105 protein-coding genes, 1 tRNA gene, 1 other RNA gene and 2 pseudogenes (1 of these 109 cut by a window edge) are annotated in these 112,063 nt (G+C 66.0%); 38 read left to right on the plus strand and 71 right to left on the minus strand.

From position 1 onward, the window contains the following. Window positions 1-3: 3 nt before the first annotated feature. The 19 genes from DKT77_RS11780 to DKT77_RS11870 all read right to left on the minus strand — a co-directional run bounded on the left by DKT77_RS11780 (window position 4) and on the right by DKT77_RS11870 (window position 20,764). Window positions 4-2,217 (minus strand): TRAP transporter permease, encoded by a 2,214-nt coding sequence (locus DKT77_RS11780; RefSeq protein WP_238547642.1) that lies wholly within the window; start codon window positions 2,215-2,217, stop codon window positions 4-6. 533 nt (window positions 2,218-2,750) lie between these two features. Beyond that, complete coding sequence (locus tag DKT77_RS11785) at window positions 2,751-3,731, minus strand: TAXI family TRAP transporter solute-binding subunit (RefSeq protein WP_109811904.1); 981 nt, start codon at window positions 3,729-3,731, stop codon at window positions 2,751-2,753. 247 nt (window positions 3,732-3,978) lie between these two features. Next, window positions 3,979-5,319 (minus strand): sigma-54-dependent transcriptional regulator, encoded by a 1,341-nt coding sequence (locus DKT77_RS11790; protein ID WP_109811905.1) that lies wholly within the window; start codon window positions 5,317-5,319, stop codon window positions 3,979-3,981. Then, on the minus strand, window positions 5,316-7,181 hold the full coding sequence (locus tag DKT77_RS11795; RefSeq protein ID WP_109811906.1) for an ATP-binding protein: 1,866 nt from the start codon (window positions 7,179-7,181) through the stop codon (window positions 5,316-5,318). Before DKT77_RS11795 ends, DKT77_RS11790 begins: the two co-directional genes overlap by 4 nt. 71 nt (window positions 7,182-7,252) lie before the next feature. After that, window positions 7,253-8,890, minus strand: a complete 1,638-nt coding sequence (locus tag DKT77_RS11800; RefSeq protein ID WP_109811907.1) for a CTP synthase — start codon at window positions 8,888-8,890, stop codon at window positions 7,253-7,255. Between the two features lie 148 nt (window positions 8,891-9,038). Then, window positions 9,039-9,416, minus strand: coding sequence for a preprotein translocase subunit SecG (gene secG, locus DKT77_RS11805; RefSeq protein WP_109811908.1), 378 nt, complete (start codon window positions 9,414-9,416; stop codon window positions 9,039-9,041). Between the two features lie 27 nt (window positions 9,417-9,443). Then, window positions 9,444-10,574 carry a YeeE/YedE family protein gene (locus tag DKT77_RS11810; protein WP_109811909.1) on the minus strand — a complete coding sequence of 377 codons (1,131 nt, stop codon included), beginning with the start codon at window positions 10,572-10,574 and terminating at the stop codon, window positions 9,444-9,446. Between the two features lie 98 nt (window positions 10,575-10,672). Beyond that, window positions 10,673-11,146: a DUF302 domain-containing protein gene (locus DKT77_RS11815; protein WP_238547837.1), complete on the minus strand. Its 474-nt coding sequence runs from the start codon at window positions 11,144-11,146 to the stop codon at window positions 10,673-10,675. Window positions 11,147-11,212: 66 nt separating this feature from the next. After that, window positions 11,213-12,475: an NAD(P)/FAD-dependent oxidoreductase gene (locus DKT77_RS11820; RefSeq protein WP_109811911.1), complete on the minus strand. Its 1,263-nt coding sequence runs from the start codon at window positions 12,473-12,475 to the stop codon at window positions 11,213-11,215. Between the two features lie 32 nt (window positions 12,476-12,507). Further along, the gene (locus tag DKT77_RS11825; protein ID WP_109812068.1) at window positions 12,508-13,257 is read right to left on the minus strand and encodes a c-type cytochrome; all 750 of its coding nucleotides are present in this window, start codon (window positions 13,255-13,257) and stop codon (window positions 12,508-12,510) included. Window positions 13,258-13,412: 155 nt separating this feature from the next. Next, window positions 13,413-14,093, minus strand: coding sequence for a c-type cytochrome (locus tag DKT77_RS11830; RefSeq protein ID WP_109811912.1), 681 nt, complete (start codon window positions 14,091-14,093; stop codon window positions 13,413-13,415). Next, entirely contained in the window at window positions 14,077-15,348 is a 1,272-nt protein-coding gene (soxC, locus tag DKT77_RS11835; protein ID WP_238547839.1) for a sulfite dehydrogenase, read from the minus strand. The genes DKT77_RS11830 and soxC overlap by 17 nt, the downstream gene beginning before the upstream one ends. 30 nt (window positions 15,349-15,378) lie before the next feature. Further along, window positions 15,379-17,076, minus strand: coding sequence for a thiosulfohydrolase SoxB (gene soxB / locus DKT77_RS11840; RefSeq protein WP_109811913.1), 1,698 nt, complete (start codon window positions 17,074-17,076; stop codon window positions 15,379-15,381). Between the two features lie 86 nt (window positions 17,077-17,162). Then, the gene (gene soxA, locus DKT77_RS11845) at window positions 17,163-18,014 is read right to left on the minus strand and encodes a sulfur oxidation c-type cytochrome SoxA (RefSeq protein ID WP_109811914.1); all 852 of its coding nucleotides are present in this window, start codon (window positions 18,012-18,014) and stop codon (window positions 17,163-17,165) included. A gap of 26 nt (window positions 18,015-18,040) precedes the next feature. Next, a complete protein-coding gene (soxZ, locus tag DKT77_RS11850) occupies window positions 18,041-18,370 on the minus strand; it encodes a thiosulfate oxidation carrier complex protein SoxZ (protein ID WP_109811915.1) in 330 nt (109 codons plus the stop codon). A gap of 18 nt (window positions 18,371-18,388) precedes the next feature. After that, window positions 18,389-18,805, minus strand: a complete 417-nt coding sequence (gene soxY / locus DKT77_RS11855) for a thiosulfate oxidation carrier protein SoxY (protein ID WP_109811916.1) — start codon at window positions 18,803-18,805, stop codon at window positions 18,389-18,391. A gap of 23 nt (window positions 18,806-18,828) precedes the next feature. Continuing rightward, window positions 18,829-19,314 carry a sulfur oxidation c-type cytochrome SoxX gene (gene soxX / locus DKT77_RS11860; RefSeq protein ID WP_109811917.1) on the minus strand — a complete coding sequence of 162 codons (486 nt, stop codon included), beginning with the start codon at window positions 19,312-19,314 and terminating at the stop codon, window positions 18,829-18,831. A gap of 116 nt (window positions 19,315-19,430) precedes the next feature. Then, the gene (locus DKT77_RS11865) at window positions 19,431-20,012 is read right to left on the minus strand and encodes a SoxW family protein (RefSeq protein WP_109811918.1); all 582 of its coding nucleotides are present in this window, start codon (window positions 20,010-20,012) and stop codon (window positions 19,431-19,433) included. An 11-nt stretch (window positions 20,013-20,023) separates the two neighbouring features. Then, complete coding sequence (locus DKT77_RS11870) at window positions 20,024-20,764, minus strand: cytochrome c biogenesis CcdA family protein (protein ID WP_109811919.1); 741 nt, start codon at window positions 20,762-20,764, stop codon at window positions 20,024-20,026. Window positions 20,765-20,910: 146 nt separating this feature from the next. Here DKT77_RS11870 and DKT77_RS11875 point away from each other — a divergent pair, with 146 nt between their 5' ends. Next, window positions 20,911-21,273, plus strand: coding sequence for a thioredoxin domain-containing protein (locus tag DKT77_RS11875; protein ID WP_109812070.1), 363 nt, complete (start codon window positions 20,911-20,913; stop codon window positions 21,271-21,273). Further along, window positions 21,270-21,797, plus strand: a complete 528-nt coding sequence (locus tag DKT77_RS11880) for a GlcG/HbpS family heme-binding protein (RefSeq protein ID WP_109811920.1) — start codon at window positions 21,270-21,272, stop codon at window positions 21,795-21,797. Before DKT77_RS11875 ends, DKT77_RS11880 begins: the two co-directional genes overlap by 4 nt. Before the next feature lie 160 nt (window positions 21,798-21,957). Here the strand turns inward: DKT77_RS11880 and DKT77_RS11885 are convergent, their stop codons facing one another. The 8 genes from DKT77_RS11885 to DKT77_RS11920 all read right to left on the minus strand — a co-directional run bounded on the left by DKT77_RS11885 (window position 21,958) and on the right by DKT77_RS11920 (window position 29,716). Beyond that, window positions 21,958-23,007, minus strand: a complete 1,050-nt coding sequence (locus tag DKT77_RS11885) for a M42 family metallopeptidase (protein WP_109811921.1) — start codon at window positions 23,005-23,007, stop codon at window positions 21,958-21,960. A 224-nt stretch (window positions 23,008-23,231) separates the two neighbouring features. Continuing rightward, the gene (locus DKT77_RS11890; protein WP_109811922.1) at window positions 23,232-23,864 is read right to left on the minus strand and encodes a hypothetical protein; all 633 of its coding nucleotides are present in this window, start codon (window positions 23,862-23,864) and stop codon (window positions 23,232-23,234) included. A 164-nt stretch (window positions 23,865-24,028) separates the two neighbouring features. Further along, on the minus strand, window positions 24,029-25,084 hold the full coding sequence (locus DKT77_RS11895) for a TRAP transporter substrate-binding protein (RefSeq protein WP_109811923.1): 1,056 nt from the start codon (window positions 25,082-25,084) through the stop codon (window positions 24,029-24,031). 23 nt (window positions 25,085-25,107) lie between these two features. Next, window positions 25,108-26,397, minus strand: coding sequence for a TRAP transporter large permease (locus DKT77_RS11900; RefSeq protein WP_109811924.1), 1,290 nt, complete (start codon window positions 26,395-26,397; stop codon window positions 25,108-25,110). Beyond that, the gene (locus DKT77_RS11905) at window positions 26,398-27,054 is read right to left on the minus strand and encodes a TRAP transporter small permease (RefSeq protein WP_109811925.1); all 657 of its coding nucleotides are present in this window, start codon (window positions 27,052-27,054) and stop codon (window positions 26,398-26,400) included. A 94-nt stretch (window positions 27,055-27,148) separates the two neighbouring features. Beyond that, window positions 27,149-27,667: a flavin reductase family protein gene (locus DKT77_RS11910; protein WP_109811926.1), complete on the minus strand. Its 519-nt coding sequence runs from the start codon at window positions 27,665-27,667 to the stop codon at window positions 27,149-27,151. A 1-nt stretch (window position 27,668) separates the two neighbouring features. Beyond that, window positions 27,669-28,562 (minus strand): aldo/keto reductase, encoded by an 894-nt coding sequence (locus DKT77_RS11915; protein WP_109811927.1) that lies wholly within the window; start codon window positions 28,560-28,562, stop codon window positions 27,669-27,671. After that, window positions 28,562-29,716: an LLM class flavin-dependent oxidoreductase gene (locus DKT77_RS11920; protein ID WP_109811928.1), complete on the minus strand. Its 1,155-nt coding sequence runs from the start codon at window positions 29,714-29,716 to the stop codon at window positions 28,562-28,564. The genes DKT77_RS11915 and DKT77_RS11920 overlap by 1 nt, the downstream gene beginning before the upstream one ends. A gap of 77 nt (window positions 29,717-29,793) precedes the next feature. On the opposite strand from DKT77_RS11920, the gene DKT77_RS11925 reads away from it, so the two are divergent. Then, window positions 29,794-30,495: a GntR family transcriptional regulator gene (locus tag DKT77_RS11925; RefSeq protein WP_109811929.1), complete on the plus strand. Its 702-nt coding sequence runs from the start codon at window positions 29,794-29,796 to the stop codon at window positions 30,493-30,495. Between the two features lie 19 nt (window positions 30,496-30,514). Continuing rightward, window positions 30,515-31,636 carry a Gfo/Idh/MocA family protein gene (locus DKT77_RS11930; protein WP_109811930.1) on the plus strand — a complete coding sequence of 374 codons (1,122 nt, stop codon included), beginning with the start codon at window positions 30,515-30,517 and terminating at the stop codon, window positions 31,634-31,636. 169 nt (window positions 31,637-31,805) lie between these two features. Here the strand turns inward: DKT77_RS11930 and DKT77_RS11935 are convergent, their stop codons facing one another. Genes DKT77_RS11935 through DKT77_RS11945 form a run of 3 tightly spaced genes read right to left on the minus strand, consistent with a single transcriptional unit; the run spans window position 31,806 to window position 34,103 of the window. Next, window positions 31,806-32,624 carry an ABC transporter substrate-binding protein gene (locus DKT77_RS11935; protein ID WP_109811931.1) on the minus strand — a complete coding sequence of 273 codons (819 nt, stop codon included), beginning with the start codon at window positions 32,622-32,624 and terminating at the stop codon, window positions 31,806-31,808. A gap of 23 nt (window positions 32,625-32,647) precedes the next feature. Next, the gene (locus DKT77_RS21005) at window positions 32,648-33,403 is read right to left on the minus strand and encodes an ATP-binding cassette domain-containing protein (RefSeq protein WP_109811932.1); all 756 of its coding nucleotides are present in this window, start codon (window positions 33,401-33,403) and stop codon (window positions 32,648-32,650) included. Beyond that, the gene (locus tag DKT77_RS11945; RefSeq protein WP_109811933.1) at window positions 33,396-34,103 is read right to left on the minus strand and encodes an ABC transporter permease; all 708 of its coding nucleotides are present in this window, start codon (window positions 34,101-34,103) and stop codon (window positions 33,396-33,398) included. Before DKT77_RS11945 ends, DKT77_RS21005 begins: the two co-directional genes overlap by 8 nt. A gap of 534 nt (window positions 34,104-34,637) precedes the next feature. Here DKT77_RS11945 and DKT77_RS11950 point away from each other — a divergent pair. From DKT77_RS11950 to DKT77_RS11965, 4 genes are all read left to right on the plus strand, one after another. Next, a complete protein-coding gene (locus DKT77_RS11950; protein ID WP_109811934.1) occupies window positions 34,638-35,666 on the plus strand; it encodes an iron ABC transporter substrate-binding protein in 1,029 nt (342 codons plus the stop codon). Next, complete coding sequence (locus DKT77_RS11955) at window positions 35,639-36,661, plus strand: FecCD family ABC transporter permease (RefSeq protein WP_238547840.1); 1,023 nt, start codon at window positions 35,639-35,641, stop codon at window positions 36,659-36,661. The genes DKT77_RS11950 and DKT77_RS11955 overlap by 28 nt, the downstream gene beginning before the upstream one ends. Next, window positions 36,661-37,485, plus strand: a complete 825-nt coding sequence (locus DKT77_RS11960; RefSeq protein WP_238547841.1) for an ABC transporter ATP-binding protein — start codon at window positions 36,661-36,663, stop codon at window positions 37,483-37,485. Before DKT77_RS11955 ends, DKT77_RS11960 begins: the two co-directional genes overlap by 1 nt. A gap of 178 nt (window positions 37,486-37,663) precedes the next feature. Continuing rightward, entirely contained in the window at window positions 37,664-39,460 is a 1,797-nt protein-coding gene (locus tag DKT77_RS11965; RefSeq protein WP_109811935.1) for an ABC transporter transmembrane domain-containing protein, read from the plus strand. Between the two features lie 47 nt (window positions 39,461-39,507). Here the strand turns inward: DKT77_RS11965 and DKT77_RS11970 are convergent, their stop codons facing one another. After that, window positions 39,508-39,840, minus strand: coding sequence for a DnaJ family domain-containing protein (locus DKT77_RS11970; RefSeq protein WP_109811936.1), 333 nt, complete (start codon window positions 39,838-39,840; stop codon window positions 39,508-39,510). Between the two features lie 155 nt (window positions 39,841-39,995). Between DKT77_RS11970 and DKT77_RS11975 the strand changes: the two genes are divergently transcribed. Beyond that, window positions 39,996-41,897: an acyl-CoA synthetase gene (locus DKT77_RS11975; protein ID WP_238547842.1), complete on the plus strand. Its 1,902-nt coding sequence runs from the start codon at window positions 39,996-39,998 to the stop codon at window positions 41,895-41,897. 181 nt (window positions 41,898-42,078) lie between these two features. Here the strand turns inward: DKT77_RS11975 and DKT77_RS11980 are convergent, their stop codons facing one another. Genes DKT77_RS11980 through DKT77_RS12005 form a run of 6 tightly spaced genes read right to left on the minus strand, consistent with a single transcriptional unit; the run spans window position 42,079 to window position 48,664 of the window. Further along, complete coding sequence (locus tag DKT77_RS11980; protein WP_109811937.1) at window positions 42,079-43,017, minus strand: 2-hydroxyacid dehydrogenase; 939 nt, start codon at window positions 43,015-43,017, stop codon at window positions 42,079-42,081. A 4-nt stretch (window positions 43,018-43,021) separates the two neighbouring features. Next, window positions 43,022-44,164, minus strand: a complete 1,143-nt coding sequence (gene rodA / locus DKT77_RS11985; RefSeq protein WP_109811938.1) for a rod shape-determining protein RodA — start codon at window positions 44,162-44,164, stop codon at window positions 43,022-43,024. Next, window positions 44,161-46,104, minus strand: a complete 1,944-nt coding sequence (gene mrdA, locus DKT77_RS11990) for a penicillin-binding protein 2 (protein WP_109811939.1) — start codon at window positions 46,102-46,104, stop codon at window positions 44,161-44,163. The genes rodA and mrdA overlap by 4 nt, the downstream gene beginning before the upstream one ends. After that, window positions 46,101-46,643: a rod shape-determining protein MreD gene (locus DKT77_RS11995; protein WP_109811940.1), complete on the minus strand. Its 543-nt coding sequence runs from the start codon at window positions 46,641-46,643 to the stop codon at window positions 46,101-46,103. Before DKT77_RS11995 ends, mrdA begins: the two co-directional genes overlap by 4 nt. After that, window positions 46,636-47,583, minus strand: a complete 948-nt coding sequence (gene mreC, locus DKT77_RS12000) for a rod shape-determining protein MreC (protein WP_109811941.1) — start codon at window positions 47,581-47,583, stop codon at window positions 46,636-46,638. The genes DKT77_RS11995 and mreC overlap by 8 nt, the downstream gene beginning before the upstream one ends. Before the next feature lie 43 nt (window positions 47,584-47,626). Continuing rightward, the gene (locus tag DKT77_RS12005) at window positions 47,627-48,664 is read right to left on the minus strand and encodes a rod shape-determining protein (RefSeq protein WP_109811942.1); all 1,038 of its coding nucleotides are present in this window, start codon (window positions 48,662-48,664) and stop codon (window positions 47,627-47,629) included. A 241-nt stretch (window positions 48,665-48,905) separates the two neighbouring features. Here DKT77_RS12005 and DKT77_RS21010 point away from each other — a divergent pair, with 241 nt between their 5' ends. After that, window positions 48,906-49,058, plus strand: a complete 153-nt coding sequence (locus tag DKT77_RS21010; protein WP_238547844.1) for a hypothetical protein — start codon at window positions 48,906-48,908, stop codon at window positions 49,056-49,058. Window positions 49,059-49,619: 561 nt separating this feature from the next. Here DKT77_RS21010 and DKT77_RS12010 read toward each other — a convergent pair. The 4 genes and pseudogenes from DKT77_RS12010 to DKT77_RS12025 form a co-directional block, all read right to left on the minus strand. Then, window positions 49,620-49,907 (minus strand): annotated as a pseudogene (locus DKT77_RS12010) (alpha-isopropylmalate synthase regulatory domain-containing protein); the annotation flags it as partial. Window positions 49,908-49,971: 64 nt separating this feature from the next. After that, window positions 49,972-50,766: a hypothetical protein gene (locus DKT77_RS12015; protein WP_238547845.1), complete on the minus strand. Its 795-nt coding sequence runs from the start codon at window positions 50,764-50,766 to the stop codon at window positions 49,972-49,974. Window positions 50,767-51,104: 338 nt separating this feature from the next. Then, window positions 51,105-52,685: a 2-isopropylmalate synthase gene (locus tag DKT77_RS12020; RefSeq protein ID WP_109811943.1), complete on the minus strand. Its 1,581-nt coding sequence runs from the start codon at window positions 52,683-52,685 to the stop codon at window positions 51,105-51,107. A gap of 232 nt (window positions 52,686-52,917) precedes the next feature. Further along, the gene (locus tag DKT77_RS12025; RefSeq protein ID WP_146204994.1) at window positions 52,918-53,682 is read right to left on the minus strand and encodes an SdiA-regulated/phytase-like domain-containing protein; all 765 of its coding nucleotides are present in this window, start codon (window positions 53,680-53,682) and stop codon (window positions 52,918-52,920) included. A 129-nt stretch (window positions 53,683-53,811) separates the two neighbouring features. Here DKT77_RS12025 and DKT77_RS12030 point away from each other — a divergent pair, with 129 nt between their 5' ends. From DKT77_RS12030 to DKT77_RS12040, 3 genes are all read left to right on the plus strand, one after another. Continuing rightward, window positions 53,812-54,204 carry a DUF805 domain-containing protein gene (locus DKT77_RS12030; protein WP_109811945.1) on the plus strand — a complete coding sequence of 131 codons (393 nt, stop codon included), beginning with the start codon at window positions 53,812-53,814 and terminating at the stop codon, window positions 54,202-54,204. A 333-nt stretch (window positions 54,205-54,537) separates the two neighbouring features. Further along, complete coding sequence (locus DKT77_RS12035) at window positions 54,538-55,194, plus strand: SDR family NAD(P)-dependent oxidoreductase (RefSeq protein ID WP_109811946.1); 657 nt, start codon at window positions 54,538-54,540, stop codon at window positions 55,192-55,194. Next, a complete protein-coding gene (locus DKT77_RS12040; protein ID WP_109811947.1) occupies window positions 55,188-56,735 on the plus strand; it encodes a cryptochrome/photolyase family protein in 1,548 nt (515 codons plus the stop codon). The genes DKT77_RS12035 and DKT77_RS12040 overlap by 7 nt, the downstream gene beginning before the upstream one ends. A gap of 67 nt (window positions 56,736-56,802) precedes the next feature. On the opposite strand, the gene DKT77_RS12045 is transcribed toward DKT77_RS12040, so the two are convergent. Both DKT77_RS12045 and DKT77_RS12050 read right to left on the minus strand, forming a co-directional pair. After that, a tRNA-Cys gene (locus DKT77_RS12045) sits at window positions 56,803-56,876 on the minus strand. 83 nt (window positions 56,877-56,959) lie between these two features. Then, window positions 56,960-57,493 (minus strand): hypothetical protein, encoded by a 534-nt coding sequence (locus tag DKT77_RS12050; protein ID WP_109811948.1) that lies wholly within the window; start codon window positions 57,491-57,493, stop codon window positions 56,960-56,962. A 238-nt stretch (window positions 57,494-57,731) separates the two neighbouring features. Here DKT77_RS12050 and DKT77_RS12055 point away from each other — a divergent pair, with 238 nt between their 5' ends. Together DKT77_RS12055 and DKT77_RS12060 are read left to right on the plus strand one after the other, a co-directional pair. Beyond that, window positions 57,732-58,385 (plus strand): protein-L-isoaspartate O-methyltransferase family protein, encoded by a 654-nt coding sequence (locus DKT77_RS12055; protein ID WP_109811949.1) that lies wholly within the window; start codon window positions 57,732-57,734, stop codon window positions 58,383-58,385. A gap of 42 nt (window positions 58,386-58,427) precedes the next feature. Beyond that, window positions 58,428-59,855 (plus strand): TolC family outer membrane protein, encoded by a 1,428-nt coding sequence (locus DKT77_RS12060; protein WP_238547869.1) that lies wholly within the window; start codon window positions 58,428-58,430, stop codon window positions 59,853-59,855. Window positions 59,856-59,906: 51 nt separating this feature from the next. On the opposite strand, the gene DKT77_RS12065 is transcribed toward DKT77_RS12060, so the two are convergent. Next, the gene (locus DKT77_RS12065; protein ID WP_109811950.1) at window positions 59,907-61,364 is read right to left on the minus strand and encodes a cobyric acid synthase; all 1,458 of its coding nucleotides are present in this window, start codon (window positions 61,362-61,364) and stop codon (window positions 59,907-59,909) included. A gap of 88 nt (window positions 61,365-61,452) precedes the next feature. Then, window positions 61,453-61,767, minus strand: coding sequence for a DUF6280 family protein (locus DKT77_RS12070; RefSeq protein WP_109811951.1), 315 nt, complete (start codon window positions 61,765-61,767; stop codon window positions 61,453-61,455). Window positions 61,768-61,980: 213 nt separating this feature from the next. Here DKT77_RS12070 and efp point away from each other — a divergent pair, with 213 nt between their 5' ends. Together efp and DKT77_RS12080 are read left to right on the plus strand one after the other, a co-directional pair. Next, entirely contained in the window at window positions 61,981-62,544 is a 564-nt protein-coding gene (efp, locus tag DKT77_RS12075) for an elongation factor P (RefSeq protein WP_109811952.1), read from the plus strand. Between the two features lie 92 nt (window positions 62,545-62,636). Continuing rightward, the gene (locus DKT77_RS12080; protein ID WP_109811953.1) at window positions 62,637-63,056 is read left to right on the plus strand and encodes a DUF7282 domain-containing protein; all 420 of its coding nucleotides are present in this window, start codon (window positions 62,637-62,639) and stop codon (window positions 63,054-63,056) included. Between the two features lie 112 nt (window positions 63,057-63,168). Here the strand turns inward: DKT77_RS12080 and xylA are convergent, their stop codons facing one another. The 5 genes from xylA to xylF all read right to left on the minus strand — a co-directional run bounded on the left by xylA (window position 63,169) and on the right by xylF (window position 69,085). After that, on the minus strand, window positions 63,169-64,470 hold the full coding sequence (gene xylA, locus DKT77_RS12085) for a xylose isomerase (RefSeq protein WP_109811954.1): 1,302 nt from the start codon (window positions 64,468-64,470) through the stop codon (window positions 63,169-63,171). Beyond that, entirely contained in the window at window positions 64,467-65,906 is a 1,440-nt protein-coding gene (xylB, locus tag DKT77_RS12090; protein ID WP_109811955.1) for a xylulokinase, read from the minus strand. Before xylB ends, xylA begins: the two co-directional genes overlap by 4 nt. Then, the gene (locus DKT77_RS12095; RefSeq protein ID WP_109811956.1) at window positions 65,906-66,652 is read right to left on the minus strand and encodes an ATP-binding cassette domain-containing protein; all 747 of its coding nucleotides are present in this window, start codon (window positions 66,650-66,652) and stop codon (window positions 65,906-65,908) included. Before DKT77_RS12095 ends, xylB begins: the two co-directional genes overlap by 1 nt. Continuing rightward, window positions 66,649-67,944 carry a sugar ABC transporter permease gene (locus DKT77_RS12100; protein WP_109811957.1) on the minus strand — a complete coding sequence of 432 codons (1,296 nt, stop codon included), beginning with the start codon at window positions 67,942-67,944 and terminating at the stop codon, window positions 66,649-66,651. Before DKT77_RS12100 ends, DKT77_RS12095 begins: the two co-directional genes overlap by 4 nt. Before the next feature lie 115 nt (window positions 67,945-68,059). Then, complete coding sequence (gene xylF / locus DKT77_RS12105; RefSeq protein ID WP_109811958.1) at window positions 68,060-69,085, minus strand: D-xylose ABC transporter substrate-binding protein; 1,026 nt, start codon at window positions 69,083-69,085, stop codon at window positions 68,060-68,062. 216 nt (window positions 69,086-69,301) lie between these two features. On the opposite strand from xylF, the gene DKT77_RS12110 reads away from it, so the two are divergent. Next, on the plus strand, window positions 69,302-70,588 hold the full coding sequence (locus DKT77_RS12110; RefSeq protein ID WP_109811959.1) for an ROK family transcriptional regulator: 1,287 nt from the start codon (window positions 69,302-69,304) through the stop codon (window positions 70,586-70,588). 9 nt (window positions 70,589-70,597) lie between these two features. Here DKT77_RS12110 and ggpS read toward each other — a convergent pair whose 3' ends face one another. From ggpS to DKT77_RS12125, 3 genes are read right to left on the minus strand one after another with little or no spacing between them, the layout of a single operon-like run. Beyond that, a complete protein-coding gene (gene ggpS / locus DKT77_RS12115; RefSeq protein WP_109811960.1) occupies window positions 70,598-72,121 on the minus strand; it encodes a glucosylglycerol-phosphate synthase in 1,524 nt (507 codons plus the stop codon). 1 nt (window position 72,122) lies between these two features. After that, the gene (locus DKT77_RS12120) at window positions 72,123-72,914 is read right to left on the minus strand and encodes an HAD family hydrolase (RefSeq protein ID WP_109811961.1); all 792 of its coding nucleotides are present in this window, start codon (window positions 72,912-72,914) and stop codon (window positions 72,123-72,125) included. Then, window positions 72,911-74,053 (minus strand): NAD(P)H-dependent glycerol-3-phosphate dehydrogenase, encoded by a 1,143-nt coding sequence (locus DKT77_RS12125; protein ID WP_109811962.1) that lies wholly within the window; start codon window positions 74,051-74,053, stop codon window positions 72,911-72,913. Before DKT77_RS12125 ends, DKT77_RS12120 begins: the two co-directional genes overlap by 4 nt. 163 nt (window positions 74,054-74,216) lie before the next feature. On the opposite strand from DKT77_RS12125, the gene DKT77_RS12130 reads away from it, so the two are divergent. After that, window positions 74,217-75,266, plus strand: coding sequence for a Leu/Phe/Val dehydrogenase (locus DKT77_RS12130; protein ID WP_109811963.1), 1,050 nt, complete (start codon window positions 74,217-74,219; stop codon window positions 75,264-75,266). A gap of 7 nt (window positions 75,267-75,273) precedes the next feature. Here DKT77_RS12130 and DKT77_RS12135 read toward each other — a convergent pair whose 3' ends face one another. The 3 genes from DKT77_RS12135 to DKT77_RS12145 form a co-directional block, all read right to left on the minus strand. Continuing rightward, on the minus strand, window positions 75,274-76,182 hold the full coding sequence (locus tag DKT77_RS12135; RefSeq protein ID WP_238547847.1) for a LysR family transcriptional regulator: 909 nt from the start codon (window positions 76,180-76,182) through the stop codon (window positions 75,274-75,276). A gap of 74 nt (window positions 76,183-76,256) precedes the next feature. Further along, window positions 76,257-76,706 carry a D-aminoacyl-tRNA deacylase gene (dtd, locus tag DKT77_RS12140; RefSeq protein WP_109811965.1) on the minus strand — a complete coding sequence of 150 codons (450 nt, stop codon included), beginning with the start codon at window positions 76,704-76,706 and terminating at the stop codon, window positions 76,257-76,259. Continuing rightward, window positions 76,706-77,629 (minus strand): carbohydrate kinase family protein, encoded by a 924-nt coding sequence (locus tag DKT77_RS12145; protein ID WP_109811966.1) that lies wholly within the window; start codon window positions 77,627-77,629, stop codon window positions 76,706-76,708. The genes dtd and DKT77_RS12145 overlap by 1 nt, the downstream gene beginning before the upstream one ends. A 186-nt stretch (window positions 77,630-77,815) precedes the next feature. Here DKT77_RS12145 and DKT77_RS12150 point away from each other — a divergent pair, with 186 nt between their 5' ends. Further along, window positions 77,816-78,232, plus strand: coding sequence for an Hsp20/alpha crystallin family protein (locus DKT77_RS12150; protein WP_109811967.1), 417 nt, complete (start codon window positions 77,816-77,818; stop codon window positions 78,230-78,232). Window positions 78,233-78,354: 122 nt separating this feature from the next. Here DKT77_RS12150 and DKT77_RS12155 read toward each other — a convergent pair whose 3' ends face one another. The 6 genes from DKT77_RS12155 to DKT77_RS12180 all read right to left on the minus strand — a co-directional run bounded on the left by DKT77_RS12155 (window position 78,355) and on the right by DKT77_RS12180 (window position 84,794). Continuing rightward, window positions 78,355-79,449, minus strand: coding sequence for a TFIIB-type zinc ribbon-containing protein (locus DKT77_RS12155; protein WP_109812076.1), 1,095 nt, complete (start codon window positions 79,447-79,449; stop codon window positions 78,355-78,357). A 76-nt stretch (window positions 79,450-79,525) separates the two neighbouring features. Further along, window positions 79,526-80,644, minus strand: a complete 1,119-nt coding sequence (locus DKT77_RS12160) for an SPFH domain-containing protein (protein ID WP_109811968.1) — start codon at window positions 80,642-80,644, stop codon at window positions 79,526-79,528. Window position 80,645: 1 nt separating this feature from the next. Then, window positions 80,646-81,620 (minus strand): DUF2927 domain-containing protein, encoded by a 975-nt coding sequence (locus tag DKT77_RS12165; protein WP_238547848.1) that lies wholly within the window; start codon window positions 81,618-81,620, stop codon window positions 80,646-80,648. 40 nt (window positions 81,621-81,660) lie between these two features. Beyond that, complete coding sequence (locus DKT77_RS12170) at window positions 81,661-82,827, minus strand: toxic anion resistance protein (RefSeq protein WP_109811969.1); 1,167 nt, start codon at window positions 82,825-82,827, stop codon at window positions 81,661-81,663. A 27-nt stretch (window positions 82,828-82,854) separates the two neighbouring features. Continuing rightward, complete coding sequence (locus DKT77_RS12175) at window positions 82,855-83,730, minus strand: 5-bromo-4-chloroindolyl phosphate hydrolysis family protein (protein WP_109811970.1); 876 nt, start codon at window positions 83,728-83,730, stop codon at window positions 82,855-82,857. Window positions 83,731-83,876: 146 nt separating this feature from the next. Continuing rightward, window positions 83,877-84,794 carry a pseudouridine synthase gene (locus DKT77_RS12180; RefSeq protein ID WP_109811971.1) on the minus strand — a complete coding sequence of 306 codons (918 nt, stop codon included), beginning with the start codon at window positions 84,792-84,794 and terminating at the stop codon, window positions 83,877-83,879. 75 nt (window positions 84,795-84,869) lie between these two features. Between DKT77_RS12180 and DKT77_RS12185 the strand changes: the two genes are divergently transcribed. Beyond that, on the plus strand, window positions 84,870-85,334 hold the full coding sequence (locus DKT77_RS12185) for a nucleoside deaminase (protein WP_238547849.1): 465 nt from the start codon (window positions 84,870-84,872) through the stop codon (window positions 85,332-85,334). Here the strand turns inward: DKT77_RS12185 and DKT77_RS12190 are convergent. Beyond that, the gene (locus DKT77_RS12190) at window positions 85,331-86,023 is read right to left on the minus strand and encodes a metal-dependent hydrolase (protein ID WP_109811973.1); all 693 of its coding nucleotides are present in this window, start codon (window positions 86,021-86,023) and stop codon (window positions 85,331-85,333) included. The genes DKT77_RS12185 and DKT77_RS12190 overlap by 4 nt on opposite strands. A 48-nt stretch (window positions 86,024-86,071) precedes the next feature. On the opposite strand from DKT77_RS12190, the gene DKT77_RS12195 reads away from it, so the two are divergent. The 8 genes from DKT77_RS12195 (at window position 86,072) to rpmG (ending at window position 91,375) form a co-directional block, all read left to right on the plus strand. After that, complete coding sequence (locus DKT77_RS12195; protein WP_109811974.1) at window positions 86,072-86,743, plus strand: ceramidase domain-containing protein; 672 nt, start codon at window positions 86,072-86,074, stop codon at window positions 86,741-86,743. Between the two features lie 33 nt (window positions 86,744-86,776). Then, entirely contained in the window at window positions 86,777-87,064 is a 288-nt protein-coding gene (gene gatC / locus DKT77_RS12200; protein WP_109811975.1) for an Asp-tRNA(Asn)/Glu-tRNA(Gln) amidotransferase subunit GatC, read from the plus strand. Further along, on the plus strand, window positions 87,064-88,551 hold the full coding sequence (gatA, locus tag DKT77_RS12205) for an Asp-tRNA(Asn)/Glu-tRNA(Gln) amidotransferase subunit GatA (protein ID WP_109811976.1): 1,488 nt from the start codon (window positions 87,064-87,066) through the stop codon (window positions 88,549-88,551). The genes gatC and gatA overlap by 1 nt, the downstream gene beginning before the upstream one ends. After that, window positions 88,545-89,156, plus strand: a complete 612-nt coding sequence (locus DKT77_RS12210; protein ID WP_109811977.1) for a hypothetical protein — start codon at window positions 88,545-88,547, stop codon at window positions 89,154-89,156. The genes gatA and DKT77_RS12210 overlap by 7 nt, the downstream gene beginning before the upstream one ends. After that, window positions 89,153-89,848, plus strand: a complete 696-nt coding sequence (locus DKT77_RS12215; protein WP_109811978.1) for an N-acetylmuramoyl-L-alanine amidase — start codon at window positions 89,153-89,155, stop codon at window positions 89,846-89,848. Before DKT77_RS12210 ends, DKT77_RS12215 begins: the two co-directional genes overlap by 4 nt. Window positions 89,849-89,881: 33 nt before the next feature. Beyond that, window positions 89,882-90,252, plus strand: an RNA gene (rnpB, locus tag DKT77_RS12220) — RNase P RNA component class A. 127 nt (window positions 90,253-90,379) lie between these two features. Further along, on the plus strand, window positions 90,380-91,096 hold the full coding sequence (locus DKT77_RS12225) for a DUF533 domain-containing protein (protein WP_109811979.1): 717 nt from the start codon (window positions 90,380-90,382) through the stop codon (window positions 91,094-91,096). Window positions 91,097-91,207: 111 nt separating this feature from the next. Further along, window positions 91,208-91,375 (plus strand): 50S ribosomal protein L33, encoded by a 168-nt coding sequence (rpmG, locus tag DKT77_RS12230; protein WP_109811980.1) that lies wholly within the window; start codon window positions 91,208-91,210, stop codon window positions 91,373-91,375. 671 nt (window positions 91,376-92,046) lie between these two features. Here the strand turns inward: rpmG and DKT77_RS12235 are convergent. Together DKT77_RS12235 and DKT77_RS12240 are read right to left on the minus strand one after the other, a co-directional pair. Beyond that, complete coding sequence (locus tag DKT77_RS12235) at window positions 92,047-92,823, minus strand: Bax inhibitor-1/YccA family protein (RefSeq protein WP_109811981.1); 777 nt, start codon at window positions 92,821-92,823, stop codon at window positions 92,047-92,049. Between the two features lie 172 nt (window positions 92,824-92,995). Next, window positions 92,996-93,955 carry an NADPH:quinone oxidoreductase family protein gene (locus tag DKT77_RS12240; protein WP_109811982.1) on the minus strand — a complete coding sequence of 320 codons (960 nt, stop codon included), beginning with the start codon at window positions 93,953-93,955 and terminating at the stop codon, window positions 92,996-92,998. A 254-nt stretch (window positions 93,956-94,209) separates the two neighbouring features. Here DKT77_RS12240 and DKT77_RS12245 point away from each other — a divergent pair. The 4 genes and pseudogenes from DKT77_RS12245 to DKT77_RS12260 form a co-directional block, all read left to right on the plus strand. Continuing rightward, a pseudogene (locus DKT77_RS12245) lies at window positions 94,210-94,431 on the plus strand (helix-turn-helix domain-containing protein); the annotation flags it as partial. 111 nt (window positions 94,432-94,542) lie between these two features. Beyond that, window positions 94,543-95,355, plus strand: a complete 813-nt coding sequence (gene hisN / locus DKT77_RS12250) for a histidinol-phosphatase (RefSeq protein WP_109811984.1) — start codon at window positions 94,543-94,545, stop codon at window positions 95,353-95,355. Between the two features lies 1 nt (window position 95,356). Next, a complete protein-coding gene (locus DKT77_RS12255) occupies window positions 95,357-96,700 on the plus strand; it encodes an 8-oxoguanine deaminase (protein WP_109811985.1) in 1,344 nt (447 codons plus the stop codon). Window positions 96,701-96,835: 135 nt separating this feature from the next. Continuing rightward, window positions 96,836-97,258, plus strand: a complete 423-nt coding sequence (locus tag DKT77_RS12260) for an OsmC family protein (protein ID WP_109811986.1) — start codon at window positions 96,836-96,838, stop codon at window positions 97,256-97,258. A 114-nt stretch (window positions 97,259-97,372) separates the two neighbouring features. Here DKT77_RS12260 and DKT77_RS12265 read toward each other — a convergent pair whose 3' ends face one another. Together DKT77_RS12265 and ilvN are read right to left on the minus strand one after the other, a co-directional pair. Further along, complete coding sequence (locus DKT77_RS12265; RefSeq protein ID WP_109811987.1) at window positions 97,373-98,155, minus strand: DsbA family protein; 783 nt, start codon at window positions 98,153-98,155, stop codon at window positions 97,373-97,375. A 7-nt stretch (window positions 98,156-98,162) separates the two neighbouring features. Beyond that, on the minus strand, window positions 98,163-98,732 hold the full coding sequence (ilvN, locus tag DKT77_RS12270; RefSeq protein ID WP_109811988.1) for an acetolactate synthase small subunit: 570 nt from the start codon (window positions 98,730-98,732) through the stop codon (window positions 98,163-98,165). A 218-nt stretch (window positions 98,733-98,950) separates the two neighbouring features. Here ilvN and DKT77_RS12275 point away from each other — a divergent pair, with 218 nt between their 5' ends. Continuing rightward, entirely contained in the window at window positions 98,951-99,451 is a 501-nt protein-coding gene (locus tag DKT77_RS12275) for a hypothetical protein (RefSeq protein ID WP_238547850.1), read from the plus strand. 291 nt (window positions 99,452-99,742) lie between these two features. On the opposite strand, the gene DKT77_RS12280 is transcribed toward DKT77_RS12275, so the two are convergent. Beyond that, window positions 99,743-101,494 carry an acetolactate synthase 3 large subunit gene (locus tag DKT77_RS12280; RefSeq protein WP_109811989.1) on the minus strand — a complete coding sequence of 584 codons (1,752 nt, stop codon included), beginning with the start codon at window positions 101,492-101,494 and terminating at the stop codon, window positions 99,743-99,745. Window positions 101,495-101,850: 356 nt separating this feature from the next. Beyond that, window positions 101,851-104,634, minus strand: a complete 2,784-nt coding sequence (gene gyrA, locus DKT77_RS12285; RefSeq protein WP_109811990.1) for a DNA gyrase subunit A — start codon at window positions 104,632-104,634, stop codon at window positions 101,851-101,853. 190 nt (window positions 104,635-104,824) lie between these two features. Here gyrA and DKT77_RS12290 point away from each other — a divergent pair, with 190 nt between their 5' ends. Continuing rightward, the gene (locus DKT77_RS12290) at window positions 104,825-105,094 is read left to right on the plus strand and encodes an usg protein (RefSeq protein ID WP_109811991.1); all 270 of its coding nucleotides are present in this window, start codon (window positions 104,825-104,827) and stop codon (window positions 105,092-105,094) included. Between the two features lie 16 nt (window positions 105,095-105,110). Here DKT77_RS12290 and DKT77_RS12295 read toward each other — a convergent pair whose 3' ends face one another. Both DKT77_RS12295 and DKT77_RS12300 read right to left on the minus strand, forming a co-directional pair. After that, entirely contained in the window at window positions 105,111-105,617 is a 507-nt protein-coding gene (locus DKT77_RS12295; RefSeq protein ID WP_109811992.1) for a disulfide bond formation protein B, read from the minus strand. Further along, entirely contained in the window at window positions 105,614-106,192 is a 579-nt protein-coding gene (locus tag DKT77_RS12300) for a YqaA family protein (protein ID WP_109811993.1), read from the minus strand. Before DKT77_RS12300 ends, DKT77_RS12295 begins: the two co-directional genes overlap by 4 nt. 178 nt (window positions 106,193-106,370) lie before the next feature. Here DKT77_RS12300 and DKT77_RS12305 point away from each other — a divergent pair, with 178 nt between their 5' ends. The 3 genes from DKT77_RS12305 to DKT77_RS12315 form a co-directional block, all read left to right on the plus strand. Then, the gene (locus tag DKT77_RS12305; protein WP_238547851.1) at window positions 106,371-106,919 is read left to right on the plus strand and encodes a TRAP transporter small permease; all 549 of its coding nucleotides are present in this window, start codon (window positions 106,371-106,373) and stop codon (window positions 106,917-106,919) included. Then, window positions 106,916-108,268: a TRAP transporter large permease gene (locus DKT77_RS12310; RefSeq protein WP_109811995.1), complete on the plus strand. Its 1,353-nt coding sequence runs from the start codon at window positions 106,916-106,918 to the stop codon at window positions 108,266-108,268. Before DKT77_RS12305 ends, DKT77_RS12310 begins: the two co-directional genes overlap by 4 nt. A gap of 347 nt (window positions 108,269-108,615) precedes the next feature. Further along, window positions 108,616-112,063, plus strand: the 5' portion of a protein-coding gene (locus DKT77_RS12315; RefSeq protein ID WP_109811996.1) for a vitamin B12-dependent ribonucleotide reductase. The gene runs 209 nt beyond the window's last position; 3,448 of the gene's 3,657 nt are visible here — the first part of the coding sequence; it begins with the start codon at window positions 108,616-108,618; the stop codon falls past the right edge of the window.

Genomic DNA, 112,063 nt, shown 5'->3' on the forward strand with positions numbered 1-112,063 from the left:
TTTTCAGTCTGCGCCTTTGACGTTGAGTTTTGCGTCTGGGTTTGGGTGGATTGTTTTTTGTATTGTCCAGGCGGCTGCGATGGTTGCGAGGCCTATGATGTCCGTGACGAGGCCGCCTTCGATCATGGTGAGTGCGGCGAGCAGGAGGCCTGCGCGGATGAACCACGCTGTGCGTCCGCCCATGAACCACCCCTGCACGCCGGCCGACAGCAGGAACACGCCGACGGTTGCCGTGGCGCCTGCGCGGATCACCTCGAACCAGGTTCCCTCCATCAGCAGCGCGCCGTTGTAGAAGAACATGAAGGGCACGATGAAGGCGGCGATGCCGATCTTGAACGAGGCGACGGAGGTTTCCATCGGGTTGGCGCCGGAGATGCCGGCCGCGGCGTAGCTTGCGAGCGCGACGGGCGGCGTGATGGCGGAGAGCACGGCGAAGTAGAACACGAAGAAATGCGCGGTCAGCTGCGGGATGCCAAGCTCCACGAGGCCGGGCGCGACCACGGAGGCGGCGACGGCGTAGGCGGCGGTGGTGGGCATGCCCATGCCGAGCAGGATGGAGATGCACATGGCGAAGAACAGCGCCAGGAACTGACTGACGCCCGCGAGGCCGAGCAGCAGGTTGGAGAAGCGCGCGCCGACGCCGGTCAGGCTGATGACGCCGACGATGATGCCCGCGCAGGCGCACACGGCGATGATCTGGATCGACATGACGCCCGCGATCTCGAACGCCTTGAGGGTGGAGCGCGGCCCCATCCGGTAGGGGGTGAGCCAAGAGACGACGGCGGCCGAGAGCGTGGCGTATGTGCCCGCGCGGATGACGGAGTATCCCATGAACAGCGCGGCGATCAGGATGAGGATGGGCAGGAACAGGAAGACCCGGCGCATCATGGTGGAGAGTTTCGGGATCTCGTCGGCGTTCATGCCGCGCATGCCGAGCTTGGCGGCCTCGAAGTCGACCATGAAGAAGACCGACACGAAGTAGAGCACGGCGGGGATGATGGCGGCGATGGCGATCTCGGTATAGGGGATGCCGGTGATCTCGGCCATGATGAAGGCGCCCGCGCCCATGATCGGGGGCATGATCTGCCCGCCGGTCGAGGCGGCGGCCTCGACGGCGCCCGCGGTCTTCTTGTGGTATCCGACCTTCTTCATGAGCGGGATGGTGAGCGAGCCGGTGGCGACGACGTTGCCCGCGGAGGTGCCGTTGATCATGCCCATCAGGCCGGAGGCGAAGATGGCGACCTTGGCGGGTCCGCCGCGGGTGCGGCCTGCGGCGGCGAAGGCGAAGTTGACGAAGTAGTCGCCGACCTTGCTGGCCTGCAGGAAGGCGGCGAAGATGATGAACAGGATGATGTAGGTCGAGGACACGGCGGTTGTCGGCCCGAGGATGCCGGCATCGGTGTAGACCTGGCTGAAGAAGCGCTGCCAGCTGATCGCGGGGGAGTTCAGGAAGCCCGGCAGGTACTGGCCCGCGAACACGTAGGCCAGGAACACGCCCGCGATGATGACGAGCGCGAGGCCCGCGACGCGGCGTGTCAGTTCCATGATCAGCGCGGTGCCCGCGACGGCGGCGATGGAGATGCCGATCGGCGCGAAGGGGGTGCCGGTGGAGTTGCGCATCAGCGTGCCGTAGATGGTGATCAGGTAGGCGGCGACGGCGACGGCGCAGATGCCGAGCACGATGTCGGGCGCGGCGAGGCGCGCGCGCGGGGCGCTGTGGGCCCAGGACAGGCCGATGGCCCCTGCGGTGGCGAGCAGCAGCGGCACGCCGAAGAGCCATGTCTCGCGGAACTTGATGGTGGCGTCCATGCCGTTCCACATGGCGCCGCCTTCGATCAGCAGGGCGAACCAGATCGCCGTGCCGAGCGCGAGCAGCGCCGGGACGGCGAGCGCGATGGCGGCGGTGTGCAGCGCGGGCCGGGCCGGTGTGCCGGGCGCGTCCGCGTCGCCGGGGAAGTCGGCGGCGGCGTACATCAGGAAGCCCAGCACCAGCGCGCCGGCGACATGGACGATGCGGAAGTTCCAGGTTTCCATCGGGAATTGCGGCAGGAAGGGCAGCTCGATCCCGGTCAGGGCCGAGATCGACAGCCCGTTCAGCGCGGCCATGTGGAACATCGCGTAGAGCGTGGCGAGGGCGGCCATGGCCCAGAAGGTCGATCCCTCGAAGATGCGGCGGTTGGCCTCGACGGCTTCGTCGTCGACGCCGTCGGCGATCATGTGCTCGTCGGTCTGCGCGGCGGCGTCGCCGCGGCCGCTATCGGCGGGGGCGCGGCAGGGCCGGGTGCGGGCTCCGGGGGAAAACGGGTCGTGACGGGCGGGGGGGTGCATCGGCGGTGGTCCTCCGGTGGGGTCCGGGTCCGCGCGGGCCGGACGGGCCGGGCGCATGGCGGGTTCGGGCGGAAATGGGGGAAGTGACGGGGTGAAGGCGGGTTGGCGTGGCGGGGAGGGCCGGGCCGGTGTGCCGGTCTGGCCGGGGGCGGGTCGGCCCCCATGCGTCCGCCGCGGCCTGCCCCCCTGTCTTCGCGGGGGGCTGCGCGGGTCTGTGCCGGGGCCATCGATGGCCGATCGGGGCCCGGTTGGCGCCCGGTCGGGCAGGGGGCGCCGCGATCCTGTTCGCGCCCCGTGCGAGAGGTCCGTCCTAAGAAGACCGTGCAGGGAGCCCGTGCGGAGCCGGTGCGGGATCCCGTCCGGGGCCGGGCCCGCCCCGCAAGCGCCCGGCACGGGGCCGGACGCGCGGGGCGGGGGCTGGCTTACTGGCCGTAGATCATGTCGGCCGGGATATCGGCCCCCGCGTTCTCGGCGAACCATTCGGCGGCGCCGGGATGCCAGGGCATGACCTTGTTCTTGTCCCAGTTCGAGGGCACGGTGGACCGCGCGGCGCGGTGGATGCCCACCATCCGCTCGTTGTCCGACATCACCACGTCCACGACCGCCTTCACGAAGCTGGCGGGCAGGTCGCAGTTGGCGATGGCGAAGTTCCACATCGACACCGACCGCGCCGGCGCCTCGAGCGTGGTGTAGGTGTTCGCCGCGATCTCGAACTCGGACACCGGGAAGGCCTCCATGATCGTGGCCTGCTCGGCCTCGGTGAACTCGATGATATTCACGTCGGTCTGCACTTCAAGCTGGCTGACGGCCGGCACGGGCACGCCCGCGGCGAAGGCGATCACGTCCAGCAGACCGTCCTGCAACTGGCCGCCAAGGTCCGACCAGCCGCCGTTGCGCCGCTCGAAATTGACGCCCAGCGTTTCCATCATGCGCGGGAAATACGTGTCCGAGGTCGACCCCGCGGGCCCGAAGCCGATCCGCGCGCCGTCCGGGATCTCGGAGATCGAGGTGATCCCGCTGCTCGACAGCGCGGTCACGCTGAACGGGGTCTGGTACATCGGGAACATCGCGCAGGCCTTGTCCATCGCCAGGCCCGGCGCGATCGGGTTGGTGCCCGCGAGGCTCTCGGCGGCCGGGCCCATCGTGGTCATCCCGAAGGCCGCGTCGCCGGTGTGCACCAGCGCCATGTTCTGCATCGGGCCGCCCGTCACCTCGCCGCCGCCCGAAAGGCCAAGCTCGTCCGCGACAAGGTTCGCCCAGCCCGAGCCATAGGCGAAATACGTCCCGCCCTGCGACGCCGTGCCAACCGTGAACGACGCAGGCCAACCAGACCGATCCTCCTGAGCACCGCAAACACCAGCAGCAAGCGCCGCTATACCAAATGTCAGAACCGTGGTTTTCATGTCTTCCTCCCTGCGGGCCTAGCTTGCGGGCCCGGTATCGAGTTTGTCCCGGAAAGTGCTCCGGACCGGCCACGACCACCATCACGGGGCCGTAAGCTTGCGTCTGTGTGCAGTCAGGGTTGCGTGCTGTGCAAGGCTTGCGGAGAGGCGTTCGCGCTATCAGTTTCGGCGGCCCGCGCCGAATGGGCACGGTGGGACACAAACCGTCCGTCGGCTTGCCCGGAAACCGACACATCGCCGGGCTGCATCACTCCTCGTCCACGAAATCCTGCCGCGACAGCCCATGCTTCTGCATCTTCTCGTAGAGTCCCTTGCGCGATATCCCGAGCGATTCGTAGGTATCCTTGAGCCGCCCGCCATGGGCTGCGATGCTGCCCGCGATGAGCGATTTCTCGAAGGCGGCGACCTGGTCGGCAAGACCGGCCACGCCGTCGCCCGGCGTCTCGCCGATGTCGAGATCGAGCCCGAGAACGAAGCGTTCGGCCACGTTGCGCAACTCGCGTACGTTTCCGGGCCAGTCCCGCACCGGTAGCGTGCGGAGGATGGTGCCCGGCACGTCTGGTGCGGGCCGTTTGCAGCGCGCGGCTGCCTCCTGCACCAGATGGAGGAACAGGCGCGGAATGTCCTCGCGGCGTGCGGCGAGATCGGGCATCCGCAGCGTCACCACGTTGAGCCGGTAAAGCAGATCGCTGCGAAACTCGCCCCGCGCGGCCGCGTCCGCAAGGTCGCGCTTGCTGGCGGCTATGAAGCGCACGTCCAGCGGGATCGTGTCATTTGAGCCCAGCCGCGTGATCGCCCGATTCTGGATCGCGTGCAGCAGCTTGGCCTGCAACGGGCCCGGCAGGCTGTCGATCTCGTCCAGGAACACGGTCCCGCCGCGTGCGTGTTCGAACTTGCCATAGCGCGGTCGTGTGGCCCCTGCGAAGGCGCCCGCTTCGTGGCCGAACAGTTCGCTCTCGATCAGGTCCGCAGGCAGGGCGGCGCAGTTGATCTGCACGAAAGGCGCATCGCTGCGTGGTCCGGCCCGGTGCAGCGCGCGCGCGGCGACCTCCTTGCCGGTTCCTGTCGCCCCGACAATCAGCACATCCGCGCTGGTCACGGCCACCGCGCGGATTTGCTGGCGCAGCGCCACCATCACCGCGCTGCGCCCCGAGAGCCGCGCCTCGATCGCGTCGCGCCCGCCCACCTGCGACCGAAGTTGTCGGTTCTCCAGCGTCAGCCGCCGCTTGTCGAGCGCGCGGCGCACCGTGTCCACCAGACGCGCCGGGGCATAGGGCTTTTCGAGGAAATCGTAGGCGCCGTCGCGCATCGTCTGCACCGCCAGTTCCACATCGCCGTGGCCGGTGATCAGGATCACGGGAAACTCCGGGTCGATCTCGAGGCAGCGGTGCATCAGCGTCAGCCCGTCCATGCCCCGCATCCGGATGTCGGTGACGAGAACGCCGGGAAAGTTGCGGCTGACCCGACCAAGCGCAGCCTCCGCCTCGGGCAGGCTGACGACCTCCAGATCAGCCAAGGCAAGGGTCTGCTCGGCCGCGAGGCGCAGATGTTCCTCGTCATCGACGAACAGGACAGGTTCGGTGGTCATTGGGCGGCAACCGCTTGCGGGGGCGGCGCGGCGGGCAACTCGACCGAGAACTCGGCGCCCCCGGCGTCGATATTGCGCGCGCGCAGGTGGCCGCCGAAATCCTCCACGATATTGAACGAGATCGACAGCCCAAGCCCCAGCCCCTTGCCGGGGCTCTTGGTTGTGAAGAACGGGTCGAACACCTGCGCCAGCGCGGCCTCGCTCAGTCCCGGCCCGCTGTCTTGCACCGCAAGTCGGACCTCGCCGTCCTCGGGCGGGGACAGCACCACGCGGATTCGCGGCGCGGCAAGGTGTTCTGTCGCGTCCAGCGCGTTGCTGAGCAGATTCACCACCACCTGCTGCAACCGCAGTTGCCCGCCCATTGCCATCACCGGCTTGGACGGCCGGTCGAAACCGACGCGCACCCCGCCCGATGCAAGCCGGGCGCGCATCAGGTCCAGCGCGTCGTCGACCACTGCGACCATGTCGACCGGCGCGATGCCCTCCTGCGGGCGCCGCGCGAAATTGCGCAGATGGCCCGAGATCGTGGCGATCCGGTCGGCCATGTCCGAAATGCGGGTCATGTTTTCGCGCGCCTCGCTCTGCCTGTCCCTGTCCAGCAGCATGGCAGCGTTGTCGGCATAGGACTTGACCGCGGCCAGCGGCTGGTTGATCTCGTGCGAGATGGCGGCCGACATCTGGCCAAGCGCGGCCAGCTTGCCGGCCTGCACCAGTTCCTTCTGGGTCTGGCGTAACCGGTGCTCGGCGCTGCGGCGCTCCTCGACCTCGGTGCGCAGGCTGGCATTGGCTACGTTCAGGTCGGCCGTGCGTTCGCGCACGCGCTGTTCCAGAAGGTCCTGCGTGGCCCGCTGCGCCTCCAACCGGTCCAGGATCCGGGCGCGGCGCGACAGCACCAGCGCGGCGGCAAGGCCGACCAGCAGGGCGATCATGCCGAGAAACAGCAGTACCCCCAACGCTTGCGCGCGTACCGGTCCGGCCGGGCTGAGGATGCGCACACGCCAGCCGACATCGGGCAGTATCGTGGAGGCGCTTACGAAAGCCTCGGTTCCGCCGCCGCTGCCGCCATCGATTGTGACCCGGTCGAGCCGGTCGGTGATCGGCGTTAGCGTCACATCAAGTGGGTGCAGGCGCGCGGGCGGGTATTGACGGGTCGCGCGGATCTCGTCCAGCGCGGCGGGGGACAGTGGCCCGAGCGTGCGGAAATGCCAGTCGGTGCGGCTCGACATGAACACGACCCCGTTGGCGTCTGTCACGATCAGTTCGGATGGCCCGGCCCGCCATGCGTCCTCGAACGCGTCCACAGTGAATTTCAGGGCCAGCACGCCGATCACCTGTGCGCCGTCCCAGACCGGAGCCGCGAAGAAATAGCCGCGCTCCCCAGACGTGGTGCCAAGCGCGAAGTAGCGTGCGGGCACGCCGCGAAGCGCATCCGTGAAATACGGACGGTAGGTGAAGTTCTGGCCCACGAAGGACAGCTCCTTGAGATAGGAACTGGCGGCGAGGGTCAGCCCGTCCGCATCCATCAGATAGACATCCGAGGCGCGCAGCGATTCCGCCGTCTGCTTGAGTTCGGCGTTGACCCGCGCCAGCAGCGCCGGGTTCGTGGGATCGCTCAGAAGCTCCGCCAGCACCGGCCGTTCGGCGATCAGCGGCGGCAGCGGTTCGAACCGGTCCAGCGCGCCGCGCAGGCCCGCCACAGACAGGTTCAGCGTGTCGATCCCCTGAAGCCCGGCGCGGATCTGGAAATGCCTGTCCATCCACGGCAGCGCGGCAGCCCCGAGCGCGATCGCACACAGCACGGCTGCCGCCACACGGGCGGTTTCGGAGCGCAACAGGAAGGATCGGCGCAGAGCGGTTGTCATGGAAGGACTATGCCCGCCGCGGTCGCGTTTGCCCAGTGCCGGGCGCGTGCGGCGCGCGCGGGGCTGCGCCGTCAGACCAGCCGCGAGACATCCCTTGCCGCGCGCACGAAGTCGGCGAACAGCGGGTGGGGCGCGAAGGGCTTGCTTTTCAGTTCGGGGTGGAACTGCACGCCAATATACCACGGGTGATCGGCCACCTCGACGATTTCGGGCAGCTTGCCGTCCGGCGACATGCCCGAGAAGATCAGGCCTTTTTCCTCAAGGGCGGTGCGAAAGCGCATGTCCACCTCATAGCGGTGGCGGTGTCGTTCCTCGATCACGGTGGACCCGTAGATCCCCGCCACGCGCGAGCCTTCGCGCAGATGCGCGCTGTAACTGCCCAGCCGCATCGTGCCGCCCTTGTCGTCATTCTTCGATCGCGCGACCGTGTGGTTGCCCTGCACCCATTCCTTCAGGTGATAGACGACCGGGGTCAGGCTGCGCCCCTCGCGGTCGAATTCCTCCGATCCCGCATCGGCGAGACCGGCAAGGTTGCGCGCGGCTTCCACCACCGCCATCTGCATCCCGAGACAGATCCCGAAATAGGGGATCTGCCGGGTGCGGGCGAACTCCGCCGCGCGGATCTTCCCCTCTGTGCCGCGTTCGCCGAAGCCGCCGGGCACAAGGATCGCATGGAATCCTTCAAGATGCGGCGCCGGGTCCGAGGCTTCGAAGATCTCGGCGTCGATCCATTCGGCGCGGACCCGGACGCGGTTGGCCATTCCGGCATGCGTCAGCGCCTCGGCGATGGATTTATAGGCGTCGCCAAGCTGGGTGTACTTGCCCACGATGGCGATGCGCACGTCGCCCTCGGCGTTCACGATGCGGTCGTGCACGTCTTCCCAGCGGGTCAGGTTCGGGCGCGGAGCCGGCGAGATCTGGAACGCGTCCAGAACCGCCTGGTCCAGCCCCTCGCGGTGATAGGCCAGCGGCGCGTCGTAGATGGTGTCCAGGTCCAGTGCGGCGATCACGGCCTCGGGACGCACGTTGCAGAACAGGGCCAGCTTCTCGCGTTCCTTCTGGGGGATCGGGTTCTCGGCGCGGCAGACCAGAATGTCAGGCGCGATGCCGATGGCGCGCAGTTCCTTGACGCTGTGCTGCGTGGGCTTGGTCTTCAGTTCTCCTGCCGCCGCGATCCAAGGCAGCAGCGTCAGATGCATGAAAATGCAGTTGCCGCGTGGGCGTTCCTGGCCGAACTGGCGGATCGCCTCGAAGAATGGAAGGCCTTCGATGTCGCCCACGGTGCCGCCGATCTCGCACAGCATGAAATCGACCTCTCCATCGCCGGTGGCGATGAAATCCTTGATTTCGTTTGTGACGTGCGGGATCACCTGGATCGTCTTGCCGAGATAGTCGCCCCGGCGTTCCTTTTCGAGAACGTTGGAATAGATCCGGCCGGAGGAAACGCTGTCGGTGGCGCGCGCCGACACGCCGGTGAACCGTTCGTAGTGGCCGAGGTCGAGGTCGGTTTCAGCACCGTCGTCAGTGACGAAGACCTCGCCATGTTCGAAGGGCGACATCGTTCCGGGATCGACGTTCAGATAAGGATCGAGCTTGCGCAGCCGCACCGTGAAGCCGCGGGCCTGAAGCAGCGCCCCGAGCGCCGCCGAGGCCAAGCCCTTTCCAAGCGACGACACGACGCCGCCGGTGATGAAGATATAACGTGTCATGCGCGGGATCCCCCTCGTGATGTGCTGAACAGGGCCGCGAAAATCCGGCCCGGACACGCAGCATCACGGGATTTCTACTTACAGGATTCGGGGTCGCGCCGCAACATGCTGGGCATGGTGCGGCGCGTTTTTCAACGGGTAGTGTGTGTCACTCGGCGCGGGGGGGAAGCGCTGGTGCATCGCCGGTGGACGGCGGCAGCAGCGCGTCGCCCGACGGTAGCACCGGCAGCGCCGGGCTTTGCGGATCAGCAGCGGGTGCCGAGGACGGGCCGACGCGGTCCAGCACCGAACTGTCGGCCGAGTTGCGCGCCGCCACGATCGTGAGCGTGATCGAGGTGGCGATGAAGGCGATGGCGAAGGCCCAGGTCAGCTTCCCAAGGGCGGTCGCCGCGCTGCGCCCGCTCATGACGCCGCCGCCGCCACCGCCGCCCATGCCAAGTCCGCCCCCTTCGGAGCGTTGCAGCAGCACGACGCCGATGAGGCAGAGCGCAAGGATCAGGTGGACGATGAGAACGACGTTTTCCATGGGCGGCGGCCTTTGTACGGTTTGGGGCTACGTAAGGGATGTGGGTCCGGGCCGCAAGGGTATGCTGGGCGTGTCCGGGCCGCCTGCGATCCCGTCCCGCGCTGCGGCCCGGCTGCCGCGCACGTCCATCATCCAGCCGGTTGCAAGCGCGCCCAGCCACATGCAGCCAACCGCCACCCATGCAGTCAGCGCCAATACCGCACCGCCGGACACTCCGGCGCCCACAGCGCAGCCGCCGGCAAGCATCGCACCGAACCCCATCAGTACGGCGCCGATGAGGTAGCGTTCCATGCCGCTGCCCGCATCGAAGCGTTGCAGGCGGAATTCGCGGCGCGCCAGCGCCATCGCGGCCGAGCCCACGAAGACCCCCGGTACAAGCCCGACGCTGAAGGACAGTGTCAGCGTGCGTTCGTTGATCAGGCCCATCAGCGTGTCTGTCGCGGGTCCAGTGAACGTCACCGAAGATACCGCCACAGGGTCGAAGGACAGTTGCGCGATGGCATGGGTGCCGGTCCATGCGGCGGCCACGGCGGCGCCAACCAGCGCTGCGGCCAGCAGGCGGGACCGCTCCAGTCCGCCGCGCAGCGCCGCCGCAATCCCTGCCAGCAGCATCGCAGCCGCCGCCCCAAGCACAGCCGGTCGGCTGATCCCGGTGATCGCCATAAGGTCCCGTGCAGCGCCGCCCGGCACGGTCCACAAGCCGAAAAGCGTCTCGCGTGCTGGGGCCAGTACACCGCGATAGGATGCCTGCGCGACGATGGTCAGCACCAGACCGGTGATCAGCGCGCGCATGTTGCCGGTGCCGGACAGAACCAGCAGGCGACTCGCGCAACCGCGCGCAAGGATCATGCCTGCGCCGAACATCAGCCCCCCGATGATCGCGCCCGACATGCTGCCGACCCCGGCGATCTGCCGGCTTTGCGCCGGATCGAACCACCCCATCAGCACCGCGCCCTGCGTCAGCAACAAAGCGGAGGCGAAAACGATAAGCCAGATCCCGAGACGCGGTCCGACATGGCCCCTGCCCAACTCCACAGTCGCGGCCCGCAGGCAGAACCGCGAATGCTGCGCCGCCGCGCCGAACAGGAGGCCGACCGCCAGACCCAGCGCGAACAGCGTTTCTGCATCGCCGAAACGGTCAAGGATGAACTCCAGCACGGCAACCCCCCGGCATCCGATTTGCGGTATCCTGCGCGCGGCGCAGCCGGGCAGGTATGATCTGCGTCAAGCCGAGCACCTGTACGGCGCGGGTGGGCCTAAAAGGCGGCGGCCTCGGCAACGATGGCGGAAAGCAGGTCCTGCACTTGTTGCATCGGGCCCTCTGGATAGGTCTTGTGCCCGATCAGCACCTCGCCGCCCGGCAGCTCGGCGACGAAGACGCCGTAGGGGCAGTGCGCAATGTTCATCGGGTCCGCTTCCATCACCGCGCGCGATGTGACGGCCGAGCAGAACAGGAACACGTCCGCTTCGGTGAACAGGTCCACGTCGCTTCCGACGGCCTGCTTGGTGCGGGCCAGCATCTCGCCGACATGGCTGACATGGTCGATCACGAGGCCCTGGCCCACGATGGCGGTTTCCACGGCGAAGGCGGCATCGTCGAAGCTGCCGTCGAAGGGGGTCGTCACCACGCCGTCCTGAGCGGCGGCAGGCAGGGCAACGGCGGCGGCCAGAAGCCCGGCGGCGGGCAGGCGCAGGTGGCGGGGCATGTGGGAACGGGCAGGGCAGGTCATGGTGTCCTTCGCTCGGTTGCGGGCCGCCCCCGTGTCGAGGGGCGGCCGGTCGGGTCGGTGGCAGGATCAGCCGAACATGTCGGCTGCGATGGCGTCATACCAGCCAAGGCTTTCGCGGTAGGTTGCGGCGCGCAGGTCGGCGGTTTCTCCGGTCTGGCTGATGAAGCTGTCCACCGAGGCGATCTTCTCGTCTGTGGCGGTGTAGCTTGCGCCGACCTTCACGCCATTGTCGGTGTCGATCAGCGACCAGCACGTGTTGGAGAACTTGGCGGGGAACACCCGGCTGCCGGTCAGCGCGCCGCGCACCGCCATCGCCGCAACCTTGGCCTGGCTGTTGGCGGCGAAGCCGGATTTTGGCATGTCACCTTGCGCGGCCGCATCGCCGAGGATGTGGATGTTCTCGTCCATGCGGCTTTGCATCGTCGCCGGCACCACCGGTGCCCAGTTCCCTTCGGTCAGCGCGGCGGCATGAACGATGTGCCCGGCCTTCATCGCCGGGATGACGTTGCAGGCATCGGCCTTCACCACTTCGCCGTCGATCACGACCTCCATCGTCTCGGGGCGCACCTCCACGTCTGCGCCGCCGAAATCGGGGCCGATCCTGTCCACCATGCCGGGATAGTTGTCGTTCCAGCCTTCCTGGAACAGCGCCATCTTCGAGAACTTCTCCTTCGGATCGGCGATCAGGATCTTGGCGGTCGGATTGTGCTCGCGCAGGTAGTGGGCGATCATCGACACCCTTTCATAGGGGCCGGGCGGGCAGCGGTAGGGGTTCGGGGGGGCCACCATCACGAAGGTGCCGCCTTCCGGCATTGCGGCGACACGCGCCTTCAGCAGTTCGGTCTGCGAGCCGCCCTTGTAGGCGTGCGGCATCGCGTTCTGCGCGGCCAGCGACCAGCCCGGCACAGCGCCATCGACGAAATCGATGCCGGGCGCGACGATCAGCCGATCGTAAGGCACCGCGCCGCCACCGGCGAGCGCGACGGTGCGCGCGTCTCGGTCGATGCCGGTCGCCCAGTCATGCACCACGTTGATGCCGTGATCCGATGCAAGCCGCCCGTAGGAATGCGCCAGCGAGTCGATTTCCCGGAACCCGCCAAGATAGAGGTTCGAGAAGAAACAGGTGTAGTAGCTGCGCGTTGGTTCTATCAGTGTGACGTCGATCGCGCCATCGCTGTCCTTTGCGATGTAGCGCGCGGCGGTTGCGCCGCCCGCGCCGCCGCCGATCACGACGACGCGGGGTCGGCCCTGCGCGCGCAGCATCGGGGCCGCCATTGCGGCCGCCACGGCGGCGCCGCTGGCAAGGATCTTGCGTCTGGTCAATGGCATGGTGTTTCCTCCCAAAAACACCTGCGCCCGGGTCAGTCCGGGGTCAGGGATCCGAAATAGGCGGCCAGTGCGGCGATCTCTTCGTCGCTGAGCCGGGCCGCGATCATCTGCATCGCCGGGTGCGGACGCAGCCGTTCCTTGTAGGCGTGCAGGGCGATGACGAAGTCTTCTTCGGGCCAGCGCGTAATGGACGGGATGCCGGTGTCTGCCCCTTGCGCGCTGTGGCAGGTGATGCATTCACCCGACAGGTATTCACCGTAGTCCGGATCGCCCTGGATGGCGAGGATCGCCGGGTCGAGGTCGTGGCCTGCATCCGACGCGGTCGGTGGACTTTCCGGAATGTCCGAGGGGCGTGCCGAATAGGTGCGCAGGAAGGCCAAGACGTCGGCCCGGTCGCCGGGATCGGCCATGCCGCGATAGCTCATTCGCGTGCGTGAAACCAGAGCGCGCGGGTTCTCCAGGTAGGCGTCGAGCGTCCGGTAGCCCCAGATCAGACCGTCCGCGCCCATCCGGTCCATCGCGTCGGAATAGGCGAAACCCGGCACGCTGCCCGCGCGGCGGTCGAACACGCCGTTCAGGTGCGGGCCGACCCGGTTCACCGCGCCGACGCCGACCTGATGACAGCCGCTGCACTGGCCGAACAGCTCGGCGCCGCGCGCGGCGTCGCCGCCCGCAAGCGCGGCCTCGGTACCGGTGTCGGCGGCCGCGCCGGAGGCTTGCGTCGCCGCAAGCCCGCCGAGCCACGCTGCGAGAAGCGCCGCGCGCAGAGGCCGACGGGACATTTCCGGACGGGGCGTGGCGGTGCGCGAAACGGGCAAGCGCGAGGCTCCTTCGTAATGTCGGGACCGGCGGGGGCCGGGCCGATGTCGGGCCGGACAAGGGGAGGTATTGTCCGGCCCTGCCTGGCCCGCGTCAAAGAATACGGGCCAGATCGTCGTCAGTCGATACCGCCGCCAGCTTCGCCGTCTTCGGGGGTAACGTCCAGCACCACGGCGCGCGCGGTGATCTCGACGCTGTCCTTGCAGTCGCTCATGCAGGGTTCTGCGCTGAACTGCGGCACTTCGGTCTCGGCTCGGTCGTCCATGAAGAAATTTGGCGCGTTGGGCATCTCGATCTCGGCGAAGTTCTCGTGCGTGAGCACGAAATCGTCTTCCACGAGGTAGTTGGAATAGAGCAGGTATGCGGTGATCGCGTAGATATCGTCGGGGCTGAGCGATTGGGAATAGCCGAAGGGCATAGCGCGATTGACGTAGTCGTAGACCGTCGACAGGTACGGCCAGTAGGAGCCGATGGTCTTGACCGGCCGGTCGTTGGCCAGCGTGCCCTCGCCGCCCGCCAGCACCGGCCAGCGGTCTATGCCTTCGGCGAAATCGCCGTGGCAATGGGCGCAGTTGTAGCTCCAGACTTCCTCGCCGTCCTCGACGCTGCCCGATCCTTCGGGAAGGCCCTTGCCGTCGGGGCGGACGTCTATGTCCCACAGCGCGACTTCCTCGGGGCTGGCCTCGCGGCCTAGCCCGAAGCCGCCGTCGCGGCCTTGCGCCGGTTCGTCTGCGAACGCGGCGGGCGCGATCAGGGCCGCGGCCAGAAGCGCCGCCGCAGCGTCAGGAAATCTCGACATTTTCGGCCTCTCCGGTCTTGCTGACATGCCAGGTCTGGATGCCGTTGTTGTGGTAGATCGAATTGGTGCCGCGCACCGCGCGCAGCTGGTCCTTGGTCGGCTGCACGTAACCGGTGCTGTCATGCGCACGGCTTTGCAGCAGCAGGGGCTGCCCGTTCCAGTCGAATTCGAAATAGAAGCGGTGCAGCGACTTTGTCAGCGACGGGCCGGACATGCGCGCCTTGTGCCAGTTCTTTCCGCCATCGAGGGTGACATCCACCCGCGGGATCGTACCGCGGCCGGACCATGCCAGCCCGGTCAGCACGGTCGGCCCCGGCCCGTGGGTCAGCGGCGCCTGAGGGCTGGGATTGGTGATGACCGACTTCGCGTCCATTTCCCAGGTGAAACGGCGCGCGCTGCCGTCGGCCAGAAGGTCGGTGTACTTGCTGGTTTCCTCCCGGTGGTGCCAGGGCTGGTCGCCGACCTCCAGCCGCCGCAGCCATTTCACCCACATGTTGCCTTCCCAACCCGGCACGACCAGCCGCAGCGGATAGCCCTGTTCGACGCGCAGCGCCTCGCCGTTCATCTTGAAGGCGACAAGGCAGTCGTCCAGCGCCTTTTCCATCGGGATCGACCGCGTCATGCCGGACGCGTCCGCGCCTTCGGCCAGCAGCCATTTTCCTGCGGTCTGCACGCCCGCCTCGGCCAGCAGCAGCCGCAGTGGGATGCCGGTATACATGACGTTGTGGATCATGCCGTGCGTGAACTGGCAGCCGTTCAACTGCGCGCCGCGCCACTCCATGCCGGAATTGGCGGCGCATTCCAGGAAATAGACATGGTTCTCGCGCGGGAAGCGCAGCAGGTCCTCCATGGTGAAGACAAGTTCTCGGTCCACCAGCCCGTTGATCATCAGACGGTGCAAGGCCGGGTCCACATGCGCGGCGCCCGCGTGGTGGCGTTCGAAGCACAGCCCGTTCGGCGTGATGATCCCGTCGAGTTCATGCAGCGGCGTGAAGTTGATCGAACTGATCGGATCGGCGGTCAGCCAGTAGACCGTCTTGCGCTGCACATGCGCCTCGAATTCCGAGGGCATACCATAGGGCGCGGCATCAACCGGATCGCCCAGTTCCTGCATCCACGGCTGTAACTCGGCGAAGGCCGGATCTCCCGACGCCCGTGCGGCCCCGCCGCCCGCAGCCGCGCCGACCCCCGCCGCTGCAGCGCCGCGCAGGAACGACCTGCGTGTCGGCTTCATGCCCTTGAAAATGTCTGTCATGGAATTTGCCTCCTTTGCCGGTGGGCGCGCTCAGGCGCCGGTCACCTTGACGCTGGTGTTCGGGGTCAGGCGGATGGTGCCCTGGTTGCGGACGTGATCCTCGACCACGTCCCAGATCTGCGGCCCTTCCGTGCCTTCGTTCACGCTGGCCCAGCCCGCGACGACATAGGTCTTCTCCGGCTCGATCGGCGCGCCGGTGCTGAGCAGGGTCATGTCGGTGATGCGCGAGCCCATCGGCTTGCTCACATCGATCCGGTAGCCCATGCCGCCGACACGCACCATGTCGCCGCCCTGCTGGTAATAGGGGTCCGGGTTGAACAGGTTGTCGCCCACGTCTTCCATGATCGTATGGATGAACTCCCCGGTCATCTCGGTGCGGTAGGCCTTGCCATAAGTCATCGAGGTTACGTTGAAGATGTCCTCGCGGGTGATATCCTGGCCGGGCAGGACCGACGGTCCCCACCGCACGCCGGGCGACATGGCGATGTCCGCCTCGCGCTGGGTGATGAGCGCATCGCAGATCAGGTCGTCCCATGTCCCGTTGAAGTTGCCGCGCCGGTAAAGCAGGCTTTCGGTGCGGCCGATGACTTCCGACAACTGGTCCTCGAACGGGGCGCGCCCGGCATCGATGGCGGCCGCGACCTGCGGGTCTGGCGCTATCACGTCCGAGAAGATCGGGATCAGCTTGTGCCGGAATCCCATCATCCGCCCGTCGCGCACGTCGAGATCCACCCGGCTGATGAACTTGCCGTTCGACCCGGAGGCGACAACGATCGTCTCGCCCACCAGCACCGGTTCGGGCAACGCGTCGTGGGTGTGGCCGGACAGTATCACGTCGATGCCGGAAACCCGGCTCGCCATCTTGCGATCCACGTCGAAGCCGTTATGCGACAGGCAAACGACAAGGTCGGCCCCGGCGGCGCGCACTTCGTCCACCATTTCCTGCATCCGCTCGTCACGGATGCCGAAGCTGTATTCGGGGAACATCCAGCCCGGGTTCGCGATGGGCATATAGGGGAAGGCCTGCCCGATCACGGCGATCAGCGCGCCGCCGCGTTCGAACATCTGGTAGGGCTGGAAATCCTCGGCCGGCTCGTCCCATTCGGCGTCGAAGATGTTCTGGCCGAGCGCGGGGAAGGGCAGCCCGCCGACGATGTCGCGCACTCGGTCCGACCCCAGTGTGAATTCCCAGTGGAAGGTCATGGCGTCGGGCTTGAGCAGATTCATGGCGTCCACAACATCCTGCCCCTGGGTGTGATAGCAGGTGTAGGAGCCGTGCCATGTATCGCCGCCATCCAGCAAAAGCGCGTCGGGGCGCGCGGCCCGGATCGCGTTGATGACGGTCGCGCAGCGGTCCAGTCCGCCGACCCGCCCATAGGCTTGCGCAAGCGCCGTGAAATCGTTGTATGTCAGCGCATAGTGGCTCGGGCTTCCATCCGCGATGCCGTACAGCTTGCGAAAATCTGCGCCGGTGATGTGCGGCACCTTGCCGGCGGCCGCGCCCACGCCGAGATTGATCTCGGGTTCGCGGAAATAGATCGGCTTCAGTTGCGCGTGCAGGTCGGTGATGTGGATCAGCGTCACATTGCCGAACGTGTCGAAGTCCAGAAGCTGGTCCTGTGTCAGCGCCTGCTGCGCGGCAAGCCGCGCCCAGTTGCCGAAACCGGATGCCCCGACAAGGGCGGAGGCCGCCATGGTGGTCTGAAGAAAGTCGCGGCGGGAAATCATGCGCGGGTCACTCCGAAGGGTAGGGGTCAACGGTCCCCTCCCGCCGGAGCGGAAGGGGGTAAGCCGGGTCGGCTAGATCGGTGCGGTCAGTTGCGGACCGACGGGCCCTCGACCGAAAGGCCGTTTCCACGCGATGCGACGTAGAGTTCCAGCGCCACGAACTCCGGGCTGCCGGGGCTGAACGTCTCGGCACGCGTGTCTCGCACGCAGCCCTTGAAGCGGCCGTGCACTGTATTCAGCTTGGCGTTCTTCAGCCGGTAGGTCGGAAACCCGTTGATCTGGCCCTGACTCAGATGGTCTGCCCGGATCATGTTGTCGTAGTTGTCCTCGTGGCAATTCGCGCAGGACAACTCGAGCTGGCCGTACCGGGTATAGTAGATCTCCTTGCCCTTTTCCCAGGTCTCGGAGACAGGGCCGTCGATCGCCACATTCACCGGCATCCCGCGCGATTGGACGGAGATCAGCGCCTCCATCGCGGCCATCGGGTTGCTGTCGTACTTGTAGGGATTCGCCCCCATCTGGTTCTCGCGGCAGTCGTTGATCTGCATCGCTAGCGTGCGGACCTCGCCCGCAGTCTCGTTCCATTTCGGATAGACGGCGCGCACCCCCTGCATGGAGCTTTCCACATCCTCGTGGCAGCTTGCGCAGGATTTGCCCTCGCTGCCCTCGGCGGTGTTCCAGGTGTCGATCGCCTGGTCCACGAAGATCATGCCCGGATTGTCGAAGTCATCCATCTGCAGGACCTGCGTCTCTTCGGTGCGGAACGTCCAGCCCGACCGGATTTCGTCGAACGGGACATGATCGGGCGCCGCGGTGCGGGTGACCATCTCGATCTCGCCGTTCACGATCAGCGTGGCGTTCTCGTCGGACCAAGCGCCGCTCGCGGTGCCCAGAAGGGCCGCCGTCGCCAGCGCGGTGGTCAGGTTCAGCTTTGCCATAGAATTCCTCCCTAGATTCTGATCGCTCAGCCGATCTCGATCGCCTTGGTCTCGGTGTAGACGGACCCGTCGTCGTCGTACCAGGTGAACACGAACTCGCCCGCCTCGGGCACCACGGCCTCGAACTCGATGAACGGGTTGGTCGAGATCGCGGGTTCCAGCGTGACGTCGATCACGTTCTCTCCGTTGAACGCGCAGGTGAAGCGGTTGATGATCGACCGCGGGATCGGGTTGCCGTCGCTGTCCTTGCGCTGGCCGCTTTCCATCGGGTGGCTGATGAGCGTCTTGAGCAGGACACTTTCGCCCGCCGAAGCGGAGCGCGGGACCTTGACGCGGGGTTTGACGTTGTCTGCCATTTGTCTGTTCTCCTCGTCTCAGCCGCCGCAGCCGCCGATGGTGACTTTCACGTTCGCCGAGGCGCGCTTGAAGCTGCCGTCGGCCATCTGGGCGATGGCGACCACGTCCTGCGTGCCGGCAAGGCGGATGCGGGTCGCGGCCACATGCGCGCCTGCCAGCTTGCCGAAATGGAACGTCGCGACGCCCGGGGTCGGGTTGCCCGTTGCGATCAGCATGATCGCGGTCGCGCCGTCCGCGCCGACTTCGATCGGCACGGTGTTGCCGTTCTCGGCGATCTCCGGGGCGTTCAGGTCCACCCCGCCGTCTGCGACTTCGGCGCCGCCCGTGAAGGCGGCAATGACGTCATCGGCGGCGGCGTTGACCTGCATCGGCAGGAAGGCCGACGCTGCGGCGCCCGCCCCGATTGCGAGGGTCTCGCGTCGTGTGAAGATCATGGGAAACTCCTTCTGCTTCCGGGTCAGTCCTGCAGCGTGAGCAGGAAGGCGACGACGTCCTCGACCTGCTGGGCTGAAAGGATGGTGGGCATCTCGGCCGGGCCCGCCTTGCCGGTGTAAAGGTCACCGGGGCGCACATAGCCGCTGTTCTTGTAGTAGGCGGGCATGATGGTGCCGTCGAAGACCATCTTCGAGTTCACGACGATGCCGCGCAGGTCTGCTTCGGTCCAGCGCGACCCCGCACCATCGAGCACCGGCCCGACTTCGCCGTGCCAGGGCGCGTCCTTCAACGCGGTGACCTCGTGGCAGGCGATGCAGTTGCCGAGCCCTCGGTCGGTCATGACCGCCGCGCCTCTTGCAGGATCGCCTGCAACGCCGGTCAGCGAGGCGGCGACCGAACCGTAATCGTCATGGGTCACATTCGACGGGGCGGTTTCTGCGGCTTGAACCGCGTTCGTGGCGGCGCAGGCAAGGCCCACACCCACCAGAACTGTTCTGAATAGCTTCATATCTCCTCCCGTAGTTGAAGCTCACAAGTTCTGTTATTTGAATGTATTCGTCTGTTGCAGCGCGGCGCAAGAAAAGAAATCGCCCTGCGGCAGTTTGGACGGAACATTCATCCAGTTTATTGATTTCTCTCGGATCTGCGTTCTGAAATCCGGCGCGCATGGTATCGTTGGAAGTCCTCGCCATCCTCGATGGCGTAGCGTTCTTCCACAACCCAGGTCAGTAGATCGAGCGTCGTGTCCGCGCCGAAAGCGCCCGGCATCGTCGCGACGGCGGCCGCCGTTGCCGTGCTTCCCTCGTCCACGTCCTGCGGCAGGAATATTAGTGTCGGCGTGAACAGCATACCCCATTTGCGCGCCATCTGCCGTTCGCTCAGAACCTCACCGTCGAAATCGGTCACCTCCAGCGCACCATGCAGGTTCAGTTGGACAACGAAAAAATTGTCATGAAGGTAGCTGTCGATGTCAGGGCGCGGGAACACGTCGGTGTGCATCTTCTCGCAGTAGATGCAGCCGCGCTGTTCGAAGATGATGGCAAGCCGCTTGCCTTCGGCGTTTGCGTCTTCCAGGTCCTCGCGAAGGTCAAGGAAGGTCTCGCGCATCCAGGCGGCCTTGTGCAGCCCGTCGTCGCCCAGTTCTGCTGCGGGTGAGGGCAGCGCAAGGCTGACGGCCAGCCCGACTGTCGCAATCAGGTTCTTCATCGTTTTCCTCCCTAGATCATTGACTTGAAAGCCGGGAATGTATCCAGCATCCACGCGGCGATGTAGTTCACGCTGTCGGTGGCGATGAGCACCGCGAAGAGGATCAGAAACACGCCCATCATGCGTTCCACGGTTCCGAGATGGCGGCGGAAGCGCGCTGCGAAACGCAGGAACGGACCGATGAAACCCGCCGCGAGAACGAAGGGCGCTGTCATGCCGATCCCGAAGACCAGCATCAACAGAAGGCCGCGTTGCGCCGTCGCCTCCTGGCTGGCCTGAAAGACCACTGCGGTCAGCACCCCGCCGACACACGGTGTCCAGCCGGCGGCGAAGGCCAGCCCGACGAGGAACGCGCCCGGCACCGACATCGTGCCGGTCTGGCCGCTGTCCATGCTGAAGCTGCGGTTCAGCAGACCGACACGGATCACCCCGAGGAAATGCAGGCCCAGCACGAAGACGATCAGCGCGGCGACCAGCCGGAATTCGGTCTGGTAGCTGCGAAAGGTCTGGCTGAGGCTGAAAGCCGCTGCGCCCAGCAGCACGAACACCGTGATGATCCCCAGCGAGAACATCACCGAGGCGAGCAGCGCGCGGCGCCGCAACCCGGCGGGCAGGCTGCCATCGGACTGGATCTCGGCCATGCTGGCACCGGCCATGTAGGACAGGTAAAACGGAACGATCGGCAGGATGCAGGGTGAAAAGAAGACGATCACCCCGCCCAGCAATGCGCTGACGACGGAAACTTCGAACACGTGCGCGCCCCTCCCTGCGGCTTGCGGGAATTACATTCGCATTCTATGATATTTGCAATATTCGCGTGGCACGGGGAGGTGCGGCAAACATGCGCATTCTGCAATGGGTTCCTGTGCCGACCGGGCCTTTTGGGCTCCCGCGGCTGATGCTGTCTGCGTTTGCGGCGTTGTGGCTGGGGCATGGCGCTGGCGCGCAGACGGCTGAGCTGGTGATGGTGGAACAGCATGGTTGCCACTGGTGCGAAGCCTGGAATGCGGAGGTGGCGGCGATCTATCCCAAGACGGCGGAAGGGCGGTTCGCGCCGCTGCGCCGGATCGATCTGCGCGCGCCCGTGCCGATGGACCTTTCTCTTGACGGGCGCGCGGTGTTCACGCCGACCTTCATCCTTGTGCAGGACGGGCGCGAGCTGGCCCGGATGGAAGGCTATGGCGGGGACGAGCTGTTCTGGTGGGGTCTGTCGGCGCTGCTGGCGGAGCACACGGATTTCAAGGGAGGAGAAGGCGAATGACAAGATGTTTGGGGGCGCTGCTGGCCGCGGGGCTGGCGATGGCGGGCCTGCCGGGCACTGGCGCGGCGCAAGACACGGCCGGGGAGGACGGGGCCTTCGTGACCTTCCGGGTGCTAAAGCCCGAGATGGCACTGAAGGCGGCGCAGGCCGCGCTGGAGCACTGTCGCGCAGAGGGCTACCAGGTTGGCGTTACGGTCGTGGACCGGTTCGGTCTGCCGCAGGTGTTCCTGCGCGACCGCTTCGCGGGGGCGCATGTGCAGGACACCTCCTTCCGCAAGGCATGGACGGCGGTCAGTTTCCGCACCGGGACATCGGCCCTGCACGAGGAGACCGCGCCGGGGACGGAGTCCTTCGGGATCAGGTTCCTGGAGACGGCGCTGCCGCTGGGCGGCGGGCTGCCGGTCATGGGCGGTGACGGCTCGATGGTCGGTGGGATCGGCGTGTCCGGCGCGCCCGGCCCGTCGCTTGACGACGTCTGCGCGCAGGCGGGACTGGACGCGATCGAGTTCGACATAGCGTTCTGATCAGAAAGGCCGCGCGCGAGGCGGCGGGCACGATACCTGTCCCTGCGGGGCGGGGCGGCTCCCGCCCGTCGCCCCCCGCGCGTGCCGCGCGGGCGGCTCCCGTTGGGCCGGGCCCGGGCGCTGCCGCGCCCGGGCGGTCACCCCCGACCCGCGGCGCGGCCTACATCGTGCGCAGGTAGGCGCCGAGGATGTCGCGCGCGGCGGCGAGGTCGGTCTTGTGGATCATCTCGGTCACGGTGTGGATGTATCGCGTGCCCACCACGATCCCGATCGCGCGCGCGCCCGCCGCGGCCTGCTGCGCCGCCGCGCCGTCCTGTCCGCCCGCGCGCAGCATGGTGCGCTGGAACGGGATCTCTTCGGCCTCGGCGAGGTTGGCAAACGTATCGACCAGCCCGCGATCGGCGATGAACGAGCCATCCCGGATATGCAGTCCGAAGCCCTTGCCCTGTTGAGTCGTGCGGTCCTGTTCCGGCACGCCGGGCGTGTCGCAGGCCAGCGTGGTATCCACGCCGATGCCGATATCCGGGCGCACTGCGAAGGCTGCGGTTCGCGCCCCGCGCAGGCCGACCTCTTCCTGACAGGTGAAGGCAACGTGGATTTCGGCATCTGTCCGGGTCTCGCCCAACATCCGGATCGCCTCGATCCCAAGCCAGCAGGCGATCCGGTTGTCGAGGGCCTTCGAGACGACCTTGTCACCGATCTCGAGGAACGGTTCCTCCATCACCACCATGTCGCCGACGCGCACCTTGTCGGCCGTCGCCTCGCCCAGCCCCAGGTCGATGAAGAATTCGCTGATCTCGGGCACTTTCTTGCGATCCTCGGGGCTGGCGATGTGCACCGGGCGCCCGCCGGGATTCATTACCCCAAGCAGGTCGCCGCCTTCGGTGCATACCCGAACCCGGCGCGAGAACAGGTTGCGCGGATCGAACCCCCCGACCGGCTGGACATAGACATAGCCCTGTTCGGTGATGTGGCTGACGAGGAAGCCGATCTCGTCCATGTGGCACAGCAGCATGACCTTCAGGGGTTCGGTGCCGGTGCCGTCGCGGCGGCAAAGCAACGAGCCCATCGCGTCCTCTTCTACCGCGTCGAACAGTCCATCTATCTCGCTTCGGATCAGGTCGCGCACGCGGTCTTCCTGTCCGGGCACGCCGGGGGTTTCGCACAGTCGCTTGAGCAGGTCGATGTTGAGGGGCGCACTGTCGGTCATGGGCATCCTTTCAGGTGAACGGCAGATCGGTCTGCAGTGTCGATCCGCCTTGGTATCGCGCATCGCCGCAGGAAGGACCAGAGCCAGCGCGCTGCCCGTGCTTCGGCCCGGCGCGGTGCGAAACAGAAAAAACGCCGTCTCCCGAAGGAGACGGCGTGCCGGGAAATGAACTGGTGAAGGAAGCGACTTGGAAATGAACTGATCAACAACTGGGCGAGAACCGGTCAGGACGCCCGGCTGCGGGTGCGCAGCGCTGCCAGCGCCCCGATACCGGCCAGCGCCAGCGGCAACCCGGCGGGCAGGGGCACCGGGGCCGGGCTTGGTGCCGGTGCGGGCATCACGGCCCCGACCCGTTCGGCTGTATAGATCACGCCGAGCGGGCGCTTGTCGCGGCCATAGAACGCATCGCTGTCATAAAAGCGCAGCGCGACGTGGATCGGGCCTGTATACCCGTCGAGCACATAGGACACCTTGTGGGCGCTGTCCCCGTCGAGCCCGCTGATGGATTCGGTGTAGTGGCCCGGATTGTGATAGTGGTCGGGCCAGGAGTGCTTGTTCTTGAAGGCCTCGCGCTGCAGCAGGAAATCCAGCTTGCCGTTTTTCCCGCCGGGATGCGTGAACACGAAATCAAGGCTGAGCGTGCCTTCGGCGAAGCCGTCGAAGGTCAGGAAGTCGATGTCGTTCTGCTTGTTCTGCGCGCCGGTGACCAGACGCACGTCACTGCTGAAGACAGGCGCGCTTGCCGGGTTGCCCGCGAAGTCGCCATTCGGGTCGGATGCCTCACTGGCCGGAAGGGTGGCCGCACTGACGCCGGTCGAGAAAAGTGCTGCAATAAGTGTGATGACGATGTGCTTCATGCCGTGTCCTCCGTGACTGAGGTTTACATAGACGGCACAATGATTTCGGAGAAGTGACCGAAGGTATAGGACGGCGATGCATCCGAGACATGGCTGAGCAAAAGAAGAGGGGGCGCCGCCGCAGCGACGCCCCCCGATCCTCGGTCCTGCCGTGTCGTCCGGCTTCAGTTCAGGTCGCGCGCGTTGGCCGCTTCCATGTCCGCCTCGGCCTTGGCGACGGCGTCCTGCAGCGCGGCGAAGATCCGCTCGCCGCCATCGACATTGGCCTGGAACCAGTCATAGACCGGCGCCGCCGCGTCGCGGAACTGCGCCATCTCGTCCGGCGAGGGTACGTAGATCTCCCCGCCACCTTCCACGAACGCCTCGTAGGCGGCAATGGACTTGCGCTTGGGGCTGGCGAAGGTCGCCTGCTGAAGCTGATAGAACCCGTCATTCACCACGCGGCGCAGATCCTCGGGCATGGACAGGAAGCGGTCGTTGTTCATCCACCACAGCGCGCCCATGTAGGCGTGCCCGTCCAGCGTGATGTATTGCAGTCCGGCATCGGGAAACTTCATGCCCATGATGTCGGTGATGCCGTTCTTGGTGCCTTCCACGACGCCGGTCTGCAGCGAGGTGAACAACTCGGGCCACGGGATCGGCGTCGGCGCGGCGCCGAGCGCGCGGGTCAGTTCCTGCGGCAGGTCGGCGACGACCGTTCGGATCTTCAGCCCCTCAAGGTCCGACGGCTGGCGCACGGTGCGCTGGGTGTTGGCGAAGTTGCGCCATCCGCCGGTGTTGCCGATGGTCATCAGCCGGATCGTGCCGCCGCTGTCCTCAAGCGCCATATCCCGCATGGTGCGCACAAAATCGCCCTGCAGCACGGTCTCTGCCACACGGTCTCCTGTCATCAGGTAGGGCAGGTCCAGCACCTGCACGTAGGGGAAGATCCCCGCCGCACCGCCCGAGGTGGAGATGAAGATGTCGATTGATCCGTCGGAGACGCCCTGAAGGCACTCTGCGCCATTGCTGCACAGCTGCGTGCCGATGAACAGCTCCACTGCGATCGCGCCGTTCGACGCGGCCTCCACGTAGTTCTTGAACACGACCAGCCCGTCGTAATCTTCGTCGTTCTCGTTGGAATTGGCGGTGGCGCGCAAAGTATAGTCCTGCGCGAGAGCTGCGAGTGGCGCGGCGGCTAGCGCTGCGGCCAGAAGCGGTGTGGTGAGGTGTCTGAGCATGTCTTTTCTCCCTGTCAGATGCTCTAGTTCACGAAGCCCGCAAGGCGGGGCACGGTCATGGAAAAGGCGGGCACGAAGGTGATCAGGAAGATCACCGCGATCTCGACCGCGAGGAACGGCAGGATGGCGCGAGCGATGGTTTCGACCCGTTCGCCAGACACGCTGGAGGCGACGAACAGCACCAGCCCCATTGGCGGCGTCGCCAGCCCGACGGTCAGGTTGACCGACATGATGATAGCGAAATGCACGCTGTCCACGCCGAGATCGGTGAAGATCGGCCCCAGGATCGGCCCGAGGATGATGATCGCGGGTCCGGCATCGAGGAACATGCCGACGATGAACAGCAGAAGGTTGATCAGGAACAGGAGTATCAGCGGGTTTTCCGACAGCCCGAGGATGATCGCGGCCAGCGTTTCGGGCGCGTGGCTGAGCGAGACGACTGTCTTGAAAGCCATCGCGGAGCCGACCAGAAGCAGCACCACCGCCGATGTCATACCGGCGCGGGCCAGCACGTCCGGGATCTCGGCTAGACGCAGCGATCTGAGAACGAACAGCCCGATCACCAGCGCGTAGGCGACGGCGACTGCGGCGGCCTCGGTCGGGGTGAACACTCCGCCAAGGATGCCGCCAAGGATGATGACGGGCGTCAGCAGCGGGAAGAACGCCTTCAGGCTGGCGCGGCCTGTTTCGCCCCAGGTGGTGCGCGGCGAGGCGATCGGAAAGTCATATCGGTCGGCCATGACCTTGATCATCAGCATCAGCCCGAGCCCGACGAGGATGCCAGGCACGATCCCCGCAAGGAAAAGCGCCGCGACCGACTCGCCCATCACGTAGGCGTATATGATCATGATGCCCGACGGTGGGATGATCGGCCCGATCACCGAACTCGCCGCGGTGATCGCGGCGGCGAAACGGCGGGTGTAACCCTGTCTTTCCATCGCCGGGATCAGCATCGATCCAAGCGCCGAGGTGTCCGCCACGGCCGATCCTGACAGTCCCGCGAACAGCATCGAGGACAGCACATTCACATGCGCCAGCCCGCCGCGCAGGTGCCCCATCAGCGCCTGGCTGAATTCCACCAGCCGCGCGGTGATGCCACCGCGGTTCATCAACTCTCCCGCGAGCATGAAGAACGGGATCGCCATCAGCGGAAAGCTGTCCATACCGTTATAGACGTTGCGATAAAGCAGGGCGATGTCGCGTTCCTGACCGTTCAGGAACAAAAGCAGCCCCGGCGCGGCCAGCATCGCGAAGAACACCGGCAGGCCGATGAGCAGAAAAACGAGGAAAAGTGGCAGGAACCAGATCAGCATCTATTCCGCCTCCACCACGTCCTGCGGGATCGCCTGCAGCGCCGCCGCGCCGCCACCCAAGGTCACCAGAGCGCGCAGCATCAGTTCGATATTGACGAGCGTGAGAAGCACAAGTCCGACGAACAGCGACCCATACATCATTGCCAGCGGCATCTTCACCCAGCCGAAGGACAGACCAAGCGCGGCGTCGGCGCGGGTGCATAACGTCAGCGACAGCCCGCTTCCCGGCAACGGCAGCGCGAATTCGAATGTGAACGGTACCCAGAGCGACGCCGACTTGAACAGGCATCCGGACATTGTGTGCGAATGGCCCAGCTGCACGCCCTTCAGCAGCACCAGCAGGGCGACGGACAGCAGCGCCAGCCCCAGCAGCGCCGCGACGCGGCTGGGCAGGGCGCGGGACACAAGGTCGATCGCCACGAAGCCGCCGCGCCGGTAGGCGACGGGCGCGATCAGCCCGGTCATCCACAGCATCAGGAAACGCGCAGCTTCGTCGGGCCAGGGCAGCGCGTTGTTCAGAACATACCTGAAGAACACCTGGAGCAGTATCACCGCCACCATCAGCGCCATCGCGGCGACCGTCACCCATCGACCGAACGCCCCGGCGGCCGTGTTCAGCGCCTGAAGCGGCCCCAGAAGCCCCAGCAATACCGCCATCGCGGCGATCCTCCTCCCATCGGGCCGCATTGTGCGGCCGCCGCCCGCCTTGCGCGGGTCTGGCTGGCACGGGGCCGACAAGCCCCCTGCAGTGTCAGTCCCGGCGCGCGAACCGGCCGAAGCCGCCCTTGGCGAACAGCAGCGGTGCGCCGTCGGACCTTGTCACGCGCAGAACCTGGCTGACAAGGATACGGTGGTCGCCGCCGGGATGGTCCGCGACGGTCTCGCATTCGAACCGCGCAAGACATCCGCCCAGAAGCGGCACGCCCTCCTCGGAGAGGATCCAGTCGACGCCGTCGAAAGCCCGGCCGTTCTTCGCGAAATGCAGCGCAAGATCGGCCTGACCTTCGTCCAGCACATGGATCGCGCTGAAGGACGCGTCGCGGAATACGGGGCAGCGATCCGACTTCAGATCGACCGACCAGAGCACCAGCGCCGGGGTCAGCGACACAGACGAAAAGCTGTTGGCGGTGATTGCGACAGGCCCGTCCGGTCCCTGTGCCGTAACGATGGTGACGCCGGTACCGAACAGACCCAGCGCATCACGATACTGCCGCTCCGCTCCCGGGCCGGGCAGAAAACTCGTCATCTCGAAATCCTGCGTGCCGTCCATGTCATGGCACCTCCGCGCCGGTGGCTTCGGTATAAAGCATGTACCAGTCTTCCCGGCTCAGCGTCACCTTGCACGCATCGGCGAGCGTGGCAATGCGCGCCAGTGTGTTCGTGCCCACCACCGGCGCGATCCACGCGGGATGGGCCATCAGCCACGCGATGGCGACTGCGGCCGCGTCCACCCCGAACGGCTCTCCCATCGCGGTAAGCAGCTTCACTAGACCCTTGTTGCGTTTCTTGAACAGCGCGCCCCCGCCAAGCGGCGACCACGCCATCGGCACGATCGCGCGTTCCTGCAGGAAGGCCAGATCGCCGTTGGTGAACGGGTCTGCGTGCAGCAGGCTCATTTCGATCTGATTTGTCACCAGCGGCGTGCGCATCGCCGATTGCAGCAGAGTGAAGTCATGCGGGCGGAAGTTCGATACTCCGACATGGCGCACCTTGCCCGACGCCACCAGACCGTCCAGCGCTGCCCCGGTGTCGATATGGTTCATCAGCGGGTCGGGCCGGTGGATCAGCAGAAGATCGATCCGGTCAATGCCCATGTCCGTGAGCGACTGGTCCACCGACGCGGTAATATGCGCCGCAGTCGTGTCATAGTGCTTCACGCCGACCGCCGCGTGGCGCCCGACGGGCGCGACGATACCGCATTTGCTCACGATCTCCATCTGGTCGCGCAGGTGTGGCGCGGCCCGCAGCGCGCCGCCCAGAACCGCCTCTGCGGTATATCCGCCATAGATGTCGGCCTGGTCGAAACTGGTGATGCCCTGGCTCAGGCAAGTTTCGATCTTGGCCTGCACGTGGCCGGGGCTTGTGTCCTCGTCATCCGCCAGCCGCCACATTCCGTAGACGATGCGCGAAAGCGAGAAATCCGGGGCGAGTATGGCGCGATGCATCAGTGACGGTCTCCCGTGCCCAGCGGGGTGGGCGGTGTTGTTGCGGGCACGCGCCCGTACACCTCGGGCAGCGCGCAGGTTTTCAGGTGCGGCATCACGCGCGCGCCGAAGTGGCGACATTCGTCCAGATGCGGATACCCCGAGAGAATGAAGGCACGAATGCCCATCTTCCGATAGGCTTCAAGCTCGGACATAACCTGATCGGTGGACCCGACCAGTGCCGCGCCGCAGCCCGACCGCGCCCGCCCGATGCCGGTCCACAGGTGCCGTTCGACATAGCCGAACTTGTCGGCCAGTTCCCGCGCCCGGGCCTGGTGCGACACGCCCAGCGAGATGCTGTCATGCGCCCTGTCGCGGATCAGTGTGCCGTACTCGTCGTCCAACCGGCTGACGAGATGGTCGGCATATTCGCGCGCCTCGGCCTCGGTATCGCGCACGATGACATGCACACGCAGCCCGTAATCCAGCGTTCTCCCATGATTTTCAGCTGCCTGTGCGGCGGCCTTCATGCGTTCGGAGATCTGCTCCTTCGGTTCGGGCCACATCAGATAGACGTCGCAATGCTGCCCGCACAGGTCCAGAGCGGCGGGCGAATAGCCCCCGAAATAAAGCAGCGGCCCGCCGGTCTGGTAGGGCCTCGCAGGATCGACAGTGAGTCCTTTGAAATCATAGACTTGCCCGGCATAGTTGATCTCGTCTCGGGTCCATGCCTGTTTCAGGATCTCGACGACCTCCCGGGACCTCTGGTAGCGGAATGCGCTGTCGGCCACTTCGCCGGGAAAATCGCTTGATATGATGTTGACGGTAAGGCGGCCCTTAAGCATGTGGTCGATCGTGGCCAAGGTGCGTGCCAGCATGATCGGTTGCATCTCGCCGCAGCGCACGGCGGCAAGGAAGTTGATCCTGTCGGTGATCGGGGCGTTCCCGGCCACAAAGCTCAGCACGTCCTGCCCGACCTGGTAGGACGAAGGGCAAAGGATGTTGCGGAAGCCCTGCGCCTCGGCCTCGCGCACGATGGCCGAGCAGTGTTCCCAACTGGACCGCAGCGCGCCGTCCGGCACGCCGAGAAAGGCGTAGTCGTCGGAACACAGGGCCGCGAACCACGACACTTCCACGGCGTCGAGATCAGCGGAGGTGACGGGGACGACAGTCATCTTCTAGCTCCTGTTTTTCGCTTGCGTAGCAGCTTCGGATTGGTGCATCAATCATAAATCAATTTTGGCCCGGACCGATGAGCACCGACCGAAGCGCCCTTCCGAAATACCTGCAACTGTCGGAACTTCTGCTGCGCGAAATCGCGGCCGGGCGCTTGCGCGTGGGGGATCGTCTTCCACCTGAAAGGGCGATGGCCGACGACATGGGCGTAGCGGTGGGCACCTTGCGCAAGGCGCTGTCCCGGTTGGCGGATCAGGGCGTGATCGCGCGTCAGCAAGGGTCTGGAAATTACATCAAGGACACGGGGCAGGGTACTGGAATATATTCGTTCTTCCGACTTGAGAGGCGGGATGGTGGCGGGCTGCCACGGGCTCGAGTGCTCGAGGTTGCGCGCTGCGCGAAGACGCCGGACCTGCCGGACTTCGGCACCGCGCCGGATGCGCACCGCATCCGGCGGCTGCGGCTGCTGGACGAGCTGGTCGTCGCGGCCGAGGAAATCTGGCTCGACGGGGCCTATGCCGCGCAATTGTCGGCGCACGATCTTTCCGAGTCGCTCTATCTGTTCTACCGGATGCGGCTCGGGCTCTGGATCGCGGGCGTGGAAGACCGGATCGGCATCGGAGACGTGCCGCGCTGGGGCGCCGACATCGGGCTGACGGGCGGTGCGCCCTGCGGATTGGTGGACCGGGTCAGCACCGCTCCGGACGGAACCCGGGCCGAAGTTTCCCGGACATGGTTCAACCCGGCGCGCGCGGTCTATGTTGCGCGCAGCCGCTGAAGGAAGAAGGGCGGCGCGCATGGCACGCTTGCGATACGGCATCATCGGATGCGGAATGATGGGGCAAGAGCATATCCGGAACATCGCCCTGCTGGAGGCGGCTGAGGTCGCGGCGCTGTTCGAACCCGATCCCGCGATGCTGGCGCAGGCACGGGCGCTGGTTCCGGGCGCGACTGTCCATGACGGGCTCCATGCGCTTCTTGCCGATCCGAACCTCGACGCACTGGTCATCGCCAGCCCCAACGACTGCCATCTGGACCAGCTCGAACAGGTGGCGGCGACGCGCCCGCTGCCGGTGCTGGTGGAAAAGCCGCTGTTTACCAACCCGGCGGACCTGCCGCGCCTGGAGGCGTTCCGGGCGCATTACCCCGCGCCGGTCTGGGTGGCGATGGAGTATCGCTACATGCCACCGGTTGCCGCGCTGGCCGAACAGGCTGCCGGTGTGACCGGAGGCATCCGGATGCTTACACTGCGCGAACACAGGTTCCCGTTTCTAGACAAGGTCGGCGGCTGGAACCTGCACACTGCCCGCACCGGTGGAACACTGGTCGAAAAGTGCTGCCATTTCTTCGACCTGATGCGCTTCCTGCTGGCTGACGAGCCGGTCCGCGTGATGGCGAGCGGTGGGCAGGCGGTGAACCGGCTGACCGAGGCGGATGTCTGGGACCATGCTTATGTGATCGTCGATTTCTCCGGCGGCGCGCGTGCGATGCTGGACCTTTGCATGTTCGCCGAAGGCTCCGAATACCAGGAGGAGATTACGGCCGTGGGCGCGCAAGGCAAGATCCAGGCGCTTGTGCCGGGGCCGGGGCGGTTTTGGCCGCCCGCGCTCGGGCCGGCACCGCAGCCCCGCCTTATCGTCAGTCCGCGAATGCCGAAAGGGCCGGTCGCGCGCGACATCCCGGTCCCGGACACGCTTCTGGAAGCGGGGGACCACAACGGCGCCACCTATTTCCAGCACCAGCGTTTTGTCGACGTGGTGCGCGGTGCGGCCACGCCCGAGGTCGGCTTCGAGGATGGCATGCGCGCGGTCAAGATGGGCCTTGCCGCCCAGCTTTCGGCCACCGAGGGGCGTGCTGTCACGCTGGATCTGCCGATACGCCGGGACGCCGCGCCGCTGGCGGCGATGGGCGCGCGATAGGGACCGGTGGTCGGCGAACAGGAAACGGTGGTCTGCCCTGCGCCCCGCGCCTTTCATGCGTGGGGTCGAGACGGTTCCTGACTGTCAGGGGCGATTGATTTGACCGTGCGTTCCAGACAGGCCGTGAAGGCAGGACAGGGCAGACCGGACCGGTCTGCCCCGATCTTTCTCAGTTCGACGGTGCGTTGGGGAAGAACAACTGCTGATCCGCGACGGTGTAGCCTGCGATGGCCGTTTGACCCTCCGCCGAAACCAGCCAGTCGGCAAAGGTCTGTGCGGCTTCGGTGTTGACACTGGGGCAATGGTCCGGGCTGACCGGTATCACGCCATACTGGTTGAACATGTCCTCGTCGCCCTGCACGGCGATCTGGTAGTCCTGCTTGTTCCCGAAGCTGATCCAGGTCGCGCGGTCGGTCATCACATAGGCGCCCATGCCGATGGCCGCGTTGAGCGTCGCCCCCATGCCGGAACCGGTCTCGCGGTACCAGTCACCCGAGGCGGCGGTCGGGTCGACACCGGCATCGGACCACAGCGCCATCTCCTTTTTGTGGGTGCCGCTGTCATCCCCGCGCGAGGCAAACAGCGCGCCTTGCTCGGCGATCTTTGCCAGAGCGCCCTGCACGTCGTCGGAGCCGCCGACGCCGGCCGGATCGGCCTCGGGGCCGACGATGATGAAGTCGTTGTACATCAAGTCCGTTCGCGACGTGCCGTACCCCGCTTCGACAAACTTCTCTTCGGACGGCTTCGCATGGACCAGAAGCACATCACCATCACAATTCTCGGCGTTCCTGATCGCCTGACCCGTGCCCACGGCCACCACGTTGACCTCGATGCCGGTCTTCTCCTGAAAGATCGGCAGCAGGTAGTCATAAAGCCCAGAATTCGCCGTCGATGTCGTCGACTGCACGATGATGGACTGGTCCTGAGCGCAGGCCTGGCCCGCAAGCAGAATGGCCAGCGTTGCTGCGCCAAGTGCACGTTTTCGCATGTAACTCTCCCTGGATTGGTCCGTTAGACGACAAGCCTGCCGTCCATGTAATTCTGCGCCGACGCGCTTTGCGGCTCGCAGAAGAAGTCGCGCGCGGCCGTGTGTTCGGCGATGCGCCCGCCATGCAGGAACAGCACGTCGTCGGCCATGCGCCGGGCTTGCCCCATGTCATGCGTGACAAAGCAGATGCGCATACCGCGATTGCGCGCATCGCGCACGATGGTCTCGATCGCAAGAACCGACGCAGGGTCAAGGCTTGCGGTCGGCTCGTCGAGGAAAAGCACCTCCGGATCGGTGGCCAGTGCCCGTGCGAGGGCGAGCCGCTGCGCCTCGCCACCCGACAACAGGCGCGCGGGCTGATCCGCCTTGTGCGCGAGACCGACATGGTCCAGCAGTGCGTCGCGGCGGCCCCGGTCCTTGCCGCGGGTCTTGAGAACGAAGTCGATATTCGCGGCGACCGACCGGCGCAGCAGCACCGGCTTCTGGAACACCAGTGCCTGCCGTTTCGTGACGGCCTGGGGGTCTTGCCCGCCCCAGTCGATGTGGCCGGATGTCGGGGCCATCAGTCCGTGCAAAAGCTTGAGAAGCAGGCTCTTGCCCGATCCGTTCGGGCCCATGATCATGGTGCAGCCCGCAGACCCGAGATCGAAGTTCAGGCCGTCCAGAACCGTGGTCTCCCCGAAGCGCAGGGTCAGGTCGCGCACGCTCAGCGGCATCAGCGGCGCAGCAGGCACCGCGTCCTTCAGCTTTGTGGCGAGGGGCAGCGCCGTGTCAGACATGGGCGTGCCGCGCCGCCGTCATGCGCACCGATTGCACTGCCGCGTTCACGCCTAGCGCAATGACCAGCAGGATGAGCCCCAGCGCCAGCGCCAGCGCCAGATCGCCCTTCGAGGTTTCTAGAGCGATGGCCGTGGTCATCACCCGTGTCAGGTGGTCGATATTCCCGCCCACGATGATGACTGCGCCGACCTCCGCGACGGCCCGCCCGAACCCGGCAAGCCCGACCGTCAGAAGCGAATAGCGCGCGTCCCAGATCAGCGCCTGAACCGTCTGCAGCCGTGTCAGGCACAACGACCGGAACTGCTCGGCATATTCGGCATGAAGATCCTCGAGCACCTGCCGCGACAGGGCCGCGACGATCGGTGCGATCAGGATGGTTTGTGCGATGATCATCGCCGTCGGGGTATAGAGCAGACCCAGAAACCCCAGCGGCCCAGAGCGTGACAGGTGCAGGTACACGACAAGCCCGACGACCACCGGCGGCAGGCCCATGAGGGCGTTCATCACGATCAGCACGGCGCCGCGCCCTGAAAAGCGCCCGATGGCGACCAGCGCGCCGATGGGCAGTCCAATCAGACAAGCCACCGCTGTCGCAGTCAGGCTTACGCGCAGCGACAGAAGGACGATCTCCAACAGGTCGCCGTCGCCCGAGGCGACAAGTTGCAGCGCTAGTCCGAAGGCTTCTCCTATTGACTGCAAAATTTACCACCACTGATGGATGTCGGATTTTTTGCAGTCTATGCTGCATCAAACGAGAAGTTCAAGTCTGGTCAGGGTGAAAAAGCCGTTACAATGTGAGCCTATCGGTTCAGGGCGCCACATTCCTGCGTGAAAGAAGTGCAAAATTTCCGGAGGCACATGTTTTCAGCGACCAAAATTACGCGGACAGGTCACCGCGCCTCTATGATGCTTGGGCGCCGCAGCCCGACCTGCAGCCCGACCTGCAGCCCGCGCAGCGCGACGCCGCCTGATGCGCGCGTTGCGTGGCCCCGTGCGCCGGGCAGGTTGTTCTGGTTCCTTCGCACGGTATGAAGGCCGTACGGGCGCGTACCAGGGTGCCCCACCCGCAGTCTCACCGGAGCCTTGGCCCGCTTTCGGTCAGGACCAATGGCGGAGTAATCTTGCCTGACACTCCCGAAGCCGAGGTATTGAAACAGGCGCCGCAGATCTTGTCGTCTGCGGTGCTGGCGGATGACGGGTTCTACGCAGCCTTGATCCCGAAAGGAGACTGAGATGCGAGTTTTTCTGCTGGTCCTTGCCCTTCTGGCACCGTCCGCGCAGGCGCGCGACATCACGGATAGCGCAGGCCGAACGGTCACGCTGCCCGATGCGGTGACCACGGTCTTCGCCGCCGGACCGCCCGCCGCGATCCTGCTTTATGTCATGAAGCCCGAGGCGATGACCGGTTGGCCGCGCGCCCTGCGGCCGGAAGAGCGCGCCTATATCGCGCCACCCTTTCGTGATCTGCCCGAAACAGGGCGGCTTACCGGGCGCGGCGGCGAAGCGAACCTTGAACGCGTGCTGGAAATCCGGCCCGATCTGATCCTTGATTTCGGGTCGGTTCGCGACACCTACGTCGATCTTGCGAACCGTGTGCAGCGCCAGACCGGCATCCCTTACATCCTTATCGATGGGCGCTTCGAAAACACGCCGCAGGCACTGCGCTTGCTAGGCGAGGCGCTTGGCGTGCCCGAGCGGGGCGAGGCATTGGCCGCAGAGGTCGAAGCGACCTTCGCGCGCATCGAGGCCATGCTGCTGGATGTGCCGGTTGACCAGCGACCCCGCGTCTACCTAGCGCGCGGGCCCGAGGGGCTGGAAACCGGCATGAAAGGCTCGATCAACACCGAAATCATCGAACGTGCGGGCGGGCGAAATGTGGCCGATGATGGCGGCGCGACGCGCGGGCTGGTGAACGCTTCGATGGAACAGCTGATCGTGGCGAACCCCGACACCATCGTGACGTGGGACCGCAACTTCTACGCCAGGGTTTTTGATGATCCGTTGTGGCAGGGCATCGACGCCGTGCAGGCAGGCCGCGTCTACCTGTCGCCCACGGCACCGTTCGGCTGGATCGACAGGCCGCCTTCGCTCAACCGGATGATGGGGCTGCTCTGGATGGCGGGACTGCTTTATCCCGACCGGTGGGATGGCGATCTGCGCGAAGAGGCACGTGCATTCTATCGGCGCTTCTATCATGTGGAACTGGCCGATGAGGAACTGGAAAGGCTGCTCGAATGGGCCGAGGGACGACCGCCGATGTAGACCCGCCGCGCCCGGCCCCGACTCTGTCCGGCGCGCTGGTGCTTTGCCTTGTGGCGCTGGCCTTCGGGGCGGTGATGGTCGGACCCTACGGCCTGACGCCAGGGCAGACCCTGGCGGCGCTGTTCGGACAAGGCGACCGGCAGGCGCAGATCGTGGTGTGGAGCATTCGCTTGCCGCGCGTCGGCGCGGCGCTGCTGGTAGGCGCGGCTCTTGCGGCGGCCGGGGCGAGTTATCAGGCGCTGTTCCGTAACCCGCTTGTCTCGCCCGACATTCTCGGCGTGTCGGCCGGCGCGGGGCTGGGCGCGGTGGCGGGCATCTTCTTGTCGCTGCCCGTGGCTGCGATCCAGGCGTCGGCCTTCGTGGGCGGCATGGCGGCGGTTGGCTTCGTGACACTGGTTGCATCCGTGGTCCGAAATACAGACCGGACGCTGACGCTGGTGCTGATCGGCGTGGTGATCGGCGCGCTTGCCGGTGCGGCCACATCGCTGCTCAAGGTCATGGCTGATCCCTATGACCAGTTGCCCGCAATCACCTTCTGGCTGCTCGGCTCGCTTGCCGCGACCACCACGGAAGACATCCTGCCCGCCCTGCCGATGGTGCTGATCGGGCTTGTACCGTTGGCGCTGCTGCGCTGGCGCATCAACGTGCTGAGCCTTGGCGACGAGGAAGCGCGCGCGCTCGGCGTCGAGGCGGGCAGAACGCGTTTCTTCGTGATCGCCGCAGCGACGCTGATCACGGCGAGCGTGACAGCCCTTGCTGGCGTCGTGGGCTGGGTCGGTCTGGTGATCCCGCATGTCGCGCGGATGCTTGTCGGTCCGGGTTTCGGGCGGCTGCTGCCGACCTCGGCGCTGATCGGGGCGGGATATCTGCTGATCGTGGACACTGCAGCCCGTACCATCGCGCAGGTCGAAGTGCCGCTGGGCATCCTGACCGCCGTGATCGGGGCGCCGTTCTTTGTCTGGCTGCTGGCGCGCGGCCGCCGCGGGTGGTCCTGATGCTGGAAGCGCAAGAACTGTCCATCGGCTATGGCCAGGTGGCGATTGGCACGGGGCTGACGCTCAAGGTCGCGCAAGGTGAAATTCTGTGCCTGCTGGGTCCAAACGGCTGCGGCAAGACCACTCTGTTCCGGACGCTTCTGGGGCTGCTGCCCGCCCTGTCGGGCGATGTGCTGCTGGGCGGCACACCCATCGCGTCGCAGCGCCGGGCCGAGATCGCCCGGCGCATCGCCTATGTCCCGCAAGCCCACGCGCCGCCGTTTCCGTTCGAGGCGTCCGAGGTCGTTCTGATGGGCCGCACCGCAAGGCTTGGTGCCTTTGCGCAGCCGGGCCGTGCGGATCGCGTCGCGGCGCTGGCTGCGATGGCGCGTCTTGGGATCGGCGACCTGGCCTGCCGCGACTATTCCCGTCTGTCCGGCGGGCAAAGGCAACTGGTCCTGATCGCGCGCGCATTGGCGCAGGACACGCCACTCATCGTCATGGACGAGCCCACCGCCAGTCTGGATTTCGGCAACCAGGCGCAGGTTCTGGCGCAGATCGGGGCGCTGGTCCGGGATGAGTCCCCTCAGGGGCGCGGTGTCATCCTGTCCACGCATGACCCCGATCAGGCATTCGCGCTGGGGGCAAGGGTGCTGCTGATGCACCGGGGCGGGGTAATGGCCGACGGACCGGCAGCGGCGGTGTTGACCGCTGCGAACCTGAGCACGGTCTACGGCATTCCCGTTACCGTCGAAACGACCGGCTCGGGCCGCAAGGTCTGCCTGCCGACGCTGGATCGGCAGGTCACGCCTTCTGAAACGCCGCGCGCCATCCCCGTCGCGTAGGGCGTCCCGCGCGCCGATGGGCGCCGCCCGCCCGAATCTCCGCGATGCCACCGCGCCGCCTCCGGCCCAAGCGATGCAAACCGTGCCGATGCGCGCTGCGATCAGTTGTCCCGCCTGCGACGCTTGTTGCAGCCCCCCCGCTGGGTTAAATCAGCGGGACCCGAAGAGAAGGCGGACCATGGCGCGTAAACCGATTACCGACACCGAAGACCGCGCGGGTTCGCGCAAGATCGGCGCGCTGCGCGGCCTGATGCCGTTCGTGATGCGCTATCGCGGGCTGCTGGCGCTGTCGGTTGTCGCGCTCGTGTTCACCGCACTCGTTTCGCTTGTGCTGCCGCTGGCGGTGCGCCGCGTGGTGGACGGCTTCCAGAGCGGATCCACCCAACTGCTCGACCAGTATTTCCTTGCGGCCATCATGATCGCCGGGCTGCTCGCGCTTGGCACCGGCACGCGCTATTACCTTGTCACCCGGCTGGGCGAACGGGTCGTGGCGGATATCCGCAAGGCGGTGTTCAACAACATGATCGGCATGTCGCCCGCGTTCTACGAGAAGATCATGACGGGCGAGGTGCTGTCGCGCATCACCACCGACACCACGCTGATCCAATCCGTGATCGGCAGTTCCGTGTCGTGGTTCCTGCGCAACGTTCTGCTTTTCTTCGGCGGGCTGGCGATGATGCTGGCGACGTCGGCCAAGCTCACCGGTCTGGTTCTGCTCCTCGTGCCCGTGGTGATCGTGCCGATCATCGCGCTGGGGCGGCGCGTGCGCAAGCTGTCGAAGGCCAACCAGGACTGGATCGCGCAGTCCTCGGGCAAGGCGTCAGAAACGCTGCTCTCGGTGCAGGCGGTCCAGGCCTTCAGCCACGAAACGCTGTCTGCGCTGCGTTTTTCGGACGTGACCGAACAGGCCTTCTTGTCGGCCAAGGCGCGCATCGCTGTTCGCGCGGCGCTGACCGTGATCGTGATCTTCCTGGTCTTTGCCGGCATCGTGGGCGTGTTGTGGATCGGCGCGCGCGATGTGCGCGAGGGGGCCATGACCATCGGCGCGTTGGTGCAGTTCGTGATCTATGCCGGGATCATGGCCGCCTCCACCGCTGCGCTGTCCGAGATCTGGGGCGAATTGCAGCGCGCGGCCGGGGCGACAGAGCGGCTGGTCGAGTTGCTGACCGCATCGGACAGCGTAACCGACCCGGCGCGCCCCGCGCCGGTGCCGCAGCCCTGTCGGGGCGAGATTACCTTCGACGCGGTGCGCTTCACCTATCCTTCCCGGCCCGATGCAGCGGCGCTCGATGGTGTCAGCATGACCATCGCGCCGGGCGAGACCGTGGCGCTGGTCGGCCCGTCCGGAGCGGGCAAGACAACGATCCTGCAGCTTCTGCTGCGCTTCTACGACCCGGCGGCGGGCCGCATCCTGCTGGACGGGACCGACCTGCGCGACATGGCGCGGCAGGACTTCCGCCAGCAGCTCGCGCTGGTCCCGCAGGAGCCGGTGATCTTCGCCGACACTGCGATGGAAAACATTCGCTTCGGGCGCCCCGACGCGACCGACGACGAGGTGATCGCCGCCGCGAAGGCCGCTGCCGCGCATGGCTTCGTCAGCGACCTGCCGGAGGGCTATGGTAGCCAGCTGGGCGAGCGCGGGGTCATGCTGTCGGGCGGTCAGAAGCAGCGCATCGCCATTGCCCGAGCGATCCTGCGCGAGGCCCCGGTGCTTCTGCTGGACGAGGCGACATCGGCGCTCGATGCCGAAAGCGAACTGGCGGTGCAGCGCGCGGTCGAGGCGCTGGCGCGCGACCGAACCACGCTGATTGTCGCGCACCGGCTTGCGACCGTGAAAAAGGCCGACCGCATCCTCGTGTTCGACGCGGGCCGGATAGTGGCCAGCGGAACCCATGACAGCCTTGTCGCGCAGGGTGGGCTTTATGCCCGTCTGGCGGAGTTGCAATTCACCGGCGGTGCGGTCGCGGCGGAGTAACGCGAGGAGGGCGCACTCATGTCGCGGCCTTGGCCTTGGGGATCTGGTCAGGACTTCAGGAACCGCCGCCGGGCTTCTGCGGCAATGGAGGCTCGCATCTCCACCTGCGCGAGATCCGCCATGACGCGCCGTCGCGCGCCGGGGTCGGTCAGTGCAGCAAGCTCCGCTCGCAGGGCGTCCGCCTGCTTTTTCAGGGAGATTTCCTCGGGCAGGACCCCGGCCTGTGCCATGATCCGGAAGCCGACAGCATCGGCTGCGGTGACGAAGGCATCACCCGGCCGGTGCGGCAAGGGCGCGCCAGCGCCTTCGAGGTCGTCAAGCTCGCCCTTCCCGAGGGCCTTCAACATTTGACGTTCGGCCAGTCGGTCGCGCCAGGACATCGGGCACTCCTCTCGCAGCTATGGAGGAGAATATGGGAAGCGGCTGCAATGCGTGCAATGCGCGCCACGGGCCGCAACGCTGCGTCAGACTTGTGCGCAACCGGCAAACTCCCCAAATTCACGCGAACACGACCACGTTCGGCTGGGAGGACACAGTGGCCACGAGATTCAGCACCATCGAGGATTGTCGCGCGATCGAGGCGCAGGGCCCCTATGCCGAAAAGGACGTGCCGCGCACGGTGTATCACGCGCTGAGCCGGTGCGCCGACCGCTTCCCGTCGCGCAACGCGGTGTCGTTCCAACTGCTGTCGGACCCGCGCAGCAAGGCCGAGACGCTGACCTGGACGGCTCTGCACGGGCAGGTCACGCAGGCGGCGAACCTGTTCCGCAGCCTCGGCGTGGGCGATGGCGATGTGGTCGCCTTCCTGCTGCCGAACGCGAACGAAACGGTGGTCACGCTGCTGGGGGGCATGACGGCGGGGATCGTGAACCCGATCAACCCGCTGCTCGACGTGGAACAGATCGCCGGCATCCTGAACGAGACGCAGGCGAAGGTTCTGGTGACGCTCAAACCGTTCCCCAAGACCGACGTGGCGCAGAAGGCGGCCGAGGCGGTGGCCTTCGCACCCTCGGTCAAGACGGTGCTGGAAGTGGATCTGCTGCATTACCTGTCGCCGCCGAAAAGCTGGATCGTGCCGCTGGTCCGGCCGAAGGTGACCGCGCGCCACCATGCCCGCGTGCTGGATTTCACGTCCGAACTTGCGCGCCAGCCCGCCGACCGGCTTGGCTTCGCCGAAAGCGCGGACGACCGCGTGGCGGCGCATTTCCATACCGGCGGGACGACCGGCACGCCAAAGGTGGCGCAGCACCGCATGTCCGGGATGATCTACAACGGCTGGCTAGGGCAAGAACTGATCTTCGACGAAACCGACGTGCTGATCTGTCCGCTGCCGCTGTTCCATGTGTTCGCCTGCTACCCGATCATGATGTCGGTGCTGCAATCGGGCAGCCACGTGGTGTTTCCGACGCCCGCCGGCTATCGCGGTGACGGCGTGTTCGACAATTTCTGGAAGCTGATCGAACGTTGGGGCGTGACCTTCCTGATCACGGTGCCGACCGCGCTGTCGGCGCTGATGCAGCGCCCGGTGAACGGCGACGTGTCCAGCCTGAAGACGGCGATCTCGGGCTCGGCGCCGCTGCCGCTTGAGCTTTACCGCCGCTTCGAGGAGAAGACCGGGGTGCAGATCTCGGAAGGCTACGGGCTGACCGAGGTGACGTGCCTCGTGTCCTGCAACCCGATGGAAGGGATGAAGAAGGTCGGGTCGGTCGGCATCCCGCTGCCCTATACCGACGTGCGCATCCTGCACTGTACCGAGGACGGCGCGATCGACCGGGAATGCGGCACCGACGAGGTGGGCGAGATCTGTGTCGCCAACCCCGGCGTGATCGAGGGGTCGACCTATACCGAGGAGGGCAAGAACCTCGGGCTTTATGCCGACCGTGTCTACCTGCGCACGGGCGACCTGGGGCGGATCGACTCCGATGGCTATCTGTGGATCACCGGCCGCAAGAAGGACCTGATCATCCGGGGCGGGCACAACATCGACCCCGCCGAGATCGAGGAGGCGCTGATGGGCCATGACGCGGTCGCCTTCGTGGGCGCGATCGGGCAGCCGGACGCGCGCGCAGGCGAGTTGCCCTGCGCCTATGTGGAACTCGTCGCCGGGGCGAAGGTCACGCCTGCGGAGCTTCTGGACTTCTGTAGCACCCGCATCCACGAACGCGCCGCGATCCCCAAACATATCGAGGTGATGGGCGAATTGCCCAAGACGGCGGTCGGCAAGGTGTTCAAGCCCGCGCTGCGCAAGCTGGCGATCACGCGGGTCTACGACGCCGCGCTGGCCGAGGCGGGCCTTGCCGCGCGCGTCGCCGAGGTGGTGGACGACAAGAAACTGGGGCTGACCGCGGTTCTGGAGCGCACCGGCGAGGCGGACGAGGACGCACCCGGAAAGGTGCTGGGCGCCTTCACCCGCCCATGGCGCTGGTCGCAGGGCTGAAGCGGCGGGGGGGGGTGCTCCCGCCCGTCTTCATCGCGCGTGCCGCGCAATTCATTCCGTTGGGCCCGGCAGCGCGGCTGCGCCGCGCTGCTGTCGCGCGTGGGCTGAGCCGCGCGGCGCCGACCCACACCTGAGCGGAGCGCGGCATGGCGGGTTGGAGGGGCGGTGCGCGTCCAGCGCGTCAGTAACCCCGCGCCCGGTCCACCAGCCCGTCGACCGGCGCGCCCGTCTCGAGCCGCGCGATGCTGTCCGCGAGGCACGGGGCGGCCGTGGTCGGCCGGGTGGTGGACGCCACATGCGGTGTCACCGTCACGTGCGGATGGGACCAGAACGGGTGATCGGCGGGCAGCGGTTCGGTGCGGAAAACGTCCAGTGTCGCGTGTCCGATTTGCCCGCTGTCGAGCGCCGCCAGAAGCGCCGCGTCGTCGATCAGCGGGCCGCGTCCGGGGTTCAGGATCACCGCCCCGCGCGGCAGCGCCGCCAGCCGCGCCGTGTTCATCAGCCCGTCGGTCTGCGGGGTCTGCGGCAGCAGCAGCACGACCATCTCGGCCCCGTCCAGCGCCGCGGCCAGCCCGTCCGGCCCGCTATGGCAGGTCACTCCCGGCACCGTGCGCTGCCCGCGGCTCCAGCCCGACACGCGGAAGTTCAGACTTGCCAGCGCCTTCGCGCAGGCCGCGCCCAGCACGCCCAGCCCCAGCACGCAGACCCGCCGGTCGCGCGCCAGCGGCGGGCAGGTCTGGTCCCAGCTGCCCGGGGCGGCGAGGATATGTGCGTCCATCCCGAGGTGGTGGCGCAGCACGTGGCCGGTCACCCACTCCACCATCCCCTCGGTCAGACCCACCGGGTCCACCATACGCATCAGCGGCTGGGTCAAGGTCGGGTTGCCGACGATCTTCTCGACCCCGGCCCACAGGCTCAGCACCGCCTTCGCGCCTGTGAAGGGCGCGAAATCCGACATCCCGCCGCTGGGCGCATAGACGATGTAATCCACCGTCGCCGGATCTTCTGCCTGCCTCGTCACCCGCGCCTCGAGCCCGGCGCGCGCCAGCGCGTCGGGCAGCAGGTCGCGGTATTCGTGCCAGTCGTCGTCGCGGGCGGAGAACAGGATCGTCAGTGGCATCGGGTCAGGACCTCGGCTTGTGGACATGTGCGCTTTGTACCAGTCCGAAGGCGGCCAGCAGCACCAGCATCGCCGAACCGCCATAGGACACCAGCGGCAGGGGTACACCGACCACTGGCGCCAGCCCCATCACCATCGACATGTTCACCGCGAAGAACAGGAAGAACGTGCCCGCCACCCCCAGCGTCAGAAGCTGGCTGAAGCGGTCGCGGTTGGTCATCGCGGCGGCGATGCAGAAGACGATCACCGCAGCATACAGCGCCAGCAGCGACATGCCGCCGAAGAAACCGAATTCCTCGGCCAGGGTGGTGAAGATGAAATCGGTATGCTTTTCCGGCAGGAAGTTCAGCCGACTCTGCGTCCCCTGCATGAAACCGCGCCCGGTCAGACCACCGGATCCCAGCGCGATCTTGCTTTGCGTGATGTGATAGCCCGCGCCCAGCGGGTCCGACGACGGGTCGAGGAACGTGTCGATCCTGCGGAACTGGTAGTCCTCCAGCAACTGCCAGTCTGTCCCGCGCGAGCGCAGCACCGCCGACACCAACCCCGCGCCTGCCGCGATCACGGCGGCGAAATAGGCCCAATGCACACCTGCGAGGAACATCACGAAGCCGCCCCCCGCCAGCAGCAGGATCGAGGTGCCCAGATCTGGCTGTTTGAGCACCAACGCCACCGGCAAGAGGATCAGCATGACCGGCACGATCACCCAGAGCGGGCGCGACGTCTTGGACAGGTCCAGCCAGTCGTAATAGGCCGCCAGCATCATCACGAGCGAGATCTTCATCAACTCGGACGGCTGCAGCCGCATGAAGCCGATATCGATCCAGCGCTGCGCGCCCATGCCAACGATGCCGAAGAACTCCACCCAGACCAGCAGAACCAGCGCCACCAGATAGGCCAGCGCCGACAGGTTGCGCCAGATCCGGATCGGCACCATAGCCACGATGAACATCACGGCCAGCCCGACGGCGAACCGCTTGGCCTGCGGTTCCACCCAGGGGCGGAACGATCCGCCCGCAACGGAATAGAGCATCAGGAACCCGACGCAGGCGATGGCGGTCAGCAGCAGAACCAACGGCCAGTTCAGGTACAGCACCTTGCGCGGGCCGGCGGGAATCGTCTTGACGTTGTATTCAAGGTAACTCATGCGCGGCTGCTGCCGGTCTGGCCGGGGGCACGCTGGCGCAGGGGCAGGCTGCGCTGCTGTTGCTCGATATTCTCGCGCTGCGAGGCGGGATAGGCCTCCAGCGGGGGCAGATCGCCATTCAGCACACGCAACAGTACGTCGCGCGCGATCGGCGCGGCCGCCGCCGACCCGCCGCCGCCATGTTCCACCACCACCGCGACGGCAAAGCGCGGGCGGTCCGCCGGGGCATAGCTGACGAACAGCGCGTGGTCGCGCCGTTCCCATGGCAGATCCTCGTTTCGGAACACGCCGCGCGCGCGTTCGGCGGCGGTGATGTTGCGAACCTGGCTGGTGCCGGACTTGCCGGCCATCAGCATCGTCTCGTCCACGATGCGCGAGCGGTAGCCGGTGCCGCGGCGCGAATTGCTGACCGCGCTCATGGCGCGGCGGATCGCGCGCAGGTTGGCCGGGTCGAGGTCCAGTGCGCCGGTGCGCCGCACCTCCTGCGGCACGCCGTCGATCGCCCGCACCAGCCGGGGCGCGATGTCGGTGCCCGCCGCCAGTCGCGCTGTCATCACCGCCAGTTGCAGCGGCGAGGCCAGCACGAAGCCCTGGCCGATGCTGGCGTTGATCGTGTCGCCGATCACCCAGCTTTCGCCGCGCCGCTGCTGTTTCCAGTCAAGTGTCGGGGTCAGACCCTCGGCCACGGCGGACATCGGGATGTCGTGGCGCACGCCCAGCCCCAGCTTGTTCGCCATGGCCGAGATCCGGTCGATGCCGACCCGCTGCGCGACCTCGTAGTAATAGACGTCGCAGGACTGCACGAGGCTGTCATGCATGTTCATGTGGCCGTGCCCGCCGCGCTTCCAGCAATGGAAGCGGCGGCCCGCGGTCTGCAGGTAGCCGGGGCACCAGAACGTGTCCTCGGGTCCGACGATCCCGGCCTCCAGCGCCGCAAGGGCGGTCACCATCTTGAAGGTCGATCCGGGCGGATAGACGCCCTGCACCGACTTGTTCGCCAGCGGGCGATACTTGTTCTCGGTCAGCGCTCGATAATCGGCGACCGAGATGCCGCGCACGAACAGGTTCGGATCGAAGGTCGGCGCCGAGGCGATGGCCTTCAGATCGCCGGTCTCCACGTCCATCACGACGGTCGCCGCGCTTTCCCCCGCCAGCCGTGCCTGGACATAGTTCTGCAAGCTCTCGTCGATGGTCAGCTGCACGTTGCGCCCGGCGACGCCTTCGTCGCGGGACAACTCGCGCATGACGCGGCCCGCCGCGTTCACCTCGATCTGGCTGGTGCCCGCGCGGCCGCGCAGCACGTCCTCCATCCGCGCTTCTACGCCGCTCTTGCCGATCTGGAAGCCGGGGATCTGGAGCAGCGGGTCGGGATCGTCCAGCTTGGACAGGTCGTAATCGCTGACCGGGCCGACATAGCCGACGATATGTGCAAAATCGGACCCCAGCGGATAGGTGCGCGACAGACCGACCTCGACCCGGACGCCGGGCAGGGCTGGCGTGTTGACCGCGACGCGGGACAGGTCCTCCCAGCTCAGCCGGTCGGCGACCGTGACCGGCACGAAGCGCACGCGGCGCTGCGTCTCGGCCAGGGTGCGGGCGATGTCCTCGTCGCTCAGGGGAATGATGCGCCGCAGCCGGTCCAGAACCGCAGCAACGTCGCCTGCGTCCTCGCGCACGATCACCACGCGGTAGTTCTGGTCGTTCTCGGCGATCGGCACGCCGTTGCGGTCGAAGATCAGGCCGCGTGCCGGGGGCAGCAGGCGCAGGTTGATCCGGTTTTCCTCGGCCAGCAGGCGGAACTTGTCGGCTTCCTCGATCTGCATCTTGCGCATCTGCCAGGCCAACAGCCCGGCGAAGGCCATTTGTGCCCCGCCCAGCACCAGCGCGCGGCGGCCGATGCGGCGGGCGCTGTCGTCGGTATCCTTCACAGGGCGCCTCACGACCGGGCCACCCCGGCGCCGAAGCCTTCGATGGCGGGACGCTTGCGCACGCCAAGCCCATAGTGCAGCAGCCCCACTACCGGCGGGTAGGCGGCCAGCGTTACCGGCACGCGCAGAAGTTGCTGGCCCAGCGTCGGCTGCTGCACGAAGAACAGCGACTGCGCGCCCCAGTGTGCCAGCACAAGTCCGGTCATAACGCCGCCGACCATGGCACATTCCACCGGGAAGGGCATGGCGCGCAGCGGGCGCTGGCGGCGGCGCAGCCATTCGGTCGCAAGCACCACCAGCCCCGCCCACAGGCCCGGCGGGCGCATCAGCATCATGTCCGCCAAAAAGAACAGCGCGGCGATCAGCAGCACGGGCAGCAGGTCGGGGCGCCGTACCACCCATGCCAGCACGAGGCACAGCAGCAGGTCCGGCGTCGGGATCCCGCCCGCCGCCTGTTCCAGCGGCAACAGCTTGATCAGCACGACGAGCGCGGCAAGCCCGGCAAACAGCGCCCAGTGCGCCAGCCGCGTGGACAGGCGCAGGTCAGTCATTGCCGCTGCTCCCGGCGCTAGCATCGCCCGTGCCCTGCGCGTCGGTTTGCGCCTGCGGTGCGGGGGGCAGCAGCGCGGCCGCGCTCTCACCCACCAGCCCGCCGGTGTCGGCGATCGGCTCCGGCCCGTCGTAGCGCAGCACGCGCAGGAACTCGAGCCGCCCGTAATCGGCCGCCAGCCGGACCCGAAGGCGTCCTTCGGGGCTCTTGGCGACCTGACCCACAAGGATGCCCGCGGGGAAGATTCCGCCATCGCCGGAAGACACGACCCGGTCGCCGGGCCGCACGAGGTCGGGCGTTTCCAGGAATTCGATCCGGGGCAGGGCGCTGTTGTCGCCGCTCAGCAGCACCTGCTGGCCCGAGGGCTGGATCGTCACCGGGATGGCCGAGGCCGGGTCGGTCAGCAGCATTACCCGAGCCGTGCTGTCGCCCACGCCCGAAATCCGGCCCACCAGCCCGATCCCGTCCATCGCGGCCCAGCCGTCGCGAATGCCGTCGCGCGCGCCGACATTCAGCAACACCGATTGCCGGAAGGGCGAGCCGCTGTCGGCCAGAACGCTGCCGGTCACGAAGGTCAGCTTTGGGTCGAGCTTCACGTTGTTCAGGTCCAACAGTCGGGCGTTCTTCTGTTCCAGTTGCAGCGCCGCTTCCTTCCAAGCCTGCATTTGCTGCAATTCGCGGCGCAACTCCTGGTTCTGTTCGAACAGTCGCGCGTAGGAATGAAAATCCTCGGCCATCTTCGCAAGCCCGGTGACCGGCGCCATCGCCCAGGTGACGTGCGGGATCACCGCGTCCATCACGTCGCTGCGCAGCCGTTCCACGCGCGGGCTGTCGATGCGCCAGACAAGGAACACGCCGAACAGGCATGCAAGGCACAGCAGGACCAGCAGCCGCCGCACCGGGCGGAAATGTTCCGTGCCTTTCTCCATGCTGTACGCCATCTCGATCCCTGGCCTGCCTGCGGGGCCGCGCGACGGTCCCGGTCTAGCTGTCGTAGTCTATCACATGTCGCAGCTGGGTTTCATACTCCAGTGCCTTGCCGGTGCCGATGGCGACGCAGTTCAGCGCCTCGTCGGCGACGGTGATCGCAAGCCCGGTCTGCTCGCGCAGCGCCAGGTCCAGATCGCCCAGCAGCGCGCCGCCCCCGGTCAGCATCACGCCGCGGTCCACGATGTCGGCGGCAAGATCCGGCGGGGTCGCCTCCAGCGCCGTCATAACAGCCTCGCAGATCTGTTGCACGGGTTCTGCCAGCGCCTCGGCGACCTGGCTCTGGGTGATTTCCGTTTCCTTCGGCACGCCGTTCAGAAGGTCGCGCCCGCGGATCATCATGGCCGTGCCACGCCCGTCATCGGGCATCCGCGCGGTGCCGATCTCGGTCTTTATCCGCTCCGCCGTCGCCTCGCCGATCAGCAGGTTGTGCTGGCGCCGCAGGTAACTGATGATCCCTTCGTCCATCCGGTCGCCGCCCACCCGCACCGAGCGGGCATAGACGATGTCGCCCAGCGACAGCACCGCGACCTCGGTGGTGCCACCGCCGATGTCCACCACCATGTTGCCGGTGGGGTCGGTGATCGGCATCCCCGCGCCGATGGCCGCACTGATCGGTTCCGCGATCAGGCCCGCGCGGCGCGCGCCCGCCGAAAGCACCGACTGGCGGATCGCCCGCTTTTCCACGGGGGTCGCGCCATGCGGCACGCAGACGATGATCTTCGGCTTCGAGAAGATGCCGCGCCGGTGCACCTTGCGGATGAAATGCTTGATCATCTCTTCGGCAACGTCGAAATCTGCGATCACGCCCTCGCGCATCGGACGGATCGCCTGGATGCTGCCCGGCGTGCGGCCCAGCATCAGCTTGGCGTCCTCGCCGACGGCCAGCACCTTCTTCACGCCGTCCTTGACGTGATAGGCAACGACCGAAGGCTCGTTCAGGATCACGCCCTTGCCCTTGACGTAGACAAGCGTGTTTGCCGTGCCCAGATCGATTGCCATGTCTGCCGAGAACAGACCGCCCCAAAGTGCCATGCCGATCGTCTTTCTGCTCTGCCATAGGATGCATCCCGCGAGTCGTCCCGCAGGTTGGAACCGCTTATAGGCGCGGGGGCGGAAGCGCGAAAGGGGGCGCCGCCGTCAATCGGACGACGGCGACGCAATGATCGGCGGTGCGCCGCCGCACCGGAAAACTCATTAAAGTCTCGTAGGATCCGTTGGCGCTGGCATCTTGTTAATTCGTCAGTCTGCAGGAAAAGTGAACGGAATCATGGTAATGAAACGACTGGCACTGTTTGCGGCGGCGCTGATGCTGCTCGCTTCGCTCAATGCAGCCTCGATCACCGCCGATCTCACGCTGGATTTTTTCGACTCCGGTCCCGGGCCGACCGCGGGTCCCTATGGCGCCACGAACAGTCCGGCCACCTAGCCCGTGCCCCTGCCGCTGTCCTGTGCGCCCGATGGCGACACGAACGCCTTCGTGTCCTTGCCCTCGGGCTCCTTCCTGACGCTCGGTTTATCAGCCGGTTTCATCTTTGACGCACCCTGCCAAGACGACCCGTTCATCGACGAACCCGGCGCGGGCGCCGAGAACGCAGAGTCTTCGTGTCGACCGATCTCGGCGCGACGTCCACCGATATGGGCGCAGCTGCCGGTGCCTCGAAGACCAGCTTCGATTTCGCCGCCTGCGCGGGCACCGGGAATGTCAACGCAGTGCGGATCGTCGGCCTGACAAAGGGGGCAGTTCGCCCGGGTTTGACTTGCCCTTCGTGCGCGGAGAGTAAGGCAGCGTCGTGATCGAGCCGCAGGTATCCCAGGATACCGATGCCCGCGGCCGGTCTGCTGCTGCTGCCTGCGCTCGGTGCGTTGCCGGTGTTGGCGCGCCGCCGCAAGGGCTTGCACAGTGGGACTGACACGGTCCCGCGCGATACATCACGACACAAGGCAAGGCGCGGCGGACCGACGTCGTGCCTTTTCGTGTCGGCGGCGTTCAACCCGCATCCTTGTAGCTGACTTCCTTGCGGTCTGTGCCGGTCTTGTCGCGACGCAACACCAGCCGGTTCAGTGCCGCCACATGGGCCTTGACGTTGGCGACCACACTGTCGGTATTGGCCGACTGTTCTGTGACGATGCGCCCATCCTCCTCCATGCGCACGCTGACAGTGGCCTGAGAGTGGGTGCCTTCGGTCACCGCGTGCACCTGACAGAGCTGGAGCCGCGCGCCGTGCGGGAAGATCTGCTTGACCGCGTTGAACGTGGCATCGACCGGGCCGTCACCGTGCCCACGTGAAAAGGCCCGGCGCTATGGCCGGGCCTTGCTAAGTCATGTCAACCGGCGCGGATCAGTCGTTGCGGCGGCGCAGGCGCAGGGCACCCATGGCACCGAGACCGGACAGGATCAGCGGCAGTGCCGCGGGCACTGGGATCGACGGTGCCTGCTGCTGGGTGATGCCGGCATAGGTCACCCGCTCCTGCGAGAAATTATAGAAGCCGAACGCACCATTGCTGAACGTCCCGCCGTTCATCGCTGCGGTGTAGCTCAGTTCAACGATGCCATCGACCTTGACCTCGATCAGGTTCTGCGTGAATTCCAGATCGAAGGCATAAAGCCTGTTCTGCGCATAGCCTGTCGTGCCCAGGTTGACCGCGCGCTGCACCTCGGTGACCGGGGCATCATGCTGCCACCAGGGTCCGTTCACGCCGGTATCGGTCGAGGTCAGGTTGCCGGACACGTGGCTCAGGGCAAGGCCCGCGGTCTGGCCGGACTGCTGACCGCGTTTCCAGTCGATCAGCCAGAAATCGGCCGTCGCGCTGTTGATCTCGTTCGGTTGGTAGCCCAGCACGAAGCCGATGAAATCGTCGTCGGTGCTGCTGCCGACGCTGATCGTTCCCGACAGTTGCGTGCCTTGGGCATTGGTCCCGGTTCCGGTGGGACCATCGTCGAAGAAGACGGTCGGCGTGCCGTTGCGGCTCTGGAGGACAGAATCGCTGTTGACGCCTTGCACGGTCCACGTTCCCGCGTTGTTGTTGGGGTTTCCGTTCTCGACCCAGCCCGACAGGTCGACTCCGGCGGCGCTTGCCATGCCCCCGGCCAGGCAAAGGGCGGTGGCCGCGCCCAGAGTTGCGATGATTTTCATAGCACTTTGTCCCTCATTTTAGCAAGTCACTGACAGAAAGTTATCGATCTACATACTTTCGACGCAAGTGCGGTGTTGCGGGCTTGCGCGTCGGCGCGGGGCCGCGCGCGAAACCCCCTCCGTCGCGGCGCAGCTACGGCGGGGGCAAGTCATTGATTGGTCGGGGGTTATTGACCCGGCGTCACCACTGGCGACCGGCCGACCCGCCGGGCTGCCCGGTTAACCAGGATCGATTTTTCCGGAAACCTTCAACCTGAGTTTGCGACGGGCCCCGAACGGCACGACCGCCGACCGTTTCCGCCGCACGCTCAGATTGATCCGGCTGCCCGTCGCGCGACTCAGCCCGCGTCCTTGTAACTGACTTCCTTGCGGTCTGTGCCGGTCTTGCCGCGACGCACCACCAGCCGGTTCAGTGCCGCCACATAGGCCTTGGCGCTGGCGACCACCGTGTCGGTATCCGCCGACTGGCCCGTGACGATGCGCCCATCCTCCTCCATGCGCACGCTGACAGTGGCCTGAGCGTCGGTGCCTTCGGTCACCGCGTGCACCTGATAGAGCTGCAGCCGCGCGCCGTGCGGGAAGATCTGCTTGACCGCGTTGAACGTGGCATCGACCGGGCCGTCACCGGTGGCGGTGACCTGGTGATCCACGCCGTTGACCGTCAGTGTCAGGTCGGCCGATTGCGGTGCCTCGGTGCCGCAGATCACCCGCAGGAACTTGACCTTGAGGTGCTCGTTGCCCGCTTCCATCGCGGCATCGGTCATCAACGCGATCAGGTCTTCGTCGTAGACCTCTTTCTTGCGGTCGGCCAGCGCCTTGAACCGCACGAACACGTCCTTGAGCTGGTTGTCGCCCAGCTCATAGCCCAGATCCTTCAGCTTCGCGCGCAGGGCCGCTCGGCCCGAATGCTTGCCCATCACGAGGCTGGTCTCGGCCAGCCCGATATCGGCCGGGCGCATGATCTCGAACGTCTCGGCGTTCTTCAGCATCCCGTCCTGGTGGATGCCGCTCTCGTGGGCGAAGGCGTTCTTTCCGACGATCGCCTTGTTCGGCTGCACCTGGAAGCCAGACACCGTCGCCACCCGGCGCGAGATGTTCATGATCTTGGTGGTGTCGATCCCGGTTGTGAAGGGCATGATGTCGCCGCGCACCCGCATCGCCATCACCACCTCTTCCAGCGCCGTGTTGCCCGCGCGTTCGCCCAGCCCGTTGATCGTGCATTCGATCTGCCGCGCGCCGCCTGCGACGGCGGCCAGTGCGTTGGCCGTGGCGAGCCCGAGATCGTTGTGGCAGTGCGTGGCAAAGATCACGTCCTCGCCGCCCTCGACCTCGGCGATCAGGCGGCGGATCAGATCGGCGCTTTCGACGGGCGCGGTGTAACCCACCGTGTCGGGGATGTTGATCGTCGTGGCCCCCGCCTTGATGGCGATCTCGACCACCCGCTTGAGATAATCCCACTCGGTCCGGGTCGCGTCCATCGGCGACCATTGCACGTTGTCGCAGAGGTTGCGCGCATGGGTGACTGTCTGGTGGATGCGCTCCGCCATCTCGTCCATCGTCAGGTTCGGGATCGCACGGTGCAGCGGCGAGGTGCCGATGAACGTGTGGATGCGCGGGCTGCGCGCTTCCTTCACAGCCTCCCAGCAGCGGTCGATATCTGTCAGGTTGGCCCGCGCCAGCCCGCAGATCGTGGCGTCCCGTGACAGCTTGGCGATGTCGCGCACCGCCTCGAAATCGCCCTCGCTGGCGATCGGGAATCCCGCCTCGATGATGTCCACGCCCATCTCGTCCAGAAGCTGGGCGATCTCCAGCTTCTCGGCATGGGTCATGGTGGCGCCGGGGCTTTGTTCGCCATCGCGCAGCGTGGTGTCGAAAATCCTCACGCGGTCCTTGGGTGCGGAATTGGCTTCAACGGTCATGGTCTGTGGTCCTGTCAAGTGTCGGTCGGTCTTAGCGGGTGAAACGGCGCGGCACAAACCCCTGAGCGCTCGCGCCGATACGGCACGCTCAGAGGCGGCTAAGACCTAGAAGACGCAGACGGGTGCGCGCGGCGGCCGGTGCGGCGGCGCGCGGGGCAGGGCAGTGATATGCGGACCCGTATGTCATGGATGCCTTATAGACCGCCCCGCGGCACGTGAAAAGCCGTGAATTTCAGCTGATCGGGCAGGGCGGGCCAAGGTCCAGCGGCTCGGGAATGCTGGGCCGCGTCGGAACCCAGTCGAAGGCCATCACCCGCTGGCTCCAGTCGTACCCGATGAACATCTGTCCGGTCTGCGGCTGGATGGCGACCGCCTCGGCATCCATCCCCCATTCCGAAAGGGGCGTGACCGACAGCAACTCGAACTGTGCCGAGAACTCGAAAAGCGCGTTCAGACCCTCGTTGTCGTCCACCACGAGGATGTTGCCACTCACCGGGTCCCGTCCGATCCCCTGCGGCTCCACCATCGGCGTAGACAGCGTTTCGCCCCGGATGCGCCGTACTTCATTGCCATCGGCATCAAGTTGAACCAGAAGCGCCGGGTCGTCGCCCACGATCAGCATCGCGCCCTCCGGGTCGAGATGGATGCCTTCGATGTCATAGAGCCCCGGCAGGATCTCGAACACCGGTCCCTGCGCGCGCCCCTCCCGGTCGAAATGGCGGAAATCGCCGAAGCCGTTGCCGACAAGGATCGTGTCGCCCGTCACCGTGATCGCCCGCACCCGCGGAAATCCCGTATCGAAGCGCCTGATCTCGCGCCCGCCGGGGGTGACGAGTACGATCTCGGGCCGCTCCTGCGCGATCCACAGCCCGCACAATTCGGCGTCATAGGCCAGCGAGACGGGCTGCGTGACGTCCCAGCCGATCCGGGGCCACAGGTCCAGCGCAACCGCCGGGGCGGGCAGGGCAAGGGCAAGGCACAGCGCGGCTGGTTTCATCGTGGTCCCTCCGGTCACAGAAAAGATGCGCCGCGCGCCCGCCCGGTCAAGCCCGTGCGGCTTGCAGTGCATCGCCGCAGGAGGCATCCTGACCGCTTCCCGACCGTGCCCCCACCAGCGGAGACTGCGATGACCTTCGGCGACGCGATACGCAAATGCTTCTCGGACTACGCGACTTTCACGGGCCGCGCCCCGCGGCCGGAGTTCTGGTGGTTCTTCCTGTTCGGCATGCTCGGCAAAGTGGCGTTCTCGATCCTCGATACAGCGGTGTTCGCGGCCGACACGGCCGGGCGGCAGGTCGGCGTGTTCGGCGCGCTCTTTTCGCTCGCGGTGCTGCTTCCGACCATCGCGGTTGGCGTGCGGCGTCTGCACGATCTCGACAAGTCGGGCTGGTGGTACCTTCTGATCCTGATCCCGGTCCTTGGCGGGCTGGTGCTGCTGTATTTCTTTGCACAGAAGGGCAGCGTTGGCGACAACCGCTTCGGTCCGCCCGCCGCTCCACCCGAAGCCCCGCCGATCTGAGCGTCCGGGCGGTGTCCCGAAAGGTCCGGCTGGAGACGGGTCCGGCTGAAAGTGGGGCCTCCCGCCCGTCTTCGACACCTGCCGGTGTCTCATCCCGTTGGGCCCGGCAGCGCGCGTGCCGCGCGCTGCGCGATCGCTTGGCGGCAGCGCCGCGCCATCGCCCCAGCGCTGCAGGCGTCCGGGTCAGCGACGGCACGGCACAGCGCGCGTGGCGATGAGCCAAAAAGCGCCGGTCAGGCGTCGCATCGCCGGTGCCGGGTCGCGTCTGCAAAGTCTTTGACCGGACCCTCGAGCAGATTACGTCCCAGCCGACCAGAGGCGACGGGGACACTCATGACCACAGCACTTCTCATCGGCGACACGGGCGGCATAGGGGCCGCGCTACGGGCGGAGCTTGAAACCCGCGGCGCGTCCGTCACCGGGCTGTCGCGCGCCACGGGGCTCGACGTCACCGACGAGGATAGCGTCAAGGCTGCGCTTGCCCCGCTCGACGGCCCGTACGACCTGATCTTCGTGGCCAGCGGCGCACTCACGAACGGGCAGGGCCCGGAAAAGACCCTGCGCCACCTCGCCCCGGCCGAGTTTACCGCGCAGATGCACCTGAACGCGCTCGGTCCCGCGCTGGTGCTGAAACATGCGCTGCGGCTGATGCCCCGCGACCGGCGCTCGGTCTTCGCCGCACTGTCCGCCCGCGTCGGCTCCATCGGCGACAACCGCCTGGGGGGATGGTATTCCTATCGCGCGTCCAAGGCCGCGCTGAATGCGCTGATCCACGGCGCGGCGGTGGAGATCGGCCGCACCCATCGCCACGCGATCCTCGCCTGCCTGCATCCCGGCACCGTCGCCACGCGCTTCACGCAGAACTACCCCGACCACGACAAGGTCACGCCCAATACGGCGGCCTGCCGCTTGCTCGACGTGATCGACAGGCTGACGCCCGAGCAGACCGGCGGCTTCTTCGACTACGCGGGCAGGGAGATCCCGTGGTGAGCCGCGTTGTCCTCGTTCTCGGTGACCAGTTGTCGCCCGACCTGTCGGCGCTGGCGCAGGCCGACCGGGACACCGACCTCGTCGTGATGGCCGAGGTCCGGCAGGAGGCGACCTACGCCCCGCACCATCCCAAGAAGATCGCCTTCCTGTTCGCCGCGATGCGCAAGTTCGCAGCGCAGCTTCAGGAAAGGGGCTGGCAGGTCGCCTACACGCGGCTCGACGATCCGGACAACACGCACAGCATCGCAGGGGAACTTGTCCGCCGCGCCGCCGCCCATGGCGCGACCGAGGTGCTGATGACGGAATGCGGTGAATGGCGGCTGCGCGCCGCGCTGGCGGACGCGGACTCCTACGGGAGTCATATGAAAGTCATACGATTTTCCGACACCCGTTTCATTGCCTCGCAGGCCGAATTCGACGCCTGGGCGGAGGGGCGAAAGCAACTTCGGATGGAGTATTTCTACCGCGAGATGCGCCGCAAGACCGGCCTCCTGATGGATGGCGACAAGCCCGTGGGCGGGCAGTGGAACTTCGATCATGACAACCGCAAGCCTGCGAAAGGAAAGGATCTTTTCGCCTCGGGTCCGCTGCGGTTCGATCCTGACGAGACGGTGGAGGAGGTTCTGGCGCTGGTGGAGCGTGAATTTCCCAGCAATTTCGGGGCTTTGCGGCCGTTCTGGTTCGCCACGGACGCGGCGCAGGCGCAAGCCTCGCTCGATCACTTCATTGCGCAACGCCTTGAAACCTTTGGGGATTACCAGGATGCAATGCTGCGGGACGACGGTTTCCTGTCGCACGCGGTGTTGGGGCTGTACATCAATGCCGGGCTGCTCGATCCGCTGAAGGTCTGCCAGGCAATTGAAAATGCCTATGAAAACGGCGATGCGCCGATCAATGCGGTGGAGGGGTTCATCCGTCAGATCCTGGGCTGGCGCGAATTCGTGCGCGGCATCTATTTCCACGAAGGGCCGGACTATACGCTACGTAATGCTCTGAATCATCAACGGAAACTGCCGCAGATGTATTGGGGCGGGGAAACCCGGATGGCCTGTATGCAAGCCGCGATCGACCAGACCCGCGACGAGGCCTATGCCCATCACATTCAGCGCCTGATGGTGACGGGCAATTTCGCGCTGCTGGCCGGCGTCGCCCCAGCCGAGATCCATGAATGGTATCTGGCCGTCTATGCCGACGCCTTCGAATGGGTGGAGGCCCCCAACGTCATCGGCATGTCGCAGTTCGCCGACGGCGGTGTGGTCGGTTCGAAACCTTATGTGTCTTCAGGGGCTTACATCAACCGTATGTCGGATTACTGCAAGGGGTGCCACTATTCGGTCAGCGCAAAGACGGGCGAGAAAGCCTGTCCCTTCAACCTGCTTTACTGGCATTTCCTGATCCGGCATCGTGATCGGTTCGAAGGCAATCCCCGTATGGCGCAAATGTACCGGACCTGGGACCGTATGGACGAAACCCGCCGTGACACGGTCCTGTCCGAAGCGCAGCAGACGCTAAAAGATCTGAGCGAAAACAAGATTATATGAAGTAAGGCTCACATCTCTTCGAGAGACTGCCGCAATGACGCATTTCCCTGCGGCGCGGATGATGTGATGGAGGCGAGTACCGGAATCGAACCGGTGTACACGGATTTGCAATCCGCTGCGTAACCACTCCGCCAACTCGCCAGAGTGCGCCGGAGTTAGGATGTGCGCGCGGCGCCGTCAAGAGCAATCACGCCGATGGTGCCGACCCGGAAGGGTCTTCCGCATCACCATGTATCAGTTTCGTAATCCGACCAGTCTTCGCGAGCGGCGAAGGTCATGCCCGTTCCGTTTCCGAACATGCTGATCGGGGCGACGCTTTCGTTCGTGTCGGTGAAGTCCGACCGCGCGAAGAAGATCATGTAGGGTCTGACAGTGCGCATGACCGTGCATTCCTGCGCGTTTGCGGCGTCTCGCATGGATGCGAAGGGCACGTCGGGACGTGCGGCACTGGCCACGATATGTGAAAGCCAGCCGTCATCCAGCCGGATCACCAGTAGGACACCCTCGTTCCGGAAACTGCTCTTGATGTAGTCGATGGCATAGTCCTTCTCTCCGGTCAGGCACTGTCCGATACCCGTGCTGTCGGCTGCGGACTTTTTCCGGCTCGTGGCGGCCGAGGCGTTGGCCGTCGCTCCTCCGAAGGAATTGCGCAACGTAACGTCAAGCCCGCCGGTCCGGATGCCCGTGGATCTGTGAATGGGCGAAGCCGACCCGGTGACGTGGAACTTTTTCACACCCTTGTAGAATGTCGTCGTCATGGTCCCCCCTTCAGTTGCGGTCATACCCTGCGGCACTTGGCGTTCGGGTTCCTTGCATCCTAGAGATTCCGTTGGGCCAAGCTGTGCCCGCGCGCACAGTTTTCAGCTCACAGTAACCGCGCCGCGCGCGGCGCGGGGGGCACGGGCGATTGGTCGCGCGGCCTGCTTGACAGGTTGCCGGACCCGGCGTTTCGTGGCACTTGCGCTGCAACCGCATCCAGACAAGGGGTCAACGCTCATGCCCGATTTCAAGACACGCCGTTTGATGATGGTCGACACGCAAGTGCGCCCGTCGGATGTGACCAAGTTCCCGATCATCGACGCGATGCTGAAGGTCCCCCGCGAGCTTTACGTCCCGAACGAAAAGACCGAGGCCGCCTATATGGGCGAGAACCTTCCGCTTGCCCCCCGCCGCGTGCTGCTGGAACCCCGCACCTTGGCCAAGATGCTGGACGCGCTTATGCTGCGGCCGGAAGATCTCGTGCTCGATCTGGGCTGCGGCTACGGCTATTCGTCGGCAGTTATCGCAGAAATGGTCGAAGCGGTCGTGGCCATCGAGGAAGATCCGGACATGGCCCGCGAAGCGGAACGCACGCTGGCCGCCGAAGGGGTGGACAACGTGGCTGTGATCGAGGCGGCGCTGACCGAAGGCGCGCCCAAGCACGGCCCCTATGACGTTGTCGTGATCGAGGGCGCGGTTGAGCAGTTGGGTGATGCAATTCTGGCACAGCTGAAAGAAGGTGGGCGCATAGCTGCCATCTTTGCCGAAGGCGCGCTTGGCGTGGTGCGCATTGGCTATAAAAGAAACGGGTCGGTTACCTGGCGGTTTGATTTCAATGCGGGCGCGCCGGTGTTGCCGGGATTCGAGAAGACCGCAGATTTTGCGCTTTGATCCGCTGCGGTCGGGCGCCGAGAGGATGCACGAGTGACGCAAATGCATAAGAAGGCCGGGCGCAAGACGATCGGACGCCGGACGGTGGGGCGCCTCGCGGCGCTTGCGATGGGAACCTGTCTGGCCGGGATGGCACCGGCTGAGACACTGACCGACGCGCTGGTTTCGGCCTACAATAACAGTGATCTTCTGGAACAGAGCCGGGCCGTGTTGCGGGCCGCCGACGAAGACGTGGCCGGGGCCGTCGCAGCGCTGCGCCCGACGCTCGACTACCAGGTACAGGAAACCTACGGCTACACCGACAACCCGTCGCTTGGCCGCACACGTGACACGTTCAGCACAAGTCTCGATCTCGTGTCGGAACTGGCGCTGTTCACCGGCGGGCGCAACAGGCTGGCGATCGACGCTGCCAAGGAATCCGTCCTTGCCGCGCGCGAGGGTCTGGTGGTGCAGGAGCAGACCGTGCTGTTCAACGCGGTCGATGCCTACATGACGGTTTATGCGGCGGTCGAGACGGTGGAACTGCGCCGGAATTCCGTGCGCGTTCTGAACGAGGAAGTGCGTGCCGCGCGGGACCGCTTCGACGTGGGCGAGGTGACGCGCACCGACGTCGCGCAGGCCGAGGCGCGCCTGGCCCAGGCCGAGGCGGACCTTGTCGCCGCCGAAGGAGACCTTGAAACCGCGCGCGAACTCTACAACCTCGAAGTTGGGCGCTATCCCGGTGTGTTGGCCGCACCGCCGCCGCTGCCGGAAGCTGCGCCGACCGAAACGGCGGCGCGCGATGTGGCGCTGCGCAGCCATCCGCGTATCCTTCAGGCCCAGCGGCTTGTGACCGTGAACGAGATAAACGTGACCAGCGCCGAGGCCGCCGTGCTGCCGACGCTGAGCGCGCAGGCCTCGGTCGGGTATTCGAACGCGGACGACACATTCGGCACTACGGATTTCGATTCTGGTGCAAGCGTCGGACTTACCTTGCGGGGACCGATCTATCAGGGCGGTGCGCTGAACTCGCTGTTCCGCCGCGCCAAGGCGCAACGCGACAACACGCGCGCGCAGCTGTTGCGCACCACCGCCGAAATCTCGGAACTCGTCGGGCGGTCCTGGGCCGTGCGTGATGTGGCGCGGGCGCGGCTCGTGGCGACGGACCGCCAGATCGAGGCGGCCCAAATCGCCTTCGATGGTACCCGAGAGGAAGCGACGCTTGGCGCCCGCACCACGCTGGACGTGCTGGATGCCGAACAGGACCTGCTCGATGCACAGGCCAGCCGGATCGACGCGAGCGCGCAGGAACAGCGCGCGGTCTACGGGCTGCTGGCGTCGATGGGGCGGCTGACGGTCGATTACCTTGGGCTGCCGGTGACGGCCTATGATCCGTCCGCCTACTACAATGCCGTCAGCACCGCCCCCGCAATTGGGAGCGAACAGGGCATCCAGCTGGACCGCGTCCTGAAAAGCCTCGGGCGGCAATAGCGCCGCCCGCCGGATCCCGTCGTTCCGGGGACCGGCAACGCTCGGTTCCCGTCAGACTTTCGGCGGGGCAGCCAGCGACAGAAGACGCGGCAGGTCGATATGCCGTTCCAGATGGTCCGCCAGCGCATCGAGAGCGTCTTCCACGCCCGCCTCGAACCGGTAGGACGGCCCGGCATGGCCCAATTCCGACAGGTAGCGCGCGCGGAAGCCGTCCGCGGCGAAGAGGCCATGCAGATAGCCGCCACGCACACGGCCATCCGCGCTTTGCGCCCCGTGCGGGCGCCCGTCGATACGCAGCCACGGGCGCGCGGTGTCTGGGCCCTCTGTCCGGCCGACATGGATCTCGTAGCCGCGCAGCGCATCTCCTGTCGGCAGATAGGTCGCGCTGTCCAGGGACAGGTGCTTTTCGGGCGTCATCACAGTTGACACGTCGAGTAGGCCCAGCCCATCAACCGTCTGCGGCGCGCCCTCGATCCCGTCCGGGTCCGCGATGACGCGGCCCAGCATCTGGTAGCCGCCGCAGATCCCCATGACATGGCCGCCGCGCCGGACATGAGCCGCAAGATCGATGTCCCAACCCTGTGAGCGGAAATCGGCAAGATCGGCGATGGTCGCCTTGCTGCCGGGTATCAGCACGAGGTCGGCATCGCCCGGCAGCGGCTGGCCGGGCTGAACGATCAGCACATCGACCGACGGATCGGCATTCAGCGGGTCGAGATCGTCGAAATTGGCAATCCGGCGAAGGCGCGGCACCGCCACCTTCAACCCGTCCCCTGCATGGCTGCGAATGTCCATGATGTCCTCGGCGGGCAGACGCCACGCGCCGTCGAACCACGGCAGTACGCCCAGCGAAGGCCAGCCGGTGCGGTCCGCGATCGCAACCAGCCCTTCGTCGAAAAGCGTCGGATCGCCCCGGAACTTGTTGATGGCGAAGGCGCGGATGCGGTCGCGATCCGCCGGGGGCAGGACCGCGTGGGTGCCGACAAGCTGCGCGATAACGCCACCCCGGTCGATATCGCCCACCAGTACAACCGGCACGTTCGCCGCCTCGGCAAAGCCCATGTTGGCGATGTCGCCGGTGCGCAGGTTGATCTCGGCCGGGCTGCCGGCGCCTTCAACCAGAACGAGGTCGCACCCGTCGCAAAGACGTCGGAAGCTGTCCAGCACGGCCTGCATCAGCCGGGGCTTTTCGCGGGCGTAGTCGCGCGCCTTGAGCGTGCCGGTGCGGCGGCCCTGCACGATGACCTGCGCGCCGCGTTCGCTTTCGGGCTTCAGCAGGACCGGGTTCATGTCCACCACCGGGTCGCGCCGTGCTGCGCGGGCCTGCAGCGCCTGCGCCCGGCCGATCTCGCCGCCATCGACGGTGACGGCGGCGTTGTTGGACATGTTCTGCGGCTTGAACGGGGCGACGCGCAGGCCTTGCCGAACGAAGGCTCGGGCCAGTCCGGCAACCAGCATCGACTTGCCGACATTCGATCCGGCACCCTGGATCATGATGGCACGGGTCATGCGGCTGCCCTTCGGGTGGTCATTGCCGGAATTGTGGCAAAAAAAACGCGCCTGTGCGGCGCGTTTCCTTCTGCCTTGTGGGCCCGGTTCAGGCGGCTTCGGCCTGCTGGTTCCGGCGCTCGCTTTCCTCGCGCGACAGCGCAACAGAGGTGCGCACACCCTTGCCCACGAATTCCATAAGCCCGGACACAACCCGTTCGTTCGGGTCGATCCCGGCACAGCTCAGCACTTCGCGGCCGTCGCGGGACCGCGCCCAACGGGCGATCTGCTCCGGCCCGTTGCCGTATTTCTTGTCATCCGCGATCGCGTCGTCCAACGCAGCCAGAACGACCGCCGCAAACAACTTGCGTGCGCGGTTGCCCTGTTCGTGGCTGTACGCGGTGCCGTCAACAAACTCGCCCATGTGGGTTCCTTTATTCTTGCTCTTGCATCTTTGGGGGTGCGGTGCACTATGCCTTTTTTGAGGCGATTCGATATTGCGTTTTAGTCATACCACAGTTGCGCAAGATGCATAGCTCAACGTCGATTTTCAGGCTTGACCGGCGGCTTGCCTGCGTTGCGAAGGCTGGATATAGGTGCGGGAAACAATCTTTCAACCTTTCGTAAGAGGCCTGTGATGCCCAAGATCAACGGTAACGAAATCCGCCCCGGCAACGTGCTGGAGCACAATGGCGGGCTGTGGGCTGCCGTGAAGGTCGATCACGTCAAGCCGGGGAAGGGCGGTGCGTTTGCTCAGGTTGAACTCCGCAACCTGCGTAATGGTTCCAAGCTTAACGAACGGTTCCGGTCTGCCGACAAGGTGGAACGCGTGCGCCTCGAACAGAAGGACCAGCAGTTCCTGTACGAAACCGACGGGATGCTGGTCTTCATGGATGCGGAAACATACGAGCAGATCGAACTGCCCGCCGACATCTTGGGCGACCGTCGCCCGTTTCTGCAGGACGGCATGACCATCGTGGTGGAGTTCCACGAAAGCGAGGCGCTGAACGCGACCCTGCCGCAGAAGGTGACCTGCAAGATCGTCGAGACGGAGCCGGTCGTGAAGGGCCAGACCGCCGCCAACAGCTTCAAGCCCGCGATCCTAGACAACGGCGTGAAGGTCATGGTGCCGCCCTTCGTCGGGCAGGACGAAGAGATCATCGTCAACACCGAGACGATGGAATACGCCGAGCGCGCTTGAGGATTTTTTCGGGCGGCTGAAACTTCCCTGGCCGCCCGTCCGTAGCTTCTGATGTTGGCACCGTACTGGTGCCCCACGCAACAGGAGTTACCATGAAGACCTTCCCGACACTCACCGCCCTCGCGTTCGCCGCCACCACGACGGCCGCGCTGGCTGCCGGTCACGGCATGGCGCCGATGGTCGAGGCAAGCGACCAGAGCGTTTCGAATGGCGTTGTCAGCGCGACCCGGATCGCAGCGCAGGAAAACGGCTGGCTCGTGGTGCACCGCACCGGCGCCGACATGAAGCCCGGCCCGGTGGTCGGCCATGCGCCGATCCGTGCAGGCGTAACCACCGACGTAGCCGCCATTCTGACCGAGGACGTCCAGCCCGGCGACATGCTGATGCTGATGGTACATTCGGAAGATGGCGGCATGCAGACCGGCATCTTCGAATACACGCTGGGCGCCAAGGAAGATGGTCCGATCCGCGTCGACGACGCGCTGGTAATGGACATCATAACCGCCCAGTGACACGCCAAGGCCCGTGCGGGTACGGGCGGCCTGCTACCTGGCTGCTCCAACCCGTCGGCCCTGCGCCTGCGGCTTTTGTCCCTGTCGCCGCAGGCGCGCTTTCCGGCCCGCTCTACACGAAGCGGTTCACGATGTTTTCAAGCCGTTCCTGACGGCCCGAGCGCGGTGCCGGGTTGATGTTCTGGTCCAGTACCCGCTGCGTGATCGTGTCGAGATCGGACGTCAGAAGCGCCTTGGCGGCGGGCGCGTCCCATCCGGAATATCGTTCGGCACGCTTCGCTTCCAGTGTGCCGTCCTCCAGCATCGCGTGAGCGGCTTTCAGACCGGCGGCGCAAGTGTCCATCCCCCCCACATGCGCGGCGATTAGGTCCACCGGATCGAGGCTCTGGCGCCGCAACTTGGCATCGAAGTTCGTGCCACCCGTGGTGAAGCCGCCTGCCTTGAGGATCTCGTAGTAGGCCAACGCTGCCTCGGGCACGTTGTTGGGAAACTGGTCGGTGTCCCAGCCGGACTGGTAGTCGTTCCGGTTCATGTCGATGGACCCGAGAATGCCAAGCGACGCGGCCATCGCAAGTTCATGTTCGAAACTGTGGCCCGCAAGGATCGCGTGGCCCTGTTCGATGTTCATCTTCACCTCGGTTTCGAGCCCGAACTGCTTGAGGAAGCCGTAAACTGTGGCGACATCGTAGTCGTACTGGTGCTTAGTGGGTTCCTGCGGCTTCGGTTCGATCAGGATCGCGCCCTTGAAGCCGATCTTGTGCTTGTAGTCCACAACCATCGACAGGAACCGCCCGGCCTGTTCACGCTCACGCGCAAGGTCGGTGTTCAACAGCGTCTCGTATCCCTCGCGGCCGCCCCAGAGCACGTAGTTCTCGCCGCCAAGGCGGTGCGTCGCGTCCATGCAGCTCTTCACTGTCGCGGCCGAGAACGCGAACACATCCGGGTCCGGGTTGGTCGCCGCGCCCGCCATGTATTTGCGCTGCGAGAAAAGGTTGGCCGTGCCCCACAGCAGTTTTGGGCCGCCCGCTTCCATTTTCTGGCCCAGATAGTCTACTATCTCGTCCAGGTTGCGGGTGTTTTCGGCGAAGTCACGGCCTTCGGGACGGATGTCGGCATCGTGGAAGCAATAGTAGGGCTGCCCGAGGATTGCGAACATCTCGAACGCGACATCGGCCTTCAACTTGGCCAGGTCCATCGTGTCGCCGAACCAGGGTCGCTCGAACGTCTGGCCGCCGAACGGGTCGCCGCCCGGCCAAGCGAAGCTGTGCCACCAAGCGACGGCGAAGCGCAGATGATCCTCCATGCGCTTTCCGCCGAGCATCTCGTCCGGGTCGTAGTGGCGGAAGGCCAGTTCGTTCGTGCTGTCCGGGCCTTCATGGGCAATGGGGGAGATGCCGTCGAAAAAGTCGGTCATGAGAGTTCCTTGAGGGCTGTATAGGTTTGCCTGTACCGGCCGTGCGCATCTGCGAAAGCGGCGCGCAGCCGGGCGTCCGGCGCGACAGTGCGCGCAATTTTCGGGGGGGTGGCGATTTCGCTGCCCGCGCCCGTCGCGGCCATCATTCCGAGCCGCGCCGCACCAAGCGCCGCGCCGAAATCGCCGGCTTCGGGCACGTCTACCGGCAGGTCGAGTGCTGTGGCGATCGCCTGAAGCCAGTAGGCGGAGCGGCTGCCGCCGCCGACCGCGATCAGGCTGTCGATCCGCGTGCCGGTCGCCCGAAGCGCATCGAGATTGTCGCGGAACGCATGGGCCACGCCTTCCAGCACGGCGCGCGTGCCTGCGGCGGTGTCTGTGCCGTGTTCCAGTCCGATCAGCGCGCCGCGCACGGCGGCATCGTTGTGCGGTGTGCGCTCTCCGCCAAGGTAGGGCAGAAACAGCGCGCGGCCCGGCGCCTGCAGTGGCCCGAGCGCGCCGGTAAGGCTGGCGGCATCCTTGCCGACAAGGCCCGCGTACCAGTTCAGGCTGTCGGTGGCGGACAGGATCACGCCCATCTGGTGCCACGTGTCCGGCACCGCATGGCAGAAGGTGTGCACCGATGTTTCCGGCGCGGGGCTGTAGGCGTCAGATGCGGCAAACAGCACGCCGGACGTACCAAGCGATACGAAGCCTCGCCCGGCACCGACAGCGCCGACCCCGATGGCGGAAGCCGCGTTGTCACCGCCGCCGCCCGCCACCACCGTGCCGGGCGCAAGGCCCCACAGGTCCGCCACCTCGCGGCGCAGGCCGCCCGACGGAGCCGACCCTTCGACGAGGCGCGGCATGTGTTCCCTTCCGAGCCCGCAGGCCCCCAGAAGTTCGTCGGACCAGTCGCGCGCTCCGGTATCGAGCCAGCTTGTCCCTGCCGCATCCGATGGCTCCGAAACCGTTTCGCCGGTGAGCCACAGGCGCAGGTAATCCTTCGGCAGCAGAACGCGCGCCGTGCGGCGGAAAATCTCGGGTTCGGCATCGCGCACCCACACCAGCTTGGGTGCGGTGAAGCCTGGAAATACCACGTTGCCGGACACCGCCCGAAACGCCGGGTCCGCGTCCAGAGCCGCGGCCTCGGCATGGGCGCGGGTGTCGTTCCACAGGATGCAGGGCCGCAGTACGTTGTCGGACGCATCGAGCAGGGTCGCACCGTGCATATGGCCGCTCAGCCCGACGCCGCGCACGCCCGACAGATCGCGGCGCGCCGCCAGCGCGTCCAGCGCCGCAGTCGCCGCCGTGATCCAGTCGGCCGGCCGCTGTTCGGACCAGCCCGGCGCGGGCCGCTGCACCTCCAGCGGCGCGGACGCTTCGTCGACGACGCGTTGTGCGTCGTCGATCAGAAGCGCCTTGATGCCGGAAGTGCCAAGGTCGAGACCAAGATACATCACGCGGCCTTTTCGGGTTTCTTGCCCATGATGATCATGGACAGGATGTCGTCTTCGGTGACGTCCTCCACCCGGCAGGTGTCGATCAGCTGCCCGTTTTTCATCACCGACACACGGTCGCACAGTTCCATCATCTCGCGCGTGTCGTGGCTGATCAGGAAGATGCCAAGCCCCTGCGCCTTCAGTTCCTGGATCAGTTCGGCCACCATCTGCGTTTCATGCACGCCAAGCGCCGCGGTGGGTTCGTCCATGATCAGGATGCGAGCATTGAAATACACCGCCCGCGCGATGGCGACGGACTGCCGCTGCCCGCCCGACAGGGCCGAGACCGGCTCCTGCAGCTTGCGGAAGTTGGGGTTGAGCCGCGCCATGATCTTGCGCGTCTCGGATTCCATCTTGGCGTCGTTCAGCATACCGGTCGCGGTCACGATCTCGCGCCCCAGGAAAAGGTTCGCCGTGGCATCCAGATTGTCGGCCAGCGCCAGCGTCTGGTAGATCGTCTCGATGCTGTTGTCGCGGGCGTCTCGGGGGCTTTCGATCTTCACCGGCTTGCCGTTGATGCGGATCTCGCCGCTGTCGGCCTTGTAGGCGCCCGACAGTATCTTGATCAGCGTCGACTTCCCGGCGCCGTTGTGGCCCAGAAGTCCCACGACTTCACCGGGATAGAGGTCGATGCTGACCCGGTCCACGGCCTGCACGCCGCCGAACGAGATGGAGATTTCCTTCATTTCGACGAGAGGGGTCATCCTTTGCCTCCGGTGCGCTTGCGATAGATGATGTCGATGAGAACGGCGATGACGAGAACGGCGCCCACGACGATGTTCTGGAACGGAGCGTCCACCCCGACCATCGCCATGCCCGACTGCAGTGACTGCATGATCAAGGCCCCGAGGATCGCGCCGTGGATGGTGCCAAGCCCGCCGGACAGTGCGGTGCCGCCGATCACGGCCGCGGCGATCACGCGCAGTTCGTCGAGGGTGCCGATGTCGTTGGAATGAAATGACAGCCGGGCCGAGGCGACGACCGCCGACAGCGCGCAGAGCACGCCCATGATGGCGAACACCTTGACCGTCAGCATACGCGTGTTGATGCCCGACAACTCGGCCGCGTCGGGGTTGCCCCCGGTGGCGAAGATGTAGCGGCCAAGGCGGGTACGGCGGGCCACTATGGTCATGATCACCGCGACCGCGATCAGCAGCAGCACCGAGATCGGAAGTCCGTACGAGGCGGTGAAGCCCTCCGGCATGGTCTCGCCGCGTGCGGAGAATTCACGCTCCAGGACGCGGCTGGGCACTTCGTAGGCGTTCAGAAGCGCGACGAAGCCGAAGATTCCCGCGGCGATCAGCCCGGCCAGGCTAGCTTCGGCCCAGAACGGCTTGGGCGTCTGGCCGTGGGCGACCTTGTTGCGACGGGCGCTGAAGAGCGTGCCGACGGCAGCCGCGGTGGCCAGTGCCGCGAAGATCCAGGATCCGGTCGCGCCAAGTGTGCCGCCGATTCCGCCAAAGGTTTGGAAGGTCGGGTCGAGCGGCCCGATCGTCTGGCCGTTTGTGATGTACCAGCCCGCGTTGCGCCAGACCAACAGCCCGCCCAGCGTCACGATGAAGGCGGGAATGCCCATGTATCCGACGAGCCAGCCGTGAAATCCGCCGATGATCGCGCCGACGATCAACCCGACGAGGATAGTGACCCACGGCGTCAGCGGGTTGCCGAGGCCGAAGCCCAGCGTTTCTGGCAGCACCACCGTCTGCGTCATCGCCATCACGGCGGAACACGTGGCCAGCACAGACCCGACGCTGAGGTCGATGTGCCGGGTGACGATGATGAACACCATGCCGGTGGCCATGATCGCGACCGAAACCGTCTGGATCGTCAGGTTGAAGATGTTCCGGGGTGTCAGGAACTGCCCGCCTGTCAGGATGTTGAAGACGATGCACACGACGGCAAAGGCGCCGATCATGCCGAGCAGACGTGTGTCGAGTTCAAGCGTGCGGGCAAGGCTGCGCTTCGGCGCGGTTTGCGCCGTTGAGGTATCTGTCATGGGGAACTCCGCTGTGCGGGGAGGGCGGGGCCGGTGCGGCGCCGCCGGGCGGGCGGTGAGAGGGCGGGGACGGTGCCGTGGCACCGTCCCCGCCGGAGGCAGGGTCGTCAGACCGTCAATTGCACGGGGCAGGGCCGCCCGACACGCCTTGGCAGAGCGTTTCCAGCGGAATCCAGCCGGCATCGACGACGACCGACAGGTTGCTTTGCGTGACCGGGACCGGTTCAAGGAACATCGCGTTCAGCTCGGTTCCGGTGGGCGAAGTCCAGGTGACGGCACCGTCCACATCGGCCATCGCGGTCCCGCCGGCCAGCGACACGGCGATCTCGCCTGCGGTGCGGCCGAGGTCACGGGCATCCTTCCAGACGCTGACGGTCTGCGTGCCGAGCGCGATGCGGTTCAGCGCGGCGTGGTCGCCGTCCTGGCCCGACACCGGGATGCCGTCCATGCCCTGCGCCGTCAGCGCGGCCACGGCGCCGCCCGCGGTGCCGTCGTTCGACGCGACGACCGCGTCAACGGCGTTGCCCTGCGCTGTCAGGATCTGTTCCATGTTGCGCTGCGCGTTCGAGGGCAGCCAGCCATCGGTGTAGCTTTCTGCAACGATGGTGATGTCGCCCGCGTCGATCGCGCTTTGCAGCACTTCCTGCTGACCGCCGCGCAGGAAATCCGCGTTCGGGTCGGTGGGCGAGCCCTTGATCATCACGTAGTTGCCGGTCGGCTGCTGTTCCAGGACCGCGCGGGCCTGCATACGGCCGACTTCGACGTTGTCGAACGTCAGGTAGAAGGCGCGCGGGTCGTCGATCAGGCGGTCATAGCCGACGACGGGAATTCCGTTGTCGTTCGCGGCCTGCACGGCGGGAATGATTGCCTGGCTGTCCTGCGCGAGGATGATCAGCGCGTCGACGCCTTGGGCGATCAGGCTTTCGACATCCGAAAGCTGCTTGGACGACGAGGATTGCGCATCGGCGCTCACATATTCGGCGCCCGCCGCGTCGAGCGCGGCAACGATGGCGGCTTCGTCCGTTTTCCAGCGCTCTTCCTGGAAGTTTGACCAGCTGACGCCGACCGTCAGGTCCTGTGCGCTGGCGGTTGCCGCAAATCCCGCGGCCATCGCCGCCGCGGCGATGAGTGACTTGTGCATAGAGTGCCTCCCTTGGCTTTGCCCGTTCGGGCGACCAGACATTTCTGGGTGTGAAGACGATGCCGTTTATTATTTCAGTTGTCAAAATAAAAAATGTGGCATGATGAGGGTATTTCGTGGCAAGCTGCCACAAAGCCAGCATAATTGTGCAATTGCGGCAATTTTTCTGCACTGCAAAAACGCTTAATGTTCTGGCTCTGAAGTAAAGGGGAGGCCATGCAAAAGATCGCAAACACGGAGGACGACACTGGCTGCGGCCCCCTGTCCACGACTGAAGGCAGAACTGTCAAGTCCCTGACTCAACAGGTTTTCGAGAAGATCAGGTCACGCGGTCGGATCTCGCGCAGCGACGTGGCGAAGGATCTTGGCGTAAGTCCTGGATCGGTCACTGCGGCCTCGTCGGCACTGATGGAGGCGGGTCTTGTGCGGGAGGAACCGCGGATGCCGCGCGACACCTCGCGCGGGCGGCCCCCGGTTGATCTGTCGGTCATCCCCGAGGCGCGATTCGTCGTCGGGATGAACCTGCGCGACGGGCATAACAGTGCGGTCGTCACCGATTTCGTGGGGCGCGTGCTGGCCGATTGCGAGTTGCCGGGCGCGCCGGGGCGCAAGTCGCAGGATGCAATCACCGCCGAGATCGAGGCGCTTCTCGATGAGGTGCTGTCGCGGGCGGGGCTGTCGCGCGCGGCACTGGCGGCCATTGGTATCGGGCTGCCGGGGTTCATCGACCATCCACGCGGGCTGGTGCACTGGTCGCCTATCCTGCGCGACCGCGGACTGGCGATGGGGGCTGTGCTTGGGCCGCGGCTGGACTGTCCCGTCCATCTCGACAATGACGTGAACCTTTTGGCGCTGGCGGAATTGTGGTTCGGCATGGGGCGGCAGCGATCGAACTTCGCGGTTGTGACGATCGAACACGGAGTCGGCATGGGCCTTATCCTCGATACCGAGCTTTACCGAGGCGCGAAGGGTATGGGGCTGGAGATCGGCCATACCACTGTGCAATTGGACGGGGCGCTGTGCCGTTGCGGACAGCGTGGCTGCCTTGAAGCCTACATCGCCGACTACGCGCTGGTACGCGAAGCGTCCACAGCGCTGGAATGGGATCTGCGCGTCGCACGTTCGCCGCAGCAGACACTTGAGATCCTGTTCGATCAGGCCAAGGCGGGGAACGAGGCGGCGCGCCTGATCTTCGAACGGGCCGGGCGCTACCTGTCGCGCGGGTTGGCCAACGTGATCCAGGTGTTCGATCCAGACCTGCTGCTGATTTCGGGCGCGCGCCTGCGCTATGATCTGCTTTATGCCGAAGAGGTTCTTTCTGAAATGCACCGCTTCTCGGACCGGATCGGGCGCGAGCGCACAGAGGTGGCCATCAACACGTGGGGCGACACGGTCTGGGCGCGCGGTGCGGCCGCGCTGGCGTTGTCGATGGTGACGGACGAAGTCGCGTCCCATCCTGTCCCGCTCCTGGTGCAGCCCGCGACGAAGCGCGGCGCGGGCTGACCGAAAGGCTTACTGTGCAGGTTCGGTCGCGGGCGGCGTGTCCGCGCGCCGCGTGGCGCGGAACAGGTCGGTCTGGTCCTGAGCCCAGGCGTTGATATCGAACTTGCGGACCCGCGCCCGAAGAGCGGCCATGCGGTCGCGCCGCTCCGGTTCGGCCATGTCGAGCGCCTGAAGAATCGCTCGGTCCATCGAACGGGCCGAAAACGGGTTGGCCATCACGGCCGCCGATAGGTCCACCGCCGCTCCGGCGAATTCCGACAGCACCAGAACGCCGTCGCCATCCACGCGGGCCGCGGCGTATTCCTTGCACACAAGGTTCATGCCGTCCGCTAGCGGCGTGATCCACGCCACGTCGGCGGCGCGGTAATAGGCGACAAGTTCGGTGAACGGGATCGCCCTCGAAATCAGCGCGATGGGCTGCCATTCGAACGTCCCGAAGGCGCCGTTGATCCGGCCTGCCGTTTGCTCCAGTTCGTTCTGAATCTCCTGGTAGGCGGTCATGTTGCGGTTCGCCACGACCGACACGTGCAAAAGCCGCACCTTGCCGCGCAGGCCGGGATTGTCGGCCAGCACGCGCCCGAAGCTTTCCAACTGCTCGATCCCGCCCTTGGTATAGTCGGTCCGGCCCACCGACAGGATCATCTTGCGCCCGTTCAACTCGTCCCGGATATGGGCAAACTGTTTGTCCGTCGCCGCGGTGTTCGCCTGTTCCTCGATGTAGTCCACGTTGACCCCGACCGGCGAGGCGCTGACCTTGATCCTGCGGCCCTGGTACTCGATCTCGGTCGGCATGGCCCGTTCGCTCAACGCGGTGCCTTCGTTGATCCATTCGGAGCGCACCTTCTCGCGTTGCGTGACTTCCACGTCGAGCAGGCTCTGTACCACGGAAACGAAGTTGTCGACGTAGCGCGGAATGTGGAACCCGACGCTGTCGCAGGACAGCAGGCTTTCCACGATCTCCTTGCGCCAAGGCAGGACGTTGAACATGTCCGCGGCCGGGAAAGGCGTGTGATGGTAGAACGAGATGTTCACGTCGGGCCGCAACTGCCGGATATAACCGGGCGCCAGCCACAGGTTGTAGTCATGCACCCAGACTGTCGCGCCTTCGGCGGCCTCGTTGGCGGCGGCCTCGGCGAACGCCCAGTTCACTTCGCGGAAGGTCGGCCAGTCCACCGGGTCGTAGTTGTAGCGTTCCTTGAAGCTGTGAAGGATCGGCCAGAACGCCTCTTTCGAAGTGATGTGGTAGAAGCTCTTGACCTGTTCGGCGGTCAACGGAAGGCGCGAGACGCGGTAGGTGCCGAAGCTGTCGTCGATGGTGATCACCCGCTCGAAAGTGGGATCGGCCGGGTCCTCGGCCAGCTTCCACGCCACCCATGACCCGCGATCAGCGCTGCCGAAGAAGCTTTTCAGCGTCGGCACGATGCCGTTCGGGCTGGTGTTCTCCTTCAGAACGACGCGGCCGTCCTTGCCTTCCACCTCTTCATAGGGTTGGCGATGATACAGGATCACCAGGTCGGATTTCTCGTCGCTCATGTCACACCTCCGGCGTGTTCGGATGCAGGTTCAGGGCGGCGATCGCTTCTAGGATGCCGGCCGCGCCGACGGCGCGGGCTTTGTGTACGTGGTCATGCCCGTCGAGCGCGGCCAGAAGCGCCGCCTCGGACCCGCCGACAGCGACCGCGGGCACCCCGCAGACCAGCATGGAATGGTCGTTCATCGTGTCGCCCGCGGCCAGCACGCGACCTTCGTCGATGCCCAGATGGGCAATCAGCCGACGCAAAGACGGGCCCTTGCTGACCCCGCGCGGCAGAACGTCGAAGAATTCGTCGTTCGACAGCAGGGGGTCATGGCCCAGACCGCGCACTGTTTCGGCGGCGGCGGGATCGAAGCTGTCCGGATCCATGTCATAGCTGACGCGGTAGCGGAAGCGTGTGGGTTGCAGCCGCAGGCCCGGCGCGCCGTGCAGCGCCCGGCGCACCGCGTCCCCTGCGTCGCCCCAGATCTCGGCGATCTCGGCCTCCAGCGCGGCGATTGGGTGGACCGTCGCATCCTCGGCGACTTCGGCGATGGTCGTTCCGACGTCACCGACAACGTAGTCGGGGCGCGGCAGGCCGTCATTGCGCACCATGCCGGTGATGAAGTCCGGGTCGCGCCCGGTCACGAAGATTAGCCCGACCGTGGGCCGGTTCGCCTCGATCCAGTCATAAAGCTTGCCTCGGTCGGCATCGCTTCCGCCAAGGAATGTGCCGTCGAGGTCGGTGGCAAGTGTGAAGGGCCGCGCGCCAAGCGGCGGCAGCTGGGAAGGTGTTTGGCTTTGAAGTGTCATGACATCCGTTCTGCCAGGTCATTGATGGCGGCGTCGTCCGCCGGGTGATCGATGGACAGCGACAGCGAGGCGGGCTCGCCCTCAATGGGCCGCGCCCAGAGCCGGGCGAAGGTTTCGCCCAGCGGCGCGCCCTTGTGAAGCACCGCATGGACCGCTTCACAGATCGGCATGGAGACCTTCACCCGGTGCGCCAGTTCGACCACCGAAACGGCGTTGATCTCGCCCTCGACAACGACGTTGCGGCCGTCGAAGCATTTCTCGCGCGGGGTGCCTTCACCCAGCTGCACGCCCAGCGACATGTTGCGCGACGTTCGGCTGGAACAGGTCAGTGTCAGATCGCCCGCGCCGGAAAGGCCGGTCACCGTCTCGCGCCTCCCGCCCAGCACCTGCGCCAGGCGTTTCATCTCGTCCATGCCGCGGGTGATCAGCGCGGCGCGGGTGTTCTCGGCGAAGCCCGCGCCGGTCATCATCCCGCAGGCGATGGCGATCACGTTCTTCACCGCGCCTCCGATCTCCACCCCGATAATGTCGTCCGACACGTAGGGACGGAACGCGTTCGAGCCCATTGCGACCGCGACCTTGGCCGCAGTGCTGGTTTCGGGGTGCAGACGGTCCTGATAGGAAAAGGGAAACGCCACCGTGGCCGCCGTCAGGTGCCCCAGCGCGGTTTCCTTGGCGAAGGTTGGCCCCGACAACGCGCCGATCGGGTGACCGGGCAGCTCCTGCTCGGCCACTTGGCTCAGCAACAGGCCGCTGCCGCGCTCGATGCCCTTGCAGCACAGAGCGACGGGCACGCCGGGCGCAAGATGCGGGCGGATCATGCCGCACATCTCGCGCAGCGTGCGCGACGGTGTGACGATCAGCACCAAGTCCGCACCGGCGCAGGCCTGCGCCACGTCCATGGTCGCATTCAGTCCGGCGGGCAGCGGCACGCCCGGCATGTAGCGCGGGTTCTCGTGGTCGCGGTTGATGGCGGTGACCGTCTCGGCATTGCGGCCCCAGACGGTGACGGCGCGTCCGGCGCTGCGGGCCACTGCGGCCAGCGCGCAGCCCCAGGCGCCCGCGCCGATGACGGCGACGCGCCCAATGCCCTGATCGCCAGTGCGGGGCAGGTCTTCGGGTGAAATATCCAGAACCATGAAGGATGTCCTTGTAACCGCTTTCTCCGCCCGTGTCCAATCGGTGCGGCCGCGGGCTCTGCGCCGCTTGCAGCAACCCTGAGTTTCGGACCGGATGATTGCCACTTCAAGTGGTGAACGGTAGGTCAGCGGAAAGGTTTCTCCACAATCGGAAGGATGCGCAATGTTCGATCACGACGGCTATCGCGGGCACGAGGGCGTGACCTGGATCTCGGACGCGGCGACCGGGCTGAAGGCCGTGATCGCCGTGCATTCCTCGGCCCTCGGGCCGGCGATGGGGGGCTGTCGGCTGTGGCACTACCCGTCGAGCAGCGCAGCGCTGACCGACGCGCTGCGGCTGTCGCACGGGATGTCGCTGAAGAACGCGATGGCCGGTCTGCCGCTGGGCGGCGGCAAGGCGGTGATCCTCGGGCCGGTGGCACCCGAAGCGCGGACGGCGCTGTTCGAGGCGTTCGGCGTGGCGGTGGACGGGCTCGGCGGGCGTTACGTTACCGCCGAGGATGTAGGCGTGTCGGTTGCCGACATGGCCGCCGCGGCGCGCCGAACGCGGCACGTTTCTGGCGTGACGGCGGCGGGCGGAGTCGGGGGCGATCCGTCGCCCTACACGGCGCGCGGCGTGCTGCGCGGGATCGAGGCGGCCGCGGCGCGCGTGCTCGGGCGCGGCGACCTCGACGGCGTGCGCGTGGCGGTTCAGGGCGTCGGGCACGTGGGCGGCGCGCTGTGCAGGTTGCTGGCAGGGCAGGGCGCACAGCTTGTCGTGGCCGATACCGACCGGGCCCGTCTGGACCGCATCTGCGACGAGACGGGGGCGGTGCCCGTTGCGCTTGATGAGGTGCTCGAGGCCGATGTCGACGTGGTTGCGCCCTGTGCGCTCGGCGGGGCGATCACCGCCGAGGTAGCTGCGGGCATACGCGCGCGAGTGGTCGCAGGGGCGGCGAACAACCAGCTGGCCGAACCCGCCGCAGGCACGGTGTTGCGCAAGCGAGGCATCGCCTATGTCCCGGATTACGTCATCAACGCCGGCGGCATCATCGCTGTCGGGGCCGAATATCTTGGCGGCGGCAACGAAGCGTCGGTCATGGCGGACGTGGATGCCATAGGTCCGCGCATCTCGGACCTTCTGGCCCGCGCCGATGCCGAGGACACAGCGCCCGAGATCCTGGCCGACCGCCGCGCCGAGGAAATCATCGTCGCCGCCCGCGCGGCGCGTTGAACTCGCCTCAGCCGCCTGCGCGCAGCACGCCGCCATGTAGCGTGCCATCGGGGAAGGCCTGCACGAGCAAGTCGCGGAAGGCCCGCAGGCGCGCGCTCAGCGCCTGCGGGCTGGGGTATACGAAGCTCAATTCGGCCGACGGTGTGTCCCAGCCGGTCAGAACCGGCACCAGCCGCCCCTCCGCAATATCCTGTTCCACAAGAAAAAGCGGCAGTTGCGCCACGCCTGCGCCGCCGATCGCCGCGTCGCGCAGCGCGAAGTAGCTGGTCATCGCCAGCCCCCCGGCCAGTCGCACCGATCGTTCGGTCCTGCCTTGCGTGAAGTGCCAAGTCTGCACCAGCCCGATCCCGAACAGCAGCACCGGCAGCCCGGCCAGCGCGCCCGGATTGTCCAGCGGCATCATGCACAGGCCGGGCGCGGCGACCGTAACCCGGTGCGAGCGCGCGAAGGTCTGCGCCACGAAGGGGCTGTCGGCGGGTTGCCCGACGCGGATCGCGGCGTCGAAGCCTTCCTCGATCAGGTCGGGCTGGCTGTCGGTCAGCACCACCTCGAGCGTCAGGTCGGGATAGAGCCTTCGCGACGCAGCCACGATCTGCCCGATGAAAGCCTGCCCGAACATCACCGGCACAGCCAGTCGCAGATGCCCGCGCACGGCCCCGTCGGGTGCGGCCAGCGCGCGCGTGATCTCGCCCGCATCGTCCAGGATCCGGTCGGCGCGCGACAGCACCAGCGCGCCCTCGGCTGTCAGGCTCAGCCGACGCGTCGTGCGCTCGATCAGCCGCACGCCAAGCGCCGCCTCCAGATCCTGAATGCGCTTCGACATGGTCGATTTCGGGATGCCGAGCTTGCGCGCCGCCGCCGCGAACGACCCCTCGGCCACGATCGCGCTGAATTCCCTCAGGGTGTTGAGATCCATTTGCCTGCCTGCTGCTTTTTTTTGGGGCACAAAGCACGGTTTAGCCGCCGCGCCAATAGGCATGGTGCCGGTCACTATCGCGGCGCAGCGGTATCGAGCCAGATGGTCACCGGTCCGTCATTGGTCAGCGTCACCTTCATGTCCGCGCCGAAACGGCCGCGCGCCACCGCGATGCCCAGCTCGGCCATCGCCTGGGCAAATGCCTCGTAGTGCGCGCGGCCCGTCTCGGGTGGGGCGGCCCGAGAGAAGCCGGGCCGGTTGCCGCGCGACGTGTCCGCTGCCAGCGTGAATTGGCTGACCACCAGCGCGCTGCCGCCTGTATCGAGCAGGGAGCGGTTCATTCGCCCGTCCTCGTCGGCGAAGATCCGCATTCGGGCGATCCGTGCGGCCAGTGGCGCGGCCTCGGCGCCTGTGTCGTCCTGCATGGCGCAGACCAGCACCAGAAGACCGGGGCCGATCTCGCCGATGCAAGCGCCGTCGACACGCACCTCGGCGGCGGCGACACGCTGGACAAGCGCCCGCATCAGGCCAGATCGGCGCGTGTCGGCGGGTTCGCACCTGCGCGCGACACGGTGACCGCAGCAGCGCGCGTGGCCAGCGAAAGCGCTCCGCGCAGCGCGTCCTCCGACAGCGTTCCCAGCGCAGCGCGGGTCAGCAACCCGGCGTCGTGCAGCGCGGCCAGTACCCCCGCATTGAAGGTGTCGCCCGCGCCCACGGTGTCCACAGGCGTGACCGGGGTGGCATCCACGAAGACGGCATGGTCCGCCGTGACTGCCCAGGCGCCCTTCGCGCCTTCGGTAATGCAGACCAGCTTCGGACCCATTGCGCGCAGCTTTGTGGCCTGTTCGACGGTATCGCCCGCGCCCATAAGCCAGTGCAGGTCCTCATCCGACAGTTTCACGATGTCGGCCACCCGCAGCATCGCGTCCAGCCGATCACGATAGGCCGCTTCGTCGCGGATGAAGCCGGGGCGCACGTTCGGGTCGATCATCGTGACGCGGCTGGGGGCCTCGCGTTCCATGAGCGCGCGGTATGTGTCTGCGCAGGGCGTCACAGCCAGCGAGATGCCGCCGAAGAACATCGCCGACACATGATCCGGCACGATCGGAAGATCATCCTGCGCCAGAAGCCGTCCTGCCGTGTTCTCGTCGTAGAATGCATAGCGCGCATGCCCGCCGGTCAGTTCCACGAAGGCGAGCGTTGTAGGGTTGTCGCTGCGATGCGCAAGGTCCGTCGAAACGCCCGACCGATCAAGTTCCGTCGCCAGCAAGCCGCCGAAAAGGTCGTTGGACAGCCCCGTGAAAAGCCCCGTTTCGACCCCGAGTCGCGACAGCGCGATCGACGTGTTGAACACCGCGCCCCCCGCGAAGGGCTGGAAGCACGCATGACCATCCCCGGTCGTCCTTGGCAGCATGTCAATCAGTGCTTCACCACAGCAGAGTATCATCACAGGGGTCCTTTTCCGAAGTCGTGTGACGATAGTCTGTGTATGTTAGCGCTGGCAAGGCGGGCTTTGGGAAATGCCTGTTTATCTTAGTGACATTTGGAGTCAGAAGGCGACATAGTATAAGGATAATGATACGACATCGTGCGCAGTCATTTTGAATAAGCCGAATGATCAGGCTGGGGTGACATGAGTAAGCAAGACCGGGAAGGTGGCTTCTGGCCCTCCCTCTATGACAAGTTGCGCGGTGGCGACGACGATGTTGGCGACTGGTTCACCCCCGTGGCCTGTGCGTCGGCGACGGACGACTGCTACAGTGTGTGCGTCGAGCTTCCGGGCGTGACCGAGGCCGATTTCACCGTGACGGTCGAGGACGAGAGCCTTGTTTTGGAAGGCGACAAGCAACCCGAACCTTGTGAAGACTCCACGCTGCTGTTTTTCAACGAACGGCGCCATGGCCACTTCGTGCGCAGCTTCAAGCTTCCGCCTGACGCTGATCTGGTCAACTACTCGTCCACGCTGGAGAACGGCGTGCTGCGCCTGATCATTCCACGCCGCTCCTCGCCCAAGCCCAGCCCGGAACCCGCGATTCGCGCCACCGCTTAAGGGCTTGTCTGGGCGCGTCGCGCGGAAAAGCGGCTCAGGCCGGGCCTTTGCGCGTCAGTTGGACCCTCGTGAAGGCGCGGAAATCACCGGCTGCAGCCGCGACATCGGCGGAAATCCGCCGATCATCCGTTCGCGGCCAGGAAACCGAAACCAGCCGCCAGCAAAGCGCCCGCGAGCACGGCGAGCGCGATTTTCCAGGCCGACCACGGCCGTTCGCCTTGCACGCGGCCGGTCTGGCCGTTGATCACGATCCTGTAGCTTCGCCCGCCATAGCGGTAGGCGGCGATCCAGATCGGCAGCAGCACATGCTTGAACGTGACCTCGCCGATCTCGGTCGAGATCCGGTCGACCCTCTGCCGGTCACCGCCGATGTCGAACCGCACGTCGCGTTCGATCTGCCGGTCCATCTGCGTGCGCGCGTCGCCGAACGCCTCGTCCAGCGGTACGCCGTAGGCTTCGGTGCGCAAACCGGCCAGGTATTCGGGTGCGTAGGGGCGCAGCTGTGTCAGGTCCCACGGCGGCAGGCCCTGGGTGAAATCGCGCGGCAGCGCGCGCGAGCCCAGCACCAGAACATCGTCGAAATCGCGTGCGACAGCGCCCGTCACCGCCCGCCAGCGGATCTGCGGCACCTGTTCGGTGTGGCGCTGCCCGTTGCGCACCACGGACCGGCTGACATGGTAAACCGTGCCGCGATGTCCGGCATAGTGGCTGCGCGTGCGTGCGTCGAAGGTCCAGTAGGGCACGTAGACACCGTCCATCGCGCGTCCCTTGCGGGCATAGCGCGTCAGCCCGTTCGGCGCGAACCACAGGCGGCCCAGCCAGTCGGTCATGGCGGCCCGCGCGGTGCGTTCGTCCAGGGCGAAGGGCAGCACGGCGCGGGGCTTTATGTGCCGGTTGACCCCGGCCGTACCGACAACGGGCGAGGCGCAGAACGGGCAGACCGTTCCCTGCGTTGTGCCATCCAGTTCGACCTGCGCGCCGCAACTGGTGCAGCCGAGAACGCGCGTCTCCTCGTAGGCGTCCTCGGTCAGGCCGCCTTCCAGCGCTGCGGCATAGTCCTGTTCGCGGATCGCGCCAATGGGGCCGCCCCACGGGCCGGACGGCGCGCCGATCGGATCCTCGTGCCCGCAATGGGGGCAGCGCAGCCCGCCCGTGCCGGGATCGAACAGAACGTCCGCCCCGCAGGCGGAACAGGGAAAACGATGCGCGCCGTCCATCAGCCGCCCCATTCCCGCGCAGCTGACGGGCCGTTTGTACCGGGCACCCGTGCCAAACTCCTGATCGCGGGCGCACTCATGCGGCGGGCGGCGGCGGCGGCATTACGGTGAAAAGCTGCGCCAGTTCGGTCACGTCCTCGGCGCGCAGCCATCCGTCCTGGCCTTGCGTCCAGACATGGGTCTGCCGCGTCAGCCGCCCCTCGGTCACCATGCGCCCCATGGCGGCGCGCGAGAACGGTCCACTGGTCTGACCGTTCTCCGCGATGTGCCAGACATGTTCCACAGGCGGCGGCGGTGGCGGTGCCATCGGGGCGGCGGGCTGCGTCGCGGGGCGTGCGCCCCATGGGCCTGCCTGCGCCATCGTCTGGCCCATAGCCATGCCCATTCCGGCCCCGATGCCGGCGCCCATGCCGCTGTTCGGTGTCGCGGCGGCGGTGCCCATTGCCTCGGCCGCGGAATAACGCGTGTAGCGGTCCAGATCGCCGACCATGCCCATCGCCGTGCGCTTGTCGAGCGCGGCCTCGACCGTCGGCGGAAGCGAGATGTTCTCGATGTAGAGTTCCGGCAGGTTCAGCCCGTAGCCCGCGATCGTGGCGCTGATCTCGTTCGCGACCAGCTTGCCGAGGTCCGCCGTGTTCGCCGCCATGTCCAGCACCGGGATGCCCGAAGCGGCGACCGCGCGGCTGAATTCCTGCACGATCACGTTGCGAACCTGAAAGCTGATCTCGTCCATGGTGAACTCGCCGTCGGTGCCGACGATCTCGGTCATGAAGCGCGCAGGGTCGCTGACACGGACGCTGTAGGTGCCGTAGGCGCGCAGCCGCACCGGGCCGAACTCCGGGTCGCGCAGCATCACCGGGTTCTTGGTGCCCCATTTCAGATCCGTAAAGCGCCGGGTCGCGATGAAGTAGATCTCGGACTTGAAGGGCGATCGGAAGCCGTGGTCCCAGTGCTGGAGCGTGGTCATCACCGGCATGTTGTTCGTCTCCAGCATGTAGAGGCCGGGGGTGAATACGTCCGCGATCTGCCCTTCATGGACGAACACGGCAGCCTGCCCTTCGCGCACGGTAAGCTTCGCGCCATACTTGATCGCGTGGCCCTGACGTTCGAACCGCCAGACCATCGTGTCGCGGGTGTCGTCGACCCAGTGGATTACATCGATGAATTCGCCGGACAGGAAGTCGAAAAACGGCATGTCAGAGTCCTTCGGTTTTTGGGGGCGCGTCGAACAGGCCGGGCGGCCTCGACGCATCGGCCCGCGTGGCGGGCGGAAGCAGGTCTTCGGCGATCGCGCGCACGATGGGCTGCGCCTCCGCGGCGGTCATGCCTGGCTGCAGGCGCGGGTCGTAGAGCACGGCCAGCATCAGAGCGTCCTGCGCGGTCAGCAGCGCGAATTCCTCGTCATCGTTGAAGATCGACGGTCGCGCGGCAGGGCTGTCATTGGCCAGCCCGAGGCCTTGCGCGATCTCCTCGTGGAAGCAGGACCGGCGCAGCAGCGGCGGGTGTTCCGCGCGGATCACGCCGATCGCGCGGCGATAGACATAGGGCTGGTCGTCGGTGGAAAACGCGATCATCAGGCAGAAGGTGGAGGGTGGCATCTCGGTCACCGCGCGCACCACGCCGTTTGAAAGGCCCGGCACCATCTCGAGAAGTTTCGGGCCAAGCGCACGGCGTTCGTCCTCGTCCACGACGAAAACGGTCATGTTGCCGTCGCCGGTCACATCGGTGATCGCATGGCCCGAGGCATCGGCCAGCCGGTCGGCCAGCGCCGCGACGGTGGAACGGTCGCGCTTGCGGGTCTCGTCGTCCACGGATGCCCCAAAGGCAAGGCCGATCTCGACCCGATCCTGCCAGCGTCGCAGCGGGCTGGCCGTCTCGCGCGCGATGATCCGGTCCGAGATCGGCACGAATTCGTCGAACAGCGCTATGCGCATGAAGTTCTCGGTCAGCGTACGACTGTCGAAGGGCGTGTCCGGGCCACCGCCGTCGGTGCGCAGCAAGCCGCGGTTCAGGAGGTCCTGTTCCACTCTCGCGTAGCGCAGCACAAGCGCCGCGCTATCGGCCGATCGCTGATAGGGCGCGCGCTGTTCCGGCACCGGGGATCGCACGACGTCGTCGATCGGCTCGGGCGCCGGGATCTGCGCCGCGCAGCCCGCAAGCAGCCCGGCCATTGCCAGCCGCATCGCATGGGACGGCAGCGCGCGCACCGGGTCAGGCAGCCGGGCTGCCCGCTGTCGCGGCCTTGGCCGAGGCGAGCGTGGTTCGCAGTTCGGCCTCCATCTTTTGCAGTTCCTGTTCGGCGGCGGCGCGGCTCGCCTTGCCTGCATCGGCGATCTGAAGGCTTTCCTGGATCGTTGCGACAAGATCGTCATTGGCCTGCTTGACCGCGGCAATGTCGAACACGCCGCGTTCGATCTGCTCGCGTACGGTCTTGTTGGCGCTGCGCAGGTTGGCGGCGTTCGCGGTCAGCAATTCGTTGGTCAGGTCGTTCGCTTCCTTCACCGCGCTGGCGGCTTCGGACGATCGCTGGATCGTGACCGCCTGTGCCAGTTGCGTTTCCCAAAGCGGTACGGTGTTCACGAGGGTCGAGTTGATCTTGGTAATCAGCGACTTGTCGTTTTCCTGCACCAGCCGGATCGACGGCAGGCTCTGCATCGTGACCTGACGGGTCAGCTTTAGGTCGTGGACCCTGCGTTCAAGATCGTCCCGCGCCGAGCGCAGGTCGCGCAGTTCCTGTGCCGCCATCATCTTCTCGTCCGGCGCGACGCTGTTCAACTCGGCCTCCTTGGTGGGGATCACCTTGCCGTCAAGTTCCGCCAGCTTCTGGGTGCCAGCCGCGATGTAGAGCGCCAGTTCGTCATAGAAATTCAGCGTCTTTTCATAGAGTTTGTCGAGGGACTTAATGTCCTTCAGCAGTTGATGCTCGTGGCCCAGCAGCGTGTCGGTGATGTTGTCGATCTGGCCCTGCACGGTTTCGTAGCGGGCCATGAACTGCGCGACGGGGGCTGCCTTGCCGGTCAGGCGGTCCCACCAGGACCGCTTGCGGTTCGGGTCCAGTTCCTCGACCGAGAAGCCGCGGATCGTGCTGACGATCTCGCGCAGGCTTTCGCCCGCGGGGCCAACGTCCTTGTTGCGCACATCGGCCAGCATGGCCTGGCTGATTTCCTGCAACTCGGCCTGCGCGCGGGATCCGAAGGCGATGATCGACCCGGTATCGGCGATGTCCAGTTCGGACATGCGCCGGGCAACTTCGCCGCTGACGGCCGGATCGGCGGTATCGGGCAGCGCGTCGGCGTCGAGGGGGGCGGGCAGCGGCGCCGCGACTTGTGCGACCAGTGCTACGTCTTGTTCGGCCTTCGTCTTGATGTCCTGCGACATGGTCTTCTCCGGGCTCAGATAACGGGATCAGGAAACGGGCATTTCACGGGCAAGGCGTTCGCGCAGCACTTCGATCTCGACATCGAGGTCGGTGCGGTCGTCCAGCAAGAGGGTGTCTGTCTTGCTGGCGTAATTGGCTTCCAGATCGCCCAGAAGCGCCAGATAATCTGCCCGTGCCTGCGGGTCGCGGTTGCGCGCGAAAAGGTCGGCGAACTTGACCGTCGCATCGCGCGCACCCAAAAGGTAGACCCCCATGAAGCGGCGGGCCTTGCCAAGATCGCGCGGATCATCCTCGATCGCGCGAAACATCTTCCGGGCGGTGCGCTTGAATTCCTCGACCCGGCCCGACAATTCCCGGTCGCCCGCCCGCGCGATGGCGCCGGTCATGGCGGCAAGATGCGCCTCGGCCTCCTGCACGGCTCGGTCCACCCGTTCGCTTTGCACCCGGTCAGCCCCTTCGGCGCCGCCGATACCCTTGTCGCGCAGCGGATCAGGGCCGAACGCGCCGAAATGCAGCAGCCCGCCCAATCCGCCGAACACCACCGCGCTGGTCAGGCTGCCGTCGCCCAGCCCGGCAAGCGCCAGCCCCGTGCCGGTCAGCACGCTTGCGAAGATCTTGCGCGGGATCGCGGGCTTGCGCGCCACCTTGCGCGCCTCGAAGGCCTCCTGGGCGGTGATCCCCTCGCGGGTCAGCCACGCCGCCAGCATCAGCGCGCCGAAACAGCCAAGGTTCAGCGCCAGTCCGACCGGGTCCGACCGGAATGCGGAAACGAGGAACGGGAAGGGCAGCACAAACAGCAGGTTCGCGCGTGCGCCCACGCGGCTGCGCCGGGTGTCGGCGACCGGGCCGACTGGCTGCGCCGCAGCGCCCGGACTGTATTTGCCGCCGTACTTGCGCGCCATCACACCGCCCCCGAAACCGCCGCATACAGAACGAGCGCGACCAGCAGCGCGTAGGACAGTTTCTGCAACCCAGAGGCGGACATGGCGGACTCCTTCGTCATCCCGGTGATAGGCAACCACAGCCCGCGCGCAAAGTGAAGATGCGGTTATGCCCCCTTGCGCGGTCCTGCGGGTCTTCGCGTGCGTTTCGGCTTCGGCTTGGCCACTGCCTCGCCGCCGCTGCCGAGGCCAAGCTGGTCGCGCATGACGCGAGGCTTGACTTCCTCCACCGCGCCGGGGGCCAGGTCGCTCAGCTGGAACGGACCATAGCTGACGCGGATCAGCCGGTTGACCGTCATCCCGATGCTGTCCATCGCGCGTCGGATCTCGCGGTTGCGGCCCTCGCGCAGCGCCACGGTCAGCCAGGCGTTGGCGCCTTGCTGCCGGTCCAGCGTCACCGCCATGGGCTGAAACCGCTCGCCATCCACCGTGATGCCCTTGCGCAGCGGGTCGAACTGCGGATCGAGCGGTGAACCCTTGATACGCACCCGATACTTGCGCACCCAGCCAGTGCTGGGCAATTCCAGTCTCCGCTTGATGTCGCCATCATTGGTCAGCAACAGAAGCCCTTCAGAATTCAGGTCCAGCCGCCCGATGCTTACGACGCGGGGCATGTCCGCAGGCAGGGCGTCGAACACCGTTTTGCGGCCCTTCTCGTCGCGGGTCGTGGTCACGAGGCCGGAGGGCTTGTGATACAGCCACAGGCGCGGCCCTTCGGGTTCGGCCAGCGCCTTGCCGTCCAGCGTGATGCGGTCGCGCGCCGTCACGTTGAGTGCCGGGCTGTCAATGCGCTTGCCATTCACGGTGACCCGGCCCTGAAGAACGATCTTTTCGGCATCACGGCGCGAGGCGACACCGGCGCGGGCGAGCGCCTTGGCGATCCGTTCGCCCTTCGCGGCGGTCTGGGGGCCGCCGACCGGGTCGGGTTTGGACGCTGTGCCGCCCGGTTTGACGGGGCGGGCAGCGCGGGCTGGCCGGGCCGGGTTCGGGCGCGGGGCGCGGCGGGGGTGGGACGGGTCTGACATGAAAGCGCCATAGCGCGGATTGCAGGGCCGCGAAAGCCTGTTGCATTGCGGGCGCGGCTTTGTGCATCTGCCGCCATGAGCCCGTTTACAAGCCACATGCAGGCCGCCCTGAACGAAGCCCGTACCGCCGCCGCGCGCGGCGAGGTGCCGGTCGGTGCGGTCATCGCCGGGCCAGACGGTACCGTGCTGGCGCGTGCGGGCAACCGGATGAGGGAATTGCATGACCCCACCGCCCATGCCGAGATCCTTGCGATCCGCGCGGCCTGTGCCGTGCTCGGGTCGGACCGGTTGCCGGGCTGCGCGCTTTACGTGACGCTGGAACCTTGCGCCATGTGCGCAGGCGCGATCGCGGCGGCGCGGCTGGCGCGGGTATGCTACGGCGCCGCCGATCCGAAGTCGGGCGGCGTCGCGCAGGGCGCGCGGGTGTTTGACCAGGCGCAAACACATCACCGCCCCGAGGTTTATGACGGCATCGCCGCGACCGAGGCCGAGGCGCTGCTGCGCGCCTTCTTCGCCGGGCGGCGCGGCGGGCCGGGCTAAAGCTCCACGGGTTCCAGCACTTCGGGTGTCAGCACCTGGACGCCGGGCAGCGCCTGCACCAGTTTCTCGGCCGATTGCTCGAGGATCGGGAAGGTGCGGTAGTGGCAGGGGATCACCGTCCTGAAATCGAAGAACCTCTTCGCCGCATAGGCCGCGCGCGCCATGTCCATGGTGAAATGCCCGCCCGCGCACAAGATCCCGATCTCGGGCCGGTGCAGTGCCTGCATCAGTTCCATGTCCATCGTCACATCGGTATCGCCCGAGACATAGATCGTGCGCCCGCCATGCGCGATCATGAAACCCGCCTCGGCCCCGGCGTAGACCGGCCCGTCGTCGCCCGCGATCGAGGACGAATGCACGGCGGTCACCATTGTCACCGCCACGTCGCCCAGCATGACCGTGCCGCCCTTGTTGAAACCGACGCCTTTGATGCCGCGGGTCTTTTCCCAGTGCGCGATCAGATCGAAGATGCCGACCACCGGGATGCCGGTGGTATGCGCAATATCGAGCGCGTCGTTGGCGTGGTCGAAATGTGCGTGGGTCAGCAGCAGGTGCGTGGCCCCCGCGATCGCTTCGCCGCGCCGATCTTCGGGAAAGGCCGGGTTGCCGGTCAGCCACGGGTCCACCAGCAGCACCTGATCCCCGATCTCGATCCGGAAACCGGAATGGCCAAGCCATGTGATCTTCATGTCGAACTCCCTATCTGTTTGCGGAAAGCATAGCAGCGGAGCGCGAGGATGGAATGGACACGGCAGATCGACGGGTATTGCGAAAGGGTGGACCCGTCCTACTGGGCTGAACCTGTCAACGCGGTGACGAACGCCGCCTTCCTGATCGCGGCCTTTGTGATGTGGCGGCGCACCCGCGGCGCGCGGCTGCCGCTGGCTAATGCGCTGGTGATCGTGCTGGCGCTGATCGGGGTCGGATCTTACCTTTTTCACACCCATGCTCAGGTCTGGTCGGCCTTCGCCGACAGCGGCATGATCGCGGTCTTCGCCGTTCTCTTCGTGTTCGCGGCCAACCGTGATTTCTGGGGCCTGAAGGGGTGGCGCGCCTATGCGGCGACAGCGCTGTTCGTGCCCTACGTGGCGCTGACGGTGCCGCTGTTCGACCGCCTGCCGTTCTTTTCGATCTCGTCGGGCTACTGGCCGCTGCCGCTGCTGATGCTGCTTTATGGGCTGGGCCTGCGGCGCCGCGCGGCCGCGACGGGGCGGGGTCTCATGATCGCGGCGGGGATCTGCGCGCTGTCGCTGACTTTCCGGTCGCTCGACATGCCGCTTTGCGCGACGCTGCCGCTGGGTACGCATTTCGTCTGGCATATCCTGAACGGGTTTCTGCTGGGCTGGATGATCGAGGTCTACCTGCGCCACATGCGCGGCCCGCTTGCAGCAGCCCTGCGGCATGGGTAAAGCGGGGGCCGACGCAGGAAACGGAGACAAGGCATGTCGATCGACCATGAGACCGCCGCCAAAGTGGCGAAGCTTGCCCGGATCAGGGTGGAGCCGGACGCGCTGCCCGCCCTCGCGGACGAGTTCAATACGATCCTCGGCTTTATCGAGCAGCTGGGTGAGGTCGATGTCGACGGGGTGGAGCCGATGACCAGCGTCACGCCGATGCGCCTGAAGCGGCGCGACGACGTGGTGACGGATGGCGACCAGCAGCGGGCGGTTCTGGCCAACGCACCCGATGCCCGCGAAGGGTTCTTCGCCGTGCCGAAAGTGGTGGAATGATGAGCGAGTTGACCCGACTGACGATTGCCGGGGCGCGCGATGCGCTGCGCGCCGGAGATCTCACCGCCGCCGATCTGACCGAGGCCTGCCTTACGGAGATCGAAGGCGCTGATGCGCTCAATGCCTTCGTGCACCACACGCCCGACATGGCTCGCCAGCAGGCCGCCAAGGCGGATGCCCGGCTTCGCTCGGGCGATGCGCCCGCCATGTGCGGCATTCCGCTGGGCATCAAGGACCTGTTCTGCACGAAGGGCGTGGCGTCGCAGGCGGCGTCGCACATCCTTGGCGGGTTCAAGCCCGAATACGAAAGCACAGTCACCGCGAAGCTTTGGGAAGCGGGCGCGGTGATGCTGGGCAAGCTGAACATGGACGAATTCGCCATGGGCTCCAGCAACGAAACCTCGGCCTATGGCGATGTTGTAAACCCGTGGCGGCGCAACGGGACCGACACCGCGCTGACACCCGGGGGCTCGTCCGGCGGGTCCGCCGCGGCGGTGGCGGCCGATCTTTGCCTCGCCGCGACGGGCACCGACACCGGCGGGTCGATCCGTCAGCCCGCCGCCTTCACTGGCATCACCGGCTTGAAACCGACCTACGGGCGCTGCTCGCGCTGGGGGATCATTGCCTTCGCGTCCTCGCTCGACCAGGCCGGGCCGATGACCAAGTCGGTTCGAGACGCCGCGATCATGCTGCAGGCGATGGCCGGCCACGACGCGAAGGACAGCACTAGCGCCGACATTCCGGTGCCGGACTTCGAGGCCGCGCTGACCGGCGACATCCGTGGCCGCAAGATCGGCCTGCCGCGCGAATACCGCATGGACGGTATGCCTGCCGAGATCGAGAAGCTGTGGGCGACGGGCGCCGAGATGCTGCGCGATGCCGGGGCCGAGGTGGTGGACATCTCCCTGCCGCACACGAAGTACGCTTTGCCGACCTACTACGTGATCGCGCCAGCCGAAGCCTCGTCGAACCTCGCGCGCTATGACGGCGTGCGCTTCGGGCACCGGGCGAAGCTGTCGCAGGGCGACGGCATCACGGAGATGTACGAGAAAACCCGCGCAGAGGGCTTCGGCGCGGAGGTGCAGCGCCGCGTGATGGTCGGCACTTACGTGCTGTCGGCGGGGTTCTACGACGCCTACTACAACAAGGCGCGCAAGGTCCGCACGCTGATCAAGCGCGACTTCGAACAGGTGTTCGCGGACGGGATCGACGCAATCCTGACACCGGCCACGCCGTCGGCGGCGTTCGGACTGGGCGAGATGGCCAGCGCGGACCCGGTGCAGATGTACCTCAACGACGTTTTCACCGTGACCGTGAACCTTGCGGGTCTGCCGGGTATCTCGGTGCCTGCGGGGCAGGACCAGCGCGGGCTGCCGCTGGGTCTGCAACTGATCGGCAAGCCCTGGGAGGAGGGCGATCTGCTGAACCATGCGCTGGTGCTGGAACAGGCGGCGGGCTTCGCGGCCCGGCCGGACCGGTGGTGGTAGACGGGCTGCGCCGCGCGGCGGGAGTGCTGCTGCCTGCGGCTTTGCTTGCGCTTGGCGCCTGCGCGCCGACCTACGGGCCGGACGACACAGTATCGCTGACGCCGGTCGGTGCTGAGGCACGCGCAGCGCGCGACGCGGCCCTGCGCGGCCCCAGTACGACGGCGCAGGTGGGAAACCCCTCTGCTGCTGCCACGGCTACCTCAACCGCCGCCGGGCAGCCGCTGGACGTGCGCCCTGGCCGCCTTGGGGACGATGCAACGTTCACCGGCGGAGCGGTGCCGCAACTCGCCGCGACACCGCCAGCGGCCAGCTATACCGAAGTCGCTCCGCGCCCGGTGCCGCAGCGTCTGTCCGGGCAAGGTCCTGGCGTCGTCGCCTATGCGCTCGCCACCGATCACCCGGTCGGCCAACCGGTCCACGCGCGCAACGCCCTCTCGACGGAACGCACGGTGCGCGCCTGCGCCCGCTATGCTTCGGACGATCTGGCGCAGGCCGCCTTCCTGAACGCGGGCGGCCCGGAGCGGGACGGGCAGGGGCTCGATCCCGACGGGGACGGCTATGCCTGCGGCTGGGACCCGGCGCGCTTCCGCAACGCGATCCGGTGACAGACGCGGCGTTGTGGCACCCCTCGCCGAATTCCGGTGAGCGGCGGGGCGGCGCACGGCCCGACCTGATTGTCCTGCACTATACCGCGATGGGGAGCGCTGAGGTTGCTCTGGCACGTCTGTGCGATCCGGACGCCGGGGTCTCGGCGCACTACCTGATCGGCCGCTGCGGCACCTGTTGGCAGATGGTGGACGAAGCCGCGCGCGCCTGGCACGCCGGGTCCGGTGCCTGGGGCGAAGTCTGCGACGTCAACTCCCGCTCCATCGGGATCGAGCTGGACAATGACGGGCATAGCCCGTTCTCCGCCCCGATGATGGATGCACTCGTGCCGCTGCTGCGCGGGATCATGGCGCGCTGGTCTATCCCCCCGCTGCGGGTGATCGGCCATTCCGACATGGCCCCGGGCCGCAAGTTCGACCCCGGACCGCGATTCGACTGGCGCAGGCTTGCACGCGAAGGCGTGTCGGTCTGGCCCGAGGACACCGCCGACCCTGACGGGGAAGACCCCGGGCCGGAGGCGCGGCTGGCCGACCGCGTGGACGGGCTGCTGCGCGAGTTCGGCTACGCGTCCGGCACCGCGCAGGAGCGACTTGGCGCCTTCCGCGACAGGTTCCGCCCCGGTGCGCGGGGGGCGGCCAGCATGGCCGACGTCCAAATCGCCATGCGGCTGAAGCTGATCGCGGGCGCTTGACGGCGGCTGCCTGCGCGCATAGCGAACAAGGGCGCGGATGGCCGGATGACCGCGGGCGGCAACGTTCGAGGAAAGTCCGGACTCCATGAAGCGACGGTGCCGGGTAACGCCCGGCCGGGGAAACCCGAGGGACAGCGCCACAGAGAACAGACCGCCGCGCTCTGGCGCGGCAAGGGTGAAACGGTGGGGTAAGAGCCCACCGCGGGGCTGGCAACAGCGTCGGCACGGCAAGCCCCACCGGGAGCAATGCCAAATAGGGGTCCCGCGCGGCGATCGCCGCAGGCCGCTTCAGCCCAGGGACCCGGGTTGGCAGCTAGAGCGCGTCGGCAACGGCGGGCCCAGAGGAATGGTCATCCAAGGGGGCAACCCCTGGACAGAATCCGGCTTACAGGCCATCCGCGCAATTCGCCCTTCCGCTCTTGTCGGTCGAGGACGTGTGCCGACTTGTCGTCACGGTGTGACAACCCGACCGCGCGTGCGGCCCCGGAACCTGCTATCGTTAGGTCGGAACTGACCGAGGGAGAGGATCCGATGAGCTTTCTGAGAACACTTGCCACTGTCGCCGTCGGTGTGGCCGCGGCCAAGGGCGCGTCGAAATACAAGCAGATGGGCGGCATGGCAGGTCTGCAGGACATGTTCGCCGCGTCCGGTGGGACATCCGGCATGGTCGATCAACTTTCACAGATGGCCGAGAAGATGGGCGTGCCGGGCGCGGGCAACGCGATGCGCGACATGATGGCGAACTTCGGCGGAGGCTCGGGTGCGCAGCCCGAAGCGGCGGCGGCCGGCTTCGGCGGGCTGATGGCTGCGATGGGCGGGGCGGCGGCTGCCGGTGGCAAGCAGGCCGACGATGTGATGGCGAGCCTGTTCAAGGGCACGCCGGTCGGCATGGCCGCCGAAGACAACGCGAAACTGATGATCCGCGCGATGATCCAGGCCGCCAAGGCCGACGGAGAGATCGACGCCGCCGAACAGCAGACCATCCTCGACGCGATCAAGGACAGCGCCCCCGAAGAGGTCGCCTTCGTGAAGGCCGAACTGGCCGCCCCGGTGGACGCCATGGCGCTGGCGCAGGACACGGGCGATGCGATGAAGGCGCAGGTCTATTCCACCTCGCTCATGGCGATCCGCGTCGATCACGAGCATGAGGTCGCGTATCTGCGGCAGCTCGCCGACGGGCTTGGCCTTGACCGGGCAACGCGTGATCGGGTCCATGCCGCGATGGGCGTGCCGCCGCTGCCTGCGTAAGCCTTTGGCGGGCGTGTGCCGAAACGCGCTTGACACGCCCACGGCCATCCTTAAAAGGCGGGGTTCAAGGATTTCGCGGGTGGCAAGACCGCCCGGTTGAGGAGTGTTGAAATGGCGAAGCCGACCACAATCAAGATCCGCCTGAACTCGACCGCGGGCACCGGCCACTTCTACGTGACCAAGAAGAACGCCCGCACCATGACCGAGAAGATGGTGATGAAGAAATACGATCCCGTCGCGCGCAAGCACGTCGACTACAAGGAAGGCAAGATCAAGTAATCTTGCCCCTTTCGGGACAGCCTTCGGGGTCGCGCGTGAGCGCGGCCCTTTTTTTGTGCAGGGGACCTGCCATGATCAGCGGTCTTTCGCTGCGCGTCTCGGGCCGGGGCGATATCGCGGCCATGATGCGCTTCTGGCGCGCACTCGTCCGGCATTGCTGAAGAACAACTCTGCACCTTCGCAGCTGGTCATGGCACTGCCCCTGATCAGCTGCCCACAGCCCGCCTTGGTTGCAGCCCGCCTTGGTGACCTGCGGCAGTTGCCAAGGTGGTCGAGGATGCCGCGGGCATGTCGTAGCGTGAGGGTGGACCGCGCAGGGCTGCCCTGTGGTCGGCAGCGGCCATGTTCGCCGCGTCGTGACTGACCACAGGCGCACGCGGCATGGCATCGGGCGGGTTTTGATGGCCCGCGTTCTGGCCGATGCGGCGCATGCTCGGCTTGAACAGTTGGGCTGGCTGTCCACCCGCAGTCGCGCGCCGTTCCAGTACAAGATGGGCTCGATGTGGTGGGCTCGGTGGATGTGCCGCTGTGCCGTGGCATCGTGTGTTCCCGTCGGCGGCGATGTTGCGCGCCCTGTGATGTCGCGCCTGCGCCTCCATCGCGGTGCAAGCCCCCCTGAACGAAAAGAGCCAGCCCGAAGGCTGGCTCTGTAGGTGTGTTCCAGTCCGCGCTTATTCGCGGTTGCCAAGGAATTGCAGCAGGAACATGAACATGTTGATGAAGTCCAGGTAGAGCCGCAGTGCGCCCATGATCGCGGCTTTGCCAAGCCATTCCTGATCGCCCGACTGGGCCATCTGGATGTACTCGTTCTTGATGCTCTGCGTGTCATAAGCCGTCAGGCCTGCGAAGATTAGCACCCCGATGACGGAGATGGCGAATTGCAAGGCCGAGGAAGCCACGAAGATGTTGATGATCGACGCGATGATCAGACCGATCAGGCCCATCATCAGGAACGTGCCCATCGCGCTCAGATCCTTCTTCGTCGTGTAGCCGTAAAGGCTGAGCGACGCGAAGGCGATCGAAGTCACGAGGAACGTGGTCACGATCGACACGCCCGTGAACACCAGGAAGATGGAGCTGATCGACAAGCCCATTACCGCGGCGAAGGCGTAGAACACGGTTTGCGCGGTCGCGGCCGACATGCGGTTGATCCCGGCGCTGAAGCCGAAAACGAACAGCAACGGCGCGAACATGATCAGCCATTTGAGCGGCGAGGCGTAGATCGCGGCGCCCATGCCGGTCAGGTACGTGTCAGGCCCAAGCTGGTAGGCGGTCGGCACGTCCGACACGGCCAGTCCGGCCACGGCCCACGACACGAGTGCGGTGATGAGCATCCCCACCGACATCGTGCCGTAGACCTTGTTCATGTGGGCGCGAAGCCCTTCGTCGATCTGTGCGGTGCGCGTTCCGGCCGCGGCCCCGGCACGGATCGTGTTGTAGTCAGCCATGTGATCCCTCCTGTAAAACTCGGGTCGCGCCCTTGCGGGTCGCGGACTTGAATTGAATATCGGCAACCAGATATGCCTTTTCAAGGACGACGCAGGCTCCACATGGGCGATTTTGCCGAAAATCGGACGCTCCACCGCACATGCCGCGATGTTGGGCGCCGTAGACGAGCGGTCAGGGCGTGATGACCACCTTGCCGGTCGATCTCCGGGTGCGCAGCAACTCCAGCCCGTCGGCAGCCTGCTCCAGCGGCAGCCGATGGCTGACATGTGGATGCAGTCCCCCAGCCTCGTGCAGTGCGAACAGATCCGCGAGAGAGCGGGTCAGCACCTCGGGCGCGAAGCCAAGGTAGCCGCCCCAGTACAGACCGTGCACGGTGATGTTCTTGACCAGCAGGTAATTGGCGGGGATCTGCGGCACCGCGCCGGCCGCGAAGCCGATCACCAGAACCCGCGCGCCGGGCCGACAGGCCCGCAACGCCGCACTGAACTGCGGATCGCCTACCGCGTCATAGACCACGTTGACGCCGCCCATCGCCTTCAGGCGGTCTTTCAGGTCAGGCGCATCGCTGTCCAGCACCTCGTGCGCGCCGGCGTTGCGGGCAATCTCCAGCTTGTCGGCTCCGCGCGCCGCTGCGATGACCCGCGCGCCCAACCTTGCGCCCAGTTCCACGGCCGTCAGCCCGACACCGCCCGCGGCACCCAGCACCAGAAGTGTCTCGCCCTCCTGCAGTGCGGCCCGGTGGACCAGCGCGAGGTGCGAGGTGCCATAGGCGATCTGGAACGCGGCGGCGTCCACGTCGCTCATGCCACCGGGTAACGGCACGCAACGCGCAGCGGGCACGCAGCACAGGTCCGCCAGCCCCCCGGTGCCGGGAAAGGCGGCGACCCGGTCGCCGACCTTCAGGCTGTCGACACTCGCTCCCAGCCGCGTGACCGTGCCCGCGACTTCCATTCCCAGCGTGATCGGAAGCTGCGGCTTTTCCTGGTACTTTCCGTCGATCATCAGAAGGTCGGCGTGGTTCAGCCCGCAGGCCGCGACGGCGATCTGCACCTCTCCCGGCCCCGGATCAGGGTCCGCGACGGTCACGAGTTCCGGGGTCGCACCGAAGCTGGGAAGGACGAAAGCGCGCATGGCGACTCCTTGAAACTGGCGTTCATCAATTAACCAACGAGTCAACTATGGGGCGTCATGCCCTAACAAGTTGAGTGGTTTTCGAGATAAAACCAGTAGACCGAAACGGGCACCAGCCCCGTTTTTCTGATGAAAACGCATCCCGGTATGGAGAACCTGCATTTGCGGGTGCGGTCGGTCTGTGTCCACGGTCAACCGGCGTTCGGAAAGCGCGGCGAGGCCATAATGAGTTCGACGTTTCAAGGAGTCAGATAATGCCCCATCCAGTTGATATCCATGTCGGGCGGGTCATCCGCCAGATCCGGCGCGAGGCCGGCTTCACCCAGCAGCACCTTGCCGAACGGGTCGGGATCAAGTTCCAGCAGATCCAGAAATACGAAACCGGCGCGAACCGCGTCAGCGCTTCGCGGCTTTGGGAAATCTCGCGGGTTCTGGGCGTGCCGGTCAGCGCGTTCTTTGAAGGCTTCGCGCCGGAAAAGCACCACAACGGCCAGCACGAGCAGACTGAAGCGTGAAAACGCGCTGCAAGGCGTGACAGCATCCAAAGCAGGGCGTATTGAGGCGGGGTTTGAGTACAGGCCCCGCCCATGCTGTCCGACCCCAAAACCGACGCCGACCTGCGCCACGCGCTGATCGCCACCGCGCACGCGCTGGCTGACGCGGCAGCCCCCGTCACGCTTGGCGGTTTTCGCAGTGCGGGGCTGCACACCGACAACAAGCTCGATCGCGGGTTCGACCCGGTGACCGAGGCGGACCGCGCCGCGGAACGCGCCATGCGCGACGAGCTGGCGCGCCTGCGCCCGGACGATGCCATCCTCGGCGAGGAATATGGCCACAAAGCCGGAACGACCGGGCTGACCTGGGTGCTCGACCCGATCGACGGGACGCGCGGATACATTTCAGGCACGCCGACATGGGGCACGCTGATCGCCGTGAACGGGACGCAGGGGCCGATTTTCGGCCTGATCGACCAGCCCTATACGGGCGAGCGATTCGTCGGCGGCTTCGGAAATGCCCAACTCTTGCGCGATCAATCGCGGATTGCGCTCCGCACCAAGGTTAACGATGCCCTCGGCGCGGCAATACTGTTTACCACCTTCCCTGAAATCGGGACCCCGCAGGACCGCGAAGCCTTCACCCGCGTGGCCGATAGCTGCCGCCTCGTACGCTATGGGATGGACTGCTACGCATACGCGCTGCTGGCCGCCGGACAGATCGACCTGGTGATCGAGGCCGGACTGAACGCCTATGACATCGCCGCCCCCATCGCGGTGATCGAAGCGGCGGGCGGCGTCGTCACAAACTGGGAGGGCGGGCCGGTGCATGACGGCGGGCGGGCCGTCGCGGCGGCCAACCCGGCGTTGCACCGGGCCGCCCTCGACCTGCTGGCAGCAGGCTGACATGGCGCGCCTGCTGGTTCGCAACGCCGATGTCCTCGTCACGATGGACGATGCGCGGCGCGAGATCGCCGGAGCGGACCTGTTGTGCGAGGACGGGATCATCACCGCCATCGGCCATGGCCTGACCGCGCCAGAGGCAGAGGTGCTGGACGCGCGCGGCTGCGTCGTCACACCGGGGCTGGTCAACACGCATCACCATCTGTTTCAGACACTCACGCGCGGCGTGCCGGGCGGGCAGGACGCGCTGCTGTTCGGCTGGCTGTCCACGCTCTACCCGATCTGGGCGCGTTTTACGCCGGACCACGTGTACACCTCAGCGGTGGTCGGGCTGGCGGAACTGGCGCTCAGCGGCTGCACGTTGACATCGGACCATCTGTACCTGTTCCTCAACGGGGCGCGGCTGGACGACAGCATCGCCGCCGTGCAAGAGGTTGGTGTGCGCCTTCTGGCGACGCGCGGGTCGATGAGCATCGGCCAGAGCGACGGCGGGCTGCCGCCGGACAGCCTGGTGGAACGCGAGGCCGACATTCTCGACGACTGCATCCGCGTGATCGACCGTTTCCACGATCCGCGCCCCGGCGCGATGATCCAGGTCGGCGTCGCGCCGTGTTCGCCATTCTCGGTCAGCCGCGAGTTGATGCGGGACGCCGCCCTGCTGGCCCGCGACAAGGGCGTGCGCCTGCACACGCACCTGGCCGAGAACGATGAAGATGTGGCCTACAGCCTGGAAAGGTTTGGCTGCCGGCCTGGTCAGTATGCCGAGGATCTTGGCTGGACCGGCTTGGACGTGTGGCACGCCCATTGCGTGAAGCTGGACCGGGACGAGATCGCGCTGTTCGCCCGTACCGGCACCGGCGTCGCCCATTGCCCCTGTTCCAATTGCCGCCTCGGATCGGGCATCGCGCCGGTGCGGGCGATGCGCGATGCGGGCGTTGAGGTCGGGCTGGGCGTGGATGGATCGGCCAGCAACGATGCCGGGAACCTTGTGCTGGAAGCGCGGCAAGCGCTGCTGCTGCAACGTGTGGCGTGCGGGGCGGATGCGATCGGCGCCCGCGAGGTGCTTGAGATCGCCACACGGGGCGGGGCAGCGGTGCTGGGTCGGTCCGACCTCGGGCAGCTTGTGCCGGGAATGCGTGCCGACATCGCGATCTGGGACATGACCGCCATCGCGTCCAGCGGGGCGTGGGACAAGGTGGCGGCGCTGGTGCTGTCCGGGCCAACGGCCGTGCGCGACCTGCTGGTCGAGGGGCGCCCGGTGGTCCGGGACGGCACGCTCACGACGCTGGACCTGCCCGCTGCGCTGGACCGGCAGGCGGGACTGTTGCGCGCGCTGATGGCGGGTTGAGTTCCGCGCGCCGCACGATTTCGTGAACACGATGGTCGCAGGGGTGGTCGCAGCGCCGCCGGGGCGCGACTATGTCGGTTCCATGCGCGCTCCGACGGAGCGTGCGCGACAACGGAATTCAGGAAGGAAGACGTCATGAAACGCACCGGAACCGCCCATTGGGAAGGCGATCTGAAGACCGGCACAGGCCTTGTGTCCACCCAGAGCGGGGTTCTGAAGGACTCGCGCTACGGCTTCGGCACCCGGTTCGAGGACGGGCCCGGCACCAACCCGGAAGAGCTGATCGGCGCGGCCCATGCCGGGTGCTACTCGATGGCCCTGTCAATGATCCTGGGCGAGCACGGCCTGACCGCCGACGCGATCGACACCAAGGCCACCGTGAGCCTTGAGCAGGTCGATGGCGGATTCGCGGTCACGAAGATCCATCTCGACGTTGAGGCTACGATCCCCGGCGCAAGTGAGGACGCTTTCCGCGAGGCGACAGAGGCGGCCAAAGTCGGCTGCCCGATTTCCAAGCTGATGACAGCCGAGATCACGATGTCGGCCAAGCTCAAGTAATGCTTGTAGCCCGGTGCGCCGGGCTTGAGACGACGGGGGCGCCATGCGGTCACACGCGCGGCGCCCCTTTTGCGTATGGCCGGTTGGGGCACACAACATGGCCGCGCCACGCTGTCACGCGCAGGGGATGTCGTCCCGCGCGGCGGCATCCACCATCCGCGCCACTTCTGGCTCGGGGCGCTGGCCAACGGCAAGCGTGCCACCGATCACGAGAGCGGGCGTGCCGGGAATCCCGAAGCCCCGCGCCAGACCGAGGCTCTGGGCCACGCGCGCTGTCACGGGGGGACTGTCCATCGCGGCCAGCAGTTCCGGCCCGTCGATCCCGAGCCCGTCGGCCAGTTGAGCGATATAGGCAGGATCGGGTTGCAGCCGCGCACGGTGTAGCCGTGCGCGCATGGCATCGCCCTTGTCCTGAAGCGCGGCGGCCGCCACGGCACGCGCTGCGCTGCGCGACGCCTGACCAAGCAGCGGCAGGTCGTGCCACGTCATCGACACCGAGCCGGGCGCGAGATCGGGCAGCCAGCGTTCCATGGTCCGGCAATAGGGACAGTTGATGTCGGTGAAGAAGGCCAGCGGCACAGTGCCGGGCGCGATCCCGTCCCGGAATAGCGCAGCGCACAGCGCCGGGCCGGGCGCGGGCATGGCGGCGGGTGCGATCGCATCGGGGTCAGCCTCACCCAGACCTGCGAACGGGTTCGGGCCGGTGACCGCGCCATTGGGCAGACGCGTGAATCCCTGCACGTCCGGGTGCGGTTCGAGTCCGGGCAGTGGGGCGAGCCGCTGCCACAGGCGTGGCAGCGCCAGCAGCCCCAGCGCGGCGGCACCGAAGACCAGCAGCCCACGCCGACCCTTGCGCGGTGCGTCATGCGCAGGACCGGATGGCTGCGGTGCGGTCATCGCGTGGTCAGGTCGCGCCCGGCCCGCGCGACAAAGCGGCAACGCCGGTCCGCGCGACCTCCACCAATCCAAGCGGACGCATCAGGTCGGCGAAGGCGTCCACCTTTTCGGGTGTGCCGGTGATCTCGAACACGAACGACCCGAGCGACGTGTCCACCACCTTGGCGCGGAAGATGTCGGCAAGGCGCAGCGCTTCGACCCGCTTCTCGCCCGTGCCGCGCACCTTGATCAGGGCCAGTTCTCGTTCCACCGCTGCGCCCTCGACCGTCAGGTCATGAACTTCGTGTACCGGGACCATGCGTTCCAGCTGCGCCTTGATCTGTTCGATGACCTGCGGCGTGCCGGTGGTGACGATGGTGATCCGCGAGCGGTGGCCCTCGTGGTCGATCTCGGCGACCGTCAGGCTGTCGATGTTGTAGCCGCGGCCGGAGAACAGGCCGATCACCCGGGCGAGCACACCCGCCTCGTTGTCGACCACGACGGCCAGCGTGTGGCGTTCCAGTTCTTCGGACAGATGCGAGCGCAGGTCGTAGGCCGAGTGTTTCGATGTGCCTTTTTCGATGGCGAGCGGTGACATGGCGTGTGGTCCTTTCAGGCGGCGGCGGGAAGCCCGCGCAGTGTTACAGGTTCGGCCCGCGAAAGGCAGGCGAATTGTTTCAGTCTGACCCCGCGGGAGGGGAAATCCGCGCACGCGGGATCGCGGGGCATCACAGCGGAGTGTGAGGGGTATCCCGGTTCCGGAAACGCGCGCAGAGTGACGCCATCCGACACAGAACCTTGAGGGAAAACAGGACCATGACCGATACCACATTGACACGACCCGACGGCGGGGCCGGGCTGCTGAACCTTGCCGGAACCGTCCTTGCGGCAGGCGCCATCGCGACCGTCGCCTTCGACATGTTCGGCCAGTCGATCAGCCCTTGGCTGGGCTTTGCGAACCTTGCCCCGGTACCGCTGGCCAACCAGGTGATCGGCGTCTTCTTCGGCCAGGGCTTCCTGCCGGGGGCGCATATGCTGCATTACCTGGCCGGGCTGGTCTTCTATCCGCTGGGCTGGCTGCTGGTGGCCGAACCGCTGCGCCGCCGCGTGCTGCCGCAACTGCCCTGGCTGGCCGGTGCTGTGGCCTACGGCGTGGGGCTGTGGATCTTCGCGCTTTACATCATGGCGCATCTTATCGCGGGCAACCCGCCCTTTCTGGGCTTCACCGGGATTACATGGGTGGCGCTGGTCGGGCATGTGATCTTCGCTGTGGTGGCGGCGGCCGTGTTCCGCATCCGGGGCGTCGGTCGGGACTGACCGACCGAACATCATGAGACTTTGGGCTTTGGGGGCGCATTTCCAGCGACCCCAAAATTTTCAGTTCCGCCATTTCTGGCCCAGTTGTTGGTCGAAGAGGCTCTCGGCAGACGCCATCGCGCTTTCGGTAGAACGAAACTGCAGATACTGACCATATCCTTGTTCGGCTACCCAAGCTATGAAGCTTGAGAATCTGGGCATTTCAGCCTGAGCGTAAGTTACACCAGTTTCAGTCGCCCATTCATCAATGAGAGCACTTAGAGCGGTAAGAGCCTCTTCCTTTTCCAATGGTTAAACCAGCACGCCGCCTTCGGCTCCGATCACGCCCTGCGTCTGCGCATCGCCCAGCAGCATCTCGTTATGGGCCTTGCCTGACGGGATCATCGGGAAGCAGTTTTCGTGCTTCTCGACCAGGCAGTCGAAGATCACCGGGCCGTCATGGTCCAGCATCTCCATGATCGCGTCGTCCAGATCGGCGGGATCCTTGCACAGGATGCCCTTGCAGCCGAACGCCTCGGCCAGCTTGACGAAATCGGGCAGCGCCTCGGACCAGGACTGACTGTAGCGTTCGCCGTGCAGCAATTCCTGCCATTGCCGCACCATCCCGAGCCGTTCGTTGTTCAGAATGAACTGCTTGACCGGCAGGCGGAACTGCACCGCCGTGCCCATTTCCTGCATGTTCATCAGCCAGGACGCTTCGCCCGCCACGTTGATGACCAGCGCGTCTGGATGCGCCACCTGGGTGCCGATGGAGGCGGGGATGCCGTAGCCCATCGTGCCCAGGCCGCCCGAGGTCATCCAGCGGTTCGGCGCCTCGAACCCGAGATATTGCGCGGCCCACATCTGGTGCTGGCCGACCTCGGTGCAGATGTAGCGGTCGCGGTCCTTGGTAAGCGCCTCAAGACGCTCCAACGCGTATTGCGGCTTGATGACGGTTTCTGAATTCTTGTAGCTCAGGCAGCGCACCTCGCGCCATTCGCTGATCTGCGCCCACCATTTCGGCAGGGCCGCCGCGTTGGTCTTGCGCCCGCGTGCCTTCCAGACCTTCAGAACATCCTCGAGTATGTGGCCCACGTCGCCGATGATCGGCACGTCTGCATGGATCACCTTGTTGATCGACGAGGGGTCGATGTCGATATGAACCTTGCGCGACCCCGGCGAGAAGTCCTGCACACGGCCCGTGATCCGGTCGTCGAAGCGCGCACCGATGTTGATCATCAGATCGCAGCCGTGCATGGCGAGGTTCGCTTCGTAGAGGCCGTGCATTCCCAGCATGCCCAGCCAGTTGTCGCCGGACGCTGGATAAGCGCCAAGGCCCATCAGCGTGGAAGTGATCGGAAAGCCGGTGGCCGCCACCAGTTCGCGAAGCAGCTGGCTGGCCGCCGGGCCGGAGTTGATGACGCCGCCGCCGGTGTAGAAGATCGGCCGCTCGGCGGTTTCGATCATCTCGACCATGCGGGTGATCTGCTCGATGTCGCCCTTCACGCGCGGCTGGTAATGCTTGGTGCGTGCGCGATCCTTCGCGGTGTAGTCGGAGGTGGCGAACTGCACGTCCTTGGGAATGTCGACCAGAACCGGGCCGGGTCGGCCATGGGTGGCGACATGGAACGCCTGATGAATCACGTCGGACAAGTCCTTCGTGTCCTTCACGAGCCAGTTATGCTTCGTGCAGGGCCGGGTGATGCCGACGGTGTCGGCTTCCTGGAAGGCGTCGTTGCCGATCATGAAGGTTGGCACCTGGCCCGACAGCACGATGATCGGGATGCTGTCCATCAGCGCATCGGTGAGGCCCGTCACGGCGTTGGTCGCGCCGGGGCCGGAGGTCACCAGTGCCACACCCGGCTTGCCGGTGGACCGCGCATAACCTTCGGCGGCATGAACAGCGCCCTGTTCGTGACGCACGAGGATGTGGCGAATGTCGTTCTGCTGGAAGATCTCGTCATAGATCGGAAGCACCGCGCCGCCCGGATAGCCGAATACCACATCGACACCCTGATCCTTCAGGGCCTGAACCACCATCTTGGCGCCGCTCATCTGGGTCATCTTCTCGCTCCGTTTCCATCACGCGGTTTTCGTGGCTGCCATAAAAAAACCCCCGGTGTTACTCGGGGGCGCATGGGAAGAATATGGGTGCCGTTACCGGCCCATGCGCCATCTTTCCAGGTCTACGACAAGGATCGTCATCTTTCCGTCTCCTACCACGACTTGCCTCTTAAGACGGCAGTGCAGGGGCGTCAACCGCCAAAAGCCCGTTCAATCTGTCGCGGGAAGGGAATTTGCCGAAACAAAAGAACGCAAAGGCGGGGCCGAAAGTTCTTTTCCGCGCGGTGCCGCGAAACACCCCCGCGCGCAGCCCCCCAAAGGGACGGCTGCGCGCGAGGGGCGTGGCGTTGCGGGGATCACTCGGCGCTGGGTGCGGGGGCGGCGCCGTCTTCGCCACCGGTGTCCGGCACGTCGTCTTCGGGTTGCTCGGCGATCCACGCCACCGACACGACCTGTTCGCCTTTCGCTGTATTGAACACCCGCACGCCACCCGCCGCACGGGAGCGGAAGGAAATGCCGTTCACAGGGCATCGGATCGACTGGCCGGTCGAAGTGGCCAGCATTATCTGATCGTCCAGTTCCACCGGGAAGCTGGTGACGATCGGCCCGCCGCGCATCGCGCGGTCCATCGCCGTCACGCCCATCCCGCCACGCCCGCGCACCGGGTAGTCGTGGCTGGAACTGAGCTTGCCGGAACCGCCCGCCGTTACCGTGACCAAAAGATGTTCGGCCGCCGACATCTCGGCATAGACCTCCTGGCTGAGAGCGACATCGGCCACGGCCTCGTCGTCATCGTCTGCCTCGGGTTCGTCCACCATGCCCTCGATCGCGCGCCGCATCTTCAGATAGGCGGCACGCTGTTCCGGGCTGGCTTCGAAATGCCGGATCACCGACATCGACACGACCTCGTCACCCTCGGCGAGCCGGATGCCGCGCACGCCCAGCGAGGCGCGACTGTTGAACACGCGTACGTCGGTTGTGGGGAAGCGGATCGCGCGGCCCATGCGCGTGACCAGCATAACGTCGTCATCTTCGGAACAGATGCGTGCGTTGATCAGCCGCGTGCCTGCATCCTCGTCCTCGAACTTCATGGCGATCTTGCCGTTGCGCATGACATTGGTGAAATCCGACAGCCGGTTGCGCCGCACCGTGCCCGCCGAGGTGGCGAAGACGATCTGCAGGTCGCCCCAGTCCGCCTCGTCGCGGTCAACCGGCATGATCGCCGCGATCGACACGCCCGTAGCGATGGGCAGCACGTTCACCAGTGCCTTCCCTCGCGAGGCGCGCCCACCCTGCGGCAAGCGCCATGTCTTGATCTTGTAGACCATCCCGTCCGTGGTGAAGAACAGAAGCTGGGTGTGCGTGTTCGCGACGAACAGGGTGGTGACGACATCGTCGTCCTTCATGTTCATGCCGGCAAGGCCCTTGCCGCCGCGCTTCTGGGCGCGGAATTCCGCCAGCGGCGTGCGCTTGATGTAGCCGGACTGGGTGATCGTGACGACCATGTCCTCACGTTCGATCAGGTCCTCGTCTTCCATGTCGCCGGACCAGTCCACGATCTCGGTGCGGCGGGGCACCGCGAACTGGTCGCGCACGTCGCGCAATTCATCCTTGATGATGCTCATGATCCGGTCGCGCGAGCGCAGGATCGCAAGGTAGTCCTTTATCTTCGCGGCCAGATCTTCCAACTCGTCCGTGACTTCCTTCACGCCCAGTTGCGTGAGGCGCTGCAAGCGCAGGTCAAGGATCGCGCGCGCCTGCGTTTCGGACAGGTAGTAGGTGCCATCCTCGTTCATCGTATGCGACGGATCGTCGATCAGCCGGATATAGTCGGCGATGTCGGTGGCGGGCCAGCGCCGTTCCATAAGCCGGGCCCGCGCCTCGGCGGCATCGGCGGAGGCGCGGATCGTCGCCACCACCTCGTCGACATTGCTGACCGCCACCGCCAGACCACAAAGCACGTGAGACCGTTCACGCGCCTTGCGCAGATCGAAGGCGGTTCTCCGCGCGACCACCTGTTCGCGGAATTCGATGAACGAGGTGAGGAACTTGCGCAGCGTCAGTTGTTCTGGGCGGCCACCGTTGAGCGCCAGCATGTTGCAGCCGAAGGAAGTCTGCATCTGGGTGAAGCGATAGAGCTGGTTGAGCACCACGTCGGGCGTCGCGTCGCGCTTCAGCTCGATCACCACGCGGACCCCGACGCGGTCGGATTCGTCCTGCACATGGGCGATGCCGTCCAGCTTCTTCTCGCGCACGAGATCGGCGATCTTCTCGATCATCGAGGCCTTGTTCACCTGGTAAGGGATTTCATCCAGGATAATGCCGTACCGGTCCTTGCGGATTTCCTCGATCCTGGTCTTGGCGCGGATGATGACGCTGCCACGTCCTTCCAGGTAAGCCTTGCGCGCCCCGGAGCGGCCCAGCATGATACCGCCGGTCGGGAAATCCGGCCCGGGAATGTACTGCATCAGGTCGATGGATTCGAGATCCGGCTGGTCGATCAACGCCAGCGTCGCGTCGATCACCTCGCCCAGATTGTGGGGCGGAATATTGGTCGCCATACCCACGGCGATGCCACCCGCGCCGTTGACAAGCATGTTGGGAAAGCGCGCTGGAAGGACAGTGGGTTCGAGGTCCTTGCCGTCGTAATTGTCCTGGAAATCCACCGTCTCCTTCTCGATGTCGGCGAGAAGGGATTGCGCGGGCTTGTCCATCCGCACTTCGGTGTAGCGCATCGCCGCCGGGTTGTCGCCATCCATGGACCCGAAGTTGCCTTGTCCGTCCAGCAGCGGCAGCGACATGGAGAAGTCCTGCGCCATGCGCACGAGCGCGTCGTAGATCGCGCTGTCGCCATGCGGGTGGTACTTGCCCATGACGTCGCCGACAGGGCGCGCGGACTTGCGATAGGGCTTGTCATGCGTGTTGCCGGTTTCGTGCATTGCATAAAGAATGCGCCGATGCACAGGTTTCAGGCCGTCGCGCAGGTCGGGGATGGCGCGGCTGACGATCACGCTCATGGCGTAGTCGAGATACGACGCCTTCATCTCGTCGGCGATGGAAATCGTCGGGCCATGCGGGGCCGCAGGCTGGCCTTCGGGAATTTCGCTATCGTTTTCGGGGGGGTCCGGCGTGTCGTTCAACTGTCTCGCCTTTACTGCTCTGGCGCATTGCTTGCTTGGGCAAAGCTATATCACCGGCGGGCGAAAGGGGGCAAGGCGCGTGTCGCGAAACCGTCATCAGCCGCGGTGGGGGAGTGCTAACACACTGAGTATATTGATTATTAAAGCGACTCGGGCATGATCAAAAGCTGCAGTAGCAGAAAGGATCATCATGGACCACCACGAGACCGAGTTGATGCTTCAGGGGTACGGGCTGACCACGGCGGAACTGTTCTACCGCATGCCCGACTATCGCAGCGTTCTGAACAGTTTCGTCTGGCAGGAATACGATCTTGCGCCGGACCACCCCAAGCTGTTCGGGTTCATCGAATTCTGGCAGAAGGAAATCGAAGGCCCGCTGCATTCGGTGCGCTTCACCCATCGCAAGATGATAGCACCGGGGGAGTGGCGCAACGTGACCGGGGAATTCACCCTGCATTAGGCCGTGTGCGGCGGCGTCAGGCGCGGGCGCGCAGCGCCGCCAGCCAGAGCCCGGCCAGAAACAGAGAGATCACCGCGTTCCAGCTTGCCATCGACAGGCCCAGCATCGACCAGACCACCTCGTCGCACATCACGAGGTTGACCGGAGCGTCCGTGCTCAGCAGGTCGGCGCCAGACAGACCGCCAAGGCCGGAACCGCGTCCGGTGCAGCTGTCGGGGCCGGGCCACCAGCCGCGTTCGATCCCTGTATGGTAGATTCCGAAAGCGGCGGTGGTGGTCGCCGCCAGTGCCCCGAGCGCGATGACCGCACGGTGCAGCCGGAGCGGCAGGCTGCCGATCAGCAGTGCGAGGATGACCGCGAAGGCGTGGGGCCAGCGTTGCCAGATGCAGATCGGGCAGGGTGGCAAACCCCCCAAATATTGGAACGACCAGGCGCCCAGCAGCATGGCGGCGGACCCCGCCCCGGCAATGAAGGCGAGGGATTGGGCCGCCGCGCCCTGTGCGTGTTCCGACGGAAGTCTCATAGGAATTTCACCACGTAGAAGCCACCCAGAAGGAGGATAACGAAGAGCGTGAACATCAGCCCCATCCGCTTTTCGATAAAATCGCGGATCGGTGCACCGAATTTCCAAAGAAGCGCCGCGACCACGAAGAAGCGAAGCGCGCGCGCAACCGCAGATGCCACGATGAACACCGTCAGTGAAAGCCCGGTCGATCCCGACAGGATCGTGATAACCTTGTAGGGGAAGGGCGTGACCCCCGCGATCAGGACTGCCCAGGCCCCCCATTCGTTGTAACGCAGGGCGAAGTCGTCGAAATACTTGTCCTTGCCATAGAACTCCAGCACCGGTCGGCCGACGCTGTCGAACAGACCCCAGCCGATGTAATATCCCATCAGGCCGCCCAGCACGGAACTGACCGTCGCCACGCCCGCGATCAGCCACGCGCGGCGCGGCGCGGCAAGGATCATCGGGATCATGAGGATGTCCGGCGGGATGGGAAACACCGAGCTTTCTATGAAAGCCACGACGGCCAGCGCGACCAACGCGTAGCGGCTTTCGGCAAGGCCCATCGTCCAGTTGTACAAACCGCGGATCATGAAACACCTCTTCGTGCGAAATGGCTATGGCCGCTCGCCGGGCTTCGGTCAAGGCGGATGCGCGGGCAGAATGGCGTTGCAGCCTTGCGAGCCGCCGGGTTAGACGCGCCCAACATCAACAGGCGGGGCGACCGCGATGACGCACGGCACGGCAACGGGGACCGGACGGATCGGTCGGGTGATTGAACGGGTCTCGCAGGGGTTGGCCCTCGCGGGCGGGCTTGTGCTGGTCGGGATGGCCTGCGTCACTGTCGGCTCGGTGATCGGCCGGGCGTTGTCGCCCTTCGGGCTGGCGCCGGTGACAGGCGATTTTGAACTGGTGCAACTGGGTTGTGCCATTGCGGTCTTCTGGTTCCTTCCGTTGTGCCAGTTGCGGCGCGGCAACGTCACGGTGGACCTTCTGTCGGAGCGGTTCGGTCCGCGCGGCCATGCGCTGCTTGGGCTTTTGGGCAATGTCGCGCTGACGCTTTGCAGCGGTGTGATCGCGCTGCAACTGGCCCGTGGCTTTGGCGAGAAGTTCCCGCATGGCGGCCCGGCACTGCGCGACGCGCTTGGTCTTGGCGCGCCGCCCTTCTTTCCCGAGACGACCTATGAATTGCAGCTTCCGGTGTGGGTGCCGTATGCGCTGGCGCTGTTGGGCGCGGTCTGGCTTGTTGCCGTATGCGCCTATACCGTGGCGCGTTCGGTACGCTGGGTTGCCCGCGGCGCAGAGGAACCGGCCGTATGAGCGGTCTCGCCCTCGCACTTGGCGGATTCGCGGTGATGCTGGGCGCGATCTTCCTGCGTCTGCCCATCGCGGCGGCGATGGGGCTGACCGGGTTCCTGGGGACGTGGATCGTCACCGGCACGCCGAACGGCACGCTGAGCCAGCTCAAGACGCTCAGCTTCGACACGTTCGCCAACTATTCGCTGTCGATCGTCCCGCTGTTCCTGCTGATGGGGCAGATCGCATCAAAATCTGGGATGAGCGCGGCGCTGTTCCGCGGGGCAGCCGCGCTGGTCGGGCATCGTGGCGGCGGCATGGCGATCGCCGCGGTCGGCGCGTCGGCGGGGTTCGGTGCGGTTTGCGGATCGTCGCTGGCCACCGCGTCGACCATGGGGCAGGTGGCTCTGCCGGAACTGCGCCGCCGCGGGTACTCCGACGGACTGAGCACCGGGGTGGTGGCGGCAGGCGGCACGCTGGGTATCCTTATTCCGCCTTCGGTGATCCTCGTGATCTACGCGATCCTGACGGAACAGAACATCGTCAAGATGTTCGCCGCGGCGCTGGTGCCGGGGCTGCTGGCCGTGCTGGGCTATGTGCTGACGGTGCGCGTCATGGTGTGGCGCGATCCCGCCTCAGCGCCGCGCGCGCCGCGCATGGCCGGGCCTGAACGGCTGGCCGCGCTGTTGCAGGTCTGGCCGGTGGTCGCGATCTTCTCCCTGGTGATGGGTGGCATTGTCGCCGACTGGAACTGGGTACGGCCCGGTGTGCAGGCATTGTTCACGCCGACCGAAGGCGCGGCGGTCGGCGTGTTGGCAACGGCGCTGGCGGCGCTGGCGATGGGCGGTCTGACGGTGCGCGATTTGATCGACGCGGTGCTGGAGACGGCCGTCGCGAGCGGGCTGATCTTCGCCATCCTTCTGGGCGCGCAGGTGTTCAACACGTTCCTTGCGTTCACCCAGGCACCGCAGGCCTTGGCCGAATGGGTCACCGCGCAGGGTGCCGCGCCGCTGACGGTGCTGGTGCTGATGCTGCTGTGCTATCTTGGGCTTGGCTGCGTGATGGACAGCCTGTCGATGATCCTGCTGACGATCCCGGTGTTCTTCCCGATCGTGCAAGGCCTCGACTTCGGGCTGGGCCCGGAGGGCACGGCGATCTGGTTCGGTGTGCTCGCGCTGATCGTGGTGGAAGTCGGGCTTATCACGCCGCCGGTGGGGCTCAACCTTTTCATCATCAACCGCATCGCGGGCGACGTTCCGCTTGGCGTGACCTATCGCGGCGTTGCGCCCTTCATCGTGTCGGACCTGCTGCGCGTCGCGCTTCTGGTGGCGTTTCCGGGCTTGTCCCTGTGGCTTGTCGGCCTGATCGGTTGAGCTTCGGGCGTACGTATCGCGCAAGGAGCCAGGCCGGGCCCGTCGAGCATGCACAAAAGGTTAAACCGGTGCCTCGGCTTTTAACGCTTTGTGAACGTTTTGAGTCGCACCGGCGATCTTGTGGCAGTCAACCCAAACAAACACCAGATTTAGGTAAAAGTTTGTTTGACCCTCGTGGCGGATTGCGGCTTATTTGTGTTCGTAACGCATGGCGCCACCATATGTGGTGGACTTCCCAGTATCTAGAGGCGCAACGCACAAGCTGTCGGGGTCACCCGCACCGCCCTGCTGTCTGTGCCCTGCGCCGGGACGACGCCGAAGAACAATGACCTGCACAGGGGCCGACAATGAGAATCGAACGCAAATTCACCCGCGACACCGCAGACGCCTACGCCGATCTGGATTTCGCGACCACCACGTCGGAAATTCGCAATCCGGATGGCACCGTGGTCTTCCGTCTGGAAGGGCTGGAGGTTCCGTCAAGCTGGTCGCAGGTCGCGTCCGACGTGCTGGCACAGAAGTATTTCCGCAAGGCCGGCGTTGCCGCCGCCCTTAAGAAAGTCCGTGAAAAGGGCGTGCCCGAGTTCCTGTGGCGGTCGGTCCCCGACGAGGACGCGCTGGCCAAGCTCCCCGAAGACCAGCGTTTCGGCGGCGAGACGAAGGCCGTGCAGGTCTTCGACCGGCTGGCGGGCGCTTGGGCCTACTGGGGCTGGAAGGGCGGCTATTTCACCAAGGAAGCCGACGCCCGCGCCTATTTCGATGAAATGCGCTACATGCTGGCGACCCAGCGTGCGGCCCCAAACAGCCCGCAATGGTTCAACACCGGGCTGCACTGGGCCTACGGCATCGACGGCCCGTCGCAAGGGCACTACTACGTCGACCACAAATCCGGGAAACTGACCAAGTCGGCTTCCGCCTATGAACACCCCCAGCCGCATGCCTGCTTCATCCAGTCCGTCGCCGACGATCTGGTCAACGACGGCGGCATCATGGATCTGTGGGTGCGCGAGGCGCGGCTGTTCAAGTACGGGTCCGGCACCGGGACGAACTTCTCCTCCCTGCGGGGGGAAGGCGAGGCCCTTTCGGGCGGTGGGCGGTCATCCGGTCTGATGGGTTTCCTGAAGATCGGTGACCGGGCAGCGGGTGCGATCAAATCGGGGGGCACAACCCGGCGCGCTGCCAAGATGGTGATCTGCGACGCGGACCATCCCGACATCGAACAGTTTATCAACTGGAAGGTGATCGAGGAGCAGAAGGTCGCGTCGCTGGTCGCTGGAAGCAAGACCCATGAGGCGCGGCTGAACGACATATTCGCCGCAATCCGTGGGTGGGATGGCAGCCTTGAGGACGCCGTGGACCCCAAGGCCAACGACGCGCTGAAAAGCGCCGTCAAGGCGGCTAAGAAGGCTGCCATCCCCGAAACATATGTCAAGCGCGTGCTGGACTACGCCAAGCAGGGTTATGACAGCATCGAGTTTCCGACCTATGACACGGATTGGGACAGCGAGGCCTACTCCAGCGTGTCGGGGCAGAACTCAAACAACTCCGTCCGCGTGACCGACGCCTTCCTGAAGGCTGTGCGGGACGATGCCGATTGGGAGTTGATCCGCCGCACCGACGGCAAGGTCGCCAAGACCATCAAGGCACGAGATCTTTGGGAACAGATCGGCCATGCCGCCTGGGCCTGCGCCGATCCGGGAATCCAGTTCCACGATACCGTGAATGCGTGGCACACCTGCCCGGAAGACGGCGCGATCCGCGGCTCGAACCCGTGCTCGGAATACATGTTCCTCGATGATACGGCCTGCAACCTCGCGTCTATGAACCTGCTGACCTTCTACCGCGGCGGGCAGTTCCAAGCCGAGGAGTACGTCCACGCAGCGCGCCTGTGGACCGTCACGCTTGAGATCAGTGTCTTGATGGCGCAGTTCCCCAGCCGTGAGATCGCGCAGCGGTCCTACGACTTCCGCACGCTGGGTCTTGGCTATGCCAATATCGGCGGGCTGCTTATGCAGATGGGGCACAGCTATGACAGCGACGAGGGCAGGGCGCTGTGCGGTGCGCTGACCGCGATCATGACGGGCGTGGCCTATGCGACCTCGGCCGAGATGGCGGGAGAACTTGGCGCCTTCCCAGGCTACCCGGCCAATTCCGAACACATGCTACGGGTGATCCGCAACCACCGCACCGCGGCGCATGGCAAGGCGGACGGCTACGAAGGGCTTGCGGTCCGCCCGGTGCCGCTGGACCATGCCAACTGCCCCGACGCGCGTCTGGTGGATCTTGCGACCCGCGCATGGGACGAGGCGCTCGCGCTTGGGCGGAAACATGGCTACCGCAACGCGCAGGCAACAGTGATCGCGCCGACCGGCACGATCGGCCTTGTGATGGACTGTGACACCACAGGGATCGAGCCGGACTTCGCGCTTGTGAAGTTCAAGAAACTCGCTGGCGGTGGATACTTCAAGATCATCAACCGCTCGGTTCCGGCCGCGCTTGAAACGCTGGGCTACGCTCCCGCGCAGATCGAGGAGATCGTCAGCTACGCTGTTGGTCACGGCACCCTCGGCAATGCGCCGGGCATCAATCACACGGCATTGCTGGGCCACGGTTTCGGCGCGGCCGAAATTGACAAGATCGAGGCTGCGCTGCCTTCGGCCTTTGACATCCGCTTCGTGTTCAACCAGTGGACGCTGGGCGAGGAGTTCTGCACCGACGTGCTGGGCATTCCGGCAGCCAAGCTGGCTGATCCGACCTTCGACATGCTGACGTCGCTCGGCTTCACGCGCCAGCAGATCGAGGCTGCCAACGACCATGTGTGCGGGACCATGACGCTGGAAGGCGCGCCGCACCTGAAGACCGACCACTACCCGGTGTTCGACTGCGCCAATCCCTGCGGCAAGAAAGGGCGCCGTTACCTTGGCGTGGACAGCCACATCACCATGATGGCGGCGGCGCAAAGCTTCATCTCGGGCGCAATCTCCAAGACGATCAACATGCCCAATGACGCGACCATCGAGGATTGCCAGCGCGCCTACGAGTTGTCCTGGTCGCTGGGTGTGAAGGCGAACGCGCTCTATCGTGACGGATCGAAGCTGAGCCAGCCGCTCGCGGCGGCGCTGGTCGAGGATGACGACGAGGCTGAAGAAGTGCTGGCATCGGGCAGCCCGCAGGCAAAGGCGCAGGTTCTGGCCGAGAAGATCATCGAGAAGGTGATCATCAAGGAGGTCGTCCGCTCGCACCGCGAAAAGCTGCCCGAGCGGCGCAAGGGCTACACCCAGAAGGCGATTGTTGGCGGTCACAAGGTCTATCTCCGTACCGGCGAATATAAGGACGGACAGCTTGGCGAGATATTCATCGACATGCACAAGGAAGGCGCAGGCTTCCGGGCGATGATGAACAACTTCGCCATCGCCGTGTCGGTCGGGCTGCAATACGGCGTCCCGCTGGAAGAGTTCGTGGATGCCTTCACCTTCACCCGGTTCGAACCTGCGGGGATGGTGCAGGGCAACGAGGCGATCCGCAACGCGACCTCGATCCTCGACTACATTTTCCGCGAACTTGCGGTCAGCTATCTCGACCGAACCGACCTTGCGCATGTGAAGCCCGAGGGCGCGGCCTTCGACGATCTCGGCGGCGGGGAGACCGAAGGCAGGCCCAACATCGCGCCGGTCAGCGAAACTGCTGCCAGCAAGTCGCTTGAAGTGCTCAAGCAGATTTCCTCGACCGGGTATCTGCGCAAGCGGATGCCGCAGGAACTGGTGCTGCTGCAGGGCGGCGCTGGCAGTGCGGTCG

Origin of the sequence: Meridianimarinicoccus roseus (assembly GCF_003172915.1) — a bacterium.
GTDB classification, from domain to species: domain Bacteria; phylum Pseudomonadota; class Alphaproteobacteria; order Rhodobacterales; family Rhodobacteraceae; genus Meridianimarinicoccus; species Meridianimarinicoccus roseus.

Excerpts from the sequence above, each read along its gene's own strand:
- DKT77_RS11780 (WP_238547642.1), bottom strand. The coding sequence starts at position 2,217 with ATGATCGCCGACGGCGTCGACGACGAAGCCGTCGAGGCCAACCGCCGC.
- DKT77_RS11785 (WP_109811904.1), bottom strand. The coding sequence starts at position 3,731 with ATGAAAACCACGGTTCTGACATTTGGTATAGCGGCGCTTGCTGCTGGT.
- DKT77_RS11790 (WP_109811905.1), bottom strand. The coding sequence starts at position 5,319 with ATGACCACCGAACCTGTCCTGTTCGTCGATGACGAGGAACATCTGCGC.
- DKT77_RS11795 (WP_109811906.1), bottom strand. The coding sequence starts at position 7,181 with ATGACAACCGCTCTGCGCCGATCCTTCCTGTTGCGCTCCGAAACCGCC.
- DKT77_RS11800 (WP_109811907.1), bottom strand. The coding sequence starts at position 8,890 with ATGACACGTTATATCTTCATCACCGGCGGCGTCGTGTCGTCGCTTGGA.
- secG (WP_109811908.1), bottom strand. The coding sequence starts at position 9,416 with ATGGAAAACGTCGTTCTCATCGTCCACCTGATCCTTGCGCTCTGCCTC.
- DKT77_RS11815 (WP_238547837.1), bottom strand. The coding sequence starts at position 11,146 with ATGACCTGCCCTGCCCGTTCCCACATGCCCCGCCACCTGCGCCTGCCC.
- DKT77_RS11820 (WP_109811911.1), bottom strand. The coding sequence starts at position 12,475 with ATGCCATTGACCAGACGCAAGATCCTTGCCAGCGGCGCCGCCGTGGCG.
- DKT77_RS11825 (WP_109812068.1), bottom strand. The coding sequence starts at position 13,257 with ATGTCCCGTCGGCCTCTGCGCGCGGCGCTTCTCGCAGCGTGGCTCGGC.
- DKT77_RS11830 (WP_109811912.1), bottom strand. The coding sequence starts at position 14,093 with ATGTCGAGATTTCCTGACGCTGCGGCGGCGCTTCTGGCCGCGGCCCTG.
- soxC (WP_238547839.1), bottom strand. The coding sequence starts at position 15,348 with ATGACAGACATTTTCAAGGGCATGAAGCCGACACGCAGGTCGTTCCTG.
- soxB (WP_109811913.1), bottom strand. The coding sequence starts at position 17,076 with ATGATTTCCCGCCGCGACTTTCTTCAGACCACCATGGCGGCCTCCGCC.
- soxA (WP_109811914.1), bottom strand. The coding sequence starts at position 18,014 with ATGGCAAAGCTGAACCTGACCACCGCGCTGGCGACGGCGGCCCTTCTG.
- soxZ (WP_109811915.1), bottom strand. The coding sequence starts at position 18,370 with ATGGCAGACAACGTCAAACCCCGCGTCAAGGTCCCGCGCTCCGCTTCG.
- soxY (WP_109811916.1), bottom strand. The coding sequence starts at position 18,805 with ATGATCTTCACACGACGCGAGACCCTCGCAATCGGGGCGGGCGCCGCA.
- soxX (WP_109811917.1), bottom strand. The coding sequence starts at position 19,314 with ATGAAGCTATTCAGAACAGTTCTGGTGGGTGTGGGCCTTGCCTGCGCC.
- DKT77_RS11865 (WP_109811918.1), bottom strand. The coding sequence starts at position 20,012 with ATGAAGAACCTGATTGCGACAGTCGGGCTGGCCGTCAGCCTTGCGCTG.
- DKT77_RS11875 (WP_109812070.1), top strand. The coding sequence starts at position 20,911 with ATGCTGTCTGCGTTTGCGGCGTTGTGGCTGGGGCATGGCGCTGGCGCG.
- DKT77_RS11880 (WP_109811920.1), top strand. The coding sequence starts at position 21,270 with ATGACAAGATGTTTGGGGGCGCTGCTGGCCGCGGGGCTGGCGATGGCG.
- DKT77_RS11885 (WP_109811921.1), bottom strand. The coding sequence starts at position 23,007 with ATGACCGACAGTGCGCCCCTCAACATCGACCTGCTCAAGCGACTGTGC.
- DKT77_RS11890 (WP_109811922.1), bottom strand. The coding sequence starts at position 23,864 with ATGAAGCACATCGTCATCACACTTATTGCAGCACTTTTCTCGACCGGC.
- DKT77_RS11895 (WP_109811923.1), bottom strand. The coding sequence starts at position 25,084 with ATGCTCAGACACCTCACCACACCGCTTCTGGCCGCAGCGCTAGCCGCC.
- DKT77_RS11900 (WP_109811924.1), bottom strand. The coding sequence starts at position 26,397 with ATGCTGATCTGGTTCCTGCCACTTTTCCTCGTTTTTCTGCTCATCGGC.
- DKT77_RS11905 (WP_109811925.1), bottom strand. The coding sequence starts at position 27,054 with ATGGCGGTATTGCTGGGGCTTCTGGGGCCGCTTCAGGCGCTGAACACG.
- DKT77_RS11910 (WP_109811926.1), bottom strand. The coding sequence starts at position 27,667 with ATGGACGGCACGCAGGATTTCGAGATGACGAGTTTTCTGCCCGGCCCG.
- DKT77_RS11915 (WP_109811927.1), bottom strand. The coding sequence starts at position 28,562 with ATGCATCGCGCCATACTCGCCCCGGATTTCTCGCTTTCGCGCATCGTC.
- DKT77_RS11920 (WP_109811928.1), bottom strand. The coding sequence starts at position 29,716 with ATGACTGTCGTCCCCGTCACCTCCGCTGATCTCGACGCCGTGGAAGTG.
- DKT77_RS11925 (WP_109811929.1), top strand. The coding sequence starts at position 29,794 with ATGAGCACCGACCGAAGCGCCCTTCCGAAATACCTGCAACTGTCGGAA.
- DKT77_RS11930 (WP_109811930.1), top strand. The coding sequence starts at position 30,515 with ATGGCACGCTTGCGATACGGCATCATCGGATGCGGAATGATGGGGCAA.
- DKT77_RS11935 (WP_109811931.1), bottom strand. The coding sequence starts at position 32,624 with ATGCGAAAACGTGCACTTGGCGCAGCAACGCTGGCCATTCTGCTTGCG.
- DKT77_RS21005 (WP_109811932.1), bottom strand. The coding sequence starts at position 33,403 with ATGTCTGACACGGCGCTGCCCCTCGCCACAAAGCTGAAGGACGCGGTG.
- DKT77_RS11950 (WP_109811934.1), top strand. The coding sequence starts at position 34,638 with ATGCGAGTTTTTCTGCTGGTCCTTGCCCTTCTGGCACCGTCCGCGCAG.
- DKT77_RS11955 (WP_238547840.1), top strand. The coding sequence starts at position 35,639 with ATGGGCCGAGGGACGACCGCCGATGTAGACCCGCCGCGCCCGGCCCCG.
- DKT77_RS11960 (WP_238547841.1), top strand. The coding sequence starts at position 36,661 with ATGCTGGAAGCGCAAGAACTGTCCATCGGCTATGGCCAGGTGGCGATT.
- DKT77_RS11965 (WP_109811935.1), top strand. The coding sequence starts at position 37,664 with ATGGCGCGTAAACCGATTACCGACACCGAAGACCGCGCGGGTTCGCGC.
- DKT77_RS11970 (WP_109811936.1), bottom strand. The coding sequence starts at position 39,840 with ATGTCCTGGCGCGACCGACTGGCCGAACGTCAAATGTTGAAGGCCCTC.
- DKT77_RS11980 (WP_109811937.1), bottom strand. The coding sequence starts at position 43,017 with ATGCCACTGACGATCCTGTTCTCCGCCCGCGACGACGACTGGCACGAA.
- rodA (WP_109811938.1), bottom strand. The coding sequence starts at position 44,164 with ATGAGTTACCTTGAATACAACGTCAAGACGATTCCCGCCGGCCCGCGC.
- DKT77_RS11995 (WP_109811940.1), bottom strand. The coding sequence starts at position 46,643 with ATGACTGACCTGCGCCTGTCCACGCGGCTGGCGCACTGGGCGCTGTTT.
- mreC (WP_109811941.1), bottom strand. The coding sequence starts at position 47,583 with ATGGCGTACAGCATGGAGAAAGGCACGGAACATTTCCGCCCGGTGCGG.
- DKT77_RS12005 (WP_109811942.1), bottom strand. The coding sequence starts at position 48,664 with ATGGCACTTTGGGGCGGTCTGTTCTCGGCAGACATGGCAATCGATCTG.
- DKT77_RS21010 (WP_238547844.1), top strand. The coding sequence starts at position 48,906 with ATGAAACGACTGGCACTGTTTGCGGCGGCGCTGATGCTGCTCGCTTCG.
- DKT77_RS12015 (WP_238547845.1), bottom strand. The coding sequence starts at position 50,766 with ATGAAAATCATCGCAACTCTGGGCGCGGCCACCGCCCTTTGCCTGGCC.
- DKT77_RS12020 (WP_109811943.1), bottom strand. The coding sequence starts at position 52,685 with ATGACCGTTGAAGCCAATTCCGCACCCAAGGACCGCGTGAGGATTTTC.
- DKT77_RS12025 (WP_146204994.1), bottom strand. The coding sequence starts at position 53,682 with ATGAAACCAGCCGCGCTGTGCCTTGCCCTTGCCCTGCCCGCCCCGGCG.
- DKT77_RS12030 (WP_109811945.1), top strand. The coding sequence starts at position 53,812 with ATGACCTTCGGCGACGCGATACGCAAATGCTTCTCGGACTACGCGACT.
- DKT77_RS12035 (WP_109811946.1), top strand. The coding sequence starts at position 54,538 with ATGACCACAGCACTTCTCATCGGCGACACGGGCGGCATAGGGGCCGCG.
- DKT77_RS12050 (WP_109811948.1), bottom strand. The coding sequence starts at position 57,493 with ATGACGACGACATTCTACAAGGGTGTGAAAAAGTTCCACGTCACCGGG.
- DKT77_RS12055 (WP_109811949.1), top strand. The coding sequence starts at position 57,732 with ATGCCCGATTTCAAGACACGCCGTTTGATGATGGTCGACACGCAAGTG.
- DKT77_RS12060 (WP_238547869.1), top strand. The coding sequence starts at position 58,428 with ATGCATAAGAAGGCCGGGCGCAAGACGATCGGACGCCGGACGGTGGGG.
- DKT77_RS12065 (WP_109811950.1), bottom strand. The coding sequence starts at position 61,364 with ATGACCCGTGCCATCATGATCCAGGGTGCCGGATCGAATGTCGGCAAG.
- DKT77_RS12070 (WP_109811951.1), bottom strand. The coding sequence starts at position 61,767 with ATGGGCGAGTTTGTTGACGGCACCGCGTACAGCCACGAACAGGGCAAC.
- efp (WP_109811952.1), top strand. The coding sequence starts at position 61,981 with ATGCCCAAGATCAACGGTAACGAAATCCGCCCCGGCAACGTGCTGGAG.
- DKT77_RS12080 (WP_109811953.1), top strand. The coding sequence starts at position 62,637 with ATGAAGACCTTCCCGACACTCACCGCCCTCGCGTTCGCCGCCACCACG.
- xylA (WP_109811954.1), bottom strand. The coding sequence starts at position 64,470 with ATGACCGACTTTTTCGACGGCATCTCCCCCATTGCCCATGAAGGCCCG.
- xylB (WP_109811955.1), bottom strand. The coding sequence starts at position 65,906 with ATGTATCTTGGTCTCGACCTTGGCACTTCCGGCATCAAGGCGCTTCTG.
- DKT77_RS12095 (WP_109811956.1), bottom strand. The coding sequence starts at position 66,652 with ATGACCCCTCTCGTCGAAATGAAGGAAATCTCCATCTCGTTCGGCGGC.
- DKT77_RS12100 (WP_109811957.1), bottom strand. The coding sequence starts at position 67,944 with ATGACAGATACCTCAACGGCGCAAACCGCGCCGAAGCGCAGCCTTGCC.
- xylF (WP_109811958.1), bottom strand. The coding sequence starts at position 69,085 with ATGCACAAGTCACTCATCGCCGCGGCGGCGATGGCCGCGGGATTTGCG.
- DKT77_RS12110 (WP_109811959.1), top strand. The coding sequence starts at position 69,302 with ATGCAAAAGATCGCAAACACGGAGGACGACACTGGCTGCGGCCCCCTG.
- ggpS (WP_109811960.1), bottom strand. The coding sequence starts at position 72,121 with ATGAGCGACGAGAAATCCGACCTGGTGATCCTGTATCATCGCCAACCC.
- DKT77_RS12120 (WP_109811961.1), bottom strand. The coding sequence starts at position 72,914 with ATGACACTTCAAAGCCAAACACCTTCCCAGCTGCCGCCGCTTGGCGCG.
- DKT77_RS12125 (WP_109811962.1), bottom strand. The coding sequence starts at position 74,053 with ATGGTTCTGGATATTTCACCCGAAGACCTGCCCCGCACTGGCGATCAG.
- DKT77_RS12130 (WP_109811963.1), top strand. The coding sequence starts at position 74,217 with ATGTTCGATCACGACGGCTATCGCGGGCACGAGGGCGTGACCTGGATC.
- DKT77_RS12135 (WP_238547847.1), bottom strand. The coding sequence starts at position 76,182 with ATGGATCTCAACACCCTGAGGGAATTCAGCGCGATCGTGGCCGAGGGG.
- dtd (WP_109811965.1), bottom strand. The coding sequence starts at position 76,706 with ATGCGGGCGCTTGTCCAGCGTGTCGCCGCCGCCGAGGTGCGTGTCGAC.
- DKT77_RS12145 (WP_109811966.1), bottom strand. The coding sequence starts at position 77,629 with ATGATACTCTGCTGTGGTGAAGCACTGATTGACATGCTGCCAAGGACG.
- DKT77_RS12150 (WP_109811967.1), top strand. The coding sequence starts at position 77,816 with ATGAGTAAGCAAGACCGGGAAGGTGGCTTCTGGCCCTCCCTCTATGAC.
- DKT77_RS12155 (WP_109812076.1), bottom strand. The coding sequence starts at position 79,449 with ATGGACGGCGCGCATCGTTTTCCCTGTTCCGCCTGCGGGGCGGACGTT.
- DKT77_RS12160 (WP_109811968.1), bottom strand. The coding sequence starts at position 80,644 with ATGCCGTTTTTCGACTTCCTGTCCGGCGAATTCATCGATGTAATCCAC.
- DKT77_RS12165 (WP_238547848.1), bottom strand. The coding sequence starts at position 81,620 with ATGGCCGGGCTGCTTGCGGGCTGCGCGGCGCAGATCCCGGCGCCCGAG.
- DKT77_RS12170 (WP_109811969.1), bottom strand. The coding sequence starts at position 82,827 with ATGTCGCAGGACATCAAGACGAAGGCCGAACAAGACGTAGCACTGGTC.
- DKT77_RS12175 (WP_109811970.1), bottom strand. The coding sequence starts at position 83,730 with ATGGCGCGCAAGTACGGCGGCAAATACAGTCCGGGCGCTGCGGCGCAG.
- DKT77_RS12180 (WP_109811971.1), bottom strand. The coding sequence starts at position 84,794 with ATGTCAGACCCGTCCCACCCCCGCCGCGCCCCGCGCCCGAACCCGGCC.
- DKT77_RS12185 (WP_238547849.1), top strand. The coding sequence starts at position 84,870 with ATGAGCCCGTTTACAAGCCACATGCAGGCCGCCCTGAACGAAGCCCGT.
- DKT77_RS12190 (WP_109811973.1), bottom strand. The coding sequence starts at position 86,023 with ATGAAGATCACATGGCTTGGCCATTCCGGTTTCCGGATCGAGATCGGG.
- DKT77_RS12195 (WP_109811974.1), top strand. The coding sequence starts at position 86,072 with ATGGAATGGACACGGCAGATCGACGGGTATTGCGAAAGGGTGGACCCG.
- gatC (WP_109811975.1), top strand. The coding sequence starts at position 86,777 with ATGTCGATCGACCATGAGACCGCCGCCAAAGTGGCGAAGCTTGCCCGG.
- gatA (WP_109811976.1), top strand. The coding sequence starts at position 87,064 with ATGAGCGAGTTGACCCGACTGACGATTGCCGGGGCGCGCGATGCGCTG.
- DKT77_RS12225 (WP_109811979.1), top strand. The coding sequence starts at position 90,380 with ATGAGCTTTCTGAGAACACTTGCCACTGTCGCCGTCGGTGTGGCCGCG.
- rpmG (WP_109811980.1), top strand. The coding sequence starts at position 91,208 with ATGGCGAAGCCGACCACAATCAAGATCCGCCTGAACTCGACCGCGGGC.
- DKT77_RS12235 (WP_109811981.1), bottom strand. The coding sequence starts at position 92,823 with ATGGCTGACTACAACACGATCCGTGCCGGGGCCGCGGCCGGAACGCGC.
- DKT77_RS12240 (WP_109811982.1), bottom strand. The coding sequence starts at position 93,955 with ATGCGCGCTTTCGTCCTTCCCAGCTTCGGTGCGACCCCGGAACTCGTG.
- hisN (WP_109811984.1), top strand. The coding sequence starts at position 94,543 with ATGCTGTCCGACCCCAAAACCGACGCCGACCTGCGCCACGCGCTGATC.
- DKT77_RS12255 (WP_109811985.1), top strand. The coding sequence starts at position 95,357 with ATGGCGCGCCTGCTGGTTCGCAACGCCGATGTCCTCGTCACGATGGAC.
- DKT77_RS12260 (WP_109811986.1), top strand. The coding sequence starts at position 96,836 with ATGAAACGCACCGGAACCGCCCATTGGGAAGGCGATCTGAAGACCGGC.
- DKT77_RS12265 (WP_109811987.1), bottom strand. The coding sequence starts at position 98,155 with ATGACCGCACCGCAGCCATCCGGTCCTGCGCATGACGCACCGCGCAAG.
- ilvN (WP_109811988.1), bottom strand. The coding sequence starts at position 98,732 with ATGTCACCGCTCGCCATCGAAAAAGGCACATCGAAACACTCGGCCTAC.
- DKT77_RS12275 (WP_238547850.1), top strand. The coding sequence starts at position 98,951 with ATGACCGATACCACATTGACACGACCCGACGGCGGGGCCGGGCTGCTG.
- DKT77_RS12280 (WP_109811989.1), bottom strand. The coding sequence starts at position 101,494 with ATGACCCAGATGAGCGGCGCCAAGATGGTGGTTCAGGCCCTGAAGGAT.
- DKT77_RS12290 (WP_109811991.1), top strand. The coding sequence starts at position 104,825 with ATGGACCACCACGAGACCGAGTTGATGCTTCAGGGGTACGGGCTGACC.
- DKT77_RS12295 (WP_109811992.1), bottom strand. The coding sequence starts at position 105,617 with ATGAGACTTCCGTCGGAACACGCACAGGGCGCGGCGGCCCAATCCCTC.
- DKT77_RS12300 (WP_109811993.1), bottom strand. The coding sequence starts at position 106,192 with ATGATCCGCGGTTTGTACAACTGGACGATGGGCCTTGCCGAAAGCCGC.
- DKT77_RS12310 (WP_109811995.1), top strand. The coding sequence starts at position 106,916 with ATGAGCGGTCTCGCCCTCGCACTTGGCGGATTCGCGGTGATGCTGGGC.